The organism is Janthinobacterium sp. BCJ23, assembly GCF_059617945.1.
Genome location: NZ_JCAQAW010000001.1, coordinates 1,253,911 through 1,344,704, shown reverse-complemented (window position 1 = coordinate 1,344,704; position 90,794 = coordinate 1,253,911). Strand labels below are relative to the sequence as shown.

The 90,794-nt window shown below is 62.6% G+C and carries 76 protein-coding genes and 1 rRNA gene (1 of these 77 running past the window's edge); 54 read left to right on the top strand and 23 right to left on the bottom strand.

All coding sequences use genetic code 11. The features are described 5' to 3' along the window. Positions 1-177 precede the first annotated feature (177 nt). Positions 178-290 (top strand): 5S ribosomal RNA (gene rrf, locus AC54AG_RS06025). Between the two features lie 232 nt (positions 291-522). On the opposite strand, the gene AC54AG_RS06020 is transcribed toward rrf, so the two are convergent. After that, the gene (locus AC54AG_RS06020; protein ID WP_034745449.1) at positions 523-1,083 is read right to left on the bottom strand and encodes an acyloxyacyl hydrolase; all 561 of its coding nucleotides are present in this window, start codon (positions 1,081-1,083) and stop codon (positions 523-525) included. 107 nt (positions 1,084-1,190) lie between these two features. Between AC54AG_RS06020 and AC54AG_RS06015 the strand changes: the two genes are divergently transcribed. Then, positions 1,191-2,087 carry an NAD(P)-dependent oxidoreductase gene (locus tag AC54AG_RS06015; protein WP_496629705.1) on the top strand — a complete coding sequence of 299 codons (897 nt, stop codon included), beginning with the start codon at positions 1,191-1,193 and terminating at the stop codon, positions 2,085-2,087. Position 2,088: 1 nt separating this feature from the next. On the opposite strand, the gene AC54AG_RS06010 is transcribed toward AC54AG_RS06015, so the two are convergent. Further along, positions 2,089-3,282, bottom strand: coding sequence for a M20 aminoacylase family protein (locus AC54AG_RS06010; protein WP_219328130.1), 1,194 nt, complete (start codon positions 3,280-3,282; stop codon positions 2,089-2,091). 206 nt (positions 3,283-3,488) lie between these two features. Here AC54AG_RS06010 and AC54AG_RS06005 point away from each other — a divergent pair, with 206 nt between their 5' ends. From AC54AG_RS06005 to AC54AG_RS05990, 4 genes are all read left to right on the top strand, one after another. Further along, positions 3,489-5,564, top strand: a complete 2,076-nt coding sequence (locus AC54AG_RS06005; RefSeq protein ID WP_496629704.1) for a molybdopterin-containing oxidoreductase family protein — start codon at positions 3,489-3,491, stop codon at positions 5,562-5,564. A gap of 2 nt (positions 5,565-5,566) precedes the next feature. Then, positions 5,567-6,616, top strand: coding sequence for an aminopeptidase (locus AC54AG_RS06000; RefSeq protein WP_496629703.1), 1,050 nt, complete (start codon positions 5,567-5,569; stop codon positions 6,614-6,616). Between the two features lie 276 nt (positions 6,617-6,892). Continuing rightward, positions 6,893-8,575 carry a long-chain fatty acid--CoA ligase gene (locus AC54AG_RS05995; protein ID WP_496629702.1) on the top strand — a complete coding sequence of 561 codons (1,683 nt, stop codon included), beginning with the start codon at positions 6,893-6,895 and terminating at the stop codon, positions 8,573-8,575. A 60-nt stretch (positions 8,576-8,635) separates the two neighbouring features. Next, positions 8,636-10,318, top strand: coding sequence for a long-chain-fatty-acid--CoA ligase (locus tag AC54AG_RS05990; protein WP_070302823.1), 1,683 nt, complete (start codon positions 8,636-8,638; stop codon positions 10,316-10,318). On the opposite strand, the gene AC54AG_RS05985 is transcribed toward AC54AG_RS05990, so the two are convergent. Next, positions 10,315-11,487, bottom strand: coding sequence for an acyltransferase family protein (locus tag AC54AG_RS05985; protein ID WP_496629701.1), 1,173 nt, complete (start codon positions 11,485-11,487; stop codon positions 10,315-10,317). The two genes, AC54AG_RS05990 and AC54AG_RS05985, sit on opposite strands and share 4 nt — an antisense overlap. Positions 11,488-11,717: 230 nt before the next feature. Between AC54AG_RS05985 and AC54AG_RS05980 the strand changes: the two genes are divergently transcribed. After that, positions 11,718-12,509, top strand: a complete 792-nt coding sequence (locus tag AC54AG_RS05980) for a LytTR family DNA-binding domain-containing protein (protein WP_235194134.1) — start codon at positions 11,718-11,720, stop codon at positions 12,507-12,509. Here the strand turns inward: AC54AG_RS05980 and AC54AG_RS05975 are convergent. Continuing rightward, positions 12,506-14,098 carry an alkaline phosphatase D family protein gene (locus tag AC54AG_RS05975; protein ID WP_034745470.1) on the bottom strand — a complete coding sequence of 531 codons (1,593 nt, stop codon included), beginning with the start codon at positions 14,096-14,098 and terminating at the stop codon, positions 12,506-12,508. The two genes, AC54AG_RS05980 and AC54AG_RS05975, sit on opposite strands and share 4 nt — an antisense overlap. A 21-nt stretch (positions 14,099-14,119) precedes the next feature. Beyond that, entirely contained in the window at positions 14,120-14,485 is a 366-nt protein-coding gene (locus AC54AG_RS05970) for an acyl-CoA thioesterase (protein WP_223278886.1), read from the bottom strand. A 136-nt stretch (positions 14,486-14,621) separates the two neighbouring features. Here AC54AG_RS05970 and AC54AG_RS05965 point away from each other — a divergent pair, with 136 nt between their 5' ends. The 12 genes from AC54AG_RS05965 (at position 14,622) to AC54AG_RS05910 (ending at position 26,383) form a co-directional block, all read left to right on the top strand. After that, positions 14,622-16,472, top strand: a complete 1,851-nt coding sequence (locus tag AC54AG_RS05965) for an ABCB family ABC transporter ATP-binding protein/permease (protein WP_034747574.1) — start codon at positions 14,622-14,624, stop codon at positions 16,470-16,472. Positions 16,473-16,667: 195 nt separating this feature from the next. After that, entirely contained in the window at positions 16,668-17,624 is a 957-nt protein-coding gene (locus AC54AG_RS05960; RefSeq protein WP_034745472.1) for an amino acid ABC transporter substrate-binding protein, read from the top strand. A gap of 98 nt (positions 17,625-17,722) precedes the next feature. Next, complete coding sequence (locus AC54AG_RS05955; protein ID WP_070303009.1) at positions 17,723-18,472, top strand: amino acid ABC transporter permease; 750 nt, start codon at positions 17,723-17,725, stop codon at positions 18,470-18,472. A 1-nt stretch (position 18,473) separates the two neighbouring features. Further along, positions 18,474-19,166 (top strand): amino acid ABC transporter permease, encoded by a 693-nt coding sequence (locus tag AC54AG_RS05950; protein WP_034745474.1) that lies wholly within the window; start codon positions 18,474-18,476, stop codon positions 19,164-19,166. Between the two features lie 19 nt (positions 19,167-19,185). Further along, positions 19,186-19,911, top strand: coding sequence for an amino acid ABC transporter ATP-binding protein (locus AC54AG_RS05945; RefSeq protein WP_034745477.1), 726 nt, complete (start codon positions 19,186-19,188; stop codon positions 19,909-19,911). Between the two features lie 37 nt (positions 19,912-19,948). Beyond that, positions 19,949-21,397 carry an amidohydrolase family protein gene (locus AC54AG_RS05940; RefSeq protein ID WP_254671563.1) on the top strand — a complete coding sequence of 483 codons (1,449 nt, stop codon included), beginning with the start codon at positions 19,949-19,951 and terminating at the stop codon, positions 21,395-21,397. Positions 21,398-21,548: 151 nt separating this feature from the next. Beyond that, the gene (gene pyrC, locus AC54AG_RS05935) at positions 21,549-22,601 is read left to right on the top strand and encodes a dihydroorotase (protein WP_034745484.1); all 1,053 of its coding nucleotides are present in this window, start codon (positions 21,549-21,551) and stop codon (positions 22,599-22,601) included. A gap of 6 nt (positions 22,602-22,607) precedes the next feature. Then, positions 22,608-23,426, top strand: a complete 819-nt coding sequence (locus AC54AG_RS05930) for a DUF3025 domain-containing protein (RefSeq protein ID WP_456129805.1) — start codon at positions 22,608-22,610, stop codon at positions 23,424-23,426. 1 nt (position 23,427) lies between these two features. Then, entirely contained in the window at positions 23,428-24,417 is a 990-nt protein-coding gene (locus AC54AG_RS05925; protein ID WP_496629700.1) for a Gfo/Idh/MocA family protein, read from the top strand. An 11-nt stretch (positions 24,418-24,428) separates the two neighbouring features. Continuing rightward, entirely contained in the window at positions 24,429-25,643 is a 1,215-nt protein-coding gene (locus AC54AG_RS05920) for an MFS transporter (protein ID WP_080698372.1), read from the top strand. Beyond that, entirely contained in the window at positions 25,643-25,768 is a 126-nt protein-coding gene (locus tag AC54AG_RS05915; protein WP_257620246.1) for a hypothetical protein, read from the top strand. Before AC54AG_RS05920 ends, AC54AG_RS05915 begins: the two co-directional genes overlap by 1 nt. A 123-nt stretch (positions 25,769-25,891) precedes the next feature. After that, a complete protein-coding gene (locus AC54AG_RS05910) occupies positions 25,892-26,383 on the top strand; it encodes an REP-associated tyrosine transposase (RefSeq protein ID WP_496629699.1) in 492 nt (163 codons plus the stop codon). Between the two features lie 122 nt (positions 26,384-26,505). Here AC54AG_RS05910 and recG read toward each other — a convergent pair whose 3' ends face one another. Continuing rightward, complete coding sequence (gene recG / locus AC54AG_RS05905; protein WP_496629698.1) at positions 26,506-28,608, bottom strand: ATP-dependent DNA helicase RecG; 2,103 nt, start codon at positions 28,606-28,608, stop codon at positions 26,506-26,508. A gap of 178 nt (positions 28,609-28,786) precedes the next feature. On the opposite strand from recG, the gene queA reads away from it, so the two are divergent. The 8 genes from queA to AC54AG_RS05865 all read left to right on the top strand — a co-directional run bounded on the left by queA (position 28,787) and on the right by AC54AG_RS05865 (position 36,811). Beyond that, entirely contained in the window at positions 28,787-29,842 is a 1,056-nt protein-coding gene (queA, locus tag AC54AG_RS05900; protein WP_496629697.1) for a tRNA preQ1(34) S-adenosylmethionine ribosyltransferase-isomerase QueA, read from the top strand. Position 29,843: 1 nt separating this feature from the next. Next, positions 29,844-30,983, top strand: a complete 1,140-nt coding sequence (gene tgt, locus AC54AG_RS05895) for a tRNA guanosine(34) transglycosylase Tgt (protein ID WP_034745502.1) — start codon at positions 29,844-29,846, stop codon at positions 30,981-30,983. A 196-nt stretch (positions 30,984-31,179) separates the two neighbouring features. Beyond that, positions 31,180-31,512: a preprotein translocase subunit YajC gene (gene yajC, locus AC54AG_RS05890; RefSeq protein ID WP_034745505.1), complete on the top strand. Its 333-nt coding sequence runs from the start codon at positions 31,180-31,182 to the stop codon at positions 31,510-31,512. 96 nt (positions 31,513-31,608) lie between these two features. Next, positions 31,609-33,474 carry a protein translocase subunit SecD gene (secD, locus tag AC54AG_RS05885; protein WP_034745508.1) on the top strand — a complete coding sequence of 622 codons (1,866 nt, stop codon included), beginning with the start codon at positions 31,609-31,611 and terminating at the stop codon, positions 33,472-33,474. Between the two features lie 90 nt (positions 33,475-33,564). Further along, the gene (gene secF / locus AC54AG_RS05880; protein WP_034745511.1) at positions 33,565-34,587 is read left to right on the top strand and encodes a protein translocase subunit SecF; all 1,023 of its coding nucleotides are present in this window, start codon (positions 33,565-33,567) and stop codon (positions 34,585-34,587) included. A gap of 75 nt (positions 34,588-34,662) precedes the next feature. Further along, complete coding sequence (locus AC54AG_RS05875; protein ID WP_331777319.1) at positions 34,663-35,412, top strand: hypothetical protein; 750 nt, start codon at positions 34,663-34,665, stop codon at positions 35,410-35,412. Beyond that, complete coding sequence (locus AC54AG_RS05870) at positions 35,409-36,110, top strand: helix-turn-helix transcriptional regulator (RefSeq protein WP_198521338.1); 702 nt, start codon at positions 35,409-35,411, stop codon at positions 36,108-36,110. Before AC54AG_RS05875 ends, AC54AG_RS05870 begins: the two co-directional genes overlap by 4 nt. A 74-nt stretch (positions 36,111-36,184) precedes the next feature. Next, positions 36,185-36,811: a glutathione S-transferase family protein gene (locus AC54AG_RS05865; protein ID WP_072457327.1), complete on the top strand. Its 627-nt coding sequence runs from the start codon at positions 36,185-36,187 to the stop codon at positions 36,809-36,811. A gap of 179 nt (positions 36,812-36,990) precedes the next feature. On the opposite strand, the gene AC54AG_RS05860 is transcribed toward AC54AG_RS05865, so the two are convergent. The 3 genes from AC54AG_RS05860 to AC54AG_RS05850 form a co-directional block, all read right to left on the bottom strand. Continuing rightward, complete coding sequence (locus tag AC54AG_RS05860) at positions 36,991-37,839, bottom strand: HDOD domain-containing protein (protein ID WP_034745523.1); 849 nt, start codon at positions 37,837-37,839, stop codon at positions 36,991-36,993. 151 nt (positions 37,840-37,990) lie between these two features. Beyond that, positions 37,991-38,275 (bottom strand): hypothetical protein, encoded by a 285-nt coding sequence (locus AC54AG_RS05855; RefSeq protein ID WP_034745526.1) that lies wholly within the window; start codon positions 38,273-38,275, stop codon positions 37,991-37,993. A 45-nt stretch (positions 38,276-38,320) separates the two neighbouring features. Further along, complete coding sequence (locus AC54AG_RS05850) at positions 38,321-38,749, bottom strand: MarR family winged helix-turn-helix transcriptional regulator (RefSeq protein WP_034745529.1); 429 nt, start codon at positions 38,747-38,749, stop codon at positions 38,321-38,323. A gap of 131 nt (positions 38,750-38,880) precedes the next feature. Here AC54AG_RS05850 and AC54AG_RS05845 point away from each other — a divergent pair, with 131 nt between their 5' ends. The 10 genes from AC54AG_RS05845 to AC54AG_RS05800 all read left to right on the top strand — a co-directional run bounded on the left by AC54AG_RS05845 (position 38,881) and on the right by AC54AG_RS05800 (position 53,851). Further along, entirely contained in the window at positions 38,881-39,825 is a 945-nt protein-coding gene (locus AC54AG_RS05845; RefSeq protein WP_070302836.1) for a GlxA family transcriptional regulator, read from the top strand. Positions 39,826-39,965: 140 nt separating this feature from the next. Further along, the gene (gene astC / locus AC54AG_RS05840) at positions 39,966-41,207 is read left to right on the top strand and encodes an acetylornithine/succinylornithine family transaminase (RefSeq protein ID WP_034745535.1); all 1,242 of its coding nucleotides are present in this window, start codon (positions 39,966-39,968) and stop codon (positions 41,205-41,207) included. Positions 41,208-41,301: 94 nt separating this feature from the next. Further along, positions 41,302-42,333, top strand: coding sequence for an arginine N-succinyltransferase (locus AC54AG_RS05835; RefSeq protein WP_331777318.1), 1,032 nt, complete (start codon positions 41,302-41,304; stop codon positions 42,331-42,333). 13 nt (positions 42,334-42,346) lie between these two features. Next, positions 42,347-43,399: an arginine N-succinyltransferase gene (gene astA, locus AC54AG_RS05830; protein ID WP_331777317.1), complete on the top strand. Its 1,053-nt coding sequence runs from the start codon at positions 42,347-42,349 to the stop codon at positions 43,397-43,399. After that, entirely contained in the window at positions 43,392-44,882 is a 1,491-nt protein-coding gene (astD, locus tag AC54AG_RS05825; protein WP_331777316.1) for a succinylglutamate-semialdehyde dehydrogenase, read from the top strand. Before astA ends, astD begins: the two co-directional genes overlap by 8 nt. A gap of 11 nt (positions 44,883-44,893) precedes the next feature. Continuing rightward, the gene (astB, locus tag AC54AG_RS05820) at positions 44,894-46,234 is read left to right on the top strand and encodes an N-succinylarginine dihydrolase (protein WP_331777315.1); all 1,341 of its coding nucleotides are present in this window, start codon (positions 44,894-44,896) and stop codon (positions 46,232-46,234) included. Between the two features lie 151 nt (positions 46,235-46,385). Continuing rightward, positions 46,386-51,113, top strand: coding sequence for an NAD-glutamate dehydrogenase domain-containing protein (locus AC54AG_RS05815; protein ID WP_496629696.1), 4,728 nt, complete (start codon positions 46,386-46,388; stop codon positions 51,111-51,113). After that, a complete protein-coding gene (locus AC54AG_RS05810; RefSeq protein ID WP_496629695.1) occupies positions 51,113-52,126 on the top strand; it encodes a succinylglutamate desuccinylase in 1,014 nt (337 codons plus the stop codon). Before AC54AG_RS05815 ends, AC54AG_RS05810 begins: the two co-directional genes overlap by 1 nt. Before the next feature lie 147 nt (positions 52,127-52,273). Further along, a complete protein-coding gene (locus AC54AG_RS05805) occupies positions 52,274-53,242 on the top strand; it encodes a DUF2167 domain-containing protein (protein ID WP_496629694.1) in 969 nt (322 codons plus the stop codon). A gap of 99 nt (positions 53,243-53,341) precedes the next feature. Continuing rightward, on the top strand, positions 53,342-53,851 hold the full coding sequence (locus AC54AG_RS05800; RefSeq protein ID WP_034745557.1) for a DUF1993 domain-containing protein: 510 nt from the start codon (positions 53,342-53,344) through the stop codon (positions 53,849-53,851). On the opposite strand, the gene AC54AG_RS05795 is transcribed toward AC54AG_RS05800, so the two are convergent. After that, the gene (locus AC54AG_RS05795) at positions 53,848-54,411 is read right to left on the bottom strand and encodes a glycine zipper 2TM domain-containing protein (RefSeq protein WP_496629693.1); all 564 of its coding nucleotides are present in this window, start codon (positions 54,409-54,411) and stop codon (positions 53,848-53,850) included. The genes AC54AG_RS05800 and AC54AG_RS05795 overlap by 4 nt on opposite strands. A gap of 161 nt (positions 54,412-54,572) precedes the next feature. On the opposite strand from AC54AG_RS05795, the gene AC54AG_RS05790 reads away from it, so the two are divergent. From AC54AG_RS05790 to AC54AG_RS05765, 6 genes are all read left to right on the top strand, one after another. After that, on the top strand, positions 54,573-55,685 hold the full coding sequence (locus AC54AG_RS05790) for an NADH:flavin oxidoreductase/NADH oxidase (protein ID WP_496629692.1): 1,113 nt from the start codon (positions 54,573-54,575) through the stop codon (positions 55,683-55,685). A 152-nt stretch (positions 55,686-55,837) separates the two neighbouring features. Then, the gene (locus AC54AG_RS05785; RefSeq protein ID WP_496629691.1) at positions 55,838-57,421 is read left to right on the top strand and encodes an ABC-F family ATP-binding cassette domain-containing protein; all 1,584 of its coding nucleotides are present in this window, start codon (positions 55,838-55,840) and stop codon (positions 57,419-57,421) included. Between the two features lie 254 nt (positions 57,422-57,675). Further along, on the top strand, positions 57,676-58,134 hold the full coding sequence (locus tag AC54AG_RS05780; RefSeq protein WP_034745569.1) for a RidA family protein: 459 nt from the start codon (positions 57,676-57,678) through the stop codon (positions 58,132-58,134). Positions 58,135-58,263: 129 nt separating this feature from the next. Further along, the gene (locus tag AC54AG_RS05775) at positions 58,264-59,694 is read left to right on the top strand and encodes an amino acid permease (RefSeq protein WP_496629690.1); all 1,431 of its coding nucleotides are present in this window, start codon (positions 58,264-58,266) and stop codon (positions 59,692-59,694) included. 286 nt (positions 59,695-59,980) lie between these two features. Then, on the top strand, positions 59,981-61,453 hold the full coding sequence (locus tag AC54AG_RS05770; RefSeq protein WP_034745575.1) for an amino acid permease: 1,473 nt from the start codon (positions 59,981-59,983) through the stop codon (positions 61,451-61,453). 67 nt (positions 61,454-61,520) lie between these two features. Then, on the top strand, positions 61,521-63,467 hold the full coding sequence (locus tag AC54AG_RS05765) for a S9 family peptidase (RefSeq protein ID WP_496629689.1): 1,947 nt from the start codon (positions 61,521-61,523) through the stop codon (positions 63,465-63,467). Position 63,468: 1 nt separating this feature from the next. Here AC54AG_RS05765 and AC54AG_RS05760 read toward each other — a convergent pair whose 3' ends face one another. The 3 genes from AC54AG_RS05760 to AC54AG_RS05750 all read right to left on the bottom strand — a co-directional run bounded on the left by AC54AG_RS05760 (position 63,469) and on the right by AC54AG_RS05750 (position 69,445). Continuing rightward, positions 63,469-65,421, bottom strand: coding sequence for an acid phosphatase (locus tag AC54AG_RS05760; RefSeq protein ID WP_496629688.1), 1,953 nt, complete (start codon positions 65,419-65,421; stop codon positions 63,469-63,471). A 94-nt stretch (positions 65,422-65,515) separates the two neighbouring features. Next, complete coding sequence (locus AC54AG_RS05755) at positions 65,516-67,666, bottom strand: FUSC family protein (protein ID WP_496629687.1); 2,151 nt, start codon at positions 67,664-67,666, stop codon at positions 65,516-65,518. A 90-nt stretch (positions 67,667-67,756) separates the two neighbouring features. Beyond that, complete coding sequence (locus AC54AG_RS05750) at positions 67,757-69,445, bottom strand: M14 family zinc carboxypeptidase (protein ID WP_496629686.1); 1,689 nt, start codon at positions 69,443-69,445, stop codon at positions 67,757-67,759. A 149-nt stretch (positions 69,446-69,594) separates the two neighbouring features. Here AC54AG_RS05750 and AC54AG_RS05745 point away from each other — a divergent pair, with 149 nt between their 5' ends. Continuing rightward, complete coding sequence (locus AC54AG_RS05745; RefSeq protein WP_338680032.1) at positions 69,595-70,164, top strand: hypothetical protein; 570 nt, start codon at positions 69,595-69,597, stop codon at positions 70,162-70,164. A gap of 68 nt (positions 70,165-70,232) precedes the next feature. On the opposite strand, the gene AC54AG_RS05740 is transcribed toward AC54AG_RS05745, so the two are convergent. The 6 genes from AC54AG_RS05740 to purB all read right to left on the bottom strand — a co-directional run bounded on the left by AC54AG_RS05740 (position 70,233) and on the right by purB (position 76,532). Next, positions 70,233-72,386, bottom strand: coding sequence for a S46 family peptidase (locus AC54AG_RS05740; protein WP_034745584.1), 2,154 nt, complete (start codon positions 72,384-72,386; stop codon positions 70,233-70,235). A gap of 305 nt (positions 72,387-72,691) precedes the next feature. Continuing rightward, entirely contained in the window at positions 72,692-72,961 is a 270-nt protein-coding gene (locus AC54AG_RS05735) for a GlsB/YeaQ/YmgE family stress response membrane protein (protein ID WP_034745587.1), read from the bottom strand. Between the two features lie 166 nt (positions 72,962-73,127). After that, positions 73,128-73,703: a YceI family protein gene (locus AC54AG_RS05730; protein ID WP_034747598.1), complete on the bottom strand. Its 576-nt coding sequence runs from the start codon at positions 73,701-73,703 to the stop codon at positions 73,128-73,130. 138 nt (positions 73,704-73,841) lie between these two features. Then, a complete protein-coding gene (locus AC54AG_RS05725) occupies positions 73,842-74,396 on the bottom strand; it encodes a YceI family protein (RefSeq protein WP_139090541.1) in 555 nt (184 codons plus the stop codon). 46 nt (positions 74,397-74,442) lie between these two features. Continuing rightward, the gene (locus AC54AG_RS05720) at positions 74,443-74,967 is read right to left on the bottom strand and encodes a cytochrome b (RefSeq protein ID WP_046684510.1); all 525 of its coding nucleotides are present in this window, start codon (positions 74,965-74,967) and stop codon (positions 74,443-74,445) included. Between the two features lie 185 nt (positions 74,968-75,152). After that, positions 75,153-76,532 carry an adenylosuccinate lyase gene (purB, locus tag AC54AG_RS05715; RefSeq protein WP_072457294.1) on the bottom strand — a complete coding sequence of 460 codons (1,380 nt, stop codon included), beginning with the start codon at positions 76,530-76,532 and terminating at the stop codon, positions 75,153-75,155. Positions 76,533-76,809: 277 nt separating this feature from the next. On the opposite strand from purB, the gene AC54AG_RS05710 reads away from it, so the two are divergent. The 5 genes from AC54AG_RS05710 to AC54AG_RS05690 all read left to right on the top strand — a co-directional run bounded on the left by AC54AG_RS05710 (position 76,810) and on the right by AC54AG_RS05690 (position 84,286). Further along, entirely contained in the window at positions 76,810-77,424 is a 615-nt protein-coding gene (locus AC54AG_RS05710) for a glutathione S-transferase N-terminal domain-containing protein (RefSeq protein WP_496629685.1), read from the top strand. A 7-nt stretch (positions 77,425-77,431) separates the two neighbouring features. Then, positions 77,432-78,460 carry a LacI family DNA-binding transcriptional regulator gene (locus AC54AG_RS05705; protein WP_070302852.1) on the top strand — a complete coding sequence of 343 codons (1,029 nt, stop codon included), beginning with the start codon at positions 77,432-77,434 and terminating at the stop codon, positions 78,458-78,460. Between the two features lie 310 nt (positions 78,461-78,770). Then, complete coding sequence (locus AC54AG_RS05700) at positions 78,771-81,065, top strand: TonB-dependent receptor (protein WP_496629684.1); 2,295 nt, start codon at positions 78,771-78,773, stop codon at positions 81,063-81,065. Between the two features lie 15 nt (positions 81,066-81,080). After that, the gene (locus AC54AG_RS05695; RefSeq protein ID WP_496629683.1) at positions 81,081-82,961 is read left to right on the top strand and encodes an alpha-amylase family glycosyl hydrolase; all 1,881 of its coding nucleotides are present in this window, start codon (positions 81,081-81,083) and stop codon (positions 82,959-82,961) included. Continuing rightward, entirely contained in the window at positions 82,958-84,286 is a 1,329-nt protein-coding gene (locus AC54AG_RS05690) for an MFS transporter (protein ID WP_496629682.1), read from the top strand. Before AC54AG_RS05695 ends, AC54AG_RS05690 begins: the two co-directional genes overlap by 4 nt. Before the next feature lie 56 nt (positions 84,287-84,342). Here the strand turns inward: AC54AG_RS05690 and bfr are convergent, their stop codons facing one another. Next, complete coding sequence (gene bfr / locus AC54AG_RS05685; protein ID WP_034745609.1) at positions 84,343-84,819, bottom strand: bacterioferritin; 477 nt, start codon at positions 84,817-84,819, stop codon at positions 84,343-84,345. 421 nt (positions 84,820-85,240) lie between these two features. Between bfr and AC54AG_RS05680 the strand changes: the two genes are divergently transcribed. Beyond that, complete coding sequence (locus AC54AG_RS05680) at positions 85,241-85,921, top strand: Fe2+-dependent dioxygenase (RefSeq protein WP_100428451.1); 681 nt, start codon at positions 85,241-85,243, stop codon at positions 85,919-85,921. A gap of 219 nt (positions 85,922-86,140) precedes the next feature. Here the strand turns inward: AC54AG_RS05680 and AC54AG_RS05675 are convergent, their stop codons facing one another. Continuing rightward, entirely contained in the window at positions 86,141-86,842 is a 702-nt protein-coding gene (locus AC54AG_RS05675) for an energy transducer TonB (RefSeq protein ID WP_051990857.1), read from the bottom strand. Positions 86,843-86,858: 16 nt separating this feature from the next. After that, entirely contained in the window at positions 86,859-87,074 is a 216-nt protein-coding gene (locus AC54AG_RS05670) for a (2Fe-2S)-binding protein (protein ID WP_034745611.1), read from the bottom strand. A 413-nt stretch (positions 87,075-87,487) separates the two neighbouring features. Between AC54AG_RS05670 and AC54AG_RS05665 the strand changes: the two genes are divergently transcribed. The 4 genes from AC54AG_RS05665 (at position 87,488) to AC54AG_RS05650 (ending at position 90,195) form a co-directional block, all read left to right on the top strand. Then, entirely contained in the window at positions 87,488-87,772 is a 285-nt protein-coding gene (locus tag AC54AG_RS05665) for a FeoA family protein (protein ID WP_034745614.1), read from the top strand. 2 nt (positions 87,773-87,774) lie between these two features. Continuing rightward, complete coding sequence (feoB, locus tag AC54AG_RS05660) at positions 87,775-89,676, top strand: ferrous iron transporter B (protein WP_496629681.1); 1,902 nt, start codon at positions 87,775-87,777, stop codon at positions 89,674-89,676. A gap of 9 nt (positions 89,677-89,685) precedes the next feature. Next, complete coding sequence (locus AC54AG_RS05655) at positions 89,686-89,961, top strand: DUF6587 family protein (protein WP_496629680.1); 276 nt, start codon at positions 89,686-89,688, stop codon at positions 89,959-89,961. Positions 89,962-90,033: 72 nt separating this feature from the next. Continuing rightward, positions 90,034-90,195, top strand: a complete 162-nt coding sequence (locus tag AC54AG_RS05650; protein WP_157814699.1) for a hypothetical protein — start codon at positions 90,034-90,036, stop codon at positions 90,193-90,195. Positions 90,196-90,244: 49 nt separating this feature from the next. Here AC54AG_RS05650 and nagZ read toward each other — a convergent pair whose 3' ends face one another. Next, positions 90,245-90,794, bottom strand: the 3' end of a protein-coding gene (gene nagZ / locus AC54AG_RS05645) for a beta-N-acetylhexosaminidase (protein ID WP_496629679.1). The gene runs 992 nt beyond the window's last position; only the last 550 of its 1,542 coding nucleotides appear in the window; its start codon lies beyond the right edge, outside the window — the gene reads right to left on this strand; it ends in the stop codon at positions 90,245-90,247.

The following is a 90,794-nucleotide window of genomic DNA, read 5'->3' as shown; positions in this document are numbered from 1 at the left end:
TAAGCTAACCAGTACTAATTGCCCGTACGGCTTGTCCCTATAACCTTAGCAGGTACAGAGGATAAGACGGTACAACGTTGCGTGTGTGTTGATACTACCAGTCATTACCCCAATCTTTGCTTCTTCCAGATTCAGGCTTTGTCGCTCCATCGAGGACAAATGCCAGTACAAGTTATGCCTGATGACCATAGCAAGTTGGTCCCACCCCTTCCCATCCCGAACAGGACCGTGAAACAACTTTGCGCCGATGATAGTGCTGCAACCAGTGTGAAAGTAGGTTATCGTCAGGCTTGTTATAAGCAGTAGAGAAAAACCCGTCAAGCAATTGGCGGGTTTTTTTTCGTCTGGTGGTTTATGGGATGCGGGGGTGGTGTCGGCTTACGCGCTGCGCGCTAAGCCGACCTACGTTTATTGGATGGCGGGTAGGTCGGATTAGCGTAGCGTAATCCGACAAGTCGGCAGCCAAGTGACAAACGAAAAAAAGGCAGCGCTACGCGCTGCCTTTGTTATTTATCACCTTCATTAAAAGTGATAAGCGACTTTGACGTTCATGTAATTGACGCCGCTATTTGGTTTCTTGTAGCCGCCGTTCGAGAAATGCTGGATCTTCGCAGCGACTTCCCACTTGTTATTGAAGACATAGCCGACGCCGATATGGTCGCCGAACTGGAAGTGGGTCGACAGGCGGTCATCGTCGTTGTTGTACAGTTTCGACAGCATGTGCACGCCGATGCCGGCTTCCGCATAAAAACCCAGCTTGTTCGTATTTTCAAAGCGGAACACGGGAGTAAAACCCAGGTCCCACAGCTTTTGATGCTGGCCAGAGACATTCTGATAGCTCTTGGCATCCCAGCCGCCGATGCTGGCATCCCAGTAACCGCTCAGCTGCGTGCCATTCGATACAAACCAGGCTTTATCCCAGTTAGAGGTCACGCCGGCGCGTACCATTTGTACCTTCACGCCCTTGGCATATTCGCCGTAGACGGAGTCGATCAGTTTGTCGTCGGCGGCAAAGCCGGCGTTAGCCGCCATCAACGCGGCAACAGCGGCGATGGATTTGAGGAGATTCTTCTTGAAGGACATAGAGACTTTCATCGTAAAATTGGCCGTCAGGCTTGTCTTGTTAGCGCAGGCACCTAGTTTTGCACACTACTCCCGCCACCTGTTTGATCTCAGAGGTTGAATTGACATTGTCTACAAAAATCGCATTTCTCGGTATTGGCCTAATGGGAGGGCCGATGGTCCGGTGCCTGCTGCGCGCTGGATATTCTGTCACAATTTGGAATCGCACGCACAGCAAGGCCCAAGTCCTGCGTGCGGCAGGGGCGCAGCCGGCCGTTTCAGTGGCTGAGGCCGTCAACGGGGCGGACGTCGTCATCTCGATGCTGGAAGCTGGCCCTATCGTGGCGCAGGTGCTGCAAGAGGCGTTGCCGGCCTTGTCCACTGGTGCGCTCTGGATCGACATGAGTTCCACCAAGCAATCGGAAGCCCAGCAATTTCATGCCATTTTGCACGCTGCGGGGCATGGCTTCATCGATGCGCCCGTGTCCGGTGGCGTCGGTGGGGCGCAGGCAGGTACCCTGGCCATCATGGCCGGCGCCAGCGCCAGCGATTACACGAAGGTTGAAACGATTCTGTCAGCCATGGGACGCCCGACCCTGGTGGGGCCGGCCGGCAGCGGACAGGTGGCCAAGCTGTGCAATCAGCTGATCGTCGGCGCCACCTTGAATATCGTGGCTGAAGCGCTGTTGCTGGCCCAAGCGGCGGGCGCCGATGCGAGCGCCGTACGGGCGGCTATCCGCGGTGGTTTTGCCGAGAGCAAGATTCTGGAGGTGCATGGCCAGCGCATGTTGGAGCGCAACTTTGTTGCCGGCGGCCAGGTGAAGAGCCAGATCAAGGATATGCACAACATCCTCGCGGCAGCCGAAGCAGCGCACGTGACCTTGCCGGTGACGCAACTGGTAACGCAGCGCTATGAAACCCTGGCCACCAGCCACCCGACGGCAGACCACGCGGCCGCCTTGCTGGCCCTGGAAGCGTTGAATCCGGGCCAGCGCCTTGGCACCGGTCCGGATCAGCTGAGCTGATTCAAGCGATGGGCAGGCTCGCTTCGGCCAGCTTGACCCAGAAACTGGCGCCGATCGGCAGCAGATTGTCGTTGAAGTCGTAGCTGCCATTGTGCAAGACGCACGGGCCCAGGCCGTGGCCGCCATCGCGGTGCTCGCCGTCGCCATTGCCGATGAAGATGTAGCAGCCGGCTTTTTCCTGCAGGAAGAAAGAAAAATCTTCCGCGCCCATGGTCGGTTCGACATTCGCGTTGACCTTGTCGGCGCCCACCACGCTTTTCATCACTTCGACGGCAAACGCCGTTTCTTTCGCATGGTTGACCAGCGGCGGATAGTTGCGCTTGAAGTGGAAATCGACTTCCGCGCCAAAGGCGGCGGCCGTGTGCACGGCGATCTCGCGCATGCGCTCTTCGATCAAGTCCAGCACGGGCTTGGTGAAAGTGCGCACGGTACCGACCAGGCTGGCGTCATCGGGAATCACATTGGTGGCGCTTCCCGCATGGATTTGCGTGATCGACAGCACGGCCGTGTCGAGCGGACTCTTGTTGCGCGTGATGACGGTTTGCCAGCTTTGCGCGATTTGCACGGCCACCATGACGGGGTCGATGCCCTTGTGGGGCTGGGCCGCGTGGGCGCCCTTGCCTTTGACGGTGACATGGAATTCATTGCTGGACGCCATCATGGGCCCTTCCACCACGCTCAGGGTGCCCGTTTCGGCGCCTGGCCAGTTGTGCATGCCGTAGATGGCATCCATGGGAAAGCGGGTAAACAAGCCGTCTTCGATCATTTCGCGCGCGCCGGCGCCGCCTTCTTCCGCTGGCTGGAAAACCAGGTAGACCGTGCCATCAAAGTTCCGGTGCTGCGCCAGGTAATGGGCGGCGCCCAGCAGCATGGCCGTGTGGCCGTCGTGGCCGCAAGCGTGCATCTTGCCCGGGTGGCGTGAAGCATGCTCGAAGGTATTCATTTCCTGCATCGGCAAGGCATCCATGTCGGCGCGCAGGCCTATGGCGCGTGTCGACGTGCCATTTTTGATGATGCCGACCACGCCAGTACGGCCCAGGCCGCGTACCACGGGGATGCCCCATTCCGTCAGTTTGGCGGCGACCACGTCCGAAGTGCGCTGTTCTTCGTAGCACAGCTCGGGATGCGCGTGCAGGTCGCGGCGGATACCTTGCAGCTCGGATTGAAACGCCAAGATCGGATCAACTAGTTTCATGGGACTCTCCTGTGGATGCTGGCACGCAGCAATGTATGGCGCGCCGGACCGCGCTTGCTTGATCGAAAACAGGCGCGGCTAATAGTGCATTGTAGCCCTTGTTTGCCGGGTAAATCCAGCGCACGGACGTGCTTGCCACGGCGCCAACAGCAAGCGCGCGGAATGGTTTACAGTATCGCCTTCCCCCAACGTTTTTGGATTGCCCCATGACCACCACCCAAGTGCGCGCCGCCTGCCCGCTCGATTGCCCCGATACCTGCGCCTTGCTGGTCACCGTGACCGATGGGGTGGCCACGGCCGTCAAGGGCGATCCTGACCATCCGACCACGGCTGGCGTGCTGTGCACAAAGGTGTCGCGCTTCACGGAGCGCACCTACCATGCGGACCGGTTGCTGCACCCGCTGCGCCGCGTGGGCAGGAAGGGCGAAGGCAAGTTCGAGCGCATCAGCTGGGAAGAAGCGCTGCAGACCATCGCCGCCCGCTTGAAACCGATCGCCGTGCGCGATCCGCAGGCGATCTTGCCGTACAGCTACTGCGGCACCATGGGCCTGGTGCAGGGCGAATCGATGTCCTCGCGCTTCTTCAACCAGCTCGGCGCTTCCCTGCTGGACCGCACCATCTGCGCCTCGGCCGGTGCCACGGGCTACCGCTACACGGTGGGCGCCAGCATCGGCACGGACATGGAGCAGTTCCAGAACGCGAAATTGATCATCATCTGGGGCGGCAACCCGATCGCCTCGAACCTGCACTTCTGGATGCGCGCGCAAGAGGCCAAGCGCAATGGCGCGACCCTGATCGCCATCGATCCCTACCGCTCGCTGACGGCCGAAAAATGCCACCAGCATATCGCCTTGCTGCCGGGTACCGATGCGGCCCTGGCGCTGGGCTTGATGCATGAGCTGATCATCGAAGACCTGGTCGATCACGACTATATCGCGCAGTACACCATCGGCTATGCTGAACTGAAACAGCGGGCCCTGGAATGGCCGCCCGAGCGCGTGGCCGAGGTGTGCGGCATCACGGCCACGGAAGTAGTGGAGCTGGCGCGCCTGTACGGCCAGGCATGCCGCTCTGGCGAGGGCGCCGCCATCCGTGCCAACTACGGCGTGCAGCGTGTGCATGGCGGCGGCATGGCCGTGCGCAATATCGCCTGCCTGCCCGCGCTGACGGGCGCCTGGCGCCATCCCGCCGGCGGCATGCAGTTGTCGAGCTCGGGTTCCTTCCCCGTCAACCGCAAGGCCTTGCAGCGCCCGGATTTGCTTAAAGGCACGCCGCGCACGATCAACATGAGCACCATTGGTGACGATTTATTGAAAGAAAGTTCCGCCGAGTTCGGCCCGCAAGTCGAGGCCGTGATCGTCTACAACTCGAATCCGCTGGCCGTGGCGCCGGACTCCTCGAAAGTGGCGCAGGGTTTTGCCCGCGAGGATTTGTTTACGGTCGTGCTCGAGCACTTCCAGACCGATACCGTCGATTACGCCGACATTGTGTTGCCGGCTACCACGCAGCTGGAGCACGTCGATGCGCATTCCACCTACGGCCACCTGTACATGATGGCGAACAACGCGGCCGTGGCGCCGCTGGGCGAAGCGAAGGCGAATACGGAAATCTTCCGTTTGCTGGCGCAGCACATGGGCTTTGATGATCCGTGCTTCCAGGAAAGCGACGATGCGCTGGCGGCCAAGGCGTTCGATACGACCGATGCGCGCGCCGTGCATTTCGACTGGGAATCGCTGAAACGCACGGGCTGGCAAAAGTTGACCATGGCCGAGGCGCCATTTGCCCACGGTGGTTTCCCCACGCCATCGGGCAAATGCGAGTTGTATTCGAGCGCCATGGCGCAGGCGGGACTCGATCCCCTGCCGACGTATATCGCGCCGCACGAATCGCTGGCCAGCAATCCCGCGCTGGCGGCCCGTTATCCGCTGGCCATGATTTCCCCGCCGGCACGCAACTTCCTCAACTCCACCTTTGTGAACGTGAAAAGCCTGCGCGCGGCCGAAGGCGAGCCGCACCTTGACATCCATCCCGACGACTGCGCCGCGCGCGGCATTGCGGCTGGCGACATGGTACGCATCTTCAACGACCGCGGCAGCTTCGTGGCCAAGGCCAGGGTGACGGACAAGGCGAGACGTGGCCTGGTGGTGGGCTTGTCCGTATGGTGGAAGAAACTCGCCAGCGACGGCAAGAACGCCAATGAAGTGACGAGCCAGCGCCTGACGGACATGGGCCGTGCGCCGACCTTCTACGATACGCTGGTCGAAGTGGAAAAGGCTGGCTGACCATGGCGCGCTGGCCGGCCCGCTTGCTTGTCGGCATGCTGTGCCTGCCGCTGGGCGGGTGCACGCAGCTGCGCTACTACACGCAAGCGGCGCAGGGACAATATGCGCTGTGGTCCGGCGCGCGCCCCATCGGCGACTGGCTCGATGACCCGGCCACCGAGCCGCGCCTGAAAGTGCGCCTGGCCAAGGCGCAGCAGATTCGCCGCTTTGCCGTCAGCGAGCTGGATTTGCCCGACAATGGCAGCTACAAGAACTACGCCTCCCTGCGGCGCCCCTTCGTGCTGTGGAACGTGGTGGCCACGCCGGAATTATCGCTGCAGCCGCTGCAATGGTGTTTTCCCATCGCCGGCTGCGTCAATTACCGCGGCTATTACAGCAAGGACGAGGCACTCGCGTATGCCGACGAGTTGCGTGCCCAGCATTACGACGTACAGGTGGGTGGCGTGCCCGCGTATTCGACGCTGGGCTGGTTCGACGATCCCTTGCTGTCGACCTTTATCAATTACAACGATGCGGAACTGGCGCGCCTGATCTTCCATGAACTGGCGCACCAGGTGGTGTACGTGCCCGGCGATTCGGCCTTCAACGAGTCGTTTGCCAGTGCCGTGGAAGAGGCGGGTGTGCAGCGCTGGCTGGCGCGCGAGGGCAATGACGCGATGCGCGCCGCGTACGACCAGTATGCGGCGCGGCGCCAGGATTTTTTGGCCCTGCTGTTGACATACCGGGGCGAACTGGAAGCCGTGTATGCGAGCGGCGCCAGCGATGCGGAGAAGCGCGCGCGCAAGGCGCAGGTGTTTGCGGCATTGCAAGATGCGTATCAGGTGCTCAAGCAAAACTGGGGTGGTTTTGCCGGTTACGACCGCTGGTTCGAGCAGCCATTGAGCAATGCACACCTGGCTTCCGTGTCTACCTACAATGAATTTTTGCCGGCCTTCAGAAAATTGCTGGAAGAAAAAAAGAACTTTCGTGCTTTTTATGCTGCAGTGCACACAATGGCCCAGATGAACAAGCCTGAGCGCAGGCGTGCGCTGGAACAATTGTCCAGCCCCTGACCCGTAAAGATTGTCCCGTACGCCGAGCCAGACGATCCTGCAACAGTGTATTTATCATGCTGCATTGCAGCATAAAATACCCTTAGAGTTGCCGCTCGAATACTGTTGAAAGCGCTTGCATGGAAGCGCGGCGCCCGATAGCATCGCATTAGTAGCATAGAGCAATTGCTCGTCAGAATGCTCAAACTGACTGCTGGACAATAGAATCCGCAGCAATGATCCGCGCCGGCAGGGTGCGCCGGCTCCCCCACGATTATTCGAGACAAGAGGCACAGGATGGAAAAAATTTGGCTGAAGTCGTATCCTCCCGGCGTCCCCGCCGACATCGATCCTGATCAATATCGTTCGCTGGTGCACTTGCTGGAAGAAGCGTTTCAAAAATATGCGGACCGCAATGCCTATGTCTGCATGGACAAATTTCTCACCTATGCCGAACTCGATACCTATTCGCGCCAGCTCGGTGCCTGGCTGCAAAGCCGTGGCCTGAAGAAGGGCGCCCGGGTGGCCCTGATGATGCCGAACGTGCTCCAGTATCCGGTTGCCATCGCCGCCGTCTTGCGCGCCGGCTACACGGTAGTCAACGTCAATCCTCTTTATACGCCGCGCGAACTCGAGCATCAGCTCAACGATTCGGGCAGCGAAGCGATCATCGTGCTGGAAAACTTTGCCCATACCTTGGAGCAAGTACTGGCCAAGACGGCCGTCAAGCACATCATCGTTGCCAGCATGGGCGAAATGCTGGGCGGCTTGAAGGGTGCGATCGTCAATTTTGTCGTGCGCAACGTCAAGAAGATGGTGCCCGCGTATTCCTTGCCGAACGCCATGCGTTTCAAGCAGGCGCTGGCGCTGGGCAGCCGCATGAAACTCACGCCTGTCGAGCTGAGCATCAATGACGCCGCCTTCCTGCAATACACGGGCGGCACGACGGGCGTATCGAAAGGCGCGACCTTGAGCCACCGCAATGTGATCGCCAATGTGCTGCAGAGCGAAGCGTGGTCGGGCGCGGCGCTCGACCAGAACAGCAAGGAACAGATGATCGTCGTTTGCGCCTTGCCGCTGTACCATATCTTTGCCCTGACGGCGTGCGCGATGTGGGGCACGCGCGTGGGCGCCCTGAATATTCTGATCCCGAATCCACGCGATATCCCGGGCCTGATCAAGGAGCTGGGCAAGTACAAATTCAACCTGCTGCCAGCGGTCAATACCCTGTATAACGCGCTGGTGAACCACCCCGATTTCGCCAAGCTCGATTTCTCGGGCTTGAAGATCGCCAATGGCGGCGGCATGGCGGTGCAGCAAGCCGTCAACGACAAATGGCTGCAAGTGACGGGCGTGTCCATCATCGAAGGCTATGGCCTGTCGGAAACCTCACCCGTCGCTACCTGCAACCGTGCCGATACCACGGTGTTTTCCGGCACCATCGGCTTGCCCGTGCCATCGACCGATATCGCCATCCTCGACGATGACGGCAAGGAAGTGCCGCTGGGCCAGACGGGCGAAATCGCCATCCGTGGCCCGCAAGTGATGAGCGGCTACTGGAACCGTCCCGATGAAACGGCCAAGGTCATGACGCCTGATGGCTACTTCAAGTCGGGCGACGTGGGCATCATGGACGAGCGCGGCTATGTGAAGATCGTCGACCGCAAGAAAGACATGATCCTCGTCTCCGGCTTCAATGTGTATCCGAACGAAGTCGAGGCCGTCATCGCGGCCCATCCGGGCGTGCTCGAGTGCGCCTGCGTGGGCGTGCCGGACGAACACTCTGGCGAGGCGGTGAAAGTGTTTGTCGTGCGCAAGGATCCGAACCTGACCCAGGCGGTGCTGGCCGCGTATTGCAAGGAACAATTCACAGGCTACAAGCGGCCGAAATACATCGAGTTCCGCCATGAACTGCCGAAGACCAACGTCGGCAAGATTTTGCGTCGCGCCCTGCGTGACGAAACGAAGACAGCAGCATAAACAGTGCAGGGTGTGCGCATCAGGCTGCACACCCTTTCTACAGATACAGATGAGGCATAGATGGACAAGATTTGGTTGAAGTCGTACCCGGACACCGTTCCCGCAGAGATTGATTGCACGCAATACCGTTCCGTCACGCATTTGCTGGAAGAGTCGTTCCAGAAATATGCGGACCGCAACGCGTTCGTGTGCATGGATAAATTCCTCACCTACCGCGAGCTCGACAAGCTGTCGCTGCAGATGGGCGCCTGGCTGCAAAGCAAGGGCCTGAAGACGGGCGCGCGCGTGGCGATCATGCTGCCCAACGTGCTCCAGTATCCGGTGGCCATGGCGGCGATTTTGCGCGCCGGCTACACGGTGGTCAACGTCAACCCGCTGTACACGCCTCGTGAATTGCAGCACCAGCTGATCGATTCGGGTAGCGAAGCGATCATCGTGCTGGAAAACTTCGCCACCACGGTCGAGCAAGTGTTGCCACACACGCAGGTCAAGCACGTGATCGTCGCCACCATGGGCGACATGCTGGGTGGACTGAAAGGCACCATCGTCAACTTCGTCGTGCGCAAGATCAAGAAAATGGTGCCCGCGTTTTCCTTGCCGGGCGCCATCAGCTTCAACAAGATGCTGGCCGAAGGCGCACGCTTGAGCCTGACGCCGGTGCAGCAGGGACATGACGATATCGTCTTCCTGCAATACACGGGTGGTACGACGGGCGTGTCGAAAGGGGCGATGTTGTTGCACCGTAACGTGATCGCCAACGTGCTGCAAAACGAGGCGTGGATTTCGCCCGTGATGACCAAGGAAATGCGCGCCACCTCGATGGGGTTCATGTGCGCCTTGCCCCTGTATCACATCTATTCGCTGACGGTCAGCGCCCTGATGGGCATGCGCGTGGGCGGCTTGAACGTGCTGATCCCCAACCCGCGCGACATTCCCGGTTTCGTCAAGGAATTGTCCAAGCACAAGATCGTCGTGTTCCCGGCCGTCAACACTCTGTACAACGCGCTGCTGAACAATGCTGACTTCGCCAAGCTCGATTTCTCCAGCTACAAAGTGTGCAATGGCGGCGGCATGGCCTTGCAGCGTAACGTGGCCGAGCGCTGGTTGAAGCTGACGGGCTGTCCGCTGATCGAAGGCTATGGCATGTCGGAAACGTCGCCCGTAGTGACGGGCAACCGCGTCGATATCACGGAATTTACGGGCACCATCGGCTTGCCTTTCCCGTCGACGGAAGTGGCGATTCTCAACGACGATGGCGTCGAAGTGCCGCTGGGCGAGCCGGGCGAGATCGCCGTGCGCGGCCCGCAAGTGATGGCGGGATATTGGCAGCGCCCGGACGAGACGGCCAAGTCGATGACGGCAGACGGCTTTTTCAAAACGGGCGACGTGGGTGTCATGGATGAACGCGGCTACGTGAAGATCGTGGACCGCAAGAAAGACATGATCATCGTGTCCGGCTTCAATGTGTATCCGAACGAAGTGGAAGACGTGGTCGCTTCGTGCCCTGGCGTACTCGAATGCGCCTGCATCGGGGTGCCGGACGCCAACGCGGGTGAAGCCGTGAAAGTGTTTGTCGTGCGCAAGGATCCGAACCTGACGGTGGAACAGATCCGCGAGCATTGCAAGCATGAATTGACGGCCTACAAGAAACCGAAATACATCGAGTTCCGCGATGAATTGCCGAAGACCAATGTCGGCAAGATCTTGCGCCGTCAATTGCGCGACGAAAAGAAGGTTGCCTAGTTCGCCGCCAGGCTTGTGTCCGCCGCCAGCTTCCGTGCTGGCCGGGCGGGCAAGCCGAAGCAGAGGCGCAGCCAGTTCACCTTGCTGATCAGCAGCGACGTCCCCAGCCAGCAGATTGCCACCGTGCCGGCCAGTATCAGTAGCGGTTCCACCACGGGGCCCAGCTTCAGGGGCACGAGCCAGTAGGCCAGCACGATAATCGCGCTCTGGTGCAATATGTACCAGGGAAAGACGGCCTGGCGCGCCCATGGTAGCCAGGCAAAAGGGCGGTTCAATAGCGTATGCGACCAGCCCAGGATGGCGCAGATGGCCAGCCACATATACAGGTTGCGCATGGGCCAGGAGCCGAACGAGGCCCAGGTCAGCAGGTTCTCCGAATAAATCTGGTCGAACGCCATGTACACGGTAAACGCGCCCAGGCCCAGCCACAGCGTATGCCAGCGCAGGCGCGCCAGTTCCGCCCACAATCCCATGTCATTGCCCAGCCACCAGCCATACACGAACATCGTGAAATACATGGCGTGTGCATACCAGTCGTGCACTACCGCATGGGTTTCCGGATAGCGCATTTTGAGGAAGACTGTCGCGGCCAGTGCGGGCAGGGCCGGCAAGACGAGCAAACGCCAGCCGCGCAGACGCTGGAAGTACGGTTTCATCCGCTCAAGCAGCGGTTGCAGTGCCACCAGCACGACGATGTACAGCAGCAAATACACGAGATACCACAGATGGTTCCAGGTAAAACCATATTGCCAGCCATCGAAGGCGCCTGCCGGCCAGGCGTAGCCGCCAAAATAATGGAGCAGGAATTGTCCATAACCAGGCTCGACCAGGCCCTTGCTGACGCCTTCGCAATATGGCTGGACGGGAATGATCACGGCCATGCCGAACAGCAGCGGCAGCAGCAGGCGCTTGGTCCTGCGCCACAGGAAGGCGCCGCGCGAGGCTTGCGTCATCATGGCGCACGAGACGCCGGAGATGAGGAAGACGATTTCCATGCGCCAGCGGTTGAGGAAGACCAGCGGCATGTTCAAGGCATCGGTGGCGTAGCTGCTGTGCATGTGAAAATTCCATCCATCCATGTACAGCAGGGCGGTGTGATAGACAATCAGCAGGCTGAAGACGAGAAAGCGCAAGGCGTCGATATCGTGGCGGCGGGAGTCCATGGTCATGATCGTGGGCGATTGATGAAGGAGGCCTCAGCATAGGCAGCGGCGGGGCTGCCAGCCAGCAAAATGGGACCAGTGGACGGCTGGCTGGGACGAATGGATCGCCTGGGACGGGTGTGGGACCTTACAATCATGTAACCAATTTATCGTCCGAGCCCATGCACATCGCTTCCACTGACTTGTTGCAACGTTATCAACGCTGGCGCCGCGTGGCCGAGCCAGGATTCTGGATCATGCTGACTCTGTTGCAGGCCAGCGTCAACAGCTGGCTCGTGTGGCTGGACCTGCAGCGCACCGGGGTCAATACACCGTTCTGGGAAGTGGCCGTGTGGGAATGGAGCAGCAATCTCGTGCTGCTGGCGCTGGTGCCTGTGGTCGTGCTGGCGGGACAGTACCGGCCCCTGCACCTGGTATTCCAGCGCCAGAACCTGCGCTGGCACTTGGCGGCGTCGGTCGTCTACAGCCTCGTGCATGTGGCGGCCATGGTGGCCTTGCGCAAGCTGGCGTACTGGAGTCAGGGCAGCGATTACGATTTCGGTAATTGGTGGCGCGAGCTGCCGTATGAATACCTGAAAGATGTGCGTGCTTACTTCCTCGTCTTGCTGGCCGTGGGCTTTTACCAGTTGCTGCTGATGCGCTGGCAAGGCGAGGCGACCCTGCTCGGCGAACCCGATGAAGGGCCGGCCGTGGAACCGGTAGAGCAGCCGGAACGCTTCCTCGTGCGCAAGCTGGGCAAGGATTTTTTGCTGCCCGCCGGCGACATCGAATGGATACAGGCCTGGGGCAATTATGTGAATTTGCACGTGCGTGGCCACGATTACCCGCTGCGCTCGACCATGGCCGCCATCGAGCTCCGCCTGGACGGTAAACGGTTCGTGCGCGTGCACCGCAGCTATATCGTCAACCTCGATTTCGTGCAGGCAATCGCACCACTGGAATCGGGCGATGCGCGCGCCGTGCTGACCACGGGCGGCGAGGTGCCCGTCAGCCGGCGCTACCGCGATGGCTTGAAAAGTAGTTGCTAGCTGCGTTGCACGCCCGCCTTGCCGTCCTGGACGGTAAAGCGCGCCAGTGTCGCGATGCTTGATGCGCTGTCGCGCACGTTCTCCAGGCCCTGGAACAAGGTCGTGGTTTTATCCGGCGTGATCTCCATCAGCATATAGCCGCGTTTGTCGCTGCGCCCGTAGCGGATGTGCGGGTTCATCGCTACGTACTGTTCCGTGCGCGCCTGTGGACGCGAGCTGGACGTGATGGAGGTGCCGCAAAACTCGGTGGCCAGCACGGGATTGTTCTTGCCGGTGGGCCGCATGGCGTTGCGGCTCAGTTCGGTGGCATAAAAGGTGTGCACGTCGCCAGACAGCACCAGCGGGTTGCTGGCCTTGCTGCTTTGCAAGGCGTCGAGCAGGTGCTGGCGCGCCATCGGATAGCCATCCCAGCCATCGGTCCAGACGCGTTCGTCGCCGGGCCGCAAAATCGGCACCTGGCTCGATTGCGCCATCAGGGTTTGCTGGGCCAGGATATTCCAGCGCGCGGGCGAATCATCGAGGCCGGCTTGCAGCCAGCGCTGCTGTTCTTCGCCCAGCATCGTGCGTTGCGGCTTCAGCAAATCGGGGCAGTTGCGCGTGGTGACGGAATTGGAGCCGCCGCGGCCCGGCCTGGCGCACGCGTGGTAGGCACGGTATTGCCGGTCGTCCAGCACGTGGAAGCGTGCCAGGCGGCCCCAGTCGTAGCGCTGGTAGATGCGCATGTCGACAAAGCCCCGCCGGCCCAGCGGCAGCAAACGCAGCGGCATGTGTTCATAAAACGCCTGGTAGGCGGCCGCGCGGCGCTGCAAAAAGGTGGGCGTGAGCAACTCGTCGCGGTCATTGCCGTAATCGTTGGCTACTTCATGGTCGTCCCAGGTGACGATCCACGGCGCGGCCAGGTGCGCGCCCTGCAAGTCGCGGTCGCTCTTGTATTGCGCGTAGCGGGCGCGGTAGTCGTCCAGGCTGAAACTTTCATGCGTGCGCACGGCCCGGCTTGGATGCTGCAGCTGGTACGGCCCCCATTCATAGATGTAGTCGCCGAGGAAGGCCACCAGGTCGGGCGCCGCTGCGGCGATGTGCCGGTGCGCCGCATACGCGCCGAATTCCCAGTGCTGGCACGAGGCGACGGCCAGTTTCAGCGAGGAAGGCATGGCGTCGGACGCGGGCGCCGTGCGCGTGCGGCCCACGGGACTGACGGCGTCGCCCAGCATGAAACGGTACCAGTACCAGCGTCCGGGCGCGAGACCGCCCGCGTCGACGTGTACGCTGTGCGCGAGGGCGGGCGTGGCCGTGGCTTGCCCCTTGGCGGCGATGCGGCGAAACGCTTCGTCTTCGGCCACTTCCCAGCGCACATTCAGGGCGATGGCGGGGGTGGCGGCTGCGTGCAGCGGGTCGTGGCAGATGCGCGTCCACAGCACGACGGCGTCCGGCAAGGGTGAGCCGGAAGCGACACCGAGCGCAAACGGATAGCCGGCGCCATTCATGCGCGTGGCGGCGCTCGCGCTGGAACCGGACAGCACGCTGCCGGCCGCGGCCAGTGCCGTGATGCGCGCAGCGCTTTGCAGGAAGATGCGGCGCTGGCTATCCATGGTGTGGAATGATTGCAACAATCAAGATGACAGCAAGGTCTCGATCGGCGGCACCTTGCGCGGCTTGCGGTCGGAGTCCGTCGCCACGTAGATCAGGGTTGCTTCCGTGACTTTCACGATGCACGCCTGCAGGCGGTTGCGCTCGGCATACACCTCGACATTGACGGTGATCGAAGTATTGCCGACCTTGACGATGTCGGCGTAGAAGGAGAGCAGATCGCCGACGAAGACGGGGTTTTTGAAGACGAAGGAATTGACGGCGATGGTGGCGACGCGGCCGTTGGCGCGCCGGGTGGCTGGCAGGGAACCGGCGATATCGACCTGCGCCATGATCCAGCCGCCGAAGACGTCGCCGTATACATTGGCGTCGGACGGCGCGGGCATCATGCGCAATTCCGGCATTTTTCCGGCGGGCAGGCCGGAGGCGAGGCAGTTGTCGGGACGGTCTGGGGAGGTGCTCATCTTTTATTCTCATGAAAGGCTACAATTGCCCCGATTGAACCATAAAAAGCCGACCTTCGCCATGCGCCGTTCCCAGACTTCCCCTCCGCCCCGCTCGCCCGCTTCCGCCAGCCACAGCGATTTCGCCACCATCAAGACCTTGCTGCCGTATCTCTGGGTCTACAAATGGCGGGTGCTGCTGGCGCTGCTATGCCTGGTGGGCGCCAAGCTGGCCAACGTGGGCGTGCCCCTGATCCTGAAAAAACTCGTCGACGCCATGACGATCACGGCGGCCCATCCGCAAGCGCTGCTGGTGCTGCCCGTCGGCTTGCTGGTGGCCTACGGCTTGCTGCGCCTGTCGACCACCTTGTTTACGGAACTGCGCGAATTCCTGTTCGCCCGGGTCACGCAGCGGGCCGTGCGCACCATCGCGCTGCAAGTGTTCCGCCACCTGCATGCGCTGTCCCTGCGTTTTCATTTGAACCGCCAGACAGGCGGCATGACGCGCGACATCGAACGGGGCACGCGCAGCGTCGGCTCGCTCATTTCCTACACCCTGTTCAACATCCTGCCGACCCTGGTGGAAATCACCCTCGTGCTCGGCTATCTGGTCTTGCATTATGACATCTGGTTCACCGTCATCACGGCGGTGGCGCTCGTGTCGTATATCGCGTTTACCGTGCTGGTGACGAACTGGCGCACGCATTTCCGCCGCACCATGAACGACCTCGATTCCAAAGCCAATACCAAGGCCATCGATTCGCTGATCAACTATGAAACCGTGAAATATTTCGGCAACGAGGATTACGAAGCGAAGCGCTACGACGAAGGCTTGCAGCGCTATGAATCGGCGGCCGTGAAATCGCAGACTTCCTTGTCCCTGCTTAACACGGGCCAGTCCCTGATCATCGCCACGGCCGTCACCCTGATTTTGTGGCGCGCGACGGTGGGCGTGATCGCCGGCACGATGACCCTGGGCGACCTGGTGCTGGTGAACGCCTTCATGATCCAGCTGTATATTCCCCTCAATTTCCTGGGCGTGATTTACCGCGAAATCAAGCAAAGCCTGGCCGACATGGAGCGCCTGTTTTCCTTGCTGAACGAAAATCGCGAAATCGCCGACACGCCGGAAGCGCAGCCGCTCGTCACGCGGGGCGCGGCCGTGCGCTTTGCGCACGTGGATTTCAGCTACGAAGCCAAGCGGCAAATCCTGTTCGACGTGGATTTCCAGATCCCCGCCGGCACGACGACAGCCGTGGTAGGCCACAGCGGCTCTGGCAAGTCGACCCTGTCGCGCTTGCTGTTCCGCTTCTATGAAGTCGATGGCGGCGGCATCACCATCGATGGCCAGGATTTGCGCAACATCACACAGGATTCCCTGCGCGCGGCCATCGGCATCGTGCCGCAGGATACGGTCTTGTTCAACGACACCATCGAATACAACATCGCCTACGGCAAGCCGGGCGCCAGCAAGGAGGCCATCGTGGCGGCGGCGAAAGCGGCATCGATCCATGATTTTATTGAAAGCTTGCCAGATGGCTACAACTCCATGGTGGGCGAGCGGGGCTTGAAATTGTCGGGCGGCGAAAAGCAGCGCGTGGCCATTGCCCGCACCTTGCTGAAAGACCCGGCGATATTGATCTTCGACGAAGCCACTTCGGCGCTCGACTCCAAGGCCGAACAGGCGATCCAGTCGCAGCTGAAGGACATCGCCAAGAACCGCACCACCCTGGTCATTGCGCACCGTTTGTCGACGGTGGCCGACGCCCAGCAAATCCTCGTACTCGACCACGGCCGCATCGTCGAGCGGGGCACGCATCCGCAATTGCTGGCGCTCGACGGCCTGTACGCGCAGATGTGGCAACGCCAGCAGGCGAACATGGACGATGAGGCGCAAGAGGATGAGTTGGCGGGTCTGGCGCCGGCAAAATAAATCGGGAATGTGAAATCAGTAGGAAAAATGCTACAGCCGCGCTGATTCCAGCGCGCGTATAGCGCCTATTTGCGGGCAATCGCAGAAAATGGCTGGTCGGGTGCTGAAAATGAAATAAAATTAATTCCAATGGTGGCGTCTGCACCACAGTTGTTTCGTTCGGAGTCCATCCGGTTTGTCCGCCCAGGAGAATTTATGAAATTGACCAAAATCATCGCCACGCTGCTCAGCGTCGGTGTCATCAGCAGCATGTCGCCAGTCCAGGCTCAGGAATTGACCGGCACCTTGGCCAAGATCAAGAAAGCCGGTTCCGTCACCCTCGGTGTGCGCGACGGCTCCGTGCCCTTCTCCTATCTCGACGACAAGCAGCAATACCAGGGTTATTCGATCGACCTGTGCATGAAAGTCGTCACGGCCCTGCAAAAGCACCTGGGTCTGAGCGAACTGAAAGTGGTGATGAGCCCCGTCACGTCGGCCAACCGCATCCCGCTGATGGCAAACGGCACCATCGACCTCGAATGCGGCTCGACGACGAATAACCTGGAGCGCCAGCAGCAAGTGGCATTCGCCCCGACCATGTTCGTCATCGGCAACCGCGTGCTGGCGAAAAAATCCTCGAACATCAAGACCCTGGAAGACTTGCGCGGCAAGACCCTGGTCGCCACGGCCGGCACGTCGACCATCAAGCAGATGACGATCCTGAACAAGGAAAAGAACCTGGGCATGAATATCGCCGTCGGCAAGGATCATCCCGAGTCGTTCCTGATGCTGGAAACGGGCCGCGCGGTGGCTGAAGCCAACGACGACATTTTGCTGGCGTCGCAAGTGGCCAACTCGAAAAACCCGAACGACTACGAAATCACCAAGGAAGCGCTGTCAGTCGAGCCGTACGGCATCATGCTGCGCAAGGGCGACCCGGCCTTCAAGAAAGTGGTCGACGATGCGCTGATCCGCCTGTACAAGAGCGACGACATCAACCGCATTTATGCGAAATGGTTTACCTCGCCGATCCCGCCGAAAAACATCAATCTGAAATTCCCCATGCCGCCGCAATTGAAGGCCGTGTTTGCCAATCCGACCGACTCCGGCGACCCTGCCGCGTATGCGGCCGTACCGGAAGCGCAGAAGACGTCGGACAAGCGGAAAAAGTAAAGATTGCGTAACAAACCGGGGGGCGCAAGCCTCCCGATTTATTTGCGGGACGGGTGGCCGGCTGGCCGCTGTCCTCGGGCTGCATGCGAAGGATGATCATGAATTACAACTGGAATTGGCGCATTTTCTGGGAGATTTCTCCCGATGGCGTGGGCACGTATATGGACACCCTGTGGTCCGGCCTGACCTGGACCCTGGCCACGGCCGGTGCGGCGTGGATCATGGCGCTGATCTTGGGCCTGGTGATCGGCACCATCCGCACCTTGCCGAACAAATGGCTGGTGGGCGTGGCCAATGCCTACGTCGAACTGTTCCGCAACGTGCCGCTGCTGGTGCAGATGTTCCTCTGGTATTTCGTCATGCCGGAACTGCTGCCGCCGGACCTCGGCGCCTGGGTCAAGTCGCTGCCAAATGCGCCGTTCGTCACGGCCGTGCTGTGCCTGGGATTCTTTACCTCCTCGCGCGTGGCCGTGCAGGTGACGACGGGCATCGAGGCGCTGCCGCGCGGGCAGAAACTGGCCGGCACGGCGCTGGGCCTGACCCTGCCGCAAACCTACCGCTTCATTTTGCTGCCGATGGCCGCGCGCGTCATCATGCCGCCGCTGACCAGCGAATTTTTGAACATCATCAAGAACAGTTCCGTGGCCCTGACCATCGGCCTGATCGAGCTGACGGCCAGCGCGCGCGCCATCCAGGAGTTTTCCTTCCAGGTGTTCGAAGCGTTTTCGGCCGCCACCATCATCTACGTCGTCGTCAACCTGCTGGTGGTGGTGTTGATGCACCTGATCGAGAAAAAGGTCGCCATCCCGGGCTTCATCGTCGCTGGCGCCAAGACGGGAGGACATTGATATGTTAGGCAATTTCGACTTCGATGTCATCTCCCGCTCGTGGGTCTACCTGTTCCAGACCGGCATGGTCTTCACCCTGAAACTGACGGCGCTGTCCATGGTCGGCGGCATCGTGCTCGGTACCCTGCTGGCGCTGATGCGTTTGTCCGGCAGCCGCCTCATCTCGGGCGTGGCATCGAGCTACGTCAATCTGATACGCTCGATTCCGCTGGTGCTGGTGATCTTCTGGTTCTACTTCCTGGTGCCGTATATCGCGGCCTGGATCATCGGCGCCAACGAGCCCGTGAAAGTGGGCGCGTTTTCTTCCGCGCTGATCACCTTCATCATGTTCGAGGCGGCCTACTATTGCGAGATCATGCGCAGCGGCATACAGTCGATCCCGCGCGGCCAGGTATGGGCCGGCCAGGCACTGGGCATGAACTACTCGCAGACCATGGCCTTCATCGTGCTGCCGCAAGCGTTCCGCAACATGATTCCCGTGCTGCTGACGCAAACCATCGTGCTGTTCCAGGACGTGTCGCTCGTGTACGTGCTGTCGATCCCCGATTTCGTCGGCGCCGCATCAAAAATCGCCCAGCGCGACGGCCGCCTGGTGGAGATGTACGTGTTTGTCGCCGTCGTGTATTTCGTGCTGTGCTATGCCTTGTCGTTCCTGGTAAAACGCCTGCAGAAACGCGTCGCCATCATTCGCTAACCGTAAAAGAAAGAACAAGATGATTGAACTCAATAACGTCAGCAAATGGTATGGCCAGTTCCAGGTACTGACCGATTGCACCACCAACGTCGCCAAGGGTGACGTGATGGTCATTTGCGGCCCGTCGGGCTCCGGCAAGTCGACCCTGATCAAGACCGTCAACGGCCTCGAACCGATCCAGCAGGGGCAGATCATCGTCGACGGCATCAGCGTCAACCACCCGAAGACGAATCTGTCGAAACTGCGCGCGCGCATCGGCATGGTGTTCCAGAATTTCGAGCTGTTCCCGCATCTGTCGATCCGCGAAAACCTCACCATCGGCCAGATCAAGGTGCTGGGCCGCAGCGCCGACGAAGCCAATGCCAAGGGCTTGAAATACCTGGACCGCGTGGGCCTGCTGTCGCAGCAGGACAAATTCCCCGGCCAGCTGTCGGGCGGCCAGCAGCAGCGCGTGGCGATCGCCCGCGCGCTGTCGATGGACCCGATCGCCATGCTGTTCGACGAACCGACATCGGCGCTCGATCCGGAGATGATCAACGAGGTGCTCGACGTGATGGTGGGTCTGGCGCAGGAAGGCATGACGATGATGGTCGTCACGCACGAAATGGGCTTTGCCAAGCGCGTGGCCAACCGCATCGTCTTCATGGACCAGGGAAAAATCATCGAAGATTGCAGCAAGGATGACTTCTTCAACACGACGCGCTCGGACCGCGCACGCGACTTCCTCGCCAAGATCATCCATTAATTTTTCATCACGTTGAAGTTGAGTACGAATGCCTAACATGAAACAACTAGCCGGCGCCATGCTGGCGCTGGGCCTGCTCGCCCATGCCCACGCGGCCGACAAGATCGCCGTCGACATCGCCCTGCGCGGCGCCACCGTGATCGACGTGGCCGCGGGCAAGGCGGTCAAGGGTAAGACCGTGCTGCTCCAGGGCGACAGTATCGTCGCCGTCGTCGATGACGCGCAGCTGCGCAGCTACGCGCCGAAGCGGACTATCCGGCTGCCCGGCAAATATCTGATGCCGGGCCTGTGGGATACGCACGTGCATTTCGGCGGCGGCCCGGAGCTGATCGACGAGAACAAGCAGCTGCTGCCCTTGTACCTGGCGCACGGCATCACCACGGTACGCGACTGCTCGGGCGACTTGCCCGACACGGTGCTGGCATGGCGCCAGCAGATCAACGCGGGCCAGCTGGAAGGCCCGACGATTTTTACGTCCGGCGCCAAACTCGAAGGCATCAAGCCGCTGTGGAAGGGCACCATCGAAGTGGGTACGCCGCAGGAAGTCACGCGCGCGCTCGACGGCCTGCAGGCGCAGCAAGTCGACTTCGTGAAGATCACGGAAAACACCCTGAAGCCGGAGCTGTACCTGGAAGCGTTGCGCCAGGCGCGCGAACGGGGCATGCGCACGTCGGGCCATATCCCCGTGCAGCTCACATTGGAGCAGATGGCCGATGCGGGCCTGGGCACGATCGAGCATCAATCGTATTTGCTGCGCGCCACCACGCCGCGCGAGCAGGAGCTGACGGCCAAGGTGGCGGCCGGCGCGATGACGGGCAAGGAAGCCATGCAGGCCAGCGTGCAAAGCTACGACGAGCCGACGGCGCGCAAGGCTTTCAGCTATCTGGCCGCGCGCGGCACGGCCATCGTGCCGACCTTGTGGGGTTCGCGCGTGACGGCGTACCTGGACCGCGAAGACCACACGCACGACACGGCCCTGCAATACATCGGCAAGGGCTTGCGCGCCACCTACGACTGGCGCGTGCAGCGCGCCGCCAAGGATGGCCCGGAAGCGATCGTCCAGCGCCACGCGCAGTTCGAGCAATCGGCCAAGCTGCTGCCCCTTTTGCAGCAGCAGGGCGTGAGCATCATCGCCGGCACCGATGCGGGCTTCTTGAATTCCTTCGACTATCCGGGCCAGGCCCTGCACGATGAAATCGGCCTGTACGTGCAGTACGGCCTGACGCCGCAGCAAGCCTTGCAGTCGGCCGTCATTAACGGTCCCCGCTTCCTGGGCAAGCTGGACCGCTACGGCAGCGTGGCGGCCGGCAAGGCGGCCGACCTGCTGGTGCTTGACGCGAACCCGCTGCAGGATATCGGCGCCACGCGCCAGATCCGCCTGGTGGTCAGCCGTGGCCACGTCTACGACCGCGCCGCGCTGGACCGGATGCTGGCGGAACTGCGCGCCTGGGTGGCGAAGCAGGAGACGGCACCGGGCAAGTCCTGATGCTTGTGCGCTCCCGAGATTGAAAACGGCCGGTGCGAACCGGCCGTTTGATCGTCCGGCAACCATCGGGCAGTAGCCGCCGCAGCCTGCGAGGCCGCCCCGCGGCTGGTAAAATGGCGCTATTCGCAATGACCGCCTGAGAGCAGCCGCCATGTCCACACTCGATCACACCCCAGCCTCCATCACCATCACCCGTCCGGATGACTGGCATTTGCACCTGCGCGACGGCGCCGTCATGGCCAGCGTGCTGCCGCACAGCGCGCGCCAGTTCGGCCGCGCCATCGTCATGCCGAACCTGAAACCGCCCGTCACCACCACGGCCGATGCCAGTGCCTACCGCGAGCGCATCCTGGCCGCCGTGCCGCAAGGCGTGAACTTTGATCCGCTGATGGTGCTGTACCTGACGAACAACACGTCGCCCGATGAAATCCGCCGCGCGCAGGACAGCGGCATCGTGCAAGCCGTGAAACTGTATCCGGCTGGCGCCACGACGAATTCCGACCTGGGCGTGACGGATTTGAAGAATTGCTACAAGGTGCTCGAAGTGATGCAGGAAGTGGGCATGCCCTTCCTCGTGCACGGCGAAGTGACGGACCCGGAAATCGATATTTTCGACCGCGAAGCCGTCTTCATCGAGCGCGTGATGCGCCCGCTGCGCAGCGCCTTCCCGGCCCTGTCCGTCGTGTTCGAGCACATCACCACCAAGGATGCGGCGCAGTACGTGGCCGAAGCGGAAGGCCCGATCGCCGCCACCATCACGGCGCATCATCTGCTGTACAACCGCAACGAGATTTTCAAGGGCGGCATCCGTCCCCATTACTACTGCCTGCCTATCCTGAAGCGCGAAGAGCACCGCTTGGCACTGATGACGGCCGCCGCCAGCGGCGACGAGCGCTTCTTCCTCGGCACGGATTCGGCGCCGCACGCGCAAGGCGCCAAGGAAATGGCTTGCGGCTGCGCCGGTTGCTATACGGCCCTGCACGCGATGGAAATGTATGCGGAAGCGTTCGAACGTGCCGGCGCGCTCGATAAACTCGAAGCGTTCGCCAGCTTCCACGGCCCGGCTTTCTACGGCGTGCCGCGCAATACGGACACCATCACCCTGAAACGCGAAAGCTGGACCTTGCCGGCTTCGCTGCCGCTGGGCGACAGCCATGTCATTCCGCTCAACGCGGGCGAGCAGATCAACTGGAAAATGGTCTAAGCGTTCATGCTGCCATCGATAGACTGGACCCGCCCTTGGTTTGCCACGGTGCTGCCGGCGCGACGGCAGCTGGACCTGCAGCGCGACACGGTGATTGCCGCGCTCAATGGACGGGCGCGGGCGCTGGATTTGCGCAATCCATCGGGCCTGCCGCTGGCCTTCGTGCCGCAAGCGGACCTGCCTGAAGGCGTGGCCTACGAGGAGTTTATCGGCGCGACGGGCGGCGTGCCCACGCGCGACAATCTGCACGATTTTTTCAACGCGCTCGTGTGGCTGACCTTCCCCCGCATCAAGCGCCAATTGAATGCGCTGCAGGCCGCGCAGATCGCGCTGTCCGGCGTGGGCAAATCGCGTGGTCCCGCGCGCGATGGCGCGACGATTTTTGACGAAAATTCCGCCTTGCTGGTGCTGCGCGACAGCGACGCGGGGCGCGCGCTGGGCGCGGCCTTGCGCGGGCACGACTGGCGCAGCGCGTTCATTGCGCAGCGCGAGAAATTTGGCGCAGGCGGCGACGCCGATGTCTGGCTGTTCGGCCACGCGCTGATGGAAAAACTGGTGGTGCCGCGCAAGGCCATCACGGCGCATACGCGCGTGATCTTTGCCGGCGACGCCTACTTTGCGCTCGACGATGCGGCACGCCGCGCCTGGCTCGACGAACGGGTGGCGCAAGACCTGGCGCAGCAAGGCCTGACCACGGCGGACTTCACGCCGCTGCCCGTGCTTGGCTTGCCTGGCTGGTGTGAAGACCAGGACGACGATTTTTATAATGACGCGGCGGTATTCCGCCCGAAGCGCAAGGTGGCTGGCGCAGAAAGAGATCAATAGCATGGAAAACACCGTCCGCTGGGGCATCCTCGGCACCGGCAAGATCGCCCGCGCGATGGCCAATGGCTTGCGCGATGCGCCCGGTGCGCAACTGGTGGCGGTCGCCTCGCGCAGCAGCGCCGGTGCGCAGGCCTTCGGCGCCGAATTCGGCATCGAGCATTGCCACGGTTCCTACCAGGCGCTGGCCATGGACCCAGATGTGGACGTGATCTACATCGCCACGCCGCACACCCTGCATGCGGAAAATGCCTTGCTGTGCCTGGCCGCCGGCAAGCACGTCGTCTGCGAAAAACCGTTCACCATGAATGCGCGCGAAGCGCAGGCCGTGGTCGACATGGCGCGCGAGAAAAAACTGTTTTTGATGGAAGCCATGTGGAGCCGTTTCCTGCCCGCCGTGCAGGAAGCGCAACGCATCATCGCCAGCGGCGAAATCGGCGTGCTGCGGCAGGTGCAGGCCGATATCGGCTTTGTCGCCAATTTCCCGCCCGAGCACCGCATGTTCAATCCGGAGCTGGGCGGCGGCGCGCTGCTCGACGTGGGCATCTATCCGCTGTCGATGGCGGCCTTCTTCCTCGGCCCCGTATCGCAGGTGCAGGCGCTGGCCGAGATTGGCGCCACCGGCGTCGATGAGCAGGTCGTGTTCTCGCTGCTGCATGCGGGCGGCGGCACCTCGTCCTGCGCCTGCAGCCTGCGCGCGCAGACGCCGACGGAAATGACCATTTCCGGCAGCCTGGGGCGCATCCGCCTGCCCAACCGTTTTTACAAGCCCGATCACCTGATTGTCGAAATGATGGACGGCGAACGCCGCGTCGTCGCCGCCCCCCACCTTGGCAATGGCTACGCGCACGAGGCCATCGAAGCGATGCGCTGCATCCGCGCCGGCCTGCTGGAAAGCCCCCTCATGCCGCACGCCGACAGCGTGGCGCTGATGCGCAATCTCGACACCATGCGCGGCCAGATCGGCCTCGTCTACCAAGCCGACCAGGCGTGAACAGGAACCCCATGACATTGCACTCATCCCGTCCAAGCCTGAAAACTGTCCTCATCGCCAGCGGCGTCGTCCTGACCCTGGCGATGGGCGTGCGCCACGGCCTGGGTTTCTGGATGCAGCCGATCTCGCAAGCGAATGGCTGGACGCGCGAAACGTATTCGCTGGCGCTGGCCATGCAAAACCTGATGTGGGGCGTCTTTGGCCCGTTCGCCGGCATGGCGGCCGACCGTTTCGGCACCATGCGCGTCGTCATCGTCGGCGCCATCAGCTACATGGCGGGCCTCGTGTGGATGGCGCTCGTGACGCAGCCCACCCTGTTCATCGTCGGCTCCGGCATCTTCATCGGCCTGGCACTGGCCTGCACGGCTTTTGGCGCCATCAGCGGCATCATCGGCCGCAGCGCGCCGCCCGAGCAGCGCTCGTGGGCCTTCGGCATTTCGTCGGCGGCCGGCTCGTTCGGCCAGTTCCTGATGATGCCCGTGGAGCAGCAGCTGATCTCCGCCGTGGGCTGGCAAAACGCCTTTTATGTGCTGGCAGCGCTGGTGCTGCTGGCCATGATCCCGATGGCCTTCTACCTGCGCGAGCCCCCCGTCTCGCACGCCAGCGGTCCGCAGCAAAGCGTGGGCGCCGCCTTCAGCGAAGCCATCGCCAGCCGCTCGTTCTGGCTGCTGTTGGCCGGGTATTTTGTCTGCGGTTTCCAGCTGGTCTTCATCGGCGTGCACTTGCCTGCCTACCTGAAGGACCAGGGCCTGATGAACCCGAACGTCGCCGTCACGGCGCTGGCCCTGATCGGCCTGTTCAACATCGTCGGCTCATACTATGCGGGCAAACTCGGTGGCAAGATCGCCAAGCGCTACCTGCTGTCGGCCATCTACGTGACGCGCGCCGTGGTCATCACCGCGTTCCTGCTGGCGCCATTGTCGGCGTGGTCCGTGTATCTGTTCGCCGCCGGCATGGGCGTGTTGTGGCTGTCGACCGTGCCGCTGACGAACGGCATCATCGCCGGCATCTTCGGCGTGAAGCATCTGTCGATGCTGGCCGGGATGGTGTTCTTCTCGCACCAGGTGGGCAGTTTTCTCGGCGCCTGGCTGGGCGGCTATCTGTACGAGCACCAGGGCAGTTACCACATCGTGTGGATGATCACCATCGGCCTGGGCTTGCTGGCCGCGCTGATCAACCTGCCCATCGACGAGCGCGCCGTCAAGCGCGTGGCGGTGGCCGCGTAATGGCCAGCTGGCGCACATGGCTGTGGCGCCTGGCTGGCGCCGCGCTGCTGGCCATTGTCTTCCTGGCCTATCTGCGGCCCGACTTCATGCTCGACCTAGCGAACCGCTTCTGGATGTGCATGTAGGCTGTGTGGGCGCAAGGTGGTTTGCGTGAAGTCGGATTACGTTAGAAGTCGGATTACGCTACGCTAATCCGACCTACCCGACCTGCTGCGACGGATTCGCGTAATCCGACAACATCCGAAACCATGCGATACCGACGCGCATTTCAGCCAGGCGGCAGCTTTTTCTTCACGGTGGTGACGGCCCACCGCCGGCCTGTTTTCGCTGCTGCCACTGCCGTGGATTTGCTGCGTGATTCTTTCCGCGCCGTGCGGCATCAACGGCCATTCGCTATCGACGCTATCGTCATCCTGCCCGATCACCTGCATTGCATCTGGACCCTGCCTGAAGCCGATGCCGATTTCATGACGCGCTGGCGCTTGATCAAGACGTGGTTCAGCAAGCGCTGCGATCTTGAAAATGTCTGGCAGCAGCGGTATTGGGAGCATGTCTTGCGCGATGAGCGCGACTTGGCCAAGCATATCGATTACATCCATTACAACCCCGTCAAGCATGGCCTTGTGAGTAAAGTCATCGATTGGCCGTATTCCAGTTTTCACCGGTATGTAAAGCAGGGATGGTGTGCTGCGGATTGGGGCGGGGATGTTGTGGATATGGCGGGTGTTGGGCGGGAGTGAGGCGCGCTAACAATGTTGTCGGATTACGCTACGCTAATCCGACCTACCGTTTGCGTCGTGAGTAGGTCGGATTAGCGCAAAGCGCGTAATCCGACAACGGCCCAAAGCATGCAATGTAAGACCTATACTTTTAAAAATTCCTCTTTCCCACCCAGCCAGCGCGCCAGATGCGCTTCGACGGTGGCTGCTGCGGCGGCCGTGGTGGCGTGCAGCAAATCGTGCGCCACGTCGCGGGCTTGATCTACCAGCCACTGATCCGTTTCCAGGTCGGCGAAACGCAGCATTGCCTGGCCGGACTGGCGCGCGCCAAGAAACTCCCCGGGGCCACGGATTTCCAGGTCGCGGCGGGCGATTTCAAAGCCGTCCGTTGTTTCGCGCATGGTCATCAAGCGCTGGCGTGCCACGCCGCCCAGGGGGCCCTGGTACAGCAGCAGGCAGACGCTGGCTGCCGAACCGCGGCCCACGCGCCCGCGCAGCTGGTGCAGCTGCGACAAGCCAAAACGCTCGGCGTGTTCGATCACCATCAGCGAGGCGTTCGGCACGTCGACGCCCACCTCGATGACGGTGGTGGCCACCAGCACGTGGATATGCCCGGCGATGAAGGCGTCCATCACTTCCTGCTTTTCCGCCGGTTTCAAACGGCCGTGCACGAGGCCCACCTGCAGCGCGGGCAGGGCTTCGGCCAGCATCATATAGGTGTCGGTGGCCGTCTGCAGCTGCAGCGCTTCCGATTCCTCGATCAGCGGGCAGACCCAGTACACCTGCCGGCCTTCCAGCGCGGCCGCATACACGCGGGCGATGACTTCGTCGCGCCGGTTCTGGTCGATGGCGCGCGTGACGATGGGGCTGCGTCCGGGCGGCAGCTCGTCGATCACCGACACTTCCAGGTCGGCGTAATACGTCATGGCCAGGGTGCGCGGGATGGGCGTGGCCGACATCATCAGCTGGTGCGGAACGGCCGCGCTGTCGCCCTTGTTGCGCAGGGTCAGGCGCTGGCCCACGCCGAAGCGGTGCTGCTCGTCGACAATCACCAGGCCCAGTTTGGCAAACAGCACGTTATCCTGGATCAGCGCGTGCGTGCCGATCACCAGCTGCGCTTCGCCCGATTCGATCAGGGCCAGCGCGGCCGTCTTTTCCTTTTTCTTCAGGCTGCCCGTCAGCCACGCCACCTTCACGCCCAGCGGCTCCATCCAGGCGGCGATCTTGCGGAAGTGTTGCTCGGCCAGGATCTCCGTGGGCGCCATCAGCGCGGCCTGGTAGCCGCTGTCGATCGCTTGCGTGGCGGACAACGCCGCCACCACCGTCTTGCCGCTGCCGACGTCGCCCTGCAACAGGCGCTGCATCGGATACGGCTGGCGCAGGTCGGCGCGGATTTCCTCGAGCACGCGCGCCTGCGCGCCCGTCAGCTTGAAGGGCAGGGCGGCGCCGAATGCATTCGACAGGGTGCCGACGATGGGTAGCGATGCGGCGCCCTTCGAGCGGCGCGCGCGCTGGGCGCGTTTCAGCGACAGCTGCTGCGCCAGCAGTTCATCGAACTTCATGCGCACCCAGGCCGGGTGCGAGCGGTCCATCAGCGCGCTTTCATCGATGTCCTGCGGCGGATAGTGCAGCAGGTGCACGGCGGCGCGGAACGGCGACAGCTGCATTTCACGCAGCAGCTGGTCGGGCAAGGTGTCCTGCCAGTCGATGCGGCGCATGGCGTCGGCGATCTCGCGCCGCAGCACGTGCTGCGACAGGCCTTCGCCGGACGGATACACGGGCGTCAGCGCCGTGGGCAGGGGCGCTCCCTCGTTGACCACTTTATACGTCGGGTGCACCATCTCGGCGCCGAAAAAGCCGTGTTTGAGCTCGGCGCGCGCGCGTACCCGCGTGCCTTCGGCCAGCTGCTTGACCTGGCTGCCGTAGAAATTCATGAAGCGCAGCAGCAAATTGCCCGTTTCATCGGCGATCGTCACCAGCAGCTGCTTGCGCGGCTTGAAATTGACTTCGCATTTGGTGACGATGCCCTCGACTTGCCACGACTCGCCGCCGCGCAGGCAGGCGTCGCGTATCGTGTAGACCTTGGTTTCGTCCTCGTAGCGCATCGGCAGGTGCAGCACCAGGTCCATGTCCGTGCGCAAGCCCAGTTTGGCCAGCCGGCTTTCCGTGCTGACCACTTTTTTGACGGCTTTCGGCTTGGTGGCCGGCTTGGCCGCGGGAGGAAGATCGGGCTTTGGATCGGACATATGCAAGGTTTTGGTGCCGCTAGCGTAAAATAGAGGGTTGTCCGGCACACCCTGTGCGTACCGCAGTCGTAAATTGTTGCGGCGGATTATTGTAATGCCTGTATAGGCGCACAGTATAGTGCCAGATGTTCCATTGCGCACTCCTAATCATTTTTGACGTACTTTTGAAGCAAAACGCATGTATTCGCTTTCCGATTTCGATTTTAATTTGCCGCAAGAAAACATTGCGCAAACTCCATTGGCCGAGCGCAGCGCCTCGCGCCTGTTGCATCTGGACGGCGACGCTCTGGTCGACCGCCAGTTCGCCGACATCGTCGGGCTGTTGCAGGCGGGCGACCTGCTGGTGATGAACGATACGCGTGTACTCAAGGCGCGCTTCTTTGGCGTCAAGGAAAGCGGCGGCAAGATCGAGGCGCTGGTCGAGCGCGTGCTCGATGACCGTACCGTGCTGGCCCAGGTGCGCGCGTCGAAGTCGCCGCCGCCCGGCTGCCGCATCCGCCTGGCCGACGCCTTTGATGTGACGGTCGGCCAGCGCGCCGGCGAGTTCTTTACCCTGCACTTCGAGGCCGACGTGTTCGAGCTGATCGAGGCGCATGGCCGGCTGCCGCTGCCGCCGTACATCGAGCACGATGCGGACGAATTCGACGAGACGCGCTACCAGACCGTGTTCAACAAGGTGCCCGGCGCTGTCGCCGCACCGACGGCCGGCCTGCATTTCGACCAGGCCCTGCTCGATCAATTAAAGGCCAAGGGCGTCAACTTCGCCTATGTGACCCTGCACGTGGGTGCCGGCACCTTCCAGCCCGTGCGCACCGAGGTGCTGGCCGAACACAAGATGCATACCGAGTGGTACACCATGCCGCAGGAAACCGTCGACGCCGTGCGCGCCGCGCAGCTGGCCGGGCGCGACGTGGTGGCCGTCGGTACGACCAGCCTGCGCGCGCTGGAGTCTGCCTCGCAAAGCGGCCAGCTGGTGGCGGGCAGCGCCGACACGGCCCTGTTCATCACGCCCGGCTATGCGTTTAAAACGGTGACGCGCTTGATCACCAACTTCCATTTGCCGAAGTCGACCCTGCTGATGCTGGTGTCGGCCTTTGCCGGCTATGCGCCGATCCGCAGCGCCTACGCGCATGCGATTGCGCAGAATTACCGTTTCTTCAGCTATGGCGACGCGATGCTGCTCACCACGCAATCGCGCGCTGCGCTGAACCTTGATACTCCCGTGAAAGGCTGACATGCTGGAATTTACGTTACTCAAGACCGACACGAGCGGCCTGACCAAGGCACGCCGCGGCACCTTGAAACTCAACCATGGCGTCGTGCAGACGCCGATCTTCATGCCAGTGGGCACTTACGGCTCCGTGAAAGCCATGTCGCCGCTGGAACTCAACGAGATCGACGCGCAGATCATTCTGGGCAACACGTTTCACCTGTGGCTGCGTCCTGGCAACACCGTCATGGAAAAATTCGGCGGCTTGCATGGTTTCATGGGCTGGAACAAGCCGATCTTGACGGACTCGGGCGGTTTCCAGGTGTTTTCCCTGGGCGCCATGCGCAAGATCACGGAAGAGGGTGTGCATTTCAATTCGCCGATCAACGGCGATAAATTGTTCCTGTCGCCGGAAGTGTCGATGCAGGTACAGCGCGTCCTGAATTCCGACATCGTCATGCAGTTCGACGAATGTACACCGTACGAAATCCAGGGCCGTCCGGCCACCATCGAGGAAGCGGCCAAGTCCATGCGCATGTCCTTGCGCTGGGCGCAGCGCTCGAAGGACGAGTTCCACCGCGGTGAAAACCCGAATGCGCTGTTCGGCATCGTGCAGGGCGGCATGTTCGAAATGCTGCGCGACGAGTCGCTGGCCAAGCTGGAAGAAATCGATTTCCCCGGCATCGCCATCGGCGGCCTGTCCGTCGGCGAGCCGAAGGAAGACATGATGCGCATGCTGGCCCACGTGGGCCCGCGCCTGCCGGCCAACAAGCCCCATTACCTGATGGGCGTGGGTACGCCGGAAGATCTGGTGGCCGGTGTGTCGAACGGTATCGACATGTTCGATTGCGTCATGCCGACACGTAACGCCCGCAATGGCTGGCTGTTTACCCGTTTTGGCGACATCAAGATCAAGAACGCCAAGTACAAGGAAGACCAGGCGCCGCTGGACGAGACCTGCAGCTGCTACGCCTGCCGCAATTTCTCGCGCGCCTACCTGCACCATTTGCACCGTTCCAAGGAAATCCTCGGTGCGCGTTTGAATACCATCCACAACCTGCATTACTACCTGGACCTGATGCGCCAGATGCGCGAAGCGCTGGACGAAGACCGTTTCCACGCGTTTACCCTGCAATTCCACGCGGAACGCGCACGCGGAACTTAAGAAAACCTTATCTGGCGCCCTGGCCGCGGCATGGCCTGAAGTTTTGTGTATTGGTGCTTGGACTGGGGCGACAAAGCATTGCATAATGCCTTTTTAGCCCCATTTGAAGCTGCCATGCCTGCAATTGGAGGCTTGGCGGATTGCCAATGCTAGAATACAGCGCTATTTTTTCAAACTGATTAGAACTGGAGTCACCGTGTTTTTCATTTCCAACGCTTATGCGCAAGCCCCAACCGACGCCCTGGGCCTCGGCGGCAACCTGACCAGCTTCCTGCCGCTGGTATTGATGTTCGTGGTCATGTATTTCCTGATGATCCGCCCACAGCAAAAACGCGCCAAAGAACAACGGGCGATGATGGACGCGCTGGCCAAGGGTGACGAAGTCGTTACCGCCGGCGGCATGCTGGGCCGTGTTGTCAAGGTAGTGGACGCTTACGTCACCATCGAAGTGGCGACCGGCACCGAAATCACGGTGCAAAAGAGCTCCATCACCACCTTGCTGCCTAAAGGCACCCTGAAGGCGCTGTAATTCCTCGCTGTCATTGCCAAAGCAATGATTGAACGGGGCGGCTATCCGCCGCCCCTCGCGACGCCTCCGACGCTCAACACTGAACGCTGAATCAATATGAATCGCTATCCTGCCTGGAAATACATCATCATCGTCGTCGCCTTATTGCTGGGCGCACTCTATACGGCGCCCAACTATTTCGGTGAGTCACCGGCGCTGCAAGTAACCAGCGGCAAGTCGACCGTCAAAGTGACGGGCGAGCTGATGACGCAAGTCGAGCAAATATTGACGAAAGAGAACGTCAAGTCGGAAGGTGTCACCATGGATGGCGCCGGCAACCTCGCCTCCGTGCGCGTGCGTTTCGCCGATCCCGATACCCAGTTCAAGGCGAAACTGGTGCTGGAAAAAGACCTGAACACCGATGCCAGCGATCCCGCCTACATCGTGACGGTCAATCTGCAAGCCAATACCCCATTGTGGATGCAAAAATTGCATGCCTTGCCCATGTTCCTGGGCCTGGACTTGCGCGGTGGCGTGCACTTCCTGATGCAGGTCGATGCGAAAGCCGTACTGAACAAGAAAGTCCAGGGCGTCCAGTCCGCCGCGCGTAGCGTGTTGCGCGACAAGAATATCCGCCACGCTGGCATCGAACGCGTGGGCGACAGCGTCCAGATCAACTTCCGCGACGCGGAAACGCGCGTGAAGGCAAAAAATGTCCTGTCCGACCAGATGACGGAACTGGCGTTCGCCGATGCGGGCGAAGGCAGCGATTTGAAACTGAACATCACCCTGAAGCCGGCCGCCCTGAAAGCCACCATCGATGAAGGCGTGAAACAGAATATCTCCACCCTGTCCAAGCGCGTCAACGAGCTGGGCGTGGCCGAGCCGCTGATCCAACAGCAAGGCCCTGACCGCATCGTGGTGCAATTGCCTGGCGTGCAGGACGTGGCCCGCGCGAAAGCCATTATCGGCCGCACGGCGACCCTGGAAGTGCGCCTGGTCGATGAAAGCATAGTGCCTGGCACCGAACTGTCGAGCGCCATCCCGTTCAACTCGGAACTGTTTACCGTCGGCAAGGGCGTACCTGTCGTGCTGGCGAAAGACGTGATCCTGACGGGCGACTATATCTCCAGCGCCACGGCCAGCTTCGACCAGAACCAGCAGGCGGCCGTATCGATCGACCTGAACGGCGACGGCGGCCGCAAGATGCGTGAAGCGACGCGCGAACGCGTGGGCAAGCGCATGGCCATCGTGCTGTTTGAAAAGGGCAAGCCGGAAGTGCTGTCGGTTGCCACCATCCAGCAGGAACTCGGTTCGCGCTTTCAGATCACCGGCATGGGCGGCGCGGAAAACGCGAATGAACTGGCGCTGCTGCTGCGCTCGGGCGCCCTGTCCGCACCGATGACCGTCATCGAAGAACGCACGATCGGACCGCAACTGGGCGCGGAAAACATCGCCAAGGGCTTCCACTCGACCCTGTACGGCTTCATCGCCATCGCCGTCTTCATGATCGCCTACTACATGCTGTTCGGTGCCTTCAGCGTGCTGGCCCTGGCCACCAACCTGCTGTTGCTGGTCGGCTTGCTGTCGATGATCCAAGTGACGTTGACCTTGCCCGGTATCGCCGCTATCGCGCTGGCGCTGGGTATGGCGATTGACGCCAACGTGCTGATCAATGAACGTATCCGTGAAGAGCTGCGCGCAGGCAATACGCCGCAAGCGGCGATCGCCGCCGGCTTCGACCGCGCCTGGGCCACGATTCTCGACTCGAACGTGACCACTCTGATCGTCGGCCTGGCGCTGCTGGCCTTCGGCAGCGGTCCTGTGCGCGGCTTCGCTGTTGTGCATTGCCTGGGTATTCTGACCTCGATGTTCTCCTCCGTGTTCGTGTCGCGCGGTGTGGTCAACCTCTGGTATGGCCGCAAGAAAAAGCTGACGACCTTGTCGATCGGCACGGTGTGGGTGCCGGGCACCAGCAAATAAGCGACGGCCCCGACTCACCCAATAGCGTCAACAGCGATCGCGTCCGGTGGCACAGCCGCCGGACGCACAGAATAGAACTCAGAGGATTTCATGGAATTTTTCCGGATCAAAAAAGATATTCCCTTCATGCGCCATGCGTTGATTTTCAACGTGATTTCGGCCGTGACCTTCCTTGCCGCCGTTTTCTTCCTGGTGCACAAGGGCTTGCACCTGTCCGTCGAATTCAAGGGCGGCACCCTGATGGAGGTGAAATACCCGAAGGCGGCCAATCTTGAAGGCATACGCGGCACCCTGATCGCCATGGGCTATGAAGAGCCGGGCGTGACCAGCTTCGATACGGCGCGCGACGTGATGATCCGCCTGCCGGTGGAAAATGGCGTCAGCGCCGCCAACACCTCGCAGCGCGTGTTTGAAGCCTTGTGCAAGGCCGAGCAAGGCTCGACCAAGGCCATCGACACCGTCACCGACAAGGGCGAGCATGTGCTCAAGAGCGCGTGTATGGATGCTGCCGGCAGCGAAGCGGTCGTCCTGCAGAAAGTTGAATTCGTCGGCCCGCAAGTGGGCGAGGAACTGGCGCAGAATGGCTTGAACGCGCTGGTGGTGGTGATTATCGGCGTGATGATCTACCTGGCCATCCGCTTCGAATGGAAATACGCTGTCTCGGCCATTATCGCCAACTTGCATGACGTGGTGATCATCCTGGGCTTCTTCGCCTTCTTCGAATGGGAATTCTCGCTGACGGTGCTGGCGGCCATTCTGGCGGTGCTCGGTTATTCCGTCAACGAATCGGTGGTGATCTTTGACCGTATCCGCGAAAACTTCCGCAAGCAGCGCAAGGCGACCGTGCATGAAGTGATCGACAGCGCGATTACCAGCACCATTTCGCGTACCATCATCACCCACGGCTCGACCCAGATGATGGTGCTGTCGATGCTGATCTTCGGCGGCCAGACCCTGCACCACTTCGCACTGGCGCTGACCATCGGTATCTGCTTCGGTATTTACTCGTCCGTGTTCGTCGCGGCCTCGATCGCCATGTGGCTGGGCGTCAAGCGCGAAGACTTGATCAAGCCGGTCAAGGAAAAAGACGAAACCGACGGCGCCGTGGTGTAAGCGCAGGTTTTTTGCAGCTTGAATGAAAGAACGATCACCGTTTGCGGTGGTCGTTTTTTTTTGTAACGGATGACGATGAAGCGTTTTTTATGGGTAGGCCTGATGGCAGGCGTGACGGCGCTGGCCGACGCCGCCGATTTCAGCCGTGCCGATGCCGCCAGCATCGCCATGCGCGGCCCGATTGCCGAGGGCGACGTGGACAAGCTGCGGCTGCTGGCTACGCCGGGCACCGCGCTGTTGCGCGTCAATAGCGATGCTGGCGACCCGCAGGCGGCGATGCAGCTGGGCCGCTATCTGCGCCAGCGGCAATGGCGTCTCGCCATCGACACCGTGTGCGCCGGTAGCTGCGCCCTGTATGTGTTCCCGGCCGCGCGGCATAAAAGCATACCCGACGGCGCCGTGCTGGCGCTGCAGGAATCGGCTTTCCTGCGCGCGCAGGTCGACCAGGCGCAGATGCGGCGCACCCTGGTTGAAGCTGGCGTGGCGGCCGAGGACCTGGACAGCGAAACGGTGGCGCTGGCGGCCCGCTTGGCGGAGACGGCGGCGCAGGAATCGGCGTTTGCCGCGGAGCTGGGCATCGCCCCCGCCTTTTACCGCGACTTCCGGCAAGTGGCGGCGCAGGCCGATAGCGTGCGCCAGCGCTTTCCCGACCAGGAGGCGGCCGTCTACTGGTGGCCGGCTGCCGCCCGCCTGCAGCGCTGCTATGGCATGGCCGGCGTGCAAGAGGGGACGCGCGCGGCGCGCCTGGCGCCCGACGGCTATCTGTACGTGCCGGCCCTGTCGGCCCTCGTCATGGGCGACCAGGCCTTGCAGGCCTGTCCATGAGCCGCAGCGGCCGTTTATTCCTGCTGATGGACGCCATGCGCGCCAGGCGCGTGCCCGTCACGGCGGCCCAGCTGGCGCAGCAGCTCGGTGTTTCCGAACGCACGATTTACCGCGATATCCAGACCCTGGCCGAACTGGGCGCGCCCCTGCAGGGCGAGGCCGGTATCGGCTATGTGCTGCGCCGCGGCGCATTCCTGCCGCCGCTGATGTTCGGTCCCGATGAACTGGAAGCGCTGGTGCTGGGCGCGCGCTGGGTGCGCCGGCAGGGCGATGCGGGCCTGGCGCAGGCGGCCAGCAATGCCCTGGCCAAGATCGCGGCCGCTTCGCCGCGCGACCTGCGCGACAGCATGGCCGAGACCAGCTTGTGGGTGCCGCTGGGGCGTCCCGCCGATGGCACGCAGCCGGCCGACCGTTACGTGCAGCCCGTGCGCGAGGCGATCCGCTACGAACAGAAGCTCACGCTCGCCTATCAGGATGAGCATGGCAGCGCCACTTCGCGCACGGTGTGGCCTTTCGCCCTGGCTTTTTTCGAAGGCAAGCGCCTGCTGGCCGCCTGGTGCGAGTTGCGCGGCGATTACCGGCATTTCCGCATCGACCGCATCGCCGACGTGCGGCAGCATGCGGAGCGCTATCCCACGCGGCGCCATGTACTGCTCGATGCCTGGCGCAAGGCGCACGATATCGACCCGGAATCCTGACATTCGCTCCTGACAAAAACTGTCAGTGACGGCGACTACGATGGTGGCTTCCTCACTCACCGGAGCTATCCATCATGCGCCTGTACCACCACCCCATGTCTTCGAATGCCCGCCGTGCCCTGATGACGGCGATCCACCTCGGCCTGCCTCTGGAGCTGGCCGAAGTCGACCTGATGAATGCGGACGATCGCCGCCGCCTGGCCGAACTGAACCCGAACGGCAAAGTGCCCGTGCTGGCCGATGGCGATTTCCTGCTGTGGGAATCGTGCGCCATCATGCAATACCTGGCCGAGCAGGTGCCGGGCCAGACGATTTACCCGCAGGCGCCGCAAGCGCGCGCCGACGTCAACCGCTGGCTGTTCTGGGCCGCGCAGCACTTTGCGCCCGCCATCAGCGTGCTGGCCTGGGAACGCGCCTGGAAAGGCATGACGGGCAATGGTCCAGCGGACCCGCTGGAAGAGGCGCGCGGCGAGCACGAACTGCATGCCTGTGCCGTGGTGCTGGATGCGCATCTGGCGCAGCGTGAGTGGCTCTGCGGCGATGCCTTGACCCTGGCCGAGTTCGCCGTCGCCGCGCCGCTGATGTACAGCGAGGCCGTGCGCTTGCCGCTGGCGCAATACCAGCACATCCAGGCGTGGTTTGCCCGCGTGCGCCAGCTGCGCGCCTGGCAGGAAACGGACGTGGAACTGTTGCCGGGATAATGTGTGCGCTAAGTGAGCCAGCGCACGGAGCTGGCGCGGCACAGCGCATAAGATAGGGCTGTCTCTTTCAGGACATCCCTAGCTTTGGACTTTACCCGCTTTCGAGCGGGTTTTTTTTGTTTGCCGCTATGGAAGCCTGGCACTGATAGTGAGTGCTCGCATCCGGTACGGCAGGCAGCCTAGTGCACGAGTACCTTCAGCAGCGATTGCACTTCATCATCCGATTCTTCCATGATGCTCGACAAGGTCGCATCGTCGCCGATCAGGCAATCGATGCTGCGCGCGGCGCGGGCGGCCCGCACGGCGATGGCGGCCGGGCTTTCATTGAGCGGTGACGAGACGGGCGCCAGGTCATTTGCCAGAAGCAGGGTGTCGCCCAGCGATTCGGGGGGGATGGCGCGCAAGCCTTCCCACAGCGCATCGATGGCGCCCCTGACCGCTTCCGGTACCTTCAGTTTGGCCAGGACACCGTGGCCGATGGCCTGTTCGCCATGTTCGACCCAGTCTTCCGGTTCGCCGTCGAGGATGCCGGGGAATTCGGCCGCGCGCGACAGCAGATAAAAGCCGCCCACTTCATGCATGATGCCGGCAAACAGGGCCGTATCGGGGTCCACCTTGGTGACGCGGCGGGCCAATACCTGCGACAGGGCCGCCACGTGGGCCGTATGCTCCCACAGCTGGTTGGCCTTCGCTTGCAGCACGGGATCGGTAATGGTGCTGCCCAGCTGGCGCACGATCAGCGATGCCACCACCGACTGCAGGGTACGCACGCCTAGCCGCTGCACGGCGTTGCGGACGCTGGTGATTTCATTGCCGGAACGGTTGAACGCCACGGAATTGGCGATGGCCACCGTGCGCGCGGCCAGCAGCGGGTCAGCCTGCACCAGTTTGGCGGCGGCCTCGATATGGCAGTCGGGATCGGCCAGCGCCTCTTGCAGCTTGAGCGAAGCGTCCACATTGGCAGGAAAGGTCAGCTCGCCACGAGCGGCTTGTGCGGCGATGCTTTTAAAGGCGTCGAGTCTGTTCATTGAAAAAATTATACTCGCAATATTTCCGTACGGAACTTTTTAACCATGATCTTTTCGCAAACAGCTTAGCAAAAGGCAAGCAAAGCCCCGTAAACGGAAAAAGGCATGCCCCGGTATCGGCGGCATGCCTCTTTTGATAACGCGAGCGTTATCAGTCTGCTTCGCTAAATATCGCGTCGCAGCCTTCAACGAGCTCATCGCTGTCTTCCAGCTCATCGGTCAAGCCCAGGTCGAACAATTCCTCGACGGCGTTCATGAAGCTGTTGTGCTTGGTGGCGCCGATCAGGCGATAGATTTCGCCGTCTTCGTTGCGCACGCCGATGATCAGTTTTTCCTGGCGCACCAGTTCCGGCGTGCTGGCGTTGAGCAGCAGGTTGCCGATGATGTGTTTATCGAAATGAGCAGGCTTTTTGCCTTCGAGCAGTGAGGTTTTCAACTTGGTTTCCTTTGTCTTGTTTGAATGTCGGTGCCTGGTGTATGGTCAGCCGTTGGCGATGGCCTGTTTCAGTCCCGCCAGGGTGCTTTCCAGACGTATGAAATCGTCTTCGGTATAGCCGTCGAACAGGCGCTGGCCCTGCGTTGTCAGCTTGGGGAACACGTCATGGAACACCTGTTCGCCCTCGCAGCTCAGGCGCACGTAATAGGAACGCTTGTCGCGTGGACAACGTTCGCGTATCACCAGCCCCTTCTGTTCCAGCCGGTCCACCACGCCCGTCAAAGTACCCTTGGTAATCAGGGTTTTCTGGCCCAGTTCCTTGTAGGACATGCCGCGGGTGTTGCCGAGCGTGGCAATGATGTCGAATTGCGCATGCGTCAAGCCGTACTGGCGCACGAAGTCGCCAGAAAACCGCTCGAAGCCTTGCATGCATTCGGCCAGCAGCCGGATACTTTTTAAATATCGTTCACCCATGGGGGTGATTATATCCTTCCGCTCCGCTTTTTTCCGCCGCGCCGGGATGCGCCCTTGCATGAGGGGCGCGACGGGGCGGAAGTCCGGTATCATGTGGGCAACTCAGCCCTTGCCCTTGGTCCGCCTCGCCGATGTCCTTCGCTAATCTTTCCCGTATCGGCCTCGACAAACCGCTGCGTTTGCTGCTGGTCCATGCCGGCGACGCAGAGTCGATTACCTGGGCCGGCTTGGTACAGCCGCTGCGCCTGTGCGCGCGGGCGCTGGGGCCGGACGCCCTGCAACTGGACGTGCGCACGCCGGAACAGGTGGCCGCGCAGGGCGGCAACTGGCATATCGCGCTGCTGGTGGCCGATGAGACGGAGGCGCCGCTGCGCGCCGAGCTGTGCCGGGCCGTGATCGAACGCTGCCGTTCGGCGCCGTTCTGGGGCGGCGTGGGCGCGGCCGTGCTGTGGCTGGCTGGCGCGGGCGTCATGGATGGCGTGCGCATCGCCTTGCCGTGGGCCCTGTATGCCGATGCGGAAGCGAAGGCCGAACGGGCCATCCTGACGCCGCACCTGTTCGACATCGACGGCCCGCACATCACCTGCTGCGGCGGCGCGGCCAGCATCGATTTTTCGCTGACCCTGATCGAGACCATTTTTGGCGCCGACGTGCAGGCGCTCGTCAAGGAAGCGCTGTGCGTGGACAAGGTGCGCGGCAAGGAAGAGCGCCAGAGGGTGGCCCTGCAGGCGCGTTTCGGCGTGCTGCAGCCGAAATTGTCCGAAGCGGTGACCTTGATGGAAGCCAATATCGAGGAACCGCTGTCGACCGACGATATCGCCAGCCTGGTGGGCCTGTCGCGGCGCCAACTCGAGCGGCTGTTCAAGCAATACCTGGGCAGCCTGCCATCGCGCTACTACCTGGAGCTGCGCCTGCGGCGCTCACGGCAACTGTTGCTCGATACACATTATTCCATTGTGCAAGTTGGCCTGATGTGCGGCTTTTCCTCGGGCTCGCACTTTTCCACGGCCTTTGGCACCCTGTTTGGCAATACGCCCCGGGAAGAGCGGCAAAGAAAGCTGATGCCGCCTGCGTGATTAAAGCAAGCCCGGCTGTGATGAATTGTGAAAATCCTTGTCGCAGATTCAAAAGAGTTTTAGCATCCCGCTTTTTATAATGCAGTACACACGTAGCTGTCGTAGCTGCGGAGTACCTAACATATTGATGGGGAAATGCTATGAATGCCAAGCTTGATTCGACCGTAACGGCTCGTCCAGTCACCCGGGAAACCTTTGACCAGGTCCTCGTTCCTACCTACGCCCCTGCAGCCATGGTGCCCGTGCGCGGTTCCGGACTGGATCTGTGGGACCAGTCAGGCAAGCATTACCTCGATTTCACCTCCGGCATCGCCGTCAACAGCCTCGGTCACTGCCATCCTGCGCTGGTCGACGTGCTGACCAAGCAAATCAATAATTTGTGGCATTTGGGCAACGGCTACACCAACGAGCCTGTCCTGCGCCTGGCGCTGGCGTTGACGGAAGCGACCTTCGCCGACCGCGCCTTCTTCTGCAACTCGGGTGCGGAAGCCAACGAAGCGGCCCTGAAGCTGGCGCGCAAATACGCGCACACTAAGTTCGGCGCGCACAAGTCGCGCATCATCTCGTGCTTCAGCTCCTTCCACGGCCGCACCCTGTTTACGGTGTCCGTCGGCGGTCAGGCCAAGTACACGGAAGGCTTCGAGCCGCTGCCGCCATCGATCGACCACATCGCCTACAACGACATCGAAGCGGCGCGCGCCGCCATCGGCGATGACGTGTGCGCCGTGATCGTCGAGCCGGTACAAGGCGAAGGCGGCGTGGTGCCGGGCAATCCGGAGTTCCTCAAGGAGCTGCGCGCCTTGTGCGACAAGACGGGCGCCCTGCTGATTTTCGACGAAGTCCAGAGCGGCATGGGCCGCACCGGCGCCTTGTTCGCCTACATGGGCTACGGCGTCACGCCGGACATCCTGACTGCCGCCAAGGCCCTGGGCAACGGCTATCCGATCGGCGCCATGCTGACCACGAATGAACTGGCGCAGACCTTGGCCGTCGGTACCCACGGCACCACCTACGGCGGCAACCCGCTGGCCGCCACCGTGGCCTTGACCGTGCTGGACACGATCAACACGCCGGCATTCCTGGCGCGCGTGAAAGAAGCGAGCGTCAACACCATCGCCATGCTGCAAGGCTTGATCACCGATTACCCGCAAGTGTTCTCCATCGTGCGCGGCAGCGGTTTGCTGCTGGGCCTGGTCGTCACCGATGCCTACAAAGGCCGCGCGAAAGACATCCAGAAAGCGGCCGAAGCGCAAGGCTTGATGGTGCTGATCGCCGGCATGGACGTGGTGCGCCTGGCGCCGGCCCTGATCGTCTCGGACGAGCAGATCGCCGAAGCGGGTCGTCTGCTGCGCGCCGCCATCGACGGCATGCTGAAAGCCTGAAGCTAGCCCCGCTCCCTGTTTGATCACCGGCCCGCCGCTTTGCTGCGGGCCGGCTTGGTTCTACCCCAGCATCGTCAGCATTGAAGGAGTACCCATGTATGTTGTCCGTCCGGTAGAAATTGCGGATATTGCAGCCCTCGAAGCGCTGGCCGCAGTCACCATGCCGGGTGTCCATACCCTGCCGAAGACGCGCGAAAAAATCGCCGCCTCCGTCGAGCGCTCCATCGCCTCGTTTGCCGCCCATGTCGACATCCCCAGCGAAGAGTCGTATCTCTTCGTGCTTGAATCACTGCTCGACAAGAGCATCTTTGGTACGGCCGCCATCTTCGCCTCGGCCGGCTCGAACGGCACCTATTTTTCCTTCCGCAACGACGTCATCCAGCAAGTCTCGCGCGACCTGAACATCAGCCACAGCGTGCATGCGCTGACCCTGTGCTCGGAGCTGACGGCGTACTCGCAGCTGTCCGGCTTCTATGTGCGCAACATGGAGCAGGCGGGCCTGGAAGCGGCCCTGCTGTCGCGCGCGCGGCTGCTGTTCGCCGTGCTGGCGCCGCACCGTTTCGGCGACCGCTTCTTCGTGCCGCTGGCCGGCATCACGGACGCCAATGGCCAGTCGCCGTTCTGGGATGCGCTGGGCCGCAAGTTCTTCCAGATGGATTTCCTCGATGCCGAAAAAGTCATCGGCGGTGCGCGCAACCGCACCCTGATCGTCGAACTGATGCCGCATTACCCCGTGTACGTGCCGCTGCTGCCCGGCGACGCGCAGGCGGCCATGGGCCAGATCCACCCGAGCGGCGAACTGGCGTTCAATCTGCTGACGGAAGAAGGCTTTGAAGCCGACGATTACATCGACATCTTCGATGGCGGTCCGATCCTGCAGGCGCACAAGCATGCGCTGCGCTCGTTTACGGGCTCGCTCACGCGCCGCGTCGTCGCCGGCGTCACGCCCAGCCGCACGGGCCTGAAAGTCAATTATGCGGTCGCTTCCGGCGCCGAGCGCAATTTCCGCGCCGTGACCTTTGCCTGCGATGCGCTCGAAGCGCAGGACACCATCGGTTTGCCGGCCGACCTGCTCGAGGCGCTGGCCGTGGCCGAAGGCGACAGCGTCATTTGCGTGCGTATCTAAGGGAGTCAATTTTATGCTAGTAGTACGCGCCATCAACGCCAATGACCTCGATGCCCTGTATGGCCTGGCCAGCCAGGTCGGCACCGGCATGACCACCCTCAAGCCGGACATGAAAATGCTGGGCGACCGCCTGGCCATCGCCTGCGCTTCGTTCGCCGAAACCATCCCGCCCGAAAAGCGCGACTACATGTTCGTCATGGAGGATACCGATACGGGCCGCCTGGCTGGCGTGTGCGCCATCAAGGGCGCCGTGGGCCTGGAAGAACCGTTCTATAACTACCGTATCGGCACCCTGGTCCATTCCAGCCGCGAGCTCGACGTGTTTACGCGCATGGAAACCTTGTACCTGTCGAACGACCTGACGGGCAGCACGGAACTGTGCTCGCTGTTTCTGCACCCCGATTACCGCAGCGGCAACAACGGCAAGCTGCTGTCGAAAAGCCGTTTCCTGTTCATCGCCCAGTTCCCGCAGCTGTTCACGGAAAAGCTGATCGCGGAAATGCGCGGCTACCAGGCGCCGGACGGCAGCTCGCCGTTCTATGAAGGCCTGGGCCGCCATTTCTTCAAGATGGATTTCCACCACGTCGACGATTTGACGAGCCTGGGTAAAAAATCGTTCATCGCCGAACTGATGCCGCGCCAGCCCATGTACGTGGCCTACCTGCCCGACGAGGCGCAGGAAGTCATCGGCAAGGTGCATCTGAGCACGGCGCCCGCGCGCCGCCTGCTGGAACAGGAAGGCTTGCACTTCGAAGGCTATGTCGACATTTTCGACGCCGGTCCCGTGCTGCAGGCGCGCGTCTCCGAACTGCGCGCCATGCGCGACAGCATGCCGGCCGTGCTCGACGCCGACGCTGCGCCGGAAGTGTGCGGCGACGCGTCCCAGGCCGAGCCTTACCTGGTGTCGAACACCGACCTGAAAGATTTTCGCATGATCGTCACCAGCGCCAATCCGCACAGCGGCAAGATCGCGCTCGATGACGATGAACTGCATCTGCTGCGCTGCCATCACGGCGACACCGTGCGCACCTTGTCACTCAACCCGAGGAAGCATCCCCATGTCTAACGTATTGAATCCATCTAGCGCAGCATCGAACTTCATCAACGGCGCCTGGCTGCCAGGCACGGGCCGTGAACTGGTCACCATCGATCCGTCGAACGGCAAGCAGACCTGGGCCAGCCTGGAAGCGACGGAGAACGAAGTCGAGCAGGCTTGCCAGGCCGCGCGCGCCGCCTTTGAAGCATGGGCCGATACGCCCGTCGAAGAGCGCATCGCCATCTGCGTGCGCTTTCGCGAACTGCTGAAGGAACATGCGGAAGCGCTGGCGCTGCTGATCTCGGAAGAAGTGGGCAAGCCGCTGTGGGAGTCGCGCACGGAAGTGGCCACCATGGCCAACAAGATCGATATCTCGGTGCAGTCGTACAACGCGCGCACGGGTATCACGCAAAGCAAGATCGCCGATGGCGACGCCGTGCTGCGCCACCGTCCGCATGGCGTGTTCGGCGTGTTCGGTCCGTACAATTTCCCCGGCCATCTGCCGAACGGCCACATCGTGCCGGCCCTGATCGCCGGTAACACCATCGTCTTCAAGCCCAGCGAATATGCGCCGCGCACGGCCATCAAAACCGTGCAGCTGTGGCAACAGGCCGGCTTGCCGGATGGCGTCGTCAACCTCGTCAACGGCGGACGCGACACGGGCGTGGCCCTGGGTGCCAATCCGCATCTCGACGGCGTGCTGTTTACGGGTTCGTGCCAGACGGGCATCAGCCTGCATCGCCAGTTCGGCGGCCAGCCGGGCAAGATGCTGGCGCTGGAAATGGGCGGCAACAACGCCCTCGTCGTGTGGGACGTCAAGAACGTCGACGCGGCCGTGCACCACGCGATCTTCTCCGCCTTTGTGTCGGCCGGCCAGCGCTGCACCTGCGCGCGCCGCCTGGTGGTGCAGGATAACGCCGCTGGTGCCGCTTTTGTGGCGCGCCTGGTGGAAGTGGCCGCGAAACTGGGTATCGGCGCGTCCGACGCCCAGCCGCAGCCGTTCATGGGCCCAGTCGTGTCGAGTGCCGTGGCAAAACGCCTGGTGCAGGCGCAGGCGGACATGGTCGCCAAGGGCGGTACCACCTTGCTGCAGATGCGCCAGTTGAATCCCGAGGCGGGCTTTGTGACGGCCGGCATCGTCGACGTGACTAGTGCTGCCGGCATTCCCGACGAAGAGTGGTTCGGCCCACTGCTGCAAGTGGTCCGCGTGGCCGATTTCAATGCGGCCCTGAAGGTGGCCAACGCCACGGAATTCGGCCTGGCAGCAGCGCTGTTGTCCGACGATCCCGCCCTGTGGCAAACGTTCCAGACGCGCGCGCGCGCCGGCATCGTCAACTGGAACCGTCCGACCACGGGCGCGGCCAGCACGGCGCCGTTTGGCGGCATCGGCAAGTCGGGCAACCACCGTCCGAGCGCGTATTACGCGGCTGACTATTGCGCCTACCCGGTCGCCTCGATCGAGAACAGCGCGCTGGAAATGCCGGCCAAGCTGTCGCCCGGCCTGAATTTTTAAGGAAACTCCCCATGCACAGCACGCGTGAATACAATTTTGACGGCCTGGTCGGGCCATCGCATAACTATGCGGGACTCTCGTTCGGTAATGTGGCCTCGTTCAGCAATGTGAAAAGCACTTCGAATCCGAAGCAGGCCGCCTTGCAGGGCCTGGCGAAGATGCGCGCCCTGGCCGCGCGCGGCTTTGCGCAAGCATTGCTGCCACCGCAGGACCGGCCGAATTTCCGCCTGCTGCGCTCCATCGGTTTCACGGGCACGGACGCCGAGGTGCTGGCGCGCGCCTACAAGGAATCCCCGGTGATTCTGGCCTGCGCGTATTCCGCCTCGCCCATGTGGACGGCGAATGCCGCCACGGTCAGCCCGTCGGCGGACACGCAAGATGGCCGCGTGCATTTCACGGCCGCCAACCTGAATAACAAGCTGCACCGCGCCTTCGAGCACGCGCAGTCGGCGCGCAGCCTGCGCGCCATTTTCAGCGACGACAAGCACTTCGCCGTGCACGGTGCGCTGCCGTCGACACCGGCCTTCGGCGACGAGGGCGCGGCCAACCACACGCGCCTTGGCGCCAGCCACGGCGCGCCATCGGTGGAATTGTTCGTGTATGGTCGCGTGGAGTTCGACCCGTCCGCGCCATCGCCGAAGCGCTACCCGGCGCGCCAGACCCTGGAAGCGTCGCAAGCCGTGGCGCGATTGCATGGCCTGGACGCGAAGCGCACCGTGTACGTGCAGCAGAATCCGGACGTGATCGACCAGGGCGTGTTCCATAACGACGTCATCGCCGTCGGCAATGGCAATGTGCTGTTCTATCACGAGCAGGCGTTTGCCGATGAAGAAGCAAGCTTGTCGCAGTTGCGCCGCGCCGTCGCCGCCACGGGTGCGCAACTGGACGCGCTGCGCGTGGACACGGGCCAGGTGCCGATCCAGGATGCGGTGACCAGCTATCTGTTCAACAGCCAGTTGCTGACGAAAGAGGGCGGCAAGATGGCGCTGGTGATACCGCAGGAATGCCAGGAAAACCGCGCCGTGTCGCGCTACCTGGAAGGCCTGGTGGCCAGCGGTGGACCCATCGATGAACTGATTCATTTCGACCTGCGCCAGAGCATGCGCAACGGCGGCGGGCCCGCCTGCCTGCGTTTGCGCGTGGCGCTGACGGAAACCGAGGCGCGCGCCATGCACCAGGGCGTGATCATGACGGAAACGCTGTACCATCGGCTGGTGCAGTGGGTGGAAAAACACTACCGCGACCATCTGGAGCCGGGCGACCTGGCCGATCCGCAGCTGGCGCTGGAAGTGCATGCGGCGCTTGAAGAATTGACGATCATCCTCAACTTACCTGGATTGTACGACTTGTAGGCGATAGAAAAACACACAGAACATCCGAGACAACTATCCGTAGCACAGACAGAATTGGACGGGCGACCCCCGTCTCTTGACACCGCTGCCGCCCAGCCACAAGCCCGAACGACAGCGTTGGACATTCACATTACCGTAATGGAGATGCAAGATGAATCACACGCCACAAGATTTGCGTACACAAACGCTGGAGTTGATTAACGCGGCTGGCAATGCAGGCAAGGCGGCAGCGCCTGTCGTGCAGCTGGTGCAGGCATGGCTCGACTCGCTCGACGCCGAAGACCTGGCCGATATCGCGCCCGACAGCCTGGCGCCCGTGCTGGTCGACGGCTTCACGCAAGCGGCCAAGCGCACCGGCAACGGCTGCCAGATCGCCACCCTGCGTTATGCGGATGGACGTGGCGGCATGGCGAGCGCCTTGCTGATCCTGAACGAAGACATGCCTTACCTGGTCGACTCCATCGTCATGGCCATGCGCCGCCAGCACCTGGCCGTGCGTGGCGTGATGAACACCGTGCTGCCCGTGCGCCGCGCCGCCGACGGCAGCGTCGAAGCGGTGCGCCAGCCGGGCGACCCGCTCGAATCGTATGTGCTGGTGCTGCTCGACGAAGAGCTGGCGCCGCAAGCCCAGGCCGCGCTGGTCGCCGCCCTGGAGACGGTCGCGCGTGACGCGGCCGTCGTGCGCCGCGATAGCGCCGCCATGAGCGAGCGCCTGGCCGCCGTCGCCACGGCTGCATCGCAGCATGGCGAAGAAGGCGCGGAAGTGGCGGCCTTCCTGGAGTGGGCCCGCAGCGGCGGCTTTGAAGTATTTGGTTACGCCTACTACCGCGTCAAGCCGGGCGTGCGCGAACTCGAACGCGACATTCCGAGCCGCGTCGGCGTGCTGCAGGATACGGCGCACTCCGTCTACGGCACCTGCCTGGCGAACATCCCGGGCGACTTCGACACCCTGGCCAAGCGCGATTCGGCGCTGTCCATCGTCAAGGCCGACGTGGCGGGCACTTTGCACCGCGACCAGCAGCTGGACTTCATCGGCGTGCGCGACATGGATGCGCAAGGCGCGATCCTGGGCGAGCATTGCTTCGTCGGCCTGTTCACCCGTGCAGGCAATTCCACCCCGCTGGCGGCGCTGCCGTTTGCGCGTGGCCGCGTGGCCAAGGTTTTGAGCCTGGCCGGCGTGCGCCAGCAAGGCTTCCGTGCCGAGAAATTCCGCGAAATCCTTGAGTCCTTGCCGCGCACGGAAGCGCTGGAAGCGGATCTCGACTGGCTGGCGCAAGTGTGCGGTTCCGTCGTTTCGCTGTACAAGCAGCCGCGCACCAAGGTCTTCGCGCGCCGCGACGTGTATGCGCGCCACCTGAACGTGCTGGTCTACCTGCCGCGCGAGCGCTACAGCGCCAGCGTCGCTTCGAGCCTGGCAAAAGCCCTGCAAGCCAGTTCCGGCGCCACGCACGTGAGCATGCAAACCCTGGTGGCCGACGGCCCCCTGGCGCGCGTCTACCTGATCGCCCATGCCGCGCGCTACCCGCTGGACCTGGAAACGGATATCGAACAGCCGCTGCTGAGTGTGCTCGATGGCTGGCATAACGGCTTTGCCGCCGTGGCCGACGCCGTGCCCGACGTGGCCCTGCGCACCAGCCTGCGCAAACTGTGCGCCACCCTGCCGCTCGATTACGTGGCCGCCACCGCGCCGGCCGTCGCCTTCCGCGACCTCGACACCATCCTGCGCAATACGGATCCGTCGCACGTGGCCGTGCGCATCGAGACGGGCGCCGTCACCACCATCCGTTTGTACTCAGCCAACAAGGTGCCGCCGCTGTCGACCATCCTGCCGGCACTGCACAACGCGGGCGTGGCCATCGACCGCGAACAGGCGTATTCCGTTTCGCTGGCCGACGGCACGCGCTATTTCGTCACCAGCCTGACAGTCGATGCCGCCAGCGCGGCGAAACTGGCGCAGCCATCCGTCGTCGCCGTGGCGCAGGAATTGTTTGCCGCCCTGTTCAACGACACGGCCGAAGATGGCCGTTTGAATGGCCTCGTCATCGAAGGCGGCTTGTCGACGCGCGAAGTGCAACTGGTGCGCGCCTATACCAGCTACTGGCGCCAGACGGGCAGCCGCTTCTCGGTGCGCTACATCGCCGAAAGCCTGCGCAAGCAGCCGGCCCAGGTCAAAGCCCTGGTGGAAGCGTTCCTGCAGCGCTTCGATCCTTCGCTGTCCGACGCGCAGCATGCGCAAGCCCTGGAAAGCATCGCCGCCATCAAGGCCGGCCTGCCCTCCGTGAACCATGCCGATACCGAGGAAATCCTCGGCGCGCTGGCCGACCTGATGGCCGCCACCCTGCGCACCAGCTACTTCCAGAACAATCAACAAGGCGACAAGATCATCTTCAAGTTCGACACCAGCAGCCTGGCGCTGGTGCCGGAACCGCGTCCTTACCGCGAGATTTTCGTCTTCTCGCGCCGCTTCGAAGGCGTGCACCTGCGCGGCGGCCCTGTCGCCCGCGGCGGCTTGCGCTGGTCCGACCGCATGGAAGACTACCGCACGGAAGTCCTGGGCCTGGTGAAAGCGCAGATGGTCAAGAACGCCGTCATCGTGCCGGCCGGCGCGAAGGGCGGTTTTGTCTGCAAGATGATGCCGAAGGACGCCGTGCGTGAAACCATCGCGGCCGAAGGCGAAGCCGTCTACCGCCTGTTCATTTCCAGCCTGCTGGAAGTAACGGACAACCGTTCGCTGGGCAATATCGTCCCGCCAGTCGATACCGTGTGCTTCGATGAAGCCGATCCGTATCTGGTGGTCGCTGCCGACAAGGGCACGGCCACGTTCTCGGACATCGCCAACGGCATCGCCGTGCAGCGCGGTTTCTGGCTCGGCGACGCGTTTGCCTCGGGCGGCTCGAACGGCTACGACCACAAGAAACTGGGCATCACCGCCAAGGGCGCGTTCGAAGCCGTGAAGCGCCACTTCTATGAAATGGATCACGACCTGAACACCACCCCAATCACTATGGTCGGCGTGGGCGACATGTCGGGCGACGTGTTCGGCAACGGCGTATTGCTGTCGCGCCAGCTGAAACTGGTGGCCGCGTTCGACCACCGCCACATCTTCCTCGACCCGACACCGGACGTCGCCGTCTCGTTCGAGGAACGCGCGCGCCTGTTCGCCTTGCCGCGCTCCTCGTGGGACGACTACAACAAGGAGCTGATCTCCGCAGGCGGCGGCGTGTATCCGCGCACCGCCCGCACGATCGAACTGTCGCCGCAGATCCGCGCCGCGCTCGATATCGCCGAGACCTCGCTGCCGCCGGAAGAACTGATGCACCGCATCCTGAAGTCGCCCGTGGACCTGTTCTACAACGGCGGCATCGGCACCTACATCAAGGCGTCGACGGAGAGCCACGCGCAAGTGAAAGACCGCGCGAATGACCACATCCGCGTCAGCGGCAATGAGCTGCGCGTGAAAGTCGTGGCCGAAGGCGGCAACCTCGGTGCGACGCAGGCGGGCCGTATCGAGTTCGCGCTGGCCGGTGGCCGCATCTTCACCGATGCGATCGACAATTCGGCCGGCGTGGATTGCTCGGACCATGAAGTGAACGTGAAAATCTGGCTGGACGTGGAAGTGAACGCGGGCAAGCTGACGGAAGAAGAACGCAACCGCGAGCTGTATGCGATGACGGACGACGTCGAGCGCCTGGTCTTGCGCGACAACACGCAGCAGACGCATTTGCTGGTGCGCGAGTTGCAGGCGCAAAGCGAGAGCGCCGTGCAGGATGGCTATGCCGCCCTGATCGCCAGCTTGGAAGAAGAGGGCGCGCTGTCGCGCGATCTCGAGCAGCTGCCGTCGGTGGCCGAACTGGCACGCCGCAAAGCCGACGGTCGTGGCCTGACCACGCCGGAACTGGCGGTGGTGATCGCCAACGTGAAGAACCGCTTCAAGCGCATCCTGTCCGCCTTGCCGTTGACCGGCGAAACGTGGGCCGAGCCGGTGCTCAAACCGTACTTCCCATCGTTGCTGGTGGAAACCCGTTCGGCGCTCGACCACCCGCTGGCCAACGCCATCCTGGCAACCGTGCTGGCCAATGAAGTGATCAACCGCTGCGGCCCGCTGATGATCCGCAACCTGGCGGCGGAACACGGCGTGGACGAATCGGCCGTGATCCTGGCCTGGGGCCAGGCATGGGTGGCGCTGAACCTGGCGCCCGTGTTCGACGCGCTCGATGCGGATGCCTTGACGATTCCACGCGACGTGTCGATCAAGGTCGATGCGCAAACGCGCGTGCTGCAGCAAACGATGATCGCCGGTGTCTTGTCGGTGCCGGCCGAGCAATTGCGCGGCGCCGGCCTGGCCGAACTGACTCGTTTGTTTGGCGCGGAATCGAAGCGTGAGCTGCTCAAAGCCGTTGGCATCAAGTCGGAAGCGGCGCTGGTGCCGGGTCTGAGTCCGGCCTTCGTGCAGGCGTGGGATGCGGTCGACGCGCTGGAAGTCGTCGCCGGCTTCCTGTTCCCGGCCCTGTCCGTGCCGCGTCCTGCCTCGATGGACCTGGCTTCCTTCCTGCAACTGGGCCTGGCCCTGCGCAGCCAGGCAGGCATCGACACCTTGGAACGTGGCCTGAAGCTGGCCGCGCAAGGCAAGTCGCAGGAACAGTTGCGCAACTACGCGCAGCAAGCGCTGCGCCGCACGCAACAGCGTCTGCTGACGCAGGTGCTGGCCCGTGCCGAGCAAGGCAATGCGGGCCAGGCCGTCGATGCCGTGACGGGCGCGCTGGGTCTGTCGGCCTATGTGGCGGCGACGGAACTGGAGCAAGCCATGCTGGACGTGTGGACCTTGTCGGAAGCCGTGAATAAAATCACGTCGAAAACCCCAGCGGAAGCGGCGGTGTAATGACGCAAAAAGTAACACAGGTAGTGCAGGATGCTGGCGACTTGCCGCCAGCCGTGCAGGCGCTGGCGCAGGCCGATTTCAGCGGCGTGGCCCGGTTGTTTTCGGACGCCGGTTTCACGGTGGCCTTGCCGGCGCCCGGCATGCTGCAGGTCGTCAAGCCGGGAGCCGGCCGCGCCAGCGTGGCCGTCTCGGTGGGCGTGCATGGCGACGAGACGGGACCGATCGAAGTGCTGGCGCATCTGCTCGACGCCTTGTCGCGCGATGCATCGAAGCTGGCCGTCGATTTGCTCGTTTGCGTGGGCAATGTCGATGCGATCCGGGCCGGCAAGCGTTTCATCGACGCCGACCTCAATCGCATGTTCCGCCCCGTGCGGGGCAGCCTGGCGCAAGCGGCGGAAAGCGCGCGTGCCGATGAAATGATCGCCGCGACAACAGCGTTCTTTGCAGCGGCCGGTCCCGTGCGCTGGCATCTGGATTTACACACGGCCATCCGGCCGTCCGTGTACCCCACGTTTGCCATCGTGCCGGACCTGGTGGCCGACGACGCCAAGGCGCAGCTGATCGATTGGCTGGGCCAGGCGGCCATCGGCGCCATCATCATGAACCCGCAGTCGGCCGGCACGTACAGTTATTATTCGGCCGAGCATTTCGGCGCGGCCGCCAGCACGGTGGAACTGGGCCGTGTGGGCACCCTGGGGCAGAACGATTTGTCCCTGTTCGACGACGTGTCGCGGGCGCTCGACGGCTTGCTGCGCGGCTTGCCTGCGCAGCCCGTCAAGGCGCAACCGCACGTGTTCAAGGTGGCGCAGGAAATCATCAAGCACAGCGATGAATTCCGCATGGCTTTTGACCGCAGCACGCAGAATTTCACGTCGTTGCCGCAGCACGCCGTGATCGCCAGCGATGGCGACCATGTGTACACGGTGCGGCATGCGGAAGAGCTGGTGGTGTTCCCGAACCCGGACGTGCGCGTGGGCTTGCGCGCGGGACTGATGGTGGTGCGCGTGTCCTGATCTTCAAGCCATGTACAGAGCAGCAGGCGCCAGCCGGGGAAACCCGTCTGGCGCTTTTTTCATGGGCAAATGCCGCACAGAAATAATTATCCATTAAGCAACCAGTTGATTTAAAATATTTACCCTTTGCAATTTTTTGGACCGATCATGTTGAAACGCCTGCTGACAGCCCTGCTGTGCCTGACCCTCACCGGCCTGACGGCTGCCGCCCCTGCCGAAGAGAAGGCTGCCGCAACGGAAATGACGGCCGAGCAATTCCTTGCCCAGTTGCACCTGCAGCGCGGCAAGATCACCTTGCCAGGCGGTATCGCCACCCTGGATTTGCCCGCCAGCTTCCGTTATTTGTCGCCGGCGGACGCCGAGCGCGTGCTGGTCGAGGCCTGGGGCAATCCACCGGGCATGGAATCGCTGGGCATGATCGTGCCCGCCAAGACCAGCGTGCTCGAGCGTGACAGCTGGGGCGTGGTGGTGACGTATGAAAAGGAAGGGCATATCAAGGATGACGATGCGGACAGCATCCAATACGACGAATTGCTCAAGGATATGCAGGCGTCCGTGCTGGAAAATAATGCGGAGCGCAAGAAGCAGGGCTATCCCGGCATCCATCTGATGGGCTGGGCGGAAAAACCCAGCTATGCCAAGGATACGCACAAGCTGTACTGGGCCAAGGATTTGATGGTCGATGGCGGCGAGCACTCGCTGAACTACAACGTGCGCGTGCTGGGCCGTGAAGGCGTGCTGAACCTGAATGCGATCGCCAGCATGCAGCAGATCGCGACGATCAAGAAAGAGATGCAGCAACTGACGGCGTTCACGGAATTTACCGACGGTAACCGCTACACGGATTTCGACAGCAAGACGGACAAGGTGGCCGAGTACGGCCTGGCGGCGCTGGTGGCCGGCGGCGTGGCCAGCAAGCTGGGCCTGTTTGGCAAATTGCTGGCGCTGCTGCTGGCCTTCAAGAAAGTGCTGCTCCTGGTCGTCGTGGGCGGCGGCGCGGCCATCGTCAAGTTTTTCACTGGCAAGCGCAAGGACAAGCCGGCGCCGATACAGGCGCAGGAGTCCGTTGAACAGCCAGCGCATTTACCGGACGGCAAGGTCAACCTCGACAAGTAAAAGCAACTGGGCCGCTCGGTGCGCTGGCGCACACGGGCGCGCTGTCCGAAAACAGCGCCTCGGGTACACTGGCTCATCGTTCACTATCAGGAGTCCGCCATGTCCGTGTCCATGTATCAGGCAACCATTCCCGTCTTCATCCGCGGCTTGCGGGTCGTCTCGTCCCTGCTGGAAAAAGCGCAAGCCCACGTGGAGGAAGATGGCATCGTGCCCGAGATTTTGCTGGGCGCGCAGCTGGCGCCCGACATGCTGGATTTGACGGCGCAGGTGCAGCGCGCCAGCGATACGTCGAAGATGTCGGTCGAGCGCCTGAGCGGCGTGCCGGCGCCGAAATTTGAAGATAACGAAGCGTCCTTCGAGCAGCTACAGGAACGTATCGCCAGCACCATCGCCTACATCGACAGCGTGAATGCGGGCCAGATGGCGGGCAGCGCGCAGAAGGAAGTCGTGCTGAACTGGACCGACGAGGGGACAAAATTCTCGGGCGATGATTACCTGCTCAGCTTTGCCTTGCCGAACTTCTATTTCCACGTTTCCATGGTCCACGCCATCCTGAGAAACAATGGCGTGGCCGTGGGCAAGCTCGACTATCTGGGCCCGTACGATTAACGTTGCGGTTGCTGCTCGACTTGATTTTGCACCGCATTGCCCAGCATGCCGCCGCCGATCACGCCGGCCACCGTCGCCAGCGCCTTGCCGCGGCCGCCACCGACCTGATTGCCGATCAAGCCGCCGATGACGGCGCCCGTGCCGATGCCCACGTAGTTCGGTTGTGCCGGTGCCGGCGCAGGCACTGGCTGCGGCTGGCGCACGGGTTCGCGGTAGGCCGTGTCGCGGTAGCCATCGTTGTTGTCATTGTAGGCAGGGCGCGCTTGCGCCACTTGCGTGTGGTGCACGACGCGCTTGTGCACGACGGGCGCCGGGGCTGGCGCAGGAGCGGCTTGCGCGACGACAGGCGCGGCCACCGGTGCAGTCACGGGAGCAGCTAGGGCGGCGGCGCTGGCTGGCGTCATGGCGGCCACGTCGGCCGGCACGGCCGGCACATTCGCCCGCGAATTGGGCAGGATGCCGGCGATGGACGCCGCGCCGACCAGGCACAGGACCGTCACGGAAATGGCGGCGCCGGCCATCAAAGGGTGGATGCGGCTGGCGGTAGTCGTCGTGTTCATGTGTTCTCCTGGGGTGGTACTGCGGGTGTTATTGATGTGTCCAGATTAGCGGCCCCGCCCGCGCAAGGCTAGCCCTTGCGCTGTATCAAACGTAAGCAGGTGTAAGCCGCGCTTTTCAAAGCACAGTAGAATCGGTGCTTCCCCTTTTTCCGGAGTCCGCCATGAGCCAGCTATTCACGCCGTATGCCCTGGGGCCGCTGCACGTGGCCAACCGCATCGCCATCGCGCCCATGTGCCAGTACTCGGCCGACAACGGCAACGCCACCGACTGGCACATGATCCACCTGGGCCATCTGGCCCTGTCCGGCGCGGGCTTGCTGATGACGGAAGCGACGGCCGTCTCGCCCGAGGGACGCATCTCGGCCGAAGACCTGGGCCTGTGGTCGGACGCGAACCAGACTGCGCTGTCCAACGTGGTGCAGGCCATCCGCCGCCACGCTCCGATTCCCCTGGTGGTGCAACTGGGCCATGCGGGACGCAAGGCGTCGAGCCGCGCGCCATGGCAGGGTGGTTCCTGCGTGCACCTGGCCGAGGGCGGCTGGCAAACGGTGGCGCCGTCCGCCATCGCCCATGCACCGGGCGAAACCGTGCCGATCGCCCTGGACGAGATGGGCTTGCTGCAAGTGAAGGGCGCCTTTGTCGCGGCCGCTCAGCGCGTGCATGCGCTCGGCATCGAAGGCATCGAACTGCACGCGGCGCACGGTTATCTGCTGCACCAGTTTTTGTCTCCCCTGTCCAACCAGCGTACGGATGCGTATGGCGGCAGCCTGGAAAACCGCATGCGTTTTCCGCTGGAAGTTGTTGAAGCCGTGCGCGCCGCCGTGCCGGCCGACATGGCTGTGGGTGTGCGCATTTCCGCCACGGACTGGGTCGCAGGCGGCTGGGAAATCGAGCAAAGCGTGCGTTTCGCGCAGGAACTCAAGCAGCTGGGCGCCGACTTCATCCACGTCTCCAGCGGCGGCGTTTCGCCGCAGCAGCAAATTCCCGTGGGACCCGGCTACCAGGTGGCGTTTGCCGAACGCATCAAGCGCGACAGCGGTTTGCCCACGATTAGCGTGGGCCTGATCACGGAGGCGCAGCAGGCGGAAGACATCATCGCCAACGGCCAGTCCGACATGGTGGCGCTGGCGCGCGCCATCCTGTTCGACCCGCGCTGGCCCTGGCATGCGGCGGCCCAGCTGGGTGCGCAAGTGCAGGCGCCGCCGCAGTACTGGCGTTCGCAGCCGCGTGAATTCAAGAACCTGTTCGGCGACACGACCTTGGGGCAGCGCTAAGGGAACGGCTCTGCTACACTGACGCTTCTTTCCCATTTCTCCAGGACGCTTCGACATGCGCCATTGATACTGCCGTGCTGTGCACGGCCTCGCCCATCCCGCCACAGCGCATAGCGCCGCGCGGGTTCGCCAGCCTTGCTCAAGGAGTATCCATGCCCGCATTACTACAACTCGACCGTCTGTCCTTTGTGCTGCCCGATGGCCGCACCCTGTTTTCCGATTTGCAATTTAGCTTTGCCCCGCAACGTATCGGCCTCGTCGGCGATAACGGCGTGGGCAAGAGTGTGCTGGCGCGCCTGCTGGCGGGCCAGGCGCAGCCGTCTTCCGGCGCCGTGCGCTGCGACGGCCGCGTGCATTACGTGGCGCAGGAGCTCGATCCTGAGCGCTATCGCACCGTGGCGGCGCTCGCCGGCATGGACGACTTGCTGGCCGCGCTGGCGCGCATTGCCGAAGGCAGCGTCGATGAAGCCGACTATGCGCTCGTGGGAGAGCGCTGGGATGCCCACACCCGTTTGCGCCAGGCGCTCGATGCGCTCGATTTGCGCCATGTCGATGCCGCTACGCCAACGGCCAGCCTGAGCGGCGGCGAGCGCCAGCGCATCGCTCTGCAGGGCGCCTGGCTGTCGCAGGCGGACTGGCTGGTGCTCGATGAGCCGAGCAACCATCTCGATGTACAGCAGCGCGCCCGCCTGGTGGCGCAGATGGCGCGCTGGCCGGGTGGCTTGCTGCTGGTCAGCCATGACCGCAGCTTGCTCGAGCACGTCGATGCAATCGTCGAGCTGTCTAGCCAGGGCTTGCGCAGCTATGGAGGCAATTACGCGATGTATGCACAGCAGCGCGCGCTGGAACAGGCCGGTTTTGCTGCCGCCCTGCAGGCGGAAAAGGCGGGCGCCAGACGCGAACAGCGCGACGCGCAGCAGCAAGCCGAACGCCAGCAGAAACGGGTGGTGCGTGGTGAGCGCGAGGGGCGCGAAGGCAACCAAAGTAAGCTGCTGCTCGACGCACGCAAAGAGAAAAGCCAGGATAGCCAAGGCAAGTTGCGCCTGCGCGCGCAAGAGGCGCAGCAGGCGCGCCAGCAACGGGTGATGGACGCCAGCGCCCGCTGCGCGCCCGAGGCTGAACGGCTGTTGCTGGCGCCCGACAGCGCCGTGCCGAACGGCAAGCTGATCCTGGAACTGCGCGACGTGGTCTTGCCCTATGGCCAGGCGCAGCCTGTGAGCCTGGTCATCAGCGGCCCGCGCCGCCTGGCCGTGACGGGCAATAATGGCAGCGGCAAGTCGACCCTGCTGCGCGTGATCGCCGGACAGCTGGCGCCCGCCAGCGGCGAGGTGCTGTGCCATGCGCGGGTGGCCTGGCTGGACCAGCATGCCGGACTGCAAGACGGCGAATGGAGCGCCGTGCAGCGCTTGCAGGAACGCAATAGCACGATGGCGGAAGGGGACTTGCGCACGCGGCTGGCGCTGCTGGGCATTGCCGGCGCGCGCGCCACCATGCCCACCCACTTACTCAGCGGTGGCGAGCGCATGAAGGTGGCGCTGGCGGCCGAGTTGTATGCGCAGGCGCCGCCGCAACTGTTGCTGTTAGACGAACCCGACAATCATCTGGACCTGGCCAGCCTGCAGGCGCTGGAGCAGATGCTGCTGCAATATCGGGGCGCGTTACTTGTGGTTTCGCACGACCAGGCATTTCTGGATGCGATAAACCTTGACCCCGAGGGCTTGACATTGCACAAGTGACAATTTAATGAAAAAAGTCACGCTCGATGCCTGTAGAGCATGCTTCATGAACTGATGCTGAATTTTGTTTGATTGTCGGTATAATCCACTGAATAACCGGGCCTATTTGTGAACTAAAACTGCTGGTTCACCAATATGATGACGTTTAATCTGGCACTGTTGTCGGTCACTACCGCGCTGCCAGGGCGTCATCCTCCGTGCCCTGCCGTGCATGAATTCTGGTTTCGCTTATATTGTTTTCTTGGAGAAATAGCATGTCGTTTTACGAAAAACTCAAGGCCCTCAACATTGAACTGCCAGTCGTTGCCGCGCCAGCTGCCGCCTACGTGATGCATGCGCGCACGGGCAATACCGTCTTCCTGTCCGGCCACCTGGCCAAGAAGGATGGCAAGGTCTGGGTTGGTCAACTGGGCAAGGACGTCACGACGGAAGAAGGCAAGATCGCTGCACGCGGCATCGCCATCGAACTGATCGCCACCCTGCAAGACGCCTGCGGCGGCGACTTGAACAAGGTCAAGCGCATCGTCAAGGTCATGAGCCTGGTCAATTCCACCTCCGAATTCACGGAACAGCACCTGGTGACCAATGGCGCCTCGGAACTGTTCGTCGAAGTCTTCGGCGACAGCGGCAAGCACGCGCGCTCCGCCTTCGGCGTGGCGCAAATCCCGCTGGGCGCTTGCGTCGAGATCGAGCTGATCGCTGAACTGGCCTGACGCAGTAGCCTGACCACATGAGCATGCCGGCGCTTGCCGCCGGCGCGCCTTTTCCTCCTTTCCAGCAAGAGCGGAACCGCCATTGGGGTGGAGGGATCGGTGTATTCAAGAAAAAAACGGAGACACGTAATGAAAACGAGTGAACAAGGCTTGCACCGCGGCCTGGGCGAGCGGCAGATCCGCCTGATGGCGCTGGGCGCCGCGATTGGCGTGGGCCTGTTTTTGGGTTCCGGCAACGCCATCAAGATGGCCGGTCCCGGCATCATGCTGTCGTACATCATCGGTGGCGCGGTCATCTTCATGATCATGCGCGCACTGGGCGAAATGGCCGTGCACAACCCGGTCGCCGGCTCCTTCAGCCGCTATGCCCAGGATTATCTGGGTCCCCTGCAAGGCTATCTGACGGGCTGGAACTACTGGTTCCTGTGGCTGGTCACGTGCGTGGCGGAAATTACCGCCGTCGCCATCTACATGGGCATCTGGTTCCCCGACACGCCGCGCTGGATCTGGGCCCTGGCGGCCCTGGGTTCCATGGGCGCGATCAACCTGCTGGCCGTGAAAGCCTACGGCGAGTTCGAGTTCTGGTTCGCCCTGATCAAGGTCGTCACCATCATCCTGATGATCATCGGCGGCACGGGCATGATCGTCTTCGGTCTGGGCAACGATGGCGTGGCCATCGGTATCTCGAACCTGTGGACGCATGGCGGCTTCTTCCCGAATGGCGCGCAAGGCGTATTGATGTCCTTGCAGATGGTGATGTTTGCCTACCTGGGCGTGGAAATGATTGGCCTCACGGCTGGCGAAGCGGCCAACCCGAAGAAATCGATTCCAGACGCCATCAATTCCGTGTTCTGGCGCATTTTGATTTTCTATGTCGGCGCCTTGTTCGTCATCTTGTCGATCTATCCATGGAATGAAATCGGCACCACCGGCAGCCCCTTCGTCATGACGTTCGAACGCCTGGGCATCAAGACGGCTGCCGGCATCATCAACTTCGTCGTGCTGACGGCAGCCTTGTCGTCGTGCAATGGCGGTATCTTCAGCACGGGCCGCATGCTGTACAACCTGGCGCTGCAAGGCCAGGCGCCGAAGGCGTTTGCGGAAACCACGGCCAGCGGCGTGCCGCGCCGCGCCATCCTCGTGTCCGTCTTCGCGCTGCTGCTGGGTGTGCTGCTGAACTACCTGGTGCCGGAAAAAGTGTTTATCTGGGTCACCTCGATTTCCACCTTCGGCGCCGTCTGGACCTGGGGCGTGATCCTCGTCACGCAGATCCAGTTCCGCAAGACCCTGACGCCGCTGGAAATCAAGAACCTGGCCTTCCGCATGCCGTTCGCACCGTATGGCTCCTGGATTTCGCTCGCTTTCCTGGCGCTGGTGATCGGCCTGATGGCGTATTTCCCCGATACGCGCATCGCCCTGATGGTGGGACCAGCCTGGCTGATCCTGCTGACGGTGCTGTACTACGCGCTGGGCCTGACGCCGAAAGAGGGCCGCGACGACGTGCCGCAAGGCTACGAGGCAGGCTGGTCGCCGGCTGATGCGCCGCACGGCAAGAAGTAATTCAGCTGAACTGAGCTGAACCAGAAGCGCGCCCCTGCCCCTGCAGCGGCGCGCTTTTTCTTTCATAGAAGCAATATCTTCTTCGCCAGCACTCTTGCGTGTTTGGTGGCGCACGCCTGGCGTTGTTTCCATGCATCAAAGTTCTGTTTGGCTGTGCCGGTGAAAGCCCTATAATCGCTTAGTTTTGAAAATGGACGCGATCTTTCCGGTTTTTTGCCAGGTAGGGCCGGAGCGCTATTTGTTTTTACCCGTCATACGAATATGTGTGCCTCATAAAGGAATATTAGTGAGCCAAACCCTGGTCCAGAAAATTTGCCGCACCAAGCCGATCGATACTACGGTCGAATATGGTGAAGGCCTCAGCAGCAGTGGCTTGAGCCGGTCCATCGGCCTGTTTTCCCTCACCATGATCGGCGTCGGCGCCACCATCGGCACGGGCATTTTCTTTACCATGGTTGAAGCCGTGCCCAAGGCGGGCCCATCGGTCGTCCTGTCTTTCCTGATCGCCGCCATCACGGCCGGCCTGACGGCCTTGTGCTATGCGGAGCTGTCGTTCCGCATCCCCGCCTCCGGCTCCTCGTATTCGTTTGCCTACGCCACCGTCGGTGAGTTTCTTGCCTTCATCATGGCCGCCTGTCTGCTGCTCGAATACGGGTTGGCGGGCAGTGCCGTGGCCATCGGCTGGTCGTCCTACCTGAACAATTTCCTGGAAAATGCGTTTGGCTGGCATATACCCGAGATGCTGCGCACGCCGATGATCGTTTCCGGCCCGCATGGCATGGAGTTTCATGCCGGCCACATCAACCTGCCGCCGATCTTTTTGATCTGCATGTGCGGTTTCCTGCTGTTGCGCGGCGCCAAGGAATCGGCGCTGATGAACGCCATCATGGTCATCATCAAGCTGTCCATCCTCGTATTCTTCATTGCCATTGCCTTTTCCGGTTTCAACGCCGACAACTTCGTGCCGTTCTTCAATACCGACAATAGCAAGGGCTTTGCCGGCATGACGGGCGTAACGGCCGCGGCCGGCACCGTCTTCTTCTCCTTCATCGGCCTCGATACGGTGGCGACGGCCGGCGACGAAGTGAAAGACCCCAAGCGCAATGTCCCGCGCGGCATCCTGTATGGCTTGCTGATCGTCACCGTGTTCTATCTGCTGGTGGCCGTGGCCGCCCTCGGTGCGCAACAGGCGAAATTGTTCGAAGGCCAGGAAGCGGGCCTGGCGGTGATCCTGCAAAACGTGACGGGCAAGACCTGGCCCGCGCTGGTGCTGTCGGCCGGCGCCGTCATTTCCGTCTTCAGCGTGACCCTGGTGACGATCTATGGCCAGACGCGCATCCTGTTTGCCGTCAGCCGCGACGGCCTGATCCCGAAATCGTTCCAGAAGATCCACCCGCGCACTCTGGTGCCGGTCAGCAATACCATCATCGTCTGTCTCGTCGTGGCCGTGGTGGCGGGCTCCATCGATGCGACTTACCTGTGGGACATGGTCAGCATCGGCACCCTGACCGCCTTCATGGTGGTCTCGATCGCCGTGCCCGTGCTGCGCCACAAGCAGGGCGCGAACCGCATCGAAGGCTTCAGCGTGCCGTTCGGCCCGTATGTGATTCCCGGCCTGAGCGTACTCGCCTGCCTGTACATCATGCGCGATTTGCCGCATACGACGTTTGTCGTGTTTAGTATCTGGATGACGGTGACGGTGGCCATTTACTTCCTGTACAGCATGCGGCATTCGCACCTGGGCAAGAAGGCCCGCTAATGCAGTCTGTTCCATCCAAAACCGCCGCGCTTGCCGGCGGTTTTTTTTATTTCTAACCGGAATTTACATGATGAAAATAACTGATCTGGCCGCCTGCGGCTTGCTGGCAAGCAGCCTTCTGGGCACCACGGTACAGGCCGCCGCTGCAACCGGGCCGGCATTGCGCGATTACCGCGCTGTGGCCCTGTCGGCCAATGGCCAGCGCATCGCTGCCATCGAATCGAACAAGGCCGGCGAGCAAGCGCAGCGCCCGCACGCGGCCATCGTCGTGCGCGACGCCAATGGCGCCATCGTGCAGCAATTCGACCCGTGTGCCGTGTGTTCCTACGATAAGCCCAGCTGGTCGCCAGATGGAAAACAGTTGGCCTTCATCGGCTACGACGCCAAGGCGGGCACGGCGCAGCTGTACCTGGCCACCCTGTCGCAAGCGCAAGTCCGAACGTTGACCAGCATCAAGGGCGTGGCCAGCACGGCGCTCTGGTCGCCGGACGGCAAGCAACTGGCCTTGCTGGCCACGGTCGGCGCGCGCAAGCTGGCCGGCGCCGTCGAGGCGGGCGCGCGCCAGGTGGGCGAAGTGGGCAGCGAAGACGATGCCCAGCGCATCGCCGTCGTGCCGGCCAGCGGCGGCGAGCTGCGCTTGCTGTCGCCAAACGACACCTATGTGTATGAATACAGCTGGACGCCCGATGGCCGCGGCTTTGTCGCCACCAGCGCGCAGGGCAATGGCGACAGCAACTGGTGGGTCGCCAAACTCAGCCATATCGATGCGGCCACGGGCGCCCTGCGCGTGGTCGCGTCGCCGGCCATGCAGCTGAACCTGCCCTCGGTCTCGCCCGATGGCAAGACAGTGGTCTTCATCGGGGGCCTGATGAGCGATTTCGGTTCCATCGGCGGCGATATCTATACGGTCCCGCTGGCCGGCGGCACGCCGCGCAATCTCACACAAGACTATCGCGGCACCTTCAATGGCGTCGTCTGGCGCGGCGCCGGTTTGCTGGCAACGGCCCTGATCGATTCGCAGCTGGCGCTGGTGCCCGTCGATGCGCAGACCGGCCCCAGCCAGCCCGTGCTGCTCGGAGAAATCAGCAGCAGCGGCAGCGATGGTCGTCTGTCGTTCAGCGCCGATGGCTCGCAAGCGGCCGCCGCACAGGAAGATTTTACGCACGCTTCCTACCTGGTGGCCGGGCCGGTGGCCCAGCTGAAAAAGATCACGCGCGACAATGACGGTTTTGCGCCGCAGCTGACGGTGCAGAACGTGGGCTGGAACAACGAGCAATACAAGGTGCAGGGCTGGCTGCTGGGGCCGTTGAAGACGGACGCCGGCAAGCGCCACCCGATGGTCGTCAACGTGCATGGCGGCCCTGGCGCGGCAGCTTCGCCCCGTTACGTGGGCGCGGGCACCCAGATCCACGAATTGACGCAAAAAGGCTATTTTGTCTTCCTGCCCAATCCGCGCGGCAGCTTTGGCCAGGGCCAGGCTTTTACGCGTGCCAACATGGCGGACTTTGGCGGCGGCGACTGGCGCGACATTCTTGCCGGCATCGACGCCGTGCAAAAAGTGGCGCCCGTCGATGGCGAGCGCCTGGGCCTGATCGGCCATTCATATGGCGGCTTCATGACCATGTGGGGCGTCACGCACAGCGACCGCTTCAAGGCGGCCGTGGCGGGCGCTGGCGTGTCGAACTGGATCAGCTATTACGGCCAGAACGGCATCAACCAGTGGATGATCCCGTTCTTTGGCGCCTCCGCCTATGACGATCCGGCCGTCTACCGCAAGGCGTCGCCGATCGAATCGATCAAGGCGGCCAAGACGCCAACCCTGATCTACGTGGGCGAGCGCGACGTGGAAACGCCGGCCGCCCAGTCGCTGGAATTCTGGCACGGCTTGCGCGCCATGGGCGTGCCGTCCAGCCTGTTCATCTATGACGGCGAAGGCCATTCCTTCCGCAAGCCCGAGCACCAGCGCGACTTGCAGAAGCGTACTATCGGCTGGTTTGAGCGCTACCTCAAATAGCTTATACGTCCAGGCGCAGCTGCAAGCCCGTTGCCGTGTACGTCGGCGTCACCTTGAAACCCTCTGCGGTGACGCTGTCGAACTTGCCTTTCAGGCTGGCGGCCTGCAGCACGGTCAGGGTGTCGCCGGTGGCCGGCTTGTAGCCGTTCTGGAACGTCACCTTCAGGCTGCCGCCCGCCACCGTCATCTGGCCCGCCACGCTCAGGCGGCCTTGCTGCCCGCTGCCCAGCTTTAATTCCAGGTTGCCGGTGGCCAGCTGCGTGTACTTGCCGGCCAGCGCCAGGCCGGACGGGGCATTGCTGACCAGGGTGCCGCCGCTGACATACACGTCGCCCTTGCCGAAGGCCGTGGCCGACAAGCCTTCCAGGCGGCCCCCTTCCAGCTGCGTGCCGCCGCTCCAGCTATTGTTGCCGCCCAGCTTCAGGGTGCCCGTGCCTTGCTTGTTCAGCTTGCCCGTGCCGCCGATGTCGTTGCGCCAGCGGTCGATGGCGTAGAAGCCGCCCTTGGCCGCATCCATGCTGATGACGACATTGCCCGTGAAGACGGCATAGCCGTCGGCGGCGGCAAACAGGTTCAAGCGGCCCCAGCCTTCAGCATCGTCCATCACCGGGTAGCCCGATGGCAAGGCCGTTGTTTTCAGCACCATGCGGCGCTGCGCGTCGGACAGATACGGCAAACGCGTTTCCAGCAGCACTTCCGCGCCTTTCGGCACGACGGCTGGCGCATTGGCGGCGCCCGTTTGCGCGAAACCGAAGGTCAGGCGGCGAATATAGGCAGCCTTGGTGCTGGCGTAGTCCGCAAAGCGGTCGTTGGCGCCGGTGCCCGAATGGGCGTAGTCGTAGAAGGTGTCGGCCGTGGTGCCGGTTTTCGCCATCAGGGTCGTGTGCGCCTGCGTCACGGCGGCGGCCTTGGTGGCGGCCATTGCCGGGTCGAGCAGGTTGGCGGCGACGATGGCTTGCGCCTGCACGCGGCCGCTGATCACGTCGAGCGGCGAATGCATGCCGGCGATGATGCGGTTTTCACCGAGTTCCAGGCCCCGCGCCACCATTTCCTGGTAGCGCTCTGGCAAGGCATACGCCATGCCCAGCGCACCGCGCACGGCTTCGGCCGAATGGCCGCTGGTAAAGCCGCCATCGGTGGCGGGCGTGGCGCTCCTGGCCGGCAGCAGGGCCGGGATCACGGCCACATTGCTGCTCCAGCGGAACGGCCGCGCATATTTGTAGAAGCGCTTGGCCGGTTCCGTCGAGCCATTGTTGCCCATGGCGTTGACGAGGCCCACCACGTTGCCGAACTCGGCATTGGCGCTGCCTGCCACGCCCGTGTTGCTGCCGCTATCGTTGTAGAGCTTGCTTGTCGCGTCCGGCGCAATGTCTGTGATGCTGGTGGTCTGGCGCGCCGCGCTGCGCCAGGCGTCCGTCAGCGGACCCATGCCGTCGGTGATGCTGTAGCCCTTGCCGCGGCGGTCATCGAGGTAGGCGGCCAGTTCCTGCGCCGGCGTGCGGCTGGTGGTGGCTTTCACGACGAAATCGATGTTCGCATTGTGCACGCTGGCATTGACGATGGTGCCGCCCGGCGTGCCATCGTTGGGCACGCCCGTCCAGGCGGAAGGCACGACCGCAGGGAAGCCGTCCACGGCCGGCGCCGAGACACCGGCATCGACGATTTCCGTCAATGGTTTCCAGATGTCGAGCATGCCGGCCAGTACGCGCACGCCCGCATTCGTGGCGGCCGTGGCGTAGCGCGCGTCGCCGCGCTGGTTGCTGGCGATATTGTCGACAAAGGGGATGGCCGTGGCCGATGGCGGCGCCGTGTCGGGCGCGCCCTGGTCGGCGGGCGCGGCGGGAATGACGAGCGCCGTTTCCTCGTGGTCGGAACCGCCGCAGGCGGCAAGGGCGAGGGCGGCGCTGATGGCCAGCGCCAGCGGCAGGCGCCGGCTCAGGGGAAATGCGTGCATGGATGACCTTGGCTGGAAGTGGAAAACCATGGCAGCATAGAGAGGCCAGATGACCTCCTGATGACACCACTTGCGCCAGGGCGCTCCCAAAAAATTATCTTGGGGCCACGATATGCACGATCGCCGCGCTATGCACCACGATCTTGTCGGCATCGGCCTGCAACAGGCGGATGCGTCTTTTGACCAGCGGCCAGCCCGACCAGTCCACTTCGCTCACGGGCGGTGCGGCAGGGGCCGCCAGCGGGGCGCTGATGGCGGCCTTGTTGTCGAGCTGATCGAGTGCGCGCGACAGGGTCAGACACACTTGCGTATGGCTGTGGCCAAGCAGGGCGTTGACGGGTGCGACGGGCAGCTGGCTGGCATGGCGGCCCAGGATCGAGCGCAGCGCCGCCACGTGGGCGACCAGCAAGTAATTTTGCACGATGAACAGGTTGATGTCTTCCACGGCCCGCTGCTTGCTGGCCGGTTCGTCGAGCATGCGCACCAGCGCCGAGCTGAGCGCGGCCAGGCTGTCCATCAAGCGCTTGCGCTCGATGCGGTAGGCGAAGTCATCGAAACACTTTCCCTGCAGCAGCGCGAAGCTGGCCTGCATATAGCTGAGGTTCACGTTCAGCACCTGGCGCACGAGGCGCGGCAGGCTCTGGTATTCCCAGTTGGCCAGCACGAAGCTGAATACGGTGGCCACTGCCGCGCCGATCAGGGTGTCGATCAAGCGCTCGCTGACGAGGTTCGGGTTGCTGGGCGCCACCAGATGCATTTGCAGCAGAATCATCAGGCTGACGGCAATGGCCGTGTAGCGGTAGCGCAAATAGATGAAGGTGGGCGTGGCCACGATGGAGAGGAACAGGATGGCCATCAGCACGATATTGCTGTGCACGTAGCGGATCACGATGGCCGTGACCACGCAGCCGATGATGGTGCCGATGATGCGGTCGGCGCGGCGCTGGCGCGTCATGCTGAATGTGGGCCGCAGGATGATGACGATGGTGAGCACGATCCAGTAGCTGTGCGCCGCATACGGCAGCCAGTGGCCGATCAGCAGTCCCACCGAGATGGCCATCGACACGCGCAGGGCGAAGCGGAATACGGGCGAGTCCAGGCGCAGGTTGGCCAGCAGGGTCTTCAGTTCGTATTTCTGCTGTGACAGGAATGGCGCCATGTCCGCTCCGCTCCAGAACGGCACGTTGTCGTAGACTTTTTGCGTGGCCAGATGCAGCTCGGCGATCATTTTCAGAATGGCGCGGATCTTGTTGCGCTGCGCGCGCAGGGTGGCTAGCGCTTCCTGCGCAGCGTCGCCCTTTGCCTGCAGTCGGGCAATTTCCGCTTCGATGTCGGCCCATTCCTTGTCGTAGCTGATTTGCGCATACGAGGCGCGCTTGCGCGTGACGGCGTAGGCGACGGATTCAATGTCGCGCGCCGCCTTGTAGGCCAGGTCGTGCAGGGATTTCAGCACGTCGGAGTCGGCCAGGTGCTGGCGCAGCAGCGCGTAGTCCGTGTGCGTCGAGAGTATCAGTTCATACAGATCGAGCATGCAGACATGCACTTGCACGACGATGGCATCCTTGCTGTTCTTGTGGCTGCGCAGAATCAAATCGCGCGACGCCTGCTGGCGGTCGGCCAGGATGCTTTGATGGCGTACCAGCTTGTTGAACTGTTCCGTCAGATTGAAACGCGTGTCGTAGAAATCGGCCTTGATGTCGATGTAGGCGGCCAGTTCGAACAGGGCTTCGGCCAGCACTTGCTGCTTGATGCGGTGGCGCAAGACCCAGGCGATGGCCATGGCATAGGCCAGATAGATCAAGCCGCCCAGCATGAACAGGCCCGCGTGGTGGAACGATTGCTGCCACGTCATCTGATGCTCCATCGACATGGTCATGATGAACAGGGCGGCCAGTTGCAAGGGCATGGATTTCTTGCCGTACACCACCATCATGCTGGCGAGGAAACTGACGAGCACGAGCACCGTCATCAACAGCCACTGCACGGGCCCGCACAGGCTGATCAGGAGCGTTACGGCGCTGCACAGCAGTACGGAAGCGAGCATTTCGTTGAACTTGTGGCGCAGCGGGCTGGGCATGTCCATCAGGGTCGTGCACAGGGCGCCGATGCACACCGTCATGGCGGTGGCGCTGTCGCTGATTTCCTGGGTCAGCAAGGCCAGGCCGACCAGGCCGATGGCCACGCGCAAGCCCAGGTAAAAATAATGGCTGTAAATAAAGGTGCGCAGGTTCAGTGCGTAGTGCATGGGATTACCTTGTGGGCAGGGCACAGAAAGAGGCGCCGCACCGGGGTCTCCGATGCGGCGCCAGGATGTTGCAGTCGCTACAGCCCCGAGTTACATCAGGGCGATCACAGGATAACGCCGCCATTCCGGCTCGGCAAAGCGCTGGCAGTGCGCAAAAATGAAGTCGAGCACGGCTTCCTGATTGCTCAGCAAGGCCGGGTTGGCCGCTTTCCACTCGGAAAATTTTGCCGCCAGCGCCGGCTCGTCGCGCAGCAATTCGGATGCCATGTCCTCGAATACGTAGTCGGAAAACGCTTCTTTCTTCTCCAGCACGCTGTTGAAGAAGCCCCAGCGGAAGAAGCTGTCGTGCGCCTGCGGCTCCAGCGTTTCCACGGCGTAGCGCGCGTTGTCCTGCTCCAGGGACACGACATAATCGCCCGCCTGCACGGTGAACTGGCCCGTGCGCGCTTCCAGTTCCACCGTGTCGTGGAACATGTGGCCTTCGTAGGCAGTGGCGCGCGTACCGACCTTGGTGATGTGGTAGTAGCGCGCCGTTAGCGTCTGTTCGGCGGTGATGCGGCTCATTTCGACGCCGTTCCAGCGAAGCCGCTCGATGACTTCGCGCCACGCTTGCGGCACGACGTAGGCTTTCGGCGCGGCCACGGTGACGTCCGCATCGAAGCGGTTGTAATACTTGATATCGCGTTCCCACGGCTGCGAGCGGTCGTAGGACAGGCGCTGGTAGTCGCCGAGGATACTTGGCGTGTATTGCGCCGCATAGCCCTTGAAGGGGAAGGTCGACGGCTGTTCTTCGTTCATGCTCCAGTGGATGGGCCACTCGGCTTGCGTGCGTCCCGCCGCCTTGGCTTGCGCGCGCAGTTGCTTGATCTGTTCGCCATGTTTGACCGTGAACGCCATGGTGATGTCGAGCAGGGCGCGCATGGAAGCGTAGCGGTCGGCAAACGGTTTCAGCATGTGCGTTTCCGGCATGAAACCGATGACGTGGTGCAAGGCCGCAAAGCCGGTCGAGAAACGCGGTACTTCGAGGAACTCGGCGATGCCGTGGTCGGGGCTGTCCTTGACGGGGTTCACATACGGGCAGGTGGGCCAGCCGGCCTGTTCCATCTGCGCAAAGATGTGCGGCAGCATGGTGTCTTGCAGGAAGGGGCCGAGGCCATTGCCCAGCTTGTCCGTCTGCGTGTGGATCAGGGTCATCGTGTACGGGTAGTCGGCGCCGTTCGACGTATGCGTGTCGACCATCACGTCCGGGTCCCAGCTGGCCAGCAGGCGGTTGAACACTTGCGCGTTCAGGCTGTCGCACTTGATGAAGTCGCGGTTCAGGTCCAGGTGGCGGCTGTTGCCGCGGAAACCGAATTGCTCCGGGCCATCCTGGTTCACGCGCGACGTGTTGGCGCGGTTCAGGCTGCCATCGACGTTGTAGATCGGAATGAACAGCAGCACGGTGCTGCCCAGCGCCGCCAGGCGTTCCGGCTGCGTACACAGGTCGCGCACGATGGCCATGCAGGCGTCGATGCCTTCCGGTTCGCCCGGATGGATGCCGTTGTTGTTGAAGAACACGGTGCGGCCCGCGCGCTTGATCTGTTCGCGGTCGAACACGCCGTCCGCGCTGACGACGCCAGCATGGATGGGCACGCCCGAGTCGGACAGGCCGATCTGTTCGAAATGCAGCACTTGCGGGTAGCGTGCGGCGAGATCTTGATAGAAGGTGATGCATTCCAGCCAGGTCGTGGTCTGGTTGTGGTTACCGAGTTCGTAGGTCGTGCGCAAGTCTGGTGGCATAGCGGTCTGAGTCTGGGAGGGGGAAGGCGCGCTGGGTAAGCACGCCCGCTAGGGGCCAATTGTAGCACCGGCGTTGGCGCCTTGAGGCGCGGCAGAGGGACCGGGCCGGACTTGTGTTATGAATACGTTTCACGCACGAGGGAGGCGGCATGGGCAAGATGGCGATGGCGGCGGCGCTGTGGTGGGCTTGCCTGGCGGCACAGGCGGCGCCATTGCGCTTGCCAGTGGGCAAGGGACCGCTGGCGCAGGGCGGGTCCGTCACGGCTGCCGCGCAGGGCGCGCTGATACGCTACCGGGGCTGGCTGCTGGCCGTCGATGGCGCCGTATCGGAGCAGCGGCCCGACGTCGTACTGGCATCGGCGCAGGCGGGCCATGCACCGCAGCTGCAGATGGGATCCACGCAGCGCAGCTTGCCCCTGTGGTCAGCGTTCGAGCTCGTCAAGGGTAGCGCGCGCCTGCGCATCACGGCGCTGCCCGGCCCCGATGAGCTTCCCGCGCTGCTGCTGGACTTTGGCGATGGCGACTACCGCATCGTGATACCCGCCGCCCCCATCGCGCGGCAAGCCTATCCGCTGCTGGCGCAGCGCTTTCCCGGCGCCGACCTGGCCTTGCTGCTACAGGACGGCCGGAGAGTGATGCTGCCCTTGGGAAGTGGCCGTGCGCAGGTGTTTGGCGAGGAACAAGCGGTGCCGTACCGCTTCACCAAGGTAAAGCGCTAGGCGAAAAAAAGCCACTCCCGCAGGAGTGGCTCAGGCTAAAGCGCCCGTTGCCGGGTTATTGCTTCTTGTTATTCAGCGCCCATTTCTTTCAGCAGGTTGTCTGCGTGGTCGATGTGTTTCATGTTCCACAGCATGTAGCGCAGGTCGACCTGGATCGAACGGGTGTTGGCCTTGTTGTAGTCCCAATCGGAGATGATCGAGTCCAGGGTGCCGTCGAAGGCCAGGCCGATGAATTCGCCTTTGGCGTTCAGCGCAGCCGAACCGGAGTTGCCGCCGGTGATGTCCAGGGTCGCCAGGTAGTCGACCGGTACGGTTTTCAGCTTCGGATCGACGAATTTACCGAAGTCCTTGGCTTTGATCGCGGCCAGTTGGTTTGCCGGTGCATTGAACTCGCCCTGGCCCGTGGCTTTGGCGGCGACGCCATTGACGGTGGTGAAGGCAGACCAGGTGGTGCCGTCGGCGCCATGGTCGCGGCCGGCTACTTTGCCGAACGTCACGCGCAGGGTGCTGTTGGCGTCAGGATAGACGGCTTGGCCCTTGCTCTTCATGAAGGCGATTTTTGCTTTCATGTAGTTGGCGTACGCTTGCTGGATCTTGCCTGCCAGTTCTTCATCTTCCGCTTCGTTTTTCAGCGAATCCGGGTACATGGCGACGGCTGCCTGGATGAAGCTGTCCTTGCTGGCCTGAAATTCAGCTGGCGTGCGTTTCAGCCATGCTGCGCGCTCGGCCTTGTCGGCCAGCTTGCTGCCGGCATACAGTTTGTCCAGGGCGGCGGACAGGTCGGCTGGCGACATGCCGTCCTTGATGCCGATGGCGGCGTCGAAGCTGGCGCGGCGTTGTGCTGCCGGCTGCGCGGCGTACTTGGTCAGGCTGTTCAGTACCAGCGCCTTGTCGACTTTTTCATCGTAGGTGCGCTCGACCGAGGTGATGCCCGCTTCCAGGCGTGGCAAGTCGCGCGTCTGGTAGCCGGACTTGCGTTCCGTATCGGCCTTGGTGCCTTCGTTCGACAGGCGGTACAGGCTGCGAGCCGTGTTCAGCAGGCGTGGCTGTGCGTAGCTGAGGAAGAAATCGCGCTTGGTGTCGGCATCGCGCTCGGCGATCAGCTTTTCCACTTGCTCGATGTCGCCGGCAAATTCGGCCTTGCGTGCTGGCGTGGCGTTGACCCAGGTCTTCAGGGCTTCGTGTTCCGCCGTCTTGCGCGCCAGGAAGTCGCTGCCGGCGTACGAGTCCAGCATGCCTTGGCGGTTCTTGTAGTAATTGTTCACGCCGGCAACTTGACCCGCGTATTTCAGGGCAACATCCTTGTTGTCCTTGGTTTCGCGCGCGATGATGGCCAGGGTTTCGCCCGACGCTTTCACGAAGGCCGGGTAGTTCCAGTCAAACGTGTACGCCACTTCCGATGGCAGACGATGACGGTTGGTGCGGCCAGGATAGCCCAGGACCATGACGAAATCGCCTTCTTTCAAGCCATCCTTGGCCAGTTTCAGCACGTGTTTTGGCTGGTACGGCACGTTGTCCTTGCTGAAGTCGGCAGCCTTGCCGTCCTTGCTGACGTAGGCGCGGTAGAAACCGTAGTCGCCCGTGTGGCGTGGCCACATCCAGTTGTCGGTGTCGCCGCCGAATTTACCGACGCCCGCTGGAGGCGCGTGCACGAGGCGCACGTCGCGGATTTCCAGTTGCTTGATCAGGTAGAACTCCAGGCCGCCGTAGTAGGCGGACACGGTGCAGCGGAAACCCGCTTCTTTTTCGCATTCGGCGACCAGTTTCTTCTGGTTTTTCTCGATCGCGTCGATGCGTGCCTTGCCTTGCAGCTTGGCCACGTCGGCGGTGATGATCTTGTCGCTGACATTCGTCACGGCCGAGGTGACGAAGATGCGGCTGCCTGGGGACGCTGGCAATTCTTCAGCGAAAGTCTTGGCCAGGAAACCGTTGGCCAGCAAATCGCGCTCTTTGGTCGAATTGACCGCCACGCTGTTGTAGACGCAATGGTGGTTGGTGGCAACCAGGCCTTGCGGCGAGACGAACGACGCCGAGCAGCCGCCCAGGCTGACGATGGCGCCCATCGGGAATTCGGTCAGTTTGGTCAGGTTGGTCGGATCAAGTTTCAGTCCGGCCGCTTTCAGTTCCTTGGCTACTTGTGGCAGCTGTTGGGGCATCCACATGCCTTCGTCGGCGTGTGCGAAGTTGCTCAGGATGGCGAGCGCGATGAGAGATTTTTTCATTCGAGTTCTGTTCTTTTACATTGTAGGGAAGTCGGAATCAGCGGAGTACCCGCTGATTGTGCAGCGGGCGACATAGAGTATCCGTATCGAACTCGCACTAGTCAATCACATTTTCCGGGCAGCATGCTCGTATGTGCTTGCTTGAATGACATTATTTTGAGTGGCGCAGGGGCGGGAACCGGCTGCCAGCGCGCATTTTTCCGTGCGGCGGCTGTGGTATTTGTACATACGTGTCCTGGCGGCAATGAAAAATGGCCGGGCGCTTGCGCGGCCCGGCCATGTGTTGCTGCGCTCTTTTTGACTGCTTAGCGTATTTTGCCGCGGCGCAAAAGATTCACGATGCCCAGCAGGATCACGGCGCCCAGGAACGAGACCAGCAGCGACGCCAGGCTGAAATTGTCGCTATTGATGGTGCCCGTGCCGAACAGCGGGGCCAGCAGCCAGCCGCCCAGGAAGGCGCCGACGATGCCGACGATGATATTGAGGAAGATGCCCTGTTGCGCATTGGTTTTCATGACCATGCTGGCCAGCCAGCCAATGACGCCGCCAATAACGATCCAGATAATGAAATTCATGTAGTCCTCCGCGCGATGGATAAGTAGGTGTGCCATGTCAGAACAACATCATGCCAATGGATAGTGATGCCGCACGATAGAAAAGTCCAGCGGATTCGCATGGCGCATGCAAAAGCCCGCCTGGCTGCGGACAGCGAGGCGGGCTTGTCATGCGGCAAGGCCGTGTTTAATCGGCCTTGATCGCTTCTACCTGGATGGCCAGCTTGACTTCCGGCGAGAACGCCGGCATGCCGTAGTTCAGGCCAAAGTCGCTGCGCTTGAATTCCGCCGTGGCGTCGGCGCCGCACACTTCACGCTTGTAGCGCGGGTGCATGATGCACTTGAACTTGCTCACGTTCAGCTTGACGGGCTTGGTCACGCCCAGCAGGGTCAGTTCGCCATCGACTTCCACCAGCTGATCGCCGTTGAACTTGAGCGATTTGCTCTTGTAGGTGATTTCAGGGAATTTCTCGACGTTGAACATGTCCGCTTTTTTCGCGTGCGTATTCATGGCGTCAAGGCCGAAGTCGATCGAATCGGCATCGATGACGAGGTCCAGGCTACCCGTCTTGGCGGCGCGGTCCAGGGTGACCGTCCCCTTGGTCTTGTTGAACTTGCCGCGCCACACGGACATGCCCATGTGATCGGCTTCAAAGCTGGGGAAGGTATGCGTCGGGTCGAGGTTGTAGGTGTCGGTAGCGGCCATGGCCGAACCCGCGCCGGCGGCTGCCAGCACGGCGATCATCAAGTGCGAAAATTTCATGCAGATCCTATAGTTGAACAGGTTTTGGGGTTGTTTTTCATAACGCATGAAAAACGTTCAGGGCAAGGCGCCTTGCCGAAGGCAGTACGAATGTACGACGAGGCAAGAACAACGCAGCCATGGACGTTTTCTCAGGTGTTATTGAGCGGCAACGTGGAATTTAATTGTGACCTCATCTGCAACCATGCTCGTGTCCTTCCACTCGCCTTCTCCGATGTTATAGGTCAGGCGCTTGATCGGCAGGGCGCCGTCAAATGCATATTTGCCGCCGTCGGCTTTCACCGCCAGGGGGAAGGTCACGTCGGTGGTCTTGCCTTTGATGCTCAGCTTGCCGGTCACCGTCAGCTTGCCCGCGCCGGCCGCCTTGATGCTGCTCGAGACAAAGGTGGCTTTCGGGAACTGGGCCGAGTTGAACCATTCTTTCTTCGCCACTTCCTTGTTGTACTCGGGGTCGCCGATATCGATGCTGGCCGTCTCGATTTCCACCGACGCCTTCGAGGCGTCCGGCGCGGCCGGGTTGTAATCGATGGCGATATTGAATTTCTTGAACTTCGCTTCCACGGGCACGTTCATTTGCTTGAACACGGCCGACACGCTGGTCTTGGCGGGATCGACTTTCAGCAAGGTGGCGGCGGTGGCGGCCACGGACAGGCCCAGCAGGGAAGCGAGGACGATGCGTTGGGTGGTTTTCATCTTGTTTTTTTCCTGTAGTTTTTCAGTGAGCAAGGGGAAGTCGGTGCTACGGCAGCATGCGCTTGAGCACGCCATCACGGTCGATGAACTGATGCTTCAGCGCGGCCAGCACATGGGCGGCCACGGCGGCGGCCATCGTCATGTTCAGAACATAATGAATTTCTTTTAAAAGCGGCTTAAGTTCCGGGTTCGGCGCCATGATGACCGGCAACTGGAACAGGCCCAGGTAGACCACGGGCACGCCGGCGGCCAAGGTGTACAGGTAGCCGGAGACGGGCACGGCGAAGATCAGGATATACAGCAGCACGTGCATGGCGTCGGCCGCCTTCTTTTGCCAGGCAACCATGCTGGCCGGGTGCGGCGGTGGCACATTGGCCTTGCGCCACAGCAGGCGGATGGCGGCGATGGCCAGCACGGTCACGCCCAGCCATTTGTGCCAGGAGAAATATTTGAGCTTGGTGGGCGTCAGGCCGGGAATATCGACCATGACCAGGCCCATGACGAAGGCGCTGATGATCAGCAGGGCGGTCAGCCAGTGCAGGATGATGGCGGTGGTGGTGTAGCGTTGCATCGATGGCTTTCTTGAAAGTAGTACGTATTAGGACTAATTCGGCCTAATATACCAAAGAAAAGCAAATTGCGCTGCGTGCCGGAGATTCTACAAGAAAGATTGCCGGAAAAACCGCGGGGCGGGCAGCATTTGTGTGCTGGCCGCCCCGCGGGAGTGGGATAGCAGGATCCCCATGTGGAAACTGCTTAGATGGCTTTGGCCAATTGCGCCGCGATGCCGATGTAGTTGCCCGGCGTCATGGTCAGCAGCACGTCCTTGGCATCCTGCGGAATGGCCAGGCCATTGACGAAGGTTTGCAGCGCTTCTTTCGAGATGCCCTTGCCGCGCGTCAGCTCTTTCAGCTGCTCGTACGGGTTTTCGATGCCATAGCGGCGCATCACGGTTTGTACGGGCTCGGCCAGCACTTCCCACGTCGCGTCCAGGTCTTGTGCCAGGCGCGCGTGGTTCACTTCCAGCTTGTTCAGGCCGCGCAGGCAGCTGTCATAGGCGAGCAGCGTGTAGCCCAGGCCCACGCCGATATTGCGCAGCACGGTCGAATCGGTCAGGTCGCGCTGCATGCGCGAGACGGGCAGTTTTTCCGACAGGTGTTTCAGCACGGCGTTGGCCAGGCCCAGGTTGCCTTCCGAGTTTTCGAAGTCGATCGGGTTGACCTTGTGCGGCATGGTCGACGAACCGATTTCGCCCGCTTTCAGCTTTTGCTTGAAATAGCCCAGCGACACATACGTCCAGATGTCGCGGTTCAGGTCCAGCAGGATCGTGTTGGCGCGCGCGAAGGCGTCGAACAGTTCGGCCATGTAGTCGTGCGGCTCGATTTGGATGGTGTACGGGTTGAAGACCAGGCCCAGGCGCTGTTCGATGACGGCCTTCGAGAATGCCGGCCAGTCGAAGCCGGGGTAGGCGGACAGGTGGGCGTTGTAGTTGCCGACGGCGCCATTCATCTTGCCGAGGATTTCCACTTGTTCGATGCGTTTCACGGCGCGCTGCAAGCGGGCCACGACGTTGGCAAATTCCTTGCCCAGGGTGGTCGGGCTGGCCGTCTGGCCGTGCGTGCGCGACAGCATCGGCACGTCGGCATTGTCGTGCGCGATCTGCGTCAGCTTGGCCACCAGGCCGTTCAGTGCCGGCAGCATCACGCCATCGCGCGCGGCTTTGAGCATCATGCCGTGCGAGGTGTTGTTGATGTCTTCCGAGGTGCAGGCGAAATGGATGAATTCCGACGCCGCCACCAGTTCCGGCACGTCCGCCACTTGTTCCTTCAGCCAGTATTCGACCGCCTTGACGTCATGGTTGGTCACCGCTTCGATGGCCTTGATGCGGGCCGCGTCGGCTTCCGAGAAATCGGCCGCCATCTTGTCGAGCAGGGCGCTCGCTTCTGCCGAGAACGGCTTGATTTCAGCGAAACCGGCTTGCGACAGCGCTTGCAGCCAGGAGATTTCCACTTTCACGCGGTGGTGCATGAAACCGGCTTCGGACAGGATCGGGCGCAGCAGATCGGTCTTGCTGGCGTAGCGGCCATCGAGCGGAGACAGGGCCGACAGCGTGGAATACGGAGTAGTAGAAGTCATGAGAGCGGACGCAAGTTAAAGAAACGGTTGGCGTGTGGCGCGCGGGGAGGGCGGGGCTATTGCAATACAGCAACACTGACGGCGCCACAGTAAAGGGCGATTTTACCACCGCTGGCCGCTGGCCAGCCGTCCGTCGGCTGCGGATAGCCCCCATGTTGGCCGAATCCGGCCCCGATGCGGCGTGCCTGCCACACACTGGAGGCCGCCGGGCGCGTGCTGCCAAACACCGCTGCCGCCGATGCTATACTGCTAGCTGCTCCTTTACCTTAAAGTACCTATGAAACTGATCGGTTCCCTCGCCAGCCCGTATGTCCGCAAAGCCCGTATCGTGCTGGCGGAAAAAAAGCTCGACTATGTCTTCGAGCTGGAAAACGTGTGGGTGCCGGAAACCCGCATCGCCCAGGCCAATCCTCTGGGCAAGGTGCCTTGCCTGGTGATGGAAGATGGCAGCACGCTGATCGATTCGAAAGTCATCGTCGAATACCTCGACACCCTCACGCCCGTCTGTAAACTGCTGCCGGCCGGCGGCAATGGCCGCGAGCGGGCCGATATCAAGAACTGGGAAGCGCTGGCCGACGGCATCCTCGACGCGGGCGTGCTGGTACGCCTGGAGCGTACGCAGCGCCCGCCCGAGCAGCAAAGCGTGGCCTGGATCGCGCGCCAGCTGGACAAAGTCACCCTGGGCCTGGCGGCGCTGGAAGCACGCCTGGGCGAGAGCGCCTATTGCGCCGGCAAGAACTACACCTTGGCCGACGTGGCCGTGGGCTGCGCCCTGGGCTGGCTCAGCTTCCGCTTCCCGGAAATCGACTGGCGCTCGGAGCATCCGGCGCTGGCGCGTTTGTTCGACAAACTGTCCGAGCGCCCATCGTTCAAGGACACCGCGCCGCAGTGAGCGCACGATGACCGGCAATGATTCGAAGGCGCAGCAGCGCCTGCAGATGGCCGATATCGCGCGCCTGGCCGGCGTGTCCACGTCGACCGTGTCGCGTGCGCTGAGCGGCAGTTCGCTGGTCAATGAAGAGACGCGCGCGCGCGTCATCGCGCTGGCCCGTTCGCTCAAATACTCCATCAATATCGGCGCGCAAAACCTGCGCCTGAAACAGAACCGCACGGTGGGCGTGGTGGTGCCGTATGACGCGGCCACGCGCCAGCACCTGTCCGATCCTTTCTTTCTCAGCATGCTGGGCAGCCTGGCCGATGCGCTGACGGAGCAGGGCTTCGACATGCTCATTTCGCGCGTGGATGCGGAAACGCTCGATGCGGCCGCCCTGTCCTTCGACAGCGGCCGCGTGATCGGAATCATCCTGATCGGCCAGTGGCGCCACCATGAACAACTGAACCAGCTGGCCGCGCGCCAGGTCCCCATCGTCGTGTGGGGCGCGCAATTGCCGCAGCAGCTGTATTGCACCGTGGGCGGCGATAACGTCGCCGGCGGTAGGCTGGCCACGGAGCACTTGCTGGCGGCCGGTCGCCGGCGCATCGCCTTCTTTGGCGACGCCAAGCTGCCCGAAGTGGCGCAGCGCCACGCCGGTTATGTGCAGGCGCTGGCCGCGCAAGGACTGGCGCCGGACCCGCAGCTGTACGTGGCCGGCTCCTTCCTGCCGCAGGGCGGCGCGACGGACGTGCAGGAACTGCTGGACCGCCAGCTGCCGTTCGACGCCATCTTTGCCTGCAGCGACTTGCTGGCCATGAGCGCCATCAACGCCCTGCGCGCGCGCGGCGTGGCCGTGCCGGAACAGGTGGCCGTGGTCGGCTACGACGATATCGAACTGGCCGCGTATTTCCATCCGCCGCTGACCACCGTGCGCCAGCCGATTCGCGCCGCCGGACGCGCGCTGGTGGCTTCGCTGCTGGCGCTGGTCGATGGCGCGCCTGCGCCATCGCAGCAATTGCCAACCGAGCTGATCGTACGCGCCTCGGGCCGTTGAAACCCATTGGCAAGGTATTGCAACCGATTGCAATCATTTCAAATTTATCCGTAAATTTCCATGCTGCACAGCAGCATGAAAAAGCCTGACATCACGTCGATCCCCGCCTGTTTCCCTCTATATTGCCCGTAGTATTCCCTTAAAAACAACAACATTTTCATGTTGCAGTGCTCGATTGCAATCGATTGCAATAAATTCTTATTCGTTCAATAATGACGTACCGGCTCAGCCAGCGCGCCACGGCATGCGGCGGCCAGTACCCATAACAAGCGGATACCTCGATGTATCGGCATACAACACTGGAGACAAAATGAACGCACATACTGCTCAACGCGGCTGCATGGCCGCCGCCGTCGCCCTGGCCATGCTGCAACTGGGCGCGGCCCACGCGCAATCGGCCGCCGACACCGCCAGCGCCGCCCCCGCCGATGGCCTGAACCTGGAACGCATCGTCGTCACGGGCACTACCGGCGGCACGTCCAAAATGAAATCGAGCAATTCCGTCAGCAGCATGGAGCTCGACACTATCTTGCACAACGCACCGACCAGCGCGGCCGAAGTCCTGCGCTCGGTGCCGGGTTTGCGCGCCGAGTCCTCGGGCGGCGAAGGCAATGCCAACATCACCGTGCGCGGCCTGCCCATTTCCGCTGGCGGCGCGCGCTATGTGCAGATCCAGGAAGACGGCTTGCCCGTGCTGCAGTTCGGCGACTTCAACTTCACCACGCCCGACAGCTTCGTCAAGATCGATTCCACGCTCGACCACCTGGAAGTGGTGCGCGGCGGCTCGGCCTCCACCCTGGCGACCAACTCGCCGGGCGGCATCATCAATTTCATCAGCAAGAATGGCAAGGAGAAGGGCGGCAGCGTGGCCATCAGCCGCGGCCTGGGCTACGACCAGACGCGTGTCGATTTTGATTACGGCGCGCCGGTTTCGGAACGCACGCGCTTCTTCATCGGCGGCTCCTGGCGCACGGGCGAAGGCATCCGTCACAGTGGCGTCAACAGCGAAAAGGGTGGCCAGATCCGCGGCAATGTCACGCATGAATTCGACAGCGGCTTCGTGCGCCTGTCGTTCAAGCATCTCGACGACCAGTCGCCCACGGCCCTGCCCGTGCCCGTCAGCGTGCGCAATGGCCGCATCGGGGAAATCGCCGGCATCGACCCGCGCAAGGCCAGTTTCTATTCGCCGTACTGGGTGCCCGACATGGTGCTGAACAAGGATAACCAGCGCGTGGCCACCCGCGTCAACGACGGCCTGCACGTGAAAAGCGATACCGTGGGTCTGGAAGCCTCGTTCGAGCTGGGGCAGGGCTGGAGCGTGAGCGAAAACTTCCGCTATGCCGACAATTCGGGGCGCTTCATCGGCGTGTTCCCGTCGAATAATGGCAGCGACGGCAGCTATGTGTTTGCCAGCGGCCCGAACCAGGGCAAGCCCTACACGGGCCGCGCGTTTTCCGCCGTGGTGTTCAACACCTCGATTGACGACGCCAGCAATACCCTGAGCGACACCAAGCTGGCCAAGACCTTTGTGCTCGACAGCGGCAAGCTGACCACCACGGCCGGCCTGTACCTGTCGCAGCAAAAGCTGGGCCTGACCTGGAACTTCAATGAATACCTGATGCAGGCCACGGGCGACCGGCCGGCGCTGCTGCAAACGGCCAGCGGCACGCCAGGCTATATCGGCCCGGCCTTCGGCGCCTGCTGCTCGCGCGCCGTCGACATGGAATACCGCACGACGTCGCCCTACCTGAATCTGGCCTGGGAAAGCGGCGCGCTGAATCTCGACGGCGGCCTGCGGCGCGACCGTCAGCATGCGAGCGGCACGGCCAACCAGGCCACCGGCGCGCAAGCGTATCTGCCGTCGACGGTGCAGCGGGTCGACTACACCTTGGGCCACACCTCGTACTCGCTGGGCGCGAACTACAAGCTGCAGGGGAACCTGGCCGTGTTTGCCCGCGTCAGCGAAGGCGTGGCCTTCAATGCCGACCGCATCCTGTTCGGCACACCGCTCGATGGCAGCGTGCCCGTGGCGATCAATACCGTGCGCCAGCTCGAAGGCGGCGTGAAATGGCGGCGTGGTCCCCTGAGCACTTTCGTCACCGTGTTCCAGGCCAAGACCAAGGAAAGCAATTACGAGGCGACCACCCAGCTGCGCACGGCCAACAGCTATGAAGCGAAAGGCGTGGAACTGGAAGCGGCCTACAGCGCCGGCGACTTCCGCATCAATGGCGGCTTGACGTTCACCGATGCCGAGATCACGGGCACGGCGGCGGCCGACGTGGCGCTGATCGGCAATACGCCGCGGCGCCAGGCGCGTGTCGTCTACCAGATCGCGCCCACCTATGAATGGGGGCAGGCTACCTTGGGCGCGAGCCTGGTCGGCACGGGCAAGTCGTGGGGCGACGATGCGCACACGATCACCTTGCCCGCCTACCAGGTGCTCAATGCCTTCGTCAATTACCAGCTCACGCCGCAATTGCAGGTGGCGCTGACGGCGAACAATCTGCTCGACAAGATCGGCTACACGGAAGTCGAGGGCGATGGCCATGCGGCCCGCTCGATCACGGGGCGCGCCGTCAAGGTCAGCCTGAAATACGCATTTTAAGCAAGGATAGGATTCATGATGTCGATACGCAGCCCCCTGGCGCGCCTGCTGGCGCCGCTCCCCACGCACTTGCGCGACGATGCGGCGCGCCGCTATGCGCGCCAGGAGGCGGTCTTGCTCGACCGCCTGGGCAGCCTGTATGGCCAGCGGCCGGACTTCCTGCCCTGGCTGGGCGACCTGATGGAAAGCGTGGGGCGGCTGTATGCGGCGCGCGCCCCCGAGCTGCTGCGGCAGGATGCGCAGCGCGAAGCGCAGCCGGACTGGTTTGCCAGCCAGTCCATGCTCGGTTACAGCGCGTATGTGCAGCGCTTCGGCGGCAATCTGCAGGGCGTGGCGGCGCGCATTGCCCACCTGCGCGAACTGGGCGTGACGTATCTGCATCTGCTGCCGTTCCTGCGCCCGCGCGCCGGCGAAAGCGATGGCGGCTTTGCCGTCGCCAGCTTCGAGGAAGTCGATCCCGCGCTGGGCAGCAATGCCGACTTGCTGGCGTTGACGGCGCAGCTGCGCGCGGCCGGCATCAGCCTGTGCTCGGACCTGATCCTCAACCACGTGGCCGACGACCATGCGTGGGCGCTGGGCGCCAAGGCCGGCGATCCGCTGCTGCGCGATTTTTTCCATACCTATCCCGACCGCGTGCAGCCGGACCGCTACGAGCGTACCGTGGGGCAGGTCTTCCCGCAGGCGGCGCCCGGCAATTTCACGTTCGTTCCGGAACTCGAGCGCTGGGTCTGGACTACGTTTTACCCGTACCAGTGGGATTTGAATTACGCCAATCCGGCCGTCTTCGCGGCGATGGCCGACGCCATGCTGGGCCTGGCCAACAAGGGCATCGAAGTGTTCCGCCTCGATTCGACGGCCTTCCTGTGGAAGCGCGAAGGTAGCGATTGCATGAACCAGCCCGAAGCCCACAGCCTGCTGCAGGCGTTGCGGGCGATTGCCGCCATCGTCGCACCGGGCGTGCTGCTCAAGGCCGAAGCCATCGTGCCCACGCCCAAGTTGCCCGCCTATTTCGGCAGCGATGCGGCGCCTGAATGCCATATCGCCTATCACAGCAGCTTGATGGCCGCCGGCTGGGGCGCGCTGGCCGAGGAAAGCACGGACTTGCTGCAGCAGGTGATCGCCGCCACGCCACCGCTGCCGCCGGCCGCCAGCTGGCTCAGTTATGTGCGCTGCCACGACGACATCGGCTGGAACGTGCTGCTCAACGAAGCGGGCGCGAACGGACCGGCGCGCCTGGCGCGCATCGCGCAGTTTTTTGCCGGTGCGCCCGGCAGCTATGCGCGCGGCGCCGCCTTCCAGAGCAGCAGCGCGGACAAGGCGCATGGCAGCAACGGCATGGCCGCCTCGCTGGCCGGCCTGGAAAGCGCCGCCACGGTGCAGGAGCAGGAATACGCGTTGCGGCGCCTGCTGCTGCTGCATGGCCTGGCCTTGAGCTTTGGCGCCTTGCCCGTGCTGTACATGGGCGATGAACTGGGCATGACCAACGATCACAGCTACACGCAGCGGGCCGACCGGGCGATGGACAGCCGCTGGCTGCAGCGTCCCGCGTTCGACGACAGCCTGCTGGCATGGCGCCACGATGGTGTGAGCGCCAGCGGACGGCTGTATCTGGCGTTGCGCCAGCTGGTCGACGTGCGCCGGCGCTTGCCGGCCCTGGCCGCCGCCGCGCCGCGCAGCGTGCTGCCCGCCGATACGCCGGCCGTGCTGGCGCTGCTGCGCGGCGACGCGTTTCTCAACCTGAGCAACTTCAGCGGCGCCAGCCAGCGTTTCACTCTGCCCGCAGGCGAATGGCGCAACAGCCTCGATGGCAGCGTGCTGTCCGGCACGGTGGGCTTGCAGCCCTGGCATATGCTGTGGTTGGAGCGTGAGCAAGAGCAAAAACGGGAAGCAGCATGAGCGACGCCAGCGCGCACCGTCCGCACCTGTCGTTCTGGCAGATCGTCAACATGAATGTCGGCTTTTTCGGCATCCAGTTCAGCTTTGGGCTGCAGCAAAGCAGCATGAGCCCCATCTACAAATACCTGGGCGCAGATGAAGCGAGCTTGCCCTACCTGTGGCTGGCCGGTCCCATGACGGGCCTGCTCGTGCAACCCTTGATCGGCGCCATGAGCGACCGCACGGTGACGCGCTGGGGCCGCCGCACGCCGTACTTCCTGATCGGCGCCATCCTGTGCAGCCTGGGCCTGCTGGCCATGCCGTTCAGCCCCACCCTGTGGATGGCGGCCAGCCTGCTGTGGATACTCGACGCGGCCAACAATGTGACGATGGAGCCCTACCGCGCCTTTGTCAGCGACAAGCTCGACAAGAAGCAGCACTCGCTGGGTTTTCTCACGCAAAGCGCGTTTACGGGACTGGGACAGACACTGGCTTACCTGACGCCGTCGTTGCTCGTCATGCTGGGCATGAACAAGGATGCCGTCAATGGCAGCCATATCCCGCACATCGTCATCGCCGCCTTCATGATCGGCGCCGTGTTCTCGCTCGCCTCGGTGTTGTGGACCTTGAAGACGACGCCGGAAAACCCGCTCACGGCGGCCGAGCTGGCGGCCATCCGCAGCCGTCCGCCGGGCTGGCGCCACACGCTGGCCGATATCGGCGCGGCCCTGCGCGACATGCCGCCGACGATGAAGCAGCTGGCCCTCGTCAACCTGTTCCAGTGGTACGCCCTGTTCTGCTACTGGCAGTACATCGCGCTGTCGCTGTCGGCCACGCTGTTTCACACGACGGACCCCGCGTCGCAAGGTTTTCGCGACGCGGGCCTGCTGAACGGGCAGGTGGGCGCCTTCTACAATTTCGTCGCCTTTGTCGCCGCCTTCGCGCTGGTGCCGTTCACGCGCCGCTTCGGTCCCAAGCGCATGCACAGCCTGTGCCTGTGCGCGGCCGGCGTGGGCATGCTGGGCATCCCGCTGATCCACAGCCCGGCGCTGCTGTTGCTGCCGATGCTGGGCGTGGGCCTGGCCTGGGCCAGCATCATGGGCAATCCCTACATCATGCTGGCCGGCTGCATCCCGCCCGAACGCACGGGTGTCTACATGGGCATTTTCAATATGTTCATCGTCATCCCGATGATCATCCAGATCTTCACCTTGCCGCTGTATTACCGCAGCTGGCTGGGAGGCAATCCGGAGAACGTCATCCGGCTGGCCGGCGCCCTGTTGCTGTGCGCGGCGGTGGCCGTGCTGTTCGTCAAGCTGCGTCCGCCGCAGACCGGCAAGGCTTGACGGCAGGCGAAAAAAAACCGGCGCTGCCGGTTTTTTTTATCTGCCTCGAAGAACAATTATTCTTCAATCGCCATCTGGCTTTGCAGGTAGTTCTGAATGCCGACCTTGGCGATCAGGTCGATCTGCGTTTCCAGCCAGTCGATATGCTCTTCCGTGTCTTCCAGGATCATCAGGAACAGGTCGCGCGAGACGTAATCGCCCGCTTTTTCGCTGATGGCGATGCCTTCCTTGACGGTGGCGTGCGCGGCGCGTTCCAGCTTCAAATCGCATTCAAGCATTTCCGGCGTGTTCTCGCCGATCAGCAGCTTGTGCAGCGCTTGCAGGTTAGGCAGACCGTCGAGCATCAGGATGCGGTCGATCAGCTTGTCGGCGTGTTTCATTTCGCCGATCGATTCTTCGTATTCCTTCTTGCCCAGCTTTTCCAGGCCCCAGTGCTTGTACATGCGCGCATGCAGGAAGTACTGGTTGATGGCCGACAGTTCGTTGGTGAGCTGTGCGTTGAGCATGCGGATGACTTCTTTATCGCCCTTCATGGGATTTCCTTTGTTCTGTGTCGCGTTCGATGATGAAACCGCAGGCTGCTGGCGTTCACTGCCGGGTGGCGTTGGCTGCCTGGTGGCGCGCAGGTTGCCGGTTTCGCTATGCCCGCATGATAGCGCAAAATGCCGGCGATTTCCGGTGCTAAACGGCATTTTTCCGTCTTTTTAACGTAAATATCGTGCGAATAAAACCCATTCTCAAGTGGATTGCCCAGTTGCGCCGTTTTTTATTTGTTAAGGAAAATGAAGGCCATTCTCATTCGCGTTTCCAGCGCTGTTTTGCCGCCGCTGGCGCGCGTGCATGGCCGCGCTGAAAAGGCGGGAAATGTTCGTCCGTTCTTGCTTTTGTGCCTTCTTGGCCGACGCCGGCGATGCGATAATCGGGCAGCGATATTTACTGAAAAAGGATAGCAAGATGATGCTGCATATACCCGGCGTGCTGACGCCGGAACAGGTGACGCATTTCCGCCAGCGCCTGGCGCAGACGGACTGGGTCGACGGACGCGCCAGCGTCGGAGCGCAAGGCGCGCAAGTCAAGCGCAACCGCCAGCTGGCCGAAGGTTCGCCGCTGGCGCTGGAACTGGGCGAGATCGTCAGCCGCGCGCTGATGGCCAATCCGCTGTTCTTTGCGGCCGTGCTGCCGCTGCGCATCCTGCCGCCATTCTTCAACAGCTATGCGGGCGGCGAGCACTATGGCTTGCACATCGATGGCGCCATCCGCACGCCGAAAAACGGCATGCAATCGATGCGCGCCGACGTCTCGTCGACCGTATTCCTGAGCGAGCCGGATGAATACGAAGGCGGCGAGCTGGTGGTGGTCGATTCCTACGGCACGCATGAAGTGAAACTGCCGGCCGGCGACGTGATCGTGTATCCGTCGAGTAGCGTGCATCAGGTGCTGCCCGTCACCAGCGGCGAGCGTATCTGCTCCTTCCTGTGGACGCAAAGCATGGTGCGCGAAGACTGGAAACGCAGCATGCTGTTCGAGCTCGATCAGAATATCCAGAGCGTGCGCGCGGAGCATGGCGACTCGCCGGCGACGGTGGGGCTGACGGGGCATTATCATAATTTGCTCAGGATGTGGGCGGAGATGTAAGGCTGGGGTCAGACCCCCGGGGACGTTGGCGCTGAACTGGGCGTTGGCGGTGTTGAGGGTCTGACCCCATAGCAGGCAAAAAAAAGTCTGCCTGGCCCGGGGATGTAGGCTGGCAGACTGAAACAAGCAAATCGCTTGACTAAAACGGGCGCAAAAAAGCAAGCAGGGCACAGGGTGCGGTGCTTGCGGGCTGGCAGCGGCCCAAGGGCCGCCGGAAGGCTAGCTCAGTTGGAAGGTCAGCGGTACTAAAACGTAGACGGGCACGGGCTTGCCGTTTTCGATCATCGGCTTGAACAGCGCGCGCTGCGCGGCCTGGCGGCCCGCTTCGTCGAGGTTGTTGTAGCCGGTCGATTTCTGGATCAGGATTTGCTCGGGCAAGCCTTTTTCATTGATCAGGATGCGTAACACGACGGTGCCGCTTTCGCCCAGGCGGCGCGACAGATTCGGGTAGATCAGTTGCGGCGCCTTGATGTATTCGACGCTGCTGACGGTGCGCGGTGTCGAAGGTGCCGGTGGCGTCGGCGATGGTGCCGCTGGCGCTGTTGGTGCGGCGGTGGCGACAGGCGCCGCTTCGGCGCGCGTCGGCTGCGGCGGCGTGATCGTCGGTTCGCTTGGCGCCACGGCGATCAGCGGCAGCGGCGGGATCACGGCGCGCGGCACGGGCGCGCTCAGTTCCACGGTTTTCGGCACGGACGGTGCCGGTGGTTTCGGCGGCGCCGGCGGGGCGATGATGCTGATGGTCGTGATGGTCGGCATGGCCGCCGTGACGACGCGGCTCAGCAAGCCGCTCTGGATGGCGTAAAAGCCGGCGATATGCAGGACGACGATGGCCATCAGCGGCGCGAATTTGTTGCGCTTCTTGTCGAAGTCGGCAAATTGCTGCACGGCCTGCACCGTTACGGGCGGGGGCATCATCGTCATGGCATTCATCGCTTTCTTAGTTTGTCAGTACAGCTCGCATCAATACGGTTTCTTGCAGCGCCACGGTGGCGTTCAGGTGATCGTTCAGCACTTCCCGCGCGCAGGTGTGGCATTTGCCGCAGCAAGTGGCCACGCCCAGGTCGCGGCGCAGTTCGGCCATGCTGGACAGGCCAAGATCGACGGCTTGACGGATTTCACGATCAGATATGTTGTTGCAGACACATACAATCATTGATACACCTTCTGGCTGGAGGATGAACAGACACTAGTGCTTGGAAGCATTGTTGCTAGTGTTTTAATGAGAATCATTATCATTACGTTTCATTGTCGCGCAAAGTGCGGGACAATGCAAGCGATTTTGATCAAGTGTGCGGCAGTTGGCGGCCTGGCGCGGCGCATCGATATGCCATTTTTTCGGATGGTGCAGCCCTTGATGGGGGCGGCTCTCCGGGCTAAATAAAAACTATTCGCATTCATGTTTATAATGCTGGTATTGTCTCGGACGGTCGCCGTCTGGACATATTGAAAGGCCGCTTGTCGGTAATGCGCAACAGTTGCGTTTTACCTCACAACACCCACGTCAAACACGATGCGCCACGCGCAGCAGTCTGTCCCCGGTGTTCTTAATTTGAACGGAATTTGCTCATGACTCTAGTTCCACCCATGATGACGCTCGACGCGCTGGCAGTCGGCCAGAGCGGCACGGTGTTGCATATCACGCCCCACACGGCAGGACAGACGGAGGACGGCGTCGACCTTGTCCGCCGCCTGATGGAGCTGGGATTCGTTCCCGGCGAACGCATCCGTATGCTCAAGCGCGGCATTCCCGGCGGCGATCCGCTGGCCATCAAGGTGGGCAATGCCACGTTCGCGCTGCGCCGCTTCGAAGCGGCGCTGATTACGATTCAACCGCTGCTTCAACCGGAATGATCATGGGTGCTGTCGAAACAATCGTCGATGCGGGCGTGCACAAGCCGCCGCATCAGCCACAAATTGCCTTGCTGGGCAATCCGAACTGCGGCAAGACCGCCCTGTTCAACCGTTTGACGGGCGCGCGCCAGAAAGTGGCGAACTACGCCGGCGTCACCATCGAGCGCAAGGAAGGCCATTTCACGTCGCCAAACGGCAAGCCCGTGCGCGTGCTTGACCTGCCGGGCGCCTACAGCCTGTCGGCCACCACGCCCGATGAAGCGATCACGCGCGACGTGGTGGGCGGCTTGCGGAAGGGCGACCCGCGCCCGGACGCCATCATCTGCGTCGTCGACGCCACCAATTTGCGCCTGAATCTGCGCCTGGTGCTGGAAGTCAAGCGCCTGGGCCTGCCCATGCTGCTGGCGCTGAACATGACGGACGTGGCGCGCAAGCGCGGCATGCTGATCGACACGGCCAAGCTGTCGGCCGAACTGGGCATGCCCGTGGTGGAAACCATCGCGGTGCAGCACGATGGCGAAAAAGCCCTGCTCGACGCCATCGACGCCATGCTGCCGCTGCCGGTGGTGGAAGCGAAACCGCTGGCGGCCATCGATGCCGTCAGCGTCGAAGAAACCCAGCGCGAAGTGCGCCGCATCCTGGCCGCCGTCAGCAACGACACGCGCGACAGCGGCAACCTGACGGAAAAGATCGACGACGTGGTGCTGCACCCCGTTTTCGGTCCCATCATCCTGGCCGTGCTGATGTTCCTGATCTTCCAGGCCGTGTTTGCCTGGGCCGCCACGCCGATGGAAATGATCACCGATGGCGTGGGCCACCTGGGCGCCCTGCTGACGGAAAACATGCCCGACGGCCACCTGAAAAGCTTGCTGGTGGAAGGCATCATCGGCGGCGTCGGCAGCGTGCTGGTTTTCCTGCCGCAGATCCTGATCCTGTTCTTCTTCATTCTGAGCCTGGAAGACTGCGGCTACCTGCCGCGCGCGGCCTTTTTGCTGGACCGCCTGATGGGCGGCGTGGGCCTGTCGGGCCGCGCCTTCATCCCGCTGCTGTCGAGCTTTGCCTGCGCCATTCCCGGCGTGATGGCGGCGCGCACCATCCAGAATCCGCGCGACCGCCTGGTCACCATCATGATCGCGCCGCTGATGACGTGTTCGGCGCGCTTGCCCGTGTATGCGCTGATCATCGCCGCCTTCATTCCGGAACGCCACGTGTGGGGCTATTTGAGCCTGCAAGGCCTGGTGCTGTTCGTCCTGTACTTTGCCGGCATCATCTCGGCCATGGCCGTGGCCTGGGTCATGAAGCGCAGCATGGGCGTGCGCGGCAACCAGCCGCTGCTGCTGGAACTGCCCGCCTACCACTGGCCGCACCTGCGCAACCTGGCCGTCAGCCTGTGGGAGCGCGCGAAGATCTTCCTCACGCGCGTCGGTACCATCATCCTGAGCCTGATGATCATCCTGTGGTTCCTCAGCACCTTCCCCGGCCCGCCGGACAACGCGATCCACCCGCCGATCTATTACAGCCTGGCCGGCATCCTGGGCCGCGGCCTGGAAGTGATCTTCGCGCCGATCGGTTTCAACTGGCAGATCTGCATCGCGCTGGTACCGGGCATGGCGGCGCGCGAAGTGGCCGTCGGCGCCCTGGGCACCGTGTATGCGCTGTCGCAAACGGGCGACGCGCTGGCGTCCACCCTGGAGCCGCTGATCGCCCATTCGTGGTCGATGGCCACGGCGCTGTCCCTGCTGGCCTGGTATGTATTCGCGCCGCAGTGCCTGTCGACCCTCTCCGTGGTGAAACGCGAGACGGGCGGCTGGCGCTATCCATTGCTGATGGCCGGCTACATGTTCGCCCTGGCGTATGCCGCCTCGTTCATCACGTACCGCGTCGCCCTGTTGCTGGTCGCTTAGGAGAAAAGCATGTGGCAAACCCTCATCGTCGCCCTGATCGTCGCAGCCGCGCTGCTGCATTTTTCGACCAAGTACCTGCCGGCGGGCGTGCGCCGCGCCATCGTGCGCGGCCTCGTGCGCTGCGGCCTCGATGAGGCGAAGATGTCGACCTTCTTCAAGGTGGCGCCCGGTTGCGGCAGTGGCTGCGGTTCCTGCGGCTCCTGCGACAGCCCGCCGCCGCCGTCCGCCACGCCACCGGCCGACGGCAGCAGCAAACACGTGATCCTGATGCAGGTGCAGCGCTAGGGCTTGTATTTCAGTGTAGCCACGGGCGCGCCTGTGGGCTACACTGGGCTTTCCGCATGGCAAGGAGTGGCAATGGCGATACTGTTGATCTTCATGTTTCTGTTTGCGGTCGCCACCTGGCTGCTGGCCAGCCGGCGCGGCCGCCACGGGGGACTCTGGTTCGGCATCGGCCTGTTCCTCGGTCCGTTTGCCTTGCTGGCGGTGGCGGCCCTGCCGCCCGTTGCGCCAAGCTGAATGAAAAAAACCCGCGCATGCGGGTTTTTTTACGTCTGCAGCACTGCGCTTACGCTTTGCCGGCCAGCTTGTCGACCACCGGTACCAGCGCGGCCGGGCGGCAGCCGAAGGCGGCCAGGCGGCCTTGCGCGTCGGGCGCCAGGTCCAGGTCGTAGGGCAACCGTCCCGCCACCAGCCACAGCTTGTCGTGCGGCAGGGCGTGCACCAGGCGGCGCTGGCCGTCGACGAACATGGCGTTATACGTTTGCAGCACGATCTGTTGCGCGCCCTGCGCAAAGGCGATGGCTTCATTGACCTCGTCGTCCAGCGCCTCGGCCGACAAGGCGTACTCGCGCACGTCCAGGCCCGCTTCGAGCAGCGCCGGCAGCATCGAGCTGCGCGCTTCCTTGTTGCGGCCCAGCGCCACTTCGTCGATTTCGCTGCGCGAGCGCACTTCCACCGTCAGCAGGGTCACGGGCAGGCTGGCGTCGAGCGGGCGGTAGTCGCCCTGCACGCGCAAGGCGGCCTTTTGCAGCAGCTGCGACAGGGCCATGGCGGCCGGCTGCATCAGAGCCGGCGGGGTGACAGGGCGTGTGCGCCAGTCGCGCACTGCGCGGTTG

Excerpts from the sequence above, each read along its gene's own strand:
- AC54AG_RS05785 (WP_496629691.1), top strand. The coding sequence starts at position 55,838 with ATGCCCGCATTACTACAACTCGACCGTCTGTCCTTTGTGCTGCCCGAT.
- AC54AG_RS05850 (WP_034745529.1), bottom strand. The coding sequence starts at position 38,749 with ATGGGTGAACGATATTTAAAAAGTATCCGGCTGCTGGCCGAATGCATG.
- AC54AG_RS05950 (WP_034745474.1), top strand. The coding sequence starts at position 18,474 with ATGTTAGGCAATTTCGACTTCGATGTCATCTCCCGCTCGTGGGTCTAC.
- AC54AG_RS05650 (WP_157814699.1), top strand. The coding sequence starts at position 90,034 with ATGGCGATACTGTTGATCTTCATGTTTCTGTTTGCGGTCGCCACCTGG.
- AC54AG_RS05655 (WP_496629680.1), top strand. The coding sequence starts at position 89,686 with ATGTGGCAAACCCTCATCGTCGCCCTGATCGTCGCAGCCGCGCTGCTG.
- AC54AG_RS05755 (WP_496629687.1), bottom strand. The coding sequence starts at position 67,666 with ATGCACTACGCACTGAACCTGCGCACCTTTATTTACAGCCATTATTTT.
- AC54AG_RS05980 (WP_235194134.1), top strand. The coding sequence starts at position 11,718 with ATGCTGACTCTGTTGCAGGCCAGCGTCAACAGCTGGCTCGTGTGGCTG.
- AC54AG_RS05925 (WP_496629700.1), top strand. The coding sequence starts at position 23,428 with ATGGAAAACACCGTCCGCTGGGGCATCCTCGGCACCGGCAAGATCGCC.
- AC54AG_RS05860 (WP_034745523.1), bottom strand. The coding sequence starts at position 37,839 with ATGAACAGACTCGACGCCTTTAAAAGCATCGCCGCACAAGCCGCTCGT.
- AC54AG_RS05810 (WP_496629695.1), top strand. The coding sequence starts at position 51,113 with ATGACGCAAAAAGTAACACAGGTAGTGCAGGATGCTGGCGACTTGCCG.
- AC54AG_RS05875 (WP_331777319.1), top strand. The coding sequence starts at position 34,663 with ATGAAGCGTTTTTTATGGGTAGGCCTGATGGCAGGCGTGACGGCGCTG.
- AC54AG_RS05675 (WP_051990857.1), bottom strand. The coding sequence starts at position 86,842 with ATGACGATGATGCCCCCGCCCGTAACGGTGCAGGCCGTGCAGCAATTT.
- AC54AG_RS05930 (WP_456129805.1), top strand. The coding sequence starts at position 22,608 with ATGCTGCCATCGATAGACTGGACCCGCCCTTGGTTTGCCACGGTGCTG.
- AC54AG_RS05750 (WP_496629686.1), bottom strand. The coding sequence starts at position 69,445 with ATGCCACCAGACTTGCGCACGACCTACGAACTCGGTAACCACAACCAG.
- tgt (WP_034745502.1), top strand. The coding sequence starts at position 29,844 with ATGCTGGAATTTACGTTACTCAAGACCGACACGAGCGGCCTGACCAAG.
- AC54AG_RS05985 (WP_496629701.1), bottom strand. The coding sequence starts at position 11,487 with ATGACCATGGACTCCCGCCGCCACGATATCGACGCCTTGCGCTTTCTC.
- AC54AG_RS05965 (WP_034747574.1), top strand. The coding sequence starts at position 14,622 with ATGCGCCGTTCCCAGACTTCCCCTCCGCCCCGCTCGCCCGCTTCCGCC.
- queA (WP_496629697.1), top strand. The coding sequence starts at position 28,787 with ATGTATTCGCTTTCCGATTTCGATTTTAATTTGCCGCAAGAAAACATT.
- AC54AG_RS05665 (WP_034745614.1), top strand. The coding sequence starts at position 87,488 with ATGACTCTAGTTCCACCCATGATGACGCTCGACGCGCTGGCAGTCGGC.
- feoB (WP_496629681.1), top strand. The coding sequence starts at position 87,775 with ATGGGTGCTGTCGAAACAATCGTCGATGCGGGCGTGCACAAGCCGCCG.
- AC54AG_RS06010 (WP_219328130.1), bottom strand. The coding sequence starts at position 3,282 with ATGAAACTAGTTGATCCGATCTTGGCGTTTCAATCCGAGCTGCAAGGT.
- AC54AG_RS05970 (WP_223278886.1), bottom strand. The coding sequence starts at position 14,485 with ATGATGCCCGCGCCGTCCGACGCCAATGTATACGGCGACGTCTTCGGC.
- AC54AG_RS05815 (WP_496629696.1), top strand. The coding sequence starts at position 46,386 with ATGAATCACACGCCACAAGATTTGCGTACACAAACGCTGGAGTTGATT.
- AC54AG_RS05805 (WP_496629694.1), top strand. The coding sequence starts at position 52,274 with ATGTTGAAACGCCTGCTGACAGCCCTGCTGTGCCTGACCCTCACCGGC.
- AC54AG_RS05865 (WP_072457327.1), top strand. The coding sequence starts at position 36,185 with ATGCGCCTGTACCACCACCCCATGTCTTCGAATGCCCGCCGTGCCCTG.
- astA (WP_331777317.1), top strand. The coding sequence starts at position 42,347 with ATGCTAGTAGTACGCGCCATCAACGCCAATGACCTCGATGCCCTGTAT.
- AC54AG_RS05960 (WP_034745472.1), top strand. The coding sequence starts at position 16,668 with ATGAAATTGACCAAAATCATCGCCACGCTGCTCAGCGTCGGTGTCATC.
- AC54AG_RS05910 (WP_496629699.1), top strand. The coding sequence starts at position 25,892 with ATGCGATACCGACGCGCATTTCAGCCAGGCGGCAGCTTTTTCTTCACG.
- secD (WP_034745508.1), top strand. The coding sequence starts at position 31,609 with ATGAATCGCTATCCTGCCTGGAAATACATCATCATCGTCGTCGCCTTA.
- AC54AG_RS05695 (WP_496629683.1), top strand. The coding sequence starts at position 81,081 with ATGATGTCGATACGCAGCCCCCTGGCGCGCCTGCTGGCGCCGCTCCCC.
- AC54AG_RS05775 (WP_496629690.1), top strand. The coding sequence starts at position 58,264 with ATGAAAACGAGTGAACAAGGCTTGCACCGCGGCCTGGGCGAGCGGCAG.
- AC54AG_RS05670 (WP_034745611.1), bottom strand. The coding sequence starts at position 87,074 with ATGATTGTATGTGTCTGCAACAACATATCTGATCGTGAAATCCGTCAA.
- AC54AG_RS05730 (WP_034747598.1), bottom strand. The coding sequence starts at position 73,703 with ATGAAATTTTCGCACTTGATGATCGCCGTGCTGGCAGCCGCCGGCGCG.
- AC54AG_RS05745 (WP_338680032.1), top strand. The coding sequence starts at position 69,595 with ATGGGCAAGATGGCGATGGCGGCGGCGCTGTGGTGGGCTTGCCTGGCG.
- secF (WP_034745511.1), top strand. The coding sequence starts at position 33,565 with ATGGAATTTTTCCGGATCAAAAAAGATATTCCCTTCATGCGCCATGCG.
- astC (WP_034745535.1), top strand. The coding sequence starts at position 39,966 with ATGAATGCCAAGCTTGATTCGACCGTAACGGCTCGTCCAGTCACCCGG.
- AC54AG_RS05920 (WP_080698372.1), top strand. The coding sequence starts at position 24,429 with ATGACATTGCACTCATCCCGTCCAAGCCTGAAAACTGTCCTCATCGCC.
- AC54AG_RS05680 (WP_100428451.1), top strand. The coding sequence starts at position 85,241 with ATGATGCTGCATATACCCGGCGTGCTGACGCCGGAACAGGTGACGCAT.
- AC54AG_RS05700 (WP_496629684.1), top strand. The coding sequence starts at position 78,771 with ATGAACGCACATACTGCTCAACGCGGCTGCATGGCCGCCGCCGTCGCC.
- AC54AG_RS05705 (WP_070302852.1), top strand. The coding sequence starts at position 77,432 with ATGACCGGCAATGATTCGAAGGCGCAGCAGCGCCTGCAGATGGCCGAT.
- AC54AG_RS05740 (WP_034745584.1), bottom strand. The coding sequence starts at position 72,386 with ATGAAAAAATCTCTCATCGCGCTCGCCATCCTGAGCAACTTCGCACAC.
- AC54AG_RS05870 (WP_198521338.1), top strand. The coding sequence starts at position 35,409 with ATGAGCCGCAGCGGCCGTTTATTCCTGCTGATGGACGCCATGCGCGCC.
- recG (WP_496629698.1), bottom strand. The coding sequence starts at position 28,608 with ATGTCCGATCCAAAGCCCGATCTTCCTCCCGCGGCCAAGCCGGCCACC.
- AC54AG_RS05760 (WP_496629688.1), bottom strand. The coding sequence starts at position 65,421 with ATGCACGCATTTCCCCTGAGCCGGCGCCTGCCGCTGGCGCTGGCCATC.
- AC54AG_RS05955 (WP_070303009.1), top strand. The coding sequence starts at position 17,723 with ATGAATTACAACTGGAATTGGCGCATTTTCTGGGAGATTTCTCCCGAT.
- AC54AG_RS05940 (WP_254671563.1), top strand. The coding sequence starts at position 19,949 with ATGAAACAACTAGCCGGCGCCATGCTGGCGCTGGGCCTGCTCGCCCAT.
- AC54AG_RS05780 (WP_034745569.1), top strand. The coding sequence starts at position 57,676 with ATGTCGTTTTACGAAAAACTCAAGGCCCTCAACATTGAACTGCCAGTC.
- bfr (WP_034745609.1), bottom strand. The coding sequence starts at position 84,819 with ATGAAGGGCGATAAAGAAGTCATCCGCATGCTCAACGCACAGCTCACC.
- AC54AG_RS06000 (WP_496629703.1), top strand. The coding sequence starts at position 5,567 with ATGGCGCGCTGGCCGGCCCGCTTGCTTGTCGGCATGCTGTGCCTGCCG.
- AC54AG_RS05725 (WP_139090541.1), bottom strand. The coding sequence starts at position 74,396 with ATGAAAACCACCCAACGCATCGTCCTCGCTTCCCTGCTGGGCCTGTCC.
- AC54AG_RS05975 (WP_034745470.1), bottom strand. The coding sequence starts at position 14,098 with ATGGATAGCCAGCGCCGCATCTTCCTGCAAAGCGCTGCGCGCATCACG.
- AC54AG_RS05800 (WP_034745557.1), top strand. The coding sequence starts at position 53,342 with ATGTCCGTGTCCATGTATCAGGCAACCATTCCCGTCTTCATCCGCGGC.
- AC54AG_RS05795 (WP_496629693.1), bottom strand. The coding sequence starts at position 54,411 with ATGAACACGACGACTACCGCCAGCCGCATCCACCCTTTGATGGCCGGC.
- AC54AG_RS05945 (WP_034745477.1), top strand. The coding sequence starts at position 19,186 with ATGATTGAACTCAATAACGTCAGCAAATGGTATGGCCAGTTCCAGGTA.
- AC54AG_RS05735 (WP_034745587.1), bottom strand. The coding sequence starts at position 72,961 with ATGAATTTCATTATCTGGATCGTTATTGGCGGCGTCATTGGCTGGCTG.
- AC54AG_RS05915 (WP_257620246.1), top strand. The coding sequence starts at position 25,643 with ATGGCCAGCTGGCGCACATGGCTGTGGCGCCTGGCTGGCGCCGCGCTG.
- AC54AG_RS06020 (WP_034745449.1), bottom strand. The coding sequence starts at position 1,083 with ATGTCCTTCAAGAAGAATCTCCTCAAATCCATCGCCGCTGTTGCCGCG.
- AC54AG_RS05720 (WP_046684510.1), bottom strand. The coding sequence starts at position 74,967 with ATGCAACGCTACACCACCACCGCCATCATCCTGCACTGGCTGACCGCC.
- AC54AG_RS05835 (WP_331777318.1), top strand. The coding sequence starts at position 41,302 with ATGTATGTTGTCCGTCCGGTAGAAATTGCGGATATTGCAGCCCTCGAA.
- astB (WP_331777315.1), top strand. The coding sequence starts at position 44,894 with ATGCACAGCACGCGTGAATACAATTTTGACGGCCTGGTCGGGCCATCG.
- AC54AG_RS05995 (WP_496629702.1), top strand. The coding sequence starts at position 6,893 with ATGGAAAAAATTTGGCTGAAGTCGTATCCTCCCGGCGTCCCCGCCGAC.
- astD (WP_331777316.1), top strand. The coding sequence starts at position 43,392 with ATGTCTAACGTATTGAATCCATCTAGCGCAGCATCGAACTTCATCAAC.
- pyrC (WP_034745484.1), top strand. The coding sequence starts at position 21,549 with ATGTCCACACTCGATCACACCCCAGCCTCCATCACCATCACCCGTCCG.
- AC54AG_RS06005 (WP_496629704.1), top strand. The coding sequence starts at position 3,489 with ATGACCACCACCCAAGTGCGCGCCGCCTGCCCGCTCGATTGCCCCGAT.
- AC54AG_RS05690 (WP_496629682.1), top strand. The coding sequence starts at position 82,958 with ATGAGCGACGCCAGCGCGCACCGTCCGCACCTGTCGTTCTGGCAGATC.
- AC54AG_RS05990 (WP_070302823.1), top strand. The coding sequence starts at position 8,636 with ATGGACAAGATTTGGTTGAAGTCGTACCCGGACACCGTTCCCGCAGAG.
- AC54AG_RS05765 (WP_496629689.1), top strand. The coding sequence starts at position 61,521 with ATGATGAAAATAACTGATCTGGCCGCCTGCGGCTTGCTGGCAAGCAGC.
- AC54AG_RS05790 (WP_496629692.1), top strand. The coding sequence starts at position 54,573 with ATGAGCCAGCTATTCACGCCGTATGCCCTGGGGCCGCTGCACGTGGCC.
- AC54AG_RS05845 (WP_070302836.1), top strand. The coding sequence starts at position 38,881 with ATGTCCTTCGCTAATCTTTCCCGTATCGGCCTCGACAAACCGCTGCGT.
- AC54AG_RS05710 (WP_496629685.1), top strand. The coding sequence starts at position 76,810 with ATGAAACTGATCGGTTCCCTCGCCAGCCCGTATGTCCGCAAAGCCCGT.
- purB (WP_072457294.1), bottom strand. The coding sequence starts at position 76,532 with ATGACTTCTACTACTCCGTATTCCACGCTGTCGGCCCTGTCTCCGCTC.